Consider the following 91,635-nt stretch of genomic DNA (forward strand, 5'->3'; position numbering starts at 1 on the left):
TGCTTAAGGTTATGTAATGAATGTAATTAATTACGGAAATAATAACGCTGTAGCTAAAAAGTATTACAATTGTTTTAAACGGAATAATTTCAAAAACTGAAGATACTAACAGAAAAACTATATTTATAATAGCTAAAATCCAGTAATACTTTAGCGGTTTAATGATAGAAAACCCAAAGAAAAAACAAACGATAAGAGCAATTATGGGGATTAAATCTGTTTGATGAAGTATTATGTTTTTGATTATCAAAAGATAATAAATAAAATAAATACTGATAAAAATGATTCGAATATTTTTAAATAAAAAACTGTTGTTTTTACTTAAAATATAAAGCAACAGAAGTGATGCTCCAATTGTAATATTTGTTGAAAGCAGACTTTGCGGACGAATTTTAAAAAGCTCTAATACAATTTCAATAAGTATTATGAGTGAACCCAAAAAAAACAAATACAACTGATATTCATTATTATTGGTATTTATTTCTGAATATTTTTCGTAAAGCTTGAGTTTAAGTTTCGACTTAATTTTAACCGATTTGTAAAATAGCAGTCCTAGGATTAAAAATAAAACTATTTTTAAAAAAATTAAAAAATTAGTTTCATTAAAAATTCCTACACTAGTATGTTGAAGTTGAAACATATACAATTGGTTTACAAAACAGCTTTGTCTACTTCTTAGAATTACTACTGAAATATGAATGTAAAAGCTTTTAAAGTGTGAATTTAACTTTTTTAAGTTAATCCGTTACGAAATAGTAACTATAATTGAATAATTAATTTAATATTAAGTTAAATTCAGATTTTTTATAAAAATCCCCATCTAAAACCTGTGTAAATATCACCTTGCTTGCTATCGCTTGCCAAAGCAGTTATTATTGAACTTGATCCAAGAAAGAATCCTCCAATTCTAAATCCTATTCCGCTACTAAAACCAGAAATTTCGGTATTAGAAATTGGTGCAAACACTTCAAAAAAACCAGTTGTAAATCTTGGCGTAATTGTAAATAAATTCTGAGCAGTTATTTGATCATTAGCACTGTTGTCATTAACTCTTCTTTGTAAATAACCGGTAATAAATAGTTTAGAAATCAATTTTACATCAGCATAAGCAGAAAATGTAGTTGGAAGTTTTACAGTGAAATCTTTTTTATTTCTAGAAGCATCAGTACCTAAATAGCCTTCGTTAATTAAAATTGTTTCAACTTCTTGTAAGCTTTCAATATTTTCAAATTGATTTAAATTCAAACCTTGTGGATTATCAAGCGTTGATTGAATATTTAAAACATAATTTGTTGAAAAATTATTATCATCTTTAAATGTCATCGAACCAATATTTCTAATGCTCATTCCAGCATTGATTTTATATTTATTCTGATTTTTTTTCGGATTATTTTCAGGTTGGTCTTTCCATTGATAGTTAATTCCAATATCGCCAGAAAATCCATTTAATCCGCCTGCAATTGATTTGGTATAGTCGTTAAAATTTGAAAAACTTTCAGCTAAACCACCCGAGTAAGCTACGTTTAGGTTTACATCAGAAACGTTATTTAAAAAAACTTGTCCTCCTGTATTTGTAATTGTTCCATTAAACTTATCTAAACCTAAATTTGAATACGAACCTGGAAATAAAAGTTTAAAAGTTGCTCCTACATTAAATTTATGAGTTGCAGTATTGAAAACATTTAATGCGCCAGATAATCCAATTTCACCCCAGGTTGTTCCGCTTAAACGTTGGTTGTAATCGTTGCTGATTGTGTTTGAACCAAATAAACTATTTAAACCTGAGTTTACTAAACCGTCGGCTAAATTGGGATCGACATCAATAACATCCAATTTTCCAGTAATTTTAGAAGTGATTGCAACAGCAAGTTTTTTAAATTTCATACCAAAACTCGGTCCGTAAATCTCAGAATCAATTTTTAAATTTACTGGAGTATTTCCTGTAAAAAGTATCGATTCCAAATCAGTATCAGAAAAAAGGTCGCTAAAACCAATTTTGTTATTTGCTACATTGGCACTAATCGAATACAATCCAACTTCAAAAGTATTGGACATGTTAACCAACTCGGCAGGATTATTGGATACAGATATCACACCAACGCGATTAGAGGTATTTAAACCTGCAAAATGTTCTTGTGCGTAGTTGATGTAACTGGTTAGTATAACAATTGGGATAAGTATTTTTTTCATAATAGTTTTTTTATAGGTTATAGTTTAGGTAACGTAAATATATAAATTTTAGTTTAAACTGCATTCCAAATTGCATCTATTGGAGTAGGTGCTATAATTTCGATATTTTCTTTAGAAACCGGATGAATAAAAACCAATTTTCTTGCATGAAGATGAATACCACCGTCAGGATTACTTCGGTCAAAACCGTATTTTAAATCGCCTTTAATTGGGCATCCAATGGCTTGTAATTGCGCTCGAATTTGATGATGGCGACCTGTATGAAGATTGATTTCTAGAGCAAAATAATTATTCAATTCCTTGATGATTTTATAATCCAAAGAAGCCAATTTACTATCTGGAACTTCGTTCAAATGTGCTTTAGAAGTATTATTTTTTTCGTTTCTTTTTAGATAATGAACCAATTTATCTTCGGTTTTTGGTGGTTTGTTTTTAACAACTGCCCAATAGGTTTTTTGAGTTTCTCTTTTACTAAAAAGTTCATTTAAACGAGTTAAAGCCTTACTAGTTTTAGCAAAAACTACAATTCCAGTTGTTGGTCTGTCGAGTCTGTGAACCGTTCCTAGAAATACTTCTCCAGGTTTATTGTATTTATCTTTTAAAAACTCTTTTACAACATCAGATAATGGTTTATCGCCAGTTTTATCACCTTGAACTATATCTCCAACGCGTTTGTTTACCACAATAATATGATTGTCTTCGTGAAGAATTTGAAGGTTAGATTTGTCGGAAACAATTTTCAAAATAAATTAATTAGATTGTTGGATTTTTAGATTGTTGGATTTTTAATGTAGTACGGAATTTAGATGTCATTTTTATAATTATATCTAAATTATAAAGTAATTCGTCTAATTTTGACTGATTTATATATCCTAAATCAAAAGCTATTAACAATTGAGTTTCAATTTCATAAATTGAACCAATGGCTATTTCAAGAAATCTTGCAAAATCTTTATTACTGCTTCTAGAACAACCTTCTGCAATATTTGAAGGCAGTGAAACAGATGCTCTTCTAAGTTGATTAGTCAAGCCGAATTTTTCATTATCAGGAAAATTAGATGTCACTAAATATAATTGCGAACAAAAAGATCTACTTAATTTCCAAATCTCTAAATCTTTAAATCTATGCATAAATCAATTGTTCTACTAATCTAAAAATCCAATAATCTAAAAATCTGCTATCTAATATTGCTCACTAGCATTCGGAAAATCTTTGCTTTTCACATCGGTAACGTATTGGCTTATTGCGCCAGTCATTTGATCATACAAATCCAAATAGCGTCTTAAAAATCTTGGACTGAATTCGTTATTCATTCCAAGCATGTCGTGAATTACCAAAACTTGTCCATCAACACCGCCACCAGCACCAATTCCAATAACTGGAATAGAAATACTTTGTGCCACTTTTTCAGCTAAATGTGCCGGAATTTTTTCTAATACTAAAGCAAAACAACCTAATTTTTCAAGTAATTTGGCATCTTCCATTAACTTTTCGGCTTCAGCTTCCTCTTTAGCACGAACAGTATATGTTCCGAATTTATAAATAGATTGTGGTGTCAATCCCAAATGTCCCATAACTGGAATTCCAGCGTTTAAGATTTTCTTGATAGAATCTTTAATTTCGCTTCCACCTTCTAGCTTCACTGCATGTCCGCCACTTTCTTTCATGATTCTGATAGAAGATCGCAACGCTTCTTTAGAATCAGATTGGTAACTACCAAATGGTAAATCTACAACTACCAACGCGCGATCAATTGCTCGAACTACGCTTGAGGCATGGTAAATCATTTGATCTAAAGTAATTGGTAATGTAGTTTCGTGTCCGGCCATAACATTACTGGCAGAATCACCAACCAAAATAATATCGACGCCAGCAGTATCAACAATTTTTGCCATGGTATAATCGTAAGCTGTGAGCATCGAAATTTTCTCACCATTGGCTTTCATTTCAATTAATGACTTTACTGTAATTCTTTTGTAATCTTTTTTGGCTACTGACATTTGATTAGTTATTTAAGTTTGTAAAAGTAGTAAAACATATTCTTATGAAACAAAAAAAATGGGCTCGATATACATCAAACCCATTTTAAAATAAATATAATAAAGAATGTTATTTTTTTAAATCTGTAAATTTCTCATCTGCTGCAAAAGCTGGATTTGTTTTTTCAACAACCAATTCCTTAGCAACTTTAAATTCAGCAGTTTTTTTAGTATTTAAAGAAGATGTTCCAACCGCAACTTTATACGATCCTGCTTCGGCAATCCATGCATTTTTCGAAGCAACAAATGAAGCTAAATCTTTAGCATTTAATGCTAATGTTATGGTTTGACTTTCTCCAGGTTGTAATAAATTGGTTTTTGCAAACGCTTTCAATTCTGAACTAGGCTTGTCGGTATTTTTAGCTGGAGCTGAAAGATATAATTGAACTACTTCTTTACCAGCAACTTTGCCTGAATTCTTAACAGTTACAGTAACTGATATTTTATTAGAAAAAGAGGTAGAGCTTAATTTTAATTCAGAAAAATCAAAGTTAGTATACGATAATCCGTAACCAAATTCATAAGCTGGCTTTACTCCAAACGTGTTGAAATATCTGTAACCAACATACACTCCTTCTTCATAAGTTACGCTGGTTGGGTTTTCAGCAGGTGTTCCAATCCAGTTTTTAGCTGATGGTGTATCTTCATATTTTACAGGAAATGTCATGGTTAGTTTTCCCGAAGGATTTACTTTTCCTGAAAAAACATCGGCAACAGAGTTTCCTCCTTCTTGTCCAGGTTGCCATGGTAAAAGAATTGCATCTACTTTATCGCTCCATGAAGCCGTTTCAATAACGCCACCAATATTTAAAACAACAACAACTTTTTTACCTTTGGCATGAAAAGCTTCAGCTACTTTATTGATTAACGAAACTTCATCTGCAGCTAAATTAAAATCTTCATCGATAACTCTATCACCAGCTTCACCAGCATTTCTTCCGATAGTGATTAATGCAATTTCTGAAGTAGCAGCAGTTTTTTCGATAAACGTTTTGCTCAATTCTAATTCTGATAATCTTTTTGGAGTTGCCAACAAACCACCTTCTTTTTTACGACGTTCCATTTCTTTTTCTTTTTGGCCGTCGGTGTACGGTTTGTAAACATTTTCCAAATCTTTTTCGATAGAAAAACCGGCATTGGTCAATCCGTCAATTAACGAAATAGAGTAGGCTTCGTTAACATCGCCACTACCTGTTCCTCCAGAAAGAAAGTCATACGAAGTAACTCCAAAAACGGCTACTGGTGAAGACTTAGAGCTAAAAGGTAATGTGTTTTTATCATTTTTCAATAAAATTGTTCCTTCCGATGCTGCATCTCTTGTTACTTTTGCATGGGCTTTCAAATCAGGTTTGTTAGAATAAGAAAACTTACTCATTGATGGCGATTTTAATGCCAATTCTAATATTCTGCTCACGTCTCTATCTACAACTTCTTTTGATAATTTTCCACTTTTTATATGGTCTAAAATGGCTTGTTTTTGAGAAGGTAAACCAGGCATTAATAAGTCATTTCCTGCATCCAATTGCGCTTTTACATTGCTAACCGACTTTGGAGAAAATGGTTCCATAAAGCTTTTGTAACCACCAAACCAATCGGTCATAACCAAACCTTTAAAACCCCATTCGTTTCTTAAAACTTTGGTTAATAAATCGTTATTTTCCGATGCAAAAATTCCATTAATCGAATTGTAAGACGACATTACCGTCCAAGGTTGCGCTTCTTTTACAGCTATTTCAAAACCTCTTAAGTAAATTTCTCGCAACGCTCTTTCGCTTACATGAGCATTAACACCCATTCTGTTGCGCTCCTGATTGTTCACAGCAAAATGTTTTATTGATGTTCCAACGCCATTCGATTGAATTCCATTTACCATAGATGCCGCAATTTTTCCTGTTAATAGTGGATCTTCTGAATAGTATTCGAAGTTTCTACCGCATAACGGATTTCTATGAATATTCATTCCTGGTCCAAGAATGACATCAACGCCATACTCTCTTACTTCATTGCCCATCGATTTTCCAACTGAATTTATCAATTCTGTATTCCAAGTTGATGCTAACGATGTTCCTACTGGAAATGCTGTGGCATAATAAGTGGATTTATCTTTTTCACGAGTTGGATTTATACGTAAACCTGCTGGTCCATCAGCTACAACTACCGACGGAATTCCCAATCTTTTTATTTCCAATGTTCCTCCTGCAGCGCCAGGAACTTTTCCTAAATCAGCTTCTGGATTAAATGTAAACTTAATTGGATCAAAACCCGGCATTCCAATGCCTGAAAGCATGTTGGCTTTTTCTTCAAGGGTCATTTTACTTAGTAAATCTTGTACTCTTTCTGTTATTGAAAGTCGGTAATCTTCGTATTTATCAAGTTTTCCGTTGCTATTTAAATCTTCAAATGTAAATCCGTTTAGGGTTACAATTGGGTAAATAGGATCATTTTTTAAATCGTTATTTTTCCATGCTATACTTGAAAGAACAAGCGCTGTTAAAAGCGAAGTCTTTGCAAATTTGTTAAGAATTGGTTTTTTCATTTGGTTAATTTTAAATGTTAAATAATTTTATTGCTTCATTATGAAGCAATATTAATTATATTTTTTCGATATTTGTAAAAAAAGTGTACTTATTTTTAGATTATACTGTTTTTAACTGTTAAAATAGTAATCAATTTTGTATTTTTGTAACCAATTTAAGACAATGGAGTTTAAAAAAATATTAGAAGAAAGATCTGACAAAGCTTGGGAAATTTACATTCCCAATTTATCAATTGACTGCGTTGTATTTGGTTTTCATAATGCTACTTTAAAAGTTTTAGTAACCAAAATCAAAGATCAAGATTTGTGGGCGCTTCCTGGAGGTTACGTTCTAAAAACTGAAAATCTAAGAGATGCTGCCTCGCGAATTTTATATAGTAGAACTGGCGCAGATAATATTTATTTACAGCAGTTCCGAGTTTTTGGAGATTTAAACCGCTCGGAAGGTTTTTTTGAAGATTATGATGATACATTATGGAATAAACAGCGATTTTTATCAATCGGATTTTATGCTTTAGTAGATTATTCGAAAGTAAATTTGGTTGTAGACGATATTTCTGATGCTTGTGAATGGCGAAATATTGATGAATTACCAGAATTCATGATGGATCACCGACAAATTTTTGATAAAGCGTTGATCACGTTACGCAAACAATTATTTCACAAACCTATTGGATACAGCTTGTTGCCAGAAAAATTTACAATGCCTGAACTTCAAAAATTGTATGAAATAATTCTGAATAAAAAATTAAATAGAGGCAATTTCTATCGAAAAATGCTTCGTTATGATATTCTTGAAAAATTGGATGAAAGCCGCAAAGGTGGTGCACACAAAGCTCCAGATTTGTATAGATTTGATGTTCAAAAATATGAATTGGCGCTTAAAAATGGCTTTAATGAAGGATGGTAATTCTTTTTTTAACTGTAACATTTTTATCTTCCGTAGTACTAATTTATTAGATGTAAATTTTAAAATAGTACTAGCATGGAAAATTCTAAAAAATGGATTAAAACCAACGAATTAAGTTATGCTTTTGAAGTTGATGGAAAACCAATTGGGACATTAGAAATTAGTTATACTAATTTTGATAGAAAAGCACTATTCCTTATCCATAACCAAAAATTTACTTTAAAGTACAATGGTTTTTGGAAAAGCAATTTTGAAATTAAAGATGAAAATGATACTGTAATTCTTAAATCATTTACCGAAAAATGGTACGCCAATTCTACTATTTTAGAGTATAAAGGAATAAAGTTCAAATTAAAAATTAGAAATAATCCACTAGCTGAATATGTAATTTTTGAAGATGACAAAGAAATCCTAGCCTATGGATTAACTACAAATTCAGGGAAAGCAATTGTTAGAATTAATTCCGATACTTCTGATTTTCTTTTCGATTACCTGTTATGGTCTGTTTTTGTACCAATAGCTCAAGAAAATATGGGCGATAATTTTGTATTTCAAAGTTTATTAATGAATCAATAATCGGTACTTATGAAACGTATTTTACTCTTATTTGTTATTCTTTTTGGAATTTCGGGTAACGCTCAAAATCAAGACGTACAAAAAACGATTGAAGATTTCTTTGTGGCTTTTCATGCAAAAGATACGTTGAAATTAAAAACCATTTGTTCTGATAAAATCATTTTGCAATCCATTCAAGAGAATGCAAAAGGAGGAAAATTATCAGATGAATTAGCTTCTGAATTTTACAAATCCATAGCTTCAATTCCAGCAAATTTTAATTTTAAAGAGAAGATTTTGAGTTGTTCTATTCAAGTCGATGGCACAATGGCGCACGCTTGGACGCCTTATGAATTCTACATAAATGATAAATTCAGTCATAAAGGCGTGAATGCTTTTACACTTTTTAAAGAAAATGGTATTTGGAAGATTATTTATGTTATTGATACTAGAAGAAAGTAATTCTGTAATTTTGCATTCTAATTTAATTGCAAATTGAAAAACATTCTTATAATTGACGACGAAGAAAAACTTCGCGGACTTCTGGCTCGAATAGTAAAATCGGAAGGTTTTGATGTAATTGAAGCAGGCGATTTAAAGTCGGGTTTTAAGAAATTAGAACAAAACGAAATCGACGTAATCTTATGTGATGTAAAACTTCCAGACGGAAACGGCGTGGACTTTCTTGAAAAAATTAAAGCTAATTTTCCTTTAGTTGAAGTAATTTTGTTAACTGCTTTCGGCAAGATATCCGATGGAGTTCAAGCCATGAAAAACGGCGCATTCGACTATATTGTAAAAGGCGATGATAACGATAAAATCATTCCACTTTTATACAAAGCCATCGAAAAATCGCAATTGCAAAAGAAAGTAAAACAGCTTGAAAAACGAATCTCCGATAAATATTCCTTTGATACCATAATCGGAAAATCTAAAGCGTTAGAACAAATCATTGATTTAGCTAAAAAAGTCGCCAAAACCGATTCGACCGTTTTATTAACAGGTGAAACCGGAACTGGAAAAGAAGTTTTTGCACAAGCGATTCACGAAAATAGTACTCGTGTTGGAAAATCATTTGTAGCCTTAAATTGCAGTACTTTTAGCAAGGAAATTTTAGAAAGTGAATTATTCGGACATAAACAAGGCGCTTTTACAGGAGCTTTGAAAGATAAAAAAGGTTTTATAGAAGAAGCAAACGGTGGCACTTTATTTTTAGACGAAATTGGAGAGATGCCCATCGATTTGCAAGCTAAATTACTCCGTGTTTTAGAAACTAATGAGTACATTCCTGTTGGAGAAACGACTTCCAAAAAATCTAATTTCCGTTTAATAGCAGCAACAAATCGCGATCTAAAAACCGAAAGTGAAAACCATACATTTCGTTCTGATTTGTATTTCCGATTGAATATTTTCGAAATTGTAATTCCGCCATTGCGTGAACGTGTAAAAGATATTTCACCGTTAACCAATTATTTTGTCAAGCAATTTTCTGAAAAAACCAATAAGAAAGAACTTCAAATTGCACCAGATTTTCTTCAAAAATTAGAAATTTATCATTGGCCAGGAAATGTTCGGGAACTAAAAAACATAATTGAACGCTCGGTTATTTTAGCGGATGATGTCTTAACTCAAGATGTTTTGCCCTACGAAATTCAGCACCAGCAAGGGAATTCAAATAAAACAATGTCGGCTTTTTCAATGCAAAGTATTGAGAAACTGCACATTCAAAAAGTGTTGAATTACACCAAAGGAAACAAGGCAGAAACCGCAAGATTGCTAGAAATCGGAATTGCAACTTTATACCGAAAAATTGATGAATTCGGATTATAACTTTTAAGAAAATTCAACTATGACAAGCAATTTAGCGGTAATTAAAAGATATCTCAAAACAGTTTTAAACCTAAAAACCGATCAAGAAGCGGAGCAAATTACTTACGACGAAATAAAATCGGGCGTCATTTTTAAAGGCACCAACTTTTGGATTATGGCATTTGCGATTTTCATCGCTTGCATTGGATTGAATATCAATTCTAAAGCAGCCGTAATTGGTGCCATGATTATTTCGCCTTTAATGGGACCAATTTTTGGTATCGGATTTTCACTCGGAACTTCCAATACTACTTTGTTGAAATTGAGTTTGAGAAATGTTTTCAGAATTGTAACAATTTCAATCTTGTGTTCCACATTATATTATCTACTTTCTCCCTATCACATTGCTACAGACGAATTATTGTCGTTTTCAAAACCTACAATTTTTGATATTTTCTTAGCGTTTATTGGTGGAATGGCCGGAATGATTGCCATATCACGCCATGATGGAAATCGTGTATTAGTTGGAATCGCTGTTGCAACGGCATGTATTCCACCACTTTGCACTGCTGGTTTCGGAATCGCAACATTGCAATGGGAATATATTTTAGGCGGATTGTATACCTATTTTATCAATGCGCTTTTCATTTGTTTGGGTTGTTATATCATTACTCGATATTTAAAATTTGCTAGATTTTCCGAAAGTAATATCAAACATATCAACAGCTATTTTGGTATTTTGGCTTTTATTGCAATTATTCCTGCACTTTATTTAGCTTATAATCTTTGGATGGTAAATGTATACAATGACAAAATCAAATATTTTGTTACTAACGAAATTGAAAAAACGCATCATGTAATTCACACTGCTATTGATGTTGAAACTAAAACGCTTACAATAGATGTTGTAGTGGACGAATACGAAGAAAATCTAGCTAAATCAGTCGAAAACAAACTCTTAAAATATGATTTAAAAGATACAAAAGTTAAAGTATTTCAAACCATAAAAGCAATAAATAACCGATCAGAAATTCAAGTCTTACAAAAACAACTTGATGAGTTAAAATCCAAACTCGAAAAAATACAATAACATCTTCTTATATTGATAAAAGCCTATCATTTTGATAGGTTTTTTTATGCCTAATTTTTGGCACACTAATCACAAAGCCAACAATCACAACACCTTACAAAATTTTTATTTTATTGGAATAACTTTTGGAATTAGGCGAATGAACATAAAAATTCATTCACAATGAAATCGCCATTTCTCAACTTGATATTTGATTTGGTTAATGGCGATTCCATGTTCCATTAAAAAACAAATAATAAATACACATGAAAAATCAGGTTACTACCATTTACAAACAAGCCGAACGCTTTGCTGAAATTACCAAGTCAGCTATCGTTTCCGGAAACATTGTAAGAGCAAAAAACTGCTTGGCACTTGCCGAACGATTATTTGCAACTGGAAGTTACGAAACCAAAAACGCCATTGCTAACGTTTACGTTTTCTCGGTTTCTACTTTTATGGAATTGCGCCATTGCAACATTTCCAATCTTTTTCCTCAATCGCTTAAAGCGGAATATTTTAAACAAATAAATACTTCTGGAGTATGATGGCACTTATCCTTTCTGTAAGCGGATTGATTTTATTCGCTTTATTTTTTAAAATGATCGAAATTTTTGAAAAAATCTAAATTATGACAGCACTTTTTAGCATCGCAATAGCAGTATTTCTTTATATCTGTTATGTATTATTTAAACCCGAAAAATTCTAAAAATGAACTCAGAGATATTAGGAATTATCGTTATGTACGGACTGGTTATGCTTTTAGCCATTCCGCTTGGTCGTTACATCGGCAAAATATTCAATTATGAAAGTACTTGGTTGGACAAAATTTTCAATCCAATTGACAAATTATTTTTCAAAATCGGAGGAATCAATCCAACGAAAGAAATGAACTGGAAACAACATTTGGTAGCACTTTTAACCATCAATGTAGTTTGGTTCGTTATTTCGATGTTGGTGCTTACAAATATGGTTTGGTTGCCTTTAAATCCAGACGGAAATCCATCCATGAGTGGCGATTTGGCATTCAATACCACAGTTAGTTTTATAACCAATACCAATTTACAGCATTATTCAGGCGAAAGCGGATTGTCTTATTTGGGACAATTAACATTAATGCTTTGGCAATTCATCAGTGCTGGTTGTGGAATGGCAATTTGTGCCGCTGTTTTTATGGCAATGAAAGAAAAAACATCAGAAACTTTAGGCAATTTCTATAGTTTTTTTGTTAGATCATGTACAAGAGTTTTATTGCCTTTATCATTTGTAGTAGCCATAATTTTAGTGATGAATGGAACGCCAATGACTTTTGAAGGGAAAGATACCATCACAACTTTAGAGGGAAATGAACAAAATGTAAGTCGTGGTCCAGTTGCCGCTTTTGTAGCAATCAAACAATTAGGAACCAATGGTGGTGGATTTTACGGTCCGAATTCGGCCAATCCTATGGAAAACCCGAATTACTTAACTAATATAGTTGAGAATGTTTCGATTGTTTTAATTCCGATTGCGATGATTTTTGCTTTAGGATTTATTCTGAAACGCAAAAAATTATCTTGGACAATTTATAGCGTGATGACCTTGGGTTTTCTCATTTTATTGATTCCGGCCGTAATTAGCGAAATGAATGGAAATCCTGCGATTTCTCACATGGGAATATCCCAAAATATGGGAAGCATGGAAGGAAAAGAAGTTCGTTTTGGTGCTGCTGCTTCTGCAAATTGGGCAACGTACACAACAGTTACAAGTAATGGTTCTGTAAATGCAATGCACGACAGTATGACGCCAATTGCAGGAATGACAACACTTCTTGGAATGATGATCAACTGTTTTTATGGTGGAGTTGGAGTAGGATTTTTGAACTTTTACATCTTTATAATTCTTGGTGTTTTCATCAGTGGATTGATGGTGGGGCGCACACCGGAATTCTTAGGTAAGAAAATTGAAGCCAAAGAAATGAAAATCGCCATGATTATCGCCTTGCTTCACCCATTTTTAATATTGGTCGGAACCGCTTTGGCAAGTCATTTATATGCATCAAATCCAGAAGCATTAGCTGGTTGGTTGGCTAATCCTGGTTATCATGGATTTAGTGAAATGTTATACGAATTCACATCATCATCTGCCAATAACGGAAGCGGATTTGAAGGTTTAGGCGATAATACTCCGTTTTGGAATATTGCTACAGGAATTGTGATGCTTTTGGCTAGATATTTACCAATCATCGGACCAGTTGCTATTGCAGGAATGTTAGCCCAAAAACAATGCATTCCAGAAAGTAACGGAACCTTAAAGACGGATACATCTACATTCGGATTGATGGTTTTTGCAGTGATATTTATCGTAGCAGCTTTATCGTTCTTTCCAGCTTTAACTTTAGGTCCAATCGCTGAATATTTTTCAGCTAAATAAGTAGTAAAAATTTTAACCCCATAGAAACATAGAAAAGCGAAAATACAGAGTTTTACAAAAATGTCATTTTTTACATAGCTATGTTACTTATAAAAAAGCAAAGCTTTCTTATTCATAAAATAATAAATCTATGTTTCTATGTGGTTCAAAAATAATTTGATTTTCAAAATATAAATTTAAATATCATGAGTAAATCTCAAAATAATTTATTTCAAAAAGAGTTGGTTAACGAAGCCTTAAAACAGTCTTTCGTGAAACTCAACCCCAAAATAATGTTCAAAAATCCAGTAATGTTTACTGTCGAAATTGGAACAGCTGTAATGCTTTTTGTATGTCTTTGGATTTTAACCGGAGAAGGTTCACAAGGAAGTTTTGCTTATAATTTTACTGTTTTTCTTGTCTTATTTCTAACGTTGCTTTTCGCAAATTTTGCTGAAGCGATTGCAGAAGCAAGAGGAAAAGCACAAGCCGACAGTTTAAGAAAAACGCGTGAAGAAACGCCTGCCAAATTAGAAAACGGACAGACAATTTCGTCTGCACAATTGAAAAAAGGAGACATATTTGTTTGCGAAGCTGGAGATATTATTGCAACCGACGGAGAAATCATAGAAGGTTTGGCAACAATTGACGAAAGTGCCATAACTGGAGAAAGTGCTCCTGTAATTCGTGAAGCTGGTGGCGATAAATCATCGGTAACTGGTGGAACAAAAGTACTTTCGGATAAAATAAAAGTAATTGTAACTTCTGAACCAGGCGAAAGTTTTCTTGATAAAATGATTGCTTTGGTAGAAGGTGCAAGCCGTCAAAAAACACCAAACGAAATTGCATTGACCATTTTATTAGCAGGATTCACTTTAGTGTTCATTATTGTAACCGTAACCTTAGCGCCATTTGCAAAATATGCGAATGCACCAATCACAATTGCATCATTTATCGCGCTTTTCGTATGCTTGATTCCAACAACTATTGGTGGATTATTATCAGCTATCGGAATTGCTGGAATGGACAGAGCTTTGCGTGCTAACGTGATTACAAAATCTGGAAAAGCGGTGGAAACTGCCGGAGATATTGATGTTTTGCTTTTAGACAAAACTGGAACAATCACTATCGGAAACAGAAAAGCAACGTCTTTTTATCCAACCAAAGGAATTTCTCAGGAAGATTTTATCAAATCGGCTGTATTGAGTTCGCTTGCAGATGATACGCCAGAAGGAAAAAGTATTGTGGAATTGGCTGGTCAGGATGTTGCCAATAAATTATCAATCGAAGGTGCCACTTTAATCAAATTTACAGCCGAAACCAGAACTTCTGGTGTGGTTTTAAAGGATGGAACTAACATTAGAAAAGGTGCTCAAGATGCAGCGAAAAACATTTCTGAAACTGCAGGAAATCCATTTCCACAAGATACAGCGCAAAAAGTAATTGATATTTCGTCTAACGGAGGAACTCCTTTAGTAGTTATCAAAAACAATCAAGTGCAAGGTGTGATTGAGTTGCAGGATATTATCAAAACCGGAATGAAAGAACGTTTTGAGCGCTTGCGCAAAATGGGAATTAAAACCGTAATGGTAACAGGAGATAATCCTTTAACTGCCAAATTTATAGCAGAAAAAGCTGGTGTTGATGATTTCATCGCGGAAGCCAAACCAGAAGATAAAATGAATTACATCAAAAAAGAGCAAGCCGAAGGACGATTGGTTGCTATGATGGGTGATGGAACAAATGATGCTCCAGCTTTGGCTCAAGCGAATGTTGGTGTGGCAATGAACAGCGGAACGCAAGCAGCAAAAGAAGCTGGAAACATGGTCGATTTAGACAATGATCCAACGAAATTAATTGAAATTGTAGAGATCGGAAAACAACTTTTAATGACTAGAGGAACGCTTACAACATTCTCGATTGCAAATGACGTTGCGAAGTATTTTGCTATTATTCCGGCACTTTTTATTACTGCGATTCCAGCGTTACAAGGTTTGAATATTATGGGATTACACAGTCCGGAAAGCGCGATTTTATCGGCAGTAATTTTTAATGCGATTATCATTCCGTTCTTGATTCCATTGGCATTGCGTGGTGTTGCTTATAAACCAATTGGTGCTTCAGCCTTGTTGCGTAGAAATTTATTTATCTACGGAATTGGTGGTGTAATCATTCCGTTTATTGGAATAAAATTGATTGATTTAGTGGTGTCGTTATTTGTTTAAGAAGATAATAGACGGATAGATAATAGACGGATAGATAATAGACAGATAGATAAAAGATAAAATAAAATAATACTTCATTATGAAAGAAAATATAATACCAGCAATTAGATTAACATTGTTTTGTGCGGTGTTTTTCTCCGGAATTTACACATTAAGTATTCTTGGAATTGCGCAATTGGCTCCTAATCAAGGAAAAGGTGAAATTGTAACCGTGAACGAAAAAAATCATCACATTAATGTTGCTCAGAAATTTGTAGAAAATAAGTACTTTTGGTCACGTCCATCGGCAGTAGATTATAACGCTGCTGGCTCTGGAGGAAGTAATAAAGGAACAAATAATCCTGATTATTTAGCAGAAGTAAAAACTAGAATTGATACTTTTTTAATTAAAAATCCTTCAATTACAAGAAGCGAAGTTCCATCGGAATTAGTAACTGCTTCTGGAAGTGGATTGGATCCAAATATTTCAGTTCAAGGTGCGAAAGTTCAGGCGAAACGTATTGCTGAAAGTAGAAAAATTTCGGAAGAAAAAGTGTTAGAAGTGATTCAGAAAAACACCGAAAAACCACTTTTAGGAATGTTGGGTACTGAAAAAATAAATGTGTTGCAATTGAATATTGAATTGGATAAATTAAAATAGTTTTGCAGAACTCCGTCAGAGTTTTAAATTCTGACGGAGTTGAAATAATAATAATAATAAAATAACAGAAATTAGCATCGAAAGATGCTGAACTAAATTCAGCATGAAAATGAAAAAAATAGTATTTACTGCTCTTGTAGCATTGGGAATTACAAATGTTAACGCTCAAGAAGTAGCAAAAGAGAAAAGTCCGTTGACGTTTTCAGGATATATTGAAACGTATTACAGTTATGATTTTGGAAATCCGGACAATCATTTGCGACCAGGATTTGTATACAGTCACAACAAACACAACGAGTTGAACCTGAATTTAGGTTTGGCAAAAGTGAATTATGCAAAAGATAACGTGCGCGGAAATTTGGCAATTATGGCCGGAACCTATGCCGAATATAACTTGGCAGCAGAGCAAGATTTGTTGCAGAATGTTTATGAAGCCAATATTGGTGTGAAAATTTCTTCCAAACATAATTTATGGGTTGATGCTGGAATCATGCCTTCTCATATTGGTTTTGAAAGTGCGATTGGAAAAGATTGTCAAACATTAACTAGAAGTATTTTGGCTGATAATTCGCCTTATTATGAAGCTGGAGCCAAGATTGGATATACTTCTAAATCGGAAAAATGGTATTTGGCTGCGATGTATTTGAACGGCTGGCAGCGTATTCAGAAGATTGATGGTAATCAAACGCCAGCTTTTGGAACTCAAATTACGTATAAACCTAGTGGTAAAACGACTTTGAATTGGAGTACTTATGCAGGAAATGAGCAACCAGATTTTGATAGAAAATGGAGGTATTTCAATAATTTTTATGGACAATTTAAATTATCTGATAAGACAAATTTGACCGCTGGCTTTGATATTGGTTCGCAACAAAGTGCCAATAAAAGTGATAAATACGACACCTGGTTTTCGCCAGTTTTGATTTTGCAATACAAACCAACAGCTAAAATTCAGTTGGCAGCAAGAGGTGAATATTATGATGATGAGAAAGGTGTAATCATTGCAACTGGAACTGAAAATGGATTTAAAACCTACGGATTTTCTGCAAACTTTGATTATTTAGTTTCTGATAATGTGCTATTCAGAATTGAAGCTAGAAACTTGGCAAGTAAAGATGAAGTGTTTTTGAAAAATGGGAATCCGACGGATAATAATACTTTTTTGGCTACTTCATTGGCGATTTCGTTTTAATTTTTTAAACCATTAAGATATTAAGTCAATTAAGTACTTTCTTAATGAAACTTAATATCTTAATGGTTCATTTTTTTAAGATATAATGGTTTTGAGAATAAAATACTGAAACGAGTTCAGCATAAATGGAACAAGAAAAACAAAATAACGCCCAGCATTTCCTTGATTTAATTCAGAAATCACGAAAAGGAAAATTCAAAATTTACATTGGCATGAGTGCTGGTGTGGGCAAAACCTTTCGTATGTTGCAGGAAGCTCACACACTTTTAAAAAACGGAATTGACGTTAAGATTGGTTATATCGAAACTCATTTTCGTAAAGAAACTCATGAATTGCTGGATGGATTACCAATAATTCCTCGAAGAAGTATTTTCTATAAAGGAAAAAATCTGGAAGAAATGGATGTGCAAGCGATTATCAATTTGCGTCCAGAAGTTGTAATTGTGGATGAATTGGCGCACACCAACATTGAAGGAAGCAAAAATGAAAAGCGTTGGCAAGATGTTCTGGAAATTCTTGAAGCTGGAATTAACGTAATTTCTGCGATAAATATTCAGCATATTGAGAGTTTGAACGAAGATGTAAAACGCATTACAGGCGTTGATGTGCAAGAACGAGTTCCAGATAATGTGCTGCGTTTGGCGGATGAAGTTGTGAATATCGATTTGACTTCAGAGGATTTAATTTCACGTTTGAAAGAAGGAAAAATTTATACACAAGATAAAATCCAAACGGCACTAACCAACTTTTTTAAGTCGGATCAAATTTTGCAATTGCGGGAATTGGCATTGAAGGAAGTTGCAAGTCAAGTGGTTCGAAAAGTAGAAAATGAAGTTCCGAAAAACCTTGCTTTAAAGCACGAAAAACTTTTGGCGTGTATTAGCAGTAATGATAAAACTGCCAAAATTGTTATCAGAAAAGCAGCACGACTAGCCAGTTATTATAACGGAAGTTGGTACGTTTTATATGTGGAAACGCCAAAGGAAAGTCCGAATAAAATTGCGTTAGACAAACAGCGTCATTTAATAAATAATTTCAAGTTGGCGACACAACTAGGAGCTGAAGTAATTAAGATTGAAAGCTCCAATATTACAGATGCGATGTTGAAAATTGTAGATCAAAAAAGCATTACAACTGTTTGTATTGGCAAACCGCATTTTAATTTATTTAAAGTAATTTTGTCTACCACTATTTTTAGAAGATTGCTCAATAGTTTGTCGCAATCGAATGTTGATTTAGTGATTTTATCTTAAAAAAGTAAACCATATAAGACATTTAAGGTCATTGAAGCAATTATTTAAAAACAACCTTTTACTTATATGTTCTTACATGCCTTAAATGGTTAATTAAACAGTTTAAATCTGTAAAAAAAATGAAAATTAAAACCAAATTAAATCTCGGAGTCGGATTATTATTTATCTTAATAATTATCCTTTCATTGGTGAGTGCTTTTTATATTTTTTCGATTAAAAAAGACACTCAAAATATTCTTAAAGCCAATTATATAACATTGGAATATTCTAGAAACATGCTTTTATCATTGGATGAAATGACTAAAGATGAACCAAAAGCGATTGTTCTTTTTGAAACCAATTTGAAGAAACAATTGGCGAATATTACTGAGACGGGCGAAGATAAAGTGACGTACAATCTTCAGAAAAACTTTCAATTATTGGAAAAAAATACTTCAGATGAAACTTTAAAAGCTTCAATTAGGCAAGACATTTTTGAAATAATGAAACTCAATATGAATGCCATAAAAGTGAAAAGCGATATTGCTAAGGAAACTGCGGAAACCGCCAATTTATGGATTGCAGTTGTGGGAACTTTATGCTTTTTGATTGCTTTTAATCTAATGGTAAATCTTCCAAATAATATTGCCAATCCGATAAAAGAATTGACAGAAAGCATCAAGCAAATTGCAAATCGAAACTACTCGGAACGCGTTCATTTTCAAAATCATAATGAGTACGGAGATTTAGCTCGATCGTTCAACACAATGGCTGAAAAACTGGAAGAATATTCTAATAGTAGTTTGCACAAATTGACTTTTGAAAAAAAGCGATTGGAAACTTTGATTAACAATATGCACGATCCAATTATCGGATTGGACAACCAAGGGATAATTCTATTTGTAAATGATGAAGCGCTGAAAATTATTGGTCTAAAGCAGGAAGAAGTTATTGGTCAATTGGCTACAACTTTGGCTTTAAAAAACGATTTAATGAAGTCGTTAATCATCAATGAATTGGAAAGTCCGAAAGCGCATCCAATGAAAATTTACGCCGATGGAAAAGAAAGTTATTTCGAAAAGGAAAATGTAAATATCACCATAAAACCTACTGGTGAAGACCAATTAATTGATATTGGAAATGTAATTATTTTGAGAAACATCACCATTTTTAAGGAATTGGATTTTGCTAAAACGAATTTCATAGCTACCGTTTCACACGAATTGAAAACACCAATTTCTTCTATCAAAATGAGTTTGCAATTGCTTGAAAATACTTCTACTGGACCTATAAATGAGGATCAAAAACAACTGATAGATAGCATTAAAGAAGACAGTCAGCGTTTGTTGAAAATCACTGGAGAATTGTTAGAATTATCGCAGGTTGAAACTGGTAACATTCAATTGAATATTGAGAAAAGCAATCCAAATGCTATTGCAAAATATGCTATTGAAGCGGTTAAAGTTCAGGCAGAACAAAAACAGATTGAAATTATATTAGAAGCTGATACTAATCTATCGGAAGTTAAAGCTGATAGCGAAAAATCATCATGGGTTTTAATTAATTTTCTCACAAATGCCATTCGGTATTCCTCAGAAAATAGTGTTGTAACTGTAAAATTGAAACAAGAGAAGAATCAAATTGTTTTTCAAGTTACCGATAAAGGAAAAGGAATTGACAAGCGGTATCAGTCGAAAGTTTTTGACAAATATTTCCAAATTCCAGGCAGCCATAAATCGGGAACTGGATTGGGTTTAGCTATTTCTAAGGAATTTATTGAAGCCCAAAATGGAACGATAGGTGTAGAGAGCGAATTGGGTTTAGGAAGTACTTTTTATTTTAAATTGGGAATGGTTTAAAGTTGGATTTTTGATACATTATTAAATAATTATGTAACTATAAAACAATGATTTAGAATAACTTTATCTTATCAATAATTTAAAAAATTAGGTCATGGAAGAGAAAGATTTAGGTTCTAAAAAAATGAACAACAAGCAAAGTAATAGCAATATTATATCGGAATTGAACCAGGAAAATCGGTCAGATTCTTTAATGAAATCTGAAATGGTAACCGATAAAAATGGTGTAACAAAAATTGTCGAAAGAGCTAGAAATACAGATCATGATGAACAAAATCATGAACCTGAAACCAATAAAGTTTTAAGCACAAAACCAAGTACTGCAAAAGAAGAAGTTGGAAAAGTAATGCTTGAAAACAGAGATAAAAATTTTGATATTACCAAAAAAAGATATTCAAATTCAAGTCCAGAAAATCAAAAAAGTCCTAAAGAAGAGAATTAGCAATCGGCCATATTCACGGCAATTGCAAGTCCGCCTTCCGAAGTTTCTTTGTATTTAGAATTCATATCCTGTGCCGTTTTCCACATGGTATTGACTACTTTATCCAAAGGAACTTTTGCATTTTTAGCATCGGTTTCCATGGCTAATTCGGCCGCGTTTATTGCTTTAATTGCGCCCATTGTATTTCTTTCGATACACGGAATTTGAACCAAACCACCAATAGGATCACAGGTTAAACCAAGATGATGTTCCATTGCAATTTCGGCTGCCATTTGCACTTGGTCAGGCGTTCCACCCATAACTTCGCATAATGCTGCTGCCGCCATTGCGCTAGAAACACCAATTTCTGCTTGACATCCACCCATTGCTGCAGAAATTGTCGAACCTTTTTTGAAAATACTTCCAATTTCGCCAGCAACCATCAAAAATTGTTTGATTTCTTTTTCGCCAGCATCATGGTTTTCAATTACCAAATAATACATTAAAACGGCTGGAATTACGCCAGCACTTCCATTAGTTGGAGCCGTTACCACTCTTCCTAACGCTGCGTTTACTTCGTTTACTGCCAATGCAAAACACGAAACCCATTTTAAGATTTGACGGAATTTTACTTCAGTTTGTCGAATGCATTCCAACCATTCTTGCGGATTGTTATAATTTGATAAACCAATCAAACCTTGATGCATGTCGAAAGCTCTTCTTCTTACATTTAATCCGCCTGGAAGAATGCCTTCTGAATGACAACCAATGTACATGCATTCTAACATGGTGTTCCAAATTCGAATTAATTCATGATCAATTTCAGCTTCCGTTCGCATTGATTTTTCATTTTCATATACGATTTCTGAAATGGATTTATTTTCGGAATTACAATAATTTAAAAGTTCTTCGGCGTTTTGAATTGGAAATGGAAAGGCACACTTTATTTCTAATTTTTTCTTAGCATTGACACGCTCTTCTTTCACCACAAATCCGCCACCGATAGAGTAGAAGGTAGTTTGGTATTCTTTATCATTTGATAAAAAAGCGGTAAAAGTCAGTCCGTTGGCATGAAATGGAAGGAAATTCTTGTTGAAAACAATGTCTTGTAAAAAGTAAAACGGGACGATAATTTCGTTACCCAAATTGATTTCGTTTTTATTTTCGATATTTTTGATAATTCCATCGATATCTTGCACCGGAATGTATTCAGGATCTTGACCAGACAAACCTAGCATTACAGCCAAATCGGTTGCGTGACCTTTTCCAGTTAACGAAAGCGAGCCATACAAATCGACTTTGATTCGGGTTACATCTTGAAGAATGTTTTCTGTTCTTAATTCCGATAAAAATCGTTCGGCAGCACGCCAAGGTCCAAGTGTGTGTGAACTTGATGGTCCGACACCAATTTTTAACATATCAAAAACCGAGATGCATTCTTCCATAAAATGAAAAGTTTAGTTTGTATGGCAAATATAATTTTAATACCATAATATCACATTGATTTTATGATTAAAAATTGTTAAATTCTCAATATCAGTTGTAAATTTTATTAATTCATTAAAATCTTAGATCTTATTAGTATTTTACTAGCAATCCCAAAAAGATATAATTCAAGAAATTGTATAAATGTTTTTCGGAATTAAGTAAAGCGTTATGAAGTAAAGATGTTTATTTTTGAAAACAAAAATTTACCATACAATGAAAAGGTTTTTCATACTACAAAATTATAAAGATTTTTTTACGGTTTTAAAAAATACATTTCTCAGTTTCTTAAATGACCGCGGATTAAAATTGAGTGCGTCTTTATCCTATTATACTATTTTTTCACTGGCGCCATTGTTGTTATTGATGATTTCATTAGCAGGATTCTTTTTTGGACGAGAGGCAATTCAAGGTCAAGTTTTTAACGAAATTAATGGTTTGATTGGAAATTCTGCTGCGGCACAAATTCAGGATATCATTAAAAATATGGAACTTTCTGGAAAAACTAATACTGCGTTGGCGATTGGAATCGTAACATTATTTATTGGCGCAACTAGTGTTTTTGCAGAGATTCAAGATTCGATAAACATTATTTGGAAGGTAAAAGCCAAACCTAAACGAGGTTGGTTAAAAATTATTCAAGATCGTTTGTTATCTTCTTCATTGATTATTGGTTTGGGTTTTTTACTTATTATAACTTTTGTGATTAATGGTGTTTTACTTTCATTAAATCAATGGATGCAAAGTTACTTTCCTGATATTACAATTGTATTATTTCAAATTATAAATATCGTAATAAGTTTTGCAGTAATTACGACTTTGTTTGGTGTAATTTTTAAAGTTCTTCCTGATGCAAAAATTGCTTGGAAAGATGTTACTTACGGAGCATTTTTTACCTCATGTTTGTTTATGATAGGTCGTTATTTTATTGGCTTATATATCGAAACTACGAATACTGGTATAGCCTATGGCGCAGCAGGTTCATTGATTGTAATTTTAGTTTGGGTGTATTACACAGCTGCAATATTATTTTTGGGTGCCGAATTTACAAGAGTTTATGCCGATTTTAAAGGAAATATAATTCAACCAGCTTCTTATGCTGTTGTAATTGAAGAGCGTGAAAAAGAGCGCGAAATTGAATTTATTCCACCTAGAGAAATTAAATAATTTTCTTAAAATGGATATCCAATGGCTAAGTTGAATACCATATTATCGCTACGCCAAGAACCACTTCCTAGATTGATTTGATCTAAAACCCATCGTTGTCCGTCGGGTAAATAGGGTTTTCTAATAGGAAAGGCTAAATCGGTTCTTAACACTAAAAAGTCAAAATCAAATCGTAAGCCAGCTCCAACTCCAACCGCTAGTTCATTTAAAAAATCGCTAGAAAATTTAGAGCCAGATTTATCTGTATTGTTGTTCAGCAACCAAATATTGCCGGCATCAACAAATAGTGCGCCATCTATAAAACCGTAAATTTTACCTCTGTACTCGGTATTAAATTCTAGTTTAACATCTCCCGATTGGTCTGCTAGAAAAGAGTTTGTTTCTTCCTGTCTAAAAGTTCCTGGTCCAAGCGAACGTGCTTGAAAGGCGCGAATACTGTTGGTTCCACCAATAAAAAACTGTTTGATAAACGGCATTTCTTCTGAATTTCCGTAGGCAAAACCTGCGCCTGCGATAAATCGGCTTGCCAATTGCGAGTTTTTACCCAATTTAAAATAATGTCTAAAATCGCTTTCTAGCTTTACAAATTGGCTAAATGGAACTCCAAAAACTTTGGTTGTATCGCCGTTTTTTATATTTGAACCTGATAATAATCCGGTAACATTACCTGCCAAGTCGATTGAAGCTCTGTAATAAAACGTATTTTTCTTTCTTTTTTGAGCTGTATTAGTGTAAGTATAACTGTATGTTGGCCCGAAAATTAATTGTTTTTCGATTACTTTTTCTAATGATGGATTGTCAGCAATTTGAGATTGGTATAATGCAGTTACGTTTTGCGGACTTGCATACGTGATTTCTGTAATATTCAATTGATGTTCTTTTCTTGCATTTTCTTTCCACAGATATCCAAACGAACCTTTCAAAGTTTGAAGTGAATACAATTGCGTTCTGTTTTGGAATTCATATCCTAAAGTTGCTTTGGTCTTTGGAACAAATCCGCTGGATGATTTTAGTTTGAATGGTGAAATTAGCCTCGGCCAAATTAGATTGGCTTCGGTACCAAATCGATACACGTTAAATCCATTATTTTGCCCAGAAACCTGCACTTCAATTCCTCCAAATGCTGAAATTGTAAGCAATTCTGCACCACGAAACGTATTTCTATTACTCCAATTGATGTTTAATTCAGTTCCAGTATAATTCGCAGAATTAGTTTTGGCTAACACTTCTACTCGAAAGGACTTTCTTGGTAATGGTGTCAAATAATAATATGTGTCAAGATAATTTCCAGTGGTATCAGCTACTTTGAATTGATTTTTTACAAATTTAAAAGTTCCTAAATTCACCAATCGATTCAAAGATAAATTATGATTGGTTCGGTTGTACAAATCACCTTTTTTAAAATATAAAGAGCGATCAAAAATTCGCGGTTTGAATAAATTTTCTTTATCAATAATTGTAAAATCTTTGTATTTTACTACCGAAGAGTCGGTTGCTATGCTCAAACTATCGGCATTTACAGAATAATTTGGATATACAATTATGTTGTTAATTCGGTATTGTTTTGTTGCAATTTGAGGTGTTTCGTCTTTAATTTTTAAAATCAAATCTACCTGATAATCGGCAACGGTACTATCAACTTGAACCTTTAAATAATCGGAATTGAAGTAAAAAAAACCTTTTTCTTTTAATCGATTATCAATTCGTTCACGTTCGGCTTTAATAATGTCTAAACTGTACGGCTGTCCTACTTTTAATAAACTTCTACGTTGTGTTAAGCTGACTGCTTTAGCCAATTCAGTTGAATCTGAAGGAAATAAAACGGACTTAATTTTGTATTGATTTCCTGGTTTAACTACATATTTTACTCTAGCTTTTTTTCCTGATTTAGTAGAATCAGCCTCGGTTTTGGTTGTAAAGTAACCGTTGTTTTCAGAAAAATTTTGTAATACACTTTTATTGTATTCCATATCTACTTGACTGAAGAAGACTGGTGGTTCGCCCACTTTGAACTTTAGCCAATACCAAAATCCTTTTTCTTTAGTAACTTTTCCAGCCAGATTATGAAAGAATAATTTAGGACGCATTCCTAAAAACTTTTTATTTGGTTTTGGTCGAACTAATTCAGACAACTGTGATTGTAGTTCGTTGCGTTCCTTTTTAGAAATAGCAGTATCTTCAACTTTAACTTGTGCACCAACATAAAGCAATTCACCTTCTGGTAAACTTTTAGTTCCGCTGCATGAAACTATAAAAACTACTATAAAAAATAGCGCAATTAGTCTTGAATTAGTCATTCGATTTCTTTTTATTTTCTTTCTTCTTTTTTGCCTTAGCTTTTTGATCTTTATTTTTACTAAACAATTCTCGAAATTTGTTATAATCTATGGTCAAGATAAAGGCAACTCCAGTTTCGACAACTTGTCCTTGCAAGGCAACTTGGTATTTATTTACACGATAAGCACGAACTTTATAACGACCATCTTTGGTAATTTGATAATCCAACGATACATCTCCAGCAATAGTATTGGATTCTTGATTGGCTTGTTGTGTGCCTTCCAATCCAAAATTACTTCCCACAGTAACTTTCAATTTATCGTTGAGTAGTTTTTTGGATATCCCAACGTTCAAATCTGTTTTGTTTTCTTTTTGGCCAGTTGTATAATCTTCTGTCGATTCGATATCAAAGTTTATTTCAACTCCTGATATTAGATCGCCAGCAAAGTTGTTAAGCTGTTGCGATAAAATTTTACTTGCACTATCTCTTGCCAATCCGGTAGCTGTTGTACCGCCACTTTCACTAGAAAACGGATTTTCTCCGATGAAACGATTTAATAATAACAACGCAAAAACTTGCTTGTTTAATTCATCGGGTTGTTGTCGCAGTTGAGTAAGTTTGGCCTGAGTGGTATTGATAACTTCTGTCGAAACATTGTTGTTCCCATCGGGTAACACAATGTCAAAGCTGATGACTGGTTTCAGCAATTCGCCATTTAATTTTAGTTCGGTTTCAAACGGAATTCGTTCTTTATAAGTATTTCGTTCTTCTGGAGTCATTTCGCCCAATTGATCGTTTACCAAGTCAATTGGAGCGGTTTCCGATTTGTAAATGGCGGTAATATTCATGTCGGCCATTGTTGGTTCGCCAGTCCAAAGAATGTAGCTTCCTTTTTTGATGTCGAATTTTCGTTTGATTAAATTAAAATTCATTTCATACGAACCTTCAGTAAATTCATATCGACCAGTTAAAGTAGTTTTTCCAGAAGGATCAATGCCACCATTCAGTTCAGCTTCACCTTTTAATTTCAAGAAATCTCCGTTCGATTTATCAATAATAATTGATATTTCTGCATCTTTATCAACTTCGATATATACTGATGCCAAAATGCCTTTAATTTCGGTCTGACTTAATTCTTTGTCAAATGCTACTTTGCTAATTAATTGCGGCTGATCTTGGTCAATAAACTCAACAATTCCTTCTCTATCTGCAATTGAAGGATCGGATTGTGGCAAAACGACTGTGAATTTGGTGTCTTTATTAATTTTAATATCGCCTTCAACAACCGGACTTTCCATAGTTCCTTTAATTGTTAAGCGGTTGTCTAAATACAACTCACCATAAAATAAATCGTTGTCTTTTGCTTTAGAATTTAAGGCTTTAAAATTTTCCGCATTTACTTTTAAATTGAATCCGACGTTAGTTAAATCTTTACTATCTATAGTACCATTGATGGTTAAATCGTTATTTTTTTCATCTTTAATTATGAAATTATCTAATGAAATTAGGTTCTCAGTAAATGTAATATTGTCGTTCATCGACTTGAACTTGGCATTCAATTGTTTTACTTTAAATCCAACTTCATTAAATTTCAAATCACCAATAATTTTTGGACTTTCGGTTGTTCCAGTAATTTTTAAGTCGCCATTTAAAAAACCTGTACTTTCAGTAATGTTACCAAAACTAAAACCTTGAATACTTTTTACATTTAGTTTTTGAATGTCTAAATTCAAGTCGAAACTACTTGTTGAAGTCTTATAATTTCCGTCCAAGTTTACTTGATTGTCAAAACCCGTAATTTCAACATTGGCGTTGTAGGTGTTCGCAATTTGATTGTCAACTTTTACTTTTAAGTTTCCAACCGTATCTTTTTGAAAGGTGAAATTATCAATTGTTATATCGGATGTGAATTTTACCGTTTGCATTAAATCTTTCAACTGTGCATTTCCATTAATTTTCCCACCAATTTGTAAATCACTTTTTTGTGCAATATTGGTGATGGTTTCTATTTCAAAATCTTTAAAATCAACTGATAATGGTGCGTTTGGTTGCGTAGATTCGGATTGTATTTTAATTGAATTTCCGTCTTTGTTCAACTCAAAATTGTTGGCGTAAATTCCGTTTTTACCTAATCGAATTAAGTTTTCTTCGGATAAATTCCATTTTTCGTAATTCAGAATTAGATTCGCAGGATTCAAATTGATATCTGAATTTCCATTTTTTGCTTTTAGAGTTCCAACAATTAAGTAGCGCTCTTTGTCTTTTATATCTTTTAATTGTACGGAATAATCAACAACATTATTTGAAACTTTTCCAGAAATATTGGTAAATGGCAATTGAAAACTTGGATTCTGAATGTCATCTACCACTAAGCTGTAAACTAGCGCATTATCTTTTGTGTCCACTTTTAATAGTGCTCCAGAAATGGTATTAGCTCCATAAACTAGTTTCGGAATCGAACCACTTAAAACTATCGAATCGTTAACCGAATTGTATCTTCCAGAAAGTGCAATTGGTGACAAACTTTTTAATTCGGGAATGAATTTCAGCAGAATTGGATTGTCTTTTACATCAATTTTAAAAGCAAACTGTTGGTTTTTAACTTGAGTTTTTCTAGAATTTGAGTTCGTATTATAATATTTTGAAATCGAATTTTGTAACGCCGTTGCAATTTTAGAAAGTTGGTATTTTCCATTGATATCGGCATTCATGAACTGCGATTTTAGCAGCAGTGTATTCTTTTCTGCAGTTGATGTTGCACTAAGATTTATGGAATCTAAAACAAATTGTTCTTTTTCGTTGGCAATTATAAAGTTATTGGCACTTACTTTTCCGTTTAAGTAATCTAAATCTGCCGATTGAATATCTGCATCAACAACGCCGCGTAGTTTTAACGCACCAGCATGAAGATTCAATTTGTTTAAATCGGCAATATCTACATTCAGTTTTAATTTTCCTGATGGATATTTATCTCTAAAACTTCCACTAGAAACCAAATCGAATGTTAAGTTAGAATCATTGGCTTTGGCGTTAACATTGAATAATCCGTTGTTTATTTTTCCTTTTAATTTCAAATTGGTATACACATAATCATTGAAATCAGCTTTTAAAATCGTTCCGTCAACAGTTGTATTTGCAGTTTTTGGATTCAATCCCGAACCTTTTACATTGACTTTCAAAGATATTTTTCCGATGGAATCGTTTTTGATTAATTTGCCTAAATCAAAATTGTCCAGCTCGGTTTGCGCATTATATTTTTCGTAATCTTTTTTTCTTTGGTCGAATGTAGCTTTGATTTTGGCATTTCCAAAACTGCTGACCAATTTTAAATCGGTTGCAAAATTGTTGATTGTTCCTTTAAAAGTTCCTTTGGTGTTGAATTTTGATGGCAATTGAATGTTGCTTGGAAGTGTTCCTTTTGGTATAAATTGCGCTACATCATTGGAACTTGATTCTAAATTTTTGATGTTCAAATCGAAATAGGCTTTGTTCATATCAGGAAAACCTACAATTTTTCCGCTCGCCTTTATTTTGGTGCTACCAATTCCAGAAACTTCTAAATTGGGGATAGAAATGTTATTCAGTTTACCTGAAACAATTGTATTTACATATAAAATTGCATTCGGATTACTATTAAACGGAGTTGTATTTTCTAAGGTTGACGCGAATAATAAAATATCTTTAAAACCAATTTTACTATTTTTTAAGTTGGCTTTTACACTCATTTCACCCAAATTTTCTTGTATACTTGAAACAGATGGATAACCAACAATTACTTCATCTTTTAGCGATGTTTGTGGAGTTTTTAAATCTAAGTTTTTTAGCGAAACGCCATTATTATTGTAATTGAAATCGGTTTTTAAAGCTTGAATGTTTAATCCGCTTTTGTCTTTTACGCTTAGCGAATTTATTTTTCCAGAAGTATTTTGCTCACTATAATCAATGTTTTCGGCATTAAGATTTAAATTTTGAATGTCTAAATGTTTGTAATCAATACCTTTATTTGTTGCAACTGAACTAGCGTCATCAAATTTAAAATCGACTTTTTTCAAATCGACTTTTTTTACTTTTATTTTCCAATTATTCGACGATGCAGAAGAAGTAACTTGGTTTTGAGTTATAATTCTCTCCAGTTTTCCGAGATCTAAAGTTCCTTTAGTATTTTCTAACGCTAACGATTCAATGTCAATTAATTCCTTGTCTAAATCCAATGAATTGAAAGTCACATTTAGTTGATCAAAATTTACTTTAGTTGCTAATTTTGAGGTTTCATTTTCATAGTCAATATTAATTTTAGACAAATCGATTTTGCCTAATTTTATATTCAAATTGGTATTAGATGATTTGCTTGGAGTTTTTGCAGCAGGTTTCATTGTTGCAATTCCTTGTTTTAATTTCAATTTCAATCCGTCGATTTTTGCATTTGGAACATCAAATTCCGTTTTGTTTAAATCGAATGTTTTTATGTTTGTGTCAAAGTGATTTAAGCTAACCGAAATATCATTTTTGGAAGTCGCATCGGAGTACTTGAATTGTACTTTGTCTATGTTTATTTTATCGATTGAAAATTCCATAGGTTTGGAATTGTCTTCTGGTTTTGGAGGCGATGCGAATGCTGCAATGATGTAATCAAAATTGAATTTTTCGTTTTCATCACGGGAAATGGTTGCAGTAATATCTTGTAAATCGACCGAATTAATTTCGATTTTATTATTCAATAATTGAAACAAACTAATATCTACAGCCAATTTTTTTCCAGCAAGCAGTGTGTCTTTTTGTTGGTCTTCAAAATAAAAACCTTCTAGAATTACTTTTTTTGGAAGTCCTATTTCTATTCTTTCAATGGCAACTTTAGTATTTATTTTTCCTTCTAAGTAACTAATGGCTTGATCTTTGGCAAAATTTTGAACAACAGGAATTTGTAGTGCAAGTACTAATAACAAGAAAATTGATACAATGGAAACAATAATCCAAGCAAAAACTTTAAGCGTTTTTCTTATATAATTTTTAACTGAAGCTTTGGTACTGAGTTTCAAATTGATCAAAATTGGTTTGCACAAAGTTCTGTTTTAGCTGGCAAATAAAGTTACATAATTACTAATGAATGTTGTAAAATTTAGTTTATACAACGTTCTTAATAATGTTTTCTGCTACTATTCTTCCAGATTTCATAGCTGCATTTATAGAACCATTTAGTAAATGATCGCCACAAATAAATAAATTTTCATCGATTTTAAAATCGTTTTCAGCCATGTTATCTTTTAAAGATTTTATATTAGGCAAAGCATAATTAATTTTATAAATCGTAAGCAATTCCCACTTTTCAACTTGATTTCCAAACCACTGTTTTAGCTCATTTTTGATATTGGAAGCCAAAGTTGCATCTTCAATGTCTATAAGTCCGTTTACAGAAACAGATAGTAAAACCTTGCCTTTTGGTGCGTAACTACTAGATAAATTGGTCATAACCGACAAATTATTCACCCATTTTTTATTTTCAGAAGCGTTTAAAATCACAACTGCTTTATTTGTTGGAGCTTCATTTGCTTTAAAATATACATTGGTTACCTGATGTGATTGGGTTTGTGTTTCTGGTAAATATTTTTTGGCAAATCCTGTCGCTTCAGTTGCAATGATTATTTTATCAGATGTAAAAGTTAATCCACTCTCAGTTTCAATACTATTATTATCAATGTTAGTGACTCTTACATTATACTTTATCGTATCTTTTGGTAAAAGTGCAACCAATTGTTTCGGAATTTCTTCCATTCCCAATTCTGGAATTGCTGCATCGCCTTGCGAAAACATTTTCATTACAAAATCGAACATTCGGTTGGAAGTCGATAATTCATTTTCTAGAAAAATTCCTGAGAAAAACGGTTTGTAGAATCGGTTAATCATTTTGTCACTAAAACCATACTTTGATAATTGCGACAGTGTTGTTTCTTCTTTTTGATTAAAGATTTCGGGAATTGTAATTTGTACTAATTTGTTTTTTAAAAACAAGGTGTTTATTTTGTCTTTAATAGAACCAACAGGAGCGAAGAGTGTTGAAAAAGTTGCCGATGGACGACGAAAAGGATCGGCAATTTCAAATTGACCACCGTCATAAAGTACTGTTGCGCCTGGTAAAAAGCGTTTTAAATTTAGTTTTTCGTAATTCAATAACGCTTTGCATTCTGGATATTCTGTTAGTAACACTTGAAAACCTTTATCCAATCGAAATCCGTCAATAAGATCTGTTTTTATTCTTCCGCCTGCTCGGTCTGAAGCTTCTACTATTTGTACATTAAATCCGTTTTGGTGCAAATAAACTGCAGCAGTCAATCCAGAAATTCCAGCACCTATAATTGTAATCGTTGGTTTCATTTTTAAGCAATTGAATATTGTTCAAAAATAAATAATCTTTGTAACTTAAACTATGTAAACCGTGTTTTTAATTTTTTCTTGATTGGATATTCAGTACTAATTTTGTTGAATTTTAATTTAGATAGAATTAGTTATGTACTTATTTATAACTTGAATCGGACTTTTTGTAAATGAGAATTTATCACTTCGTGTCAGTTTGTCATATGAATTTGTGTCAGTTAGCTATATTTATGACAATTTATTGCGTTTTTTGTTGTGGCACAATCATTGCTTTTTGACAGACAAGTTTAAAAATTGAATTTTCTAAAATTAATTAAATATAAAAATGGGAAAAATTATTGGAATTGATTTAGGTACAACGAACTCTTGCGTTTCTGTAATGGAAGGACAAGAAGCAGTAGTAATTCCTAACTCAGAAGGAAAAAGAACGACACCATCTATCATTGCATTTGTTGAAGGTGGCGAAATTAAAGTGGGTGATCCAGCTAAAAGACAAGCTGTGACTAACCCAACTAAAACGGTTGCATCTATCAAACGTTTTATGGGACATACTTTTTCTGAAACTACAGAAGAAGCGAAAAGAGTACCTTATTCAGTAGTGAAAGGTGACAACAATACGCCACGAGTTGATATCGATGGTCGTTTATATACAGCACAAGAATTGTCAGCAATGACTCTTCAAAAAATGAAAAAAACTGCTGAAGACTATTTAGGTCAAACAGTTACAGAAGCAGTTATTACTGTTCCTGCTTACTTTAATGATGCGCAACGTCAAGCTACGAAAGAAGCTGGAGAAATTGCTGGTCTTAAAGTAATGAGAATTATCAATGAGCCAACTGCTGCGGCGTTAGCTTACGGATTAGACAAAAAAGGAACTGATCAAAAGATTGCTGTTTACGATTTAGGTGGTGGTACTTTTGATATTTCTATCCTTGAATTAGGAGATGGAGTTTTCGAAGTATTGTCTACAAATGGTGATACACACTTAGGTGGAGACGATTTTGACCAAACCATCATTGACTGGTTGGCAGATGAATTCAAATCTGAAGAAGGAATTGACTTGAGATTAGATCCAATGTCATTACAAAGAATTAAAGAAGCTGCTGAAAAAGCTAAAATTGAATTATCATCTTCTGCGGAAACTGAAATCAATTTACCTTACGTAACAGCTACTGCTTCTGGACCAAAACACTTAGTTAAAAAATTATCTAGAGCTAAATTTGAGCAATTGTCAGATTCTTTAGTAAAACGTTCTATGGAACCAGTTGCTAAAGCGTTGAAAGATGCAGGTTTATCTACATCTGATATTGACGAAGTTATCCTTGTTGGAGGTTCTACAAGAATGCCAAGAATTGCTGACGAAGTTGAAAAATTCTTTGGTAAAAAAGCATCTAAAGGAGTTAATCCTGATGAAGTTGTTGCAATTGGAGCAGCTATTCAAGGTGGAGTTTTATCTGGAGATGTAAAAGATGTATTGTTACTTGACGTTACACCTTTATCTTTAGGAATTGAAACTATGGGTGGCGTTATGACTACATTAATTGAGTCAAACACAACTATTCCTACTAAAAAATCTCAAATTTTCTCTACAGCTGCAGATTCTCAACCAACTGTTGAACTACACGTTCTTCAAGGTGCAAGAGCAATGGCTGTTGATAACAAAACTATCGGTCGTTTCAACTTGGATGGTATTCCACCAGCACCAAGAGGAGTTCCACAAATTGAAGTAACTTTTGATATTGATGCTAATGGTATCATCAAAGTTTCTGCAACTGATAAAGGAACTGGAAAATCTCACGACATCCGTATCGAAGCTTCTTCTGGTTTAACAGCTGAAGAAATCGAGAAAATGAAAAAAGATGCTGAAGCAAATGCTGGAGCGGATAAAATTGCAAGAGAAAGAGCTGAAAAAATTAACGAAGCGGATAGTTTGATTTTCCAAACTGAATCTCAGTTAAAAGAATTGGCAGACAAAATTTCTGACGAGCACAAAACAGGCATTGAATATGCATTAACTGAATTAAGAATGGCACACCAATCGCAAGATGTTGAAGCTATCCAAAAAGGTTTAGACAATGTTAACGCTGCTTGGAAAACTGCTACAGAAGCTATGTATGCTCAAGGTGAAGCTGGACAAGCGCAACCACAAGCTGATGCTCAAGGCGATACTACACAAGACGTAGAATTTGAAGAAGTGAAATAATCTTTTCAAATAAATTATACTAAGAAGAAACCGAGTAAGCAATTACTCGGTTTTTTTATTTTGCATTTTGATGATTATAAAAGTATGCGGAAAGGTAATGGCTGCAAGAAAAGAAAAAAACAAGGCGTTAAATAATTCCTCATCTTTAAAAAGTAAATATAAACCAGCAATACCTATAAGTGAAAGTATCCAATAAGGAAACGCAGACTTAAAATAAGCTGCAAAATTTTTGAATGAGAAATCACCATACAAATAATTGATTTGCTCTTTAATTGAGGGTATACTGTGCCATATTACAAAGTAAATTGCGAAAGCCCAAATTAAATCGGCTGTCCTAAAAACTATTGCAAATACAAGAAGATAAAAAAGATTAATTACAATATGATTTTTGAAGTCAAGTAGTATTCGGTTAATGTACAATGAGATTAAAAGTAATGTTACACCTATTATAACAGTAATCAATTCTAAATTTATATAATCTATATTTTTATGGATAATTGCTTTTACTATTGTTTTAACTTCAATTTCATGAAAGTAAAACAACATCGAAAATAAAAATAATCCATAAATGGTTTGAAAAAGAATCAACATTTTTTCTTTGCCATTTTTTTCTAAAAATCCCCAATGTTGCTCTCCAAAATGGTATCCGCTAAAAAGTATAAATAGCAATAATGCTATTGTAGGAATGCTGTAAAATAAGAATGCTCCAAAAATCACCACCAAAATATAATAAATTAGTATTTTTTGGAAAGATTGCCGCGATTTAGGGTTATCAATTTTATTAAAAATAGCTATATCGTTTGAGCCGTGAAGAATTCCGAATAAGAAAATTATTACAAATCCGATAATTTGTTGATTCTCAGAAGAAAAATGCGAGTTTATCCATAAGCCTAAAGAGCTTAGTACAATCCCGAATCTATTAGTATTTGTCATTTAAATTTGTTTTTATTTTGTTTAAAGATAAATAAAAAATGTTAAACAGAATTATTTTTTTTGTTTAATACTTTTTAAATTTGTTTAAACATTATTAATCAAATCTTTATATTATGTCAAATTTTATGTTCATTTCTGCAACAGTATCTAAGTTGCTTCCTACTGATTATGTAGGTTTTACATTTTTTGTTGGATGTATGGCAATGATGGCCGCATCTGCTTTTTTCTTTTTATCATTAAATCAATTTGATAAAAAGTGGCGTACATCAGTTTTAGTTTCGGGTTTAATTACGTTCATTGCTGCAGTTCACTATTATTACATGAGAGATTATTGGGCTGCATTCCAAGAATCACCTACATTTTTTAGATATGTAGATTGGATTTTAACAGTTCCATTAATGTGTTTAGAGTTTTATTTAATTTTAAAAGTTGCTGGAGCAAAGACTAATTTATTATGGAGAATGATTTTCTTATCTGTAGTAATGTTGGTTACAGGTTATTTAGGTGAAGCTGTATTCCCAGATAGCGCGGCATTATGGGGATTCATCTCAGGATTAGCTTACTTTGTAATTGTGTACGACATTTGGTTAGGTAGCGCTGCAAAATTAGCAGCAGCAGCTGGCGGAAATGTTTTAGCGGCACACAAAATTTTATGTTGGTTTGTATTAGTTGGATGGGCAATTTATCCTTTAGGATATATGTTGGGAACTAACGGTTGGTATACCGACTTGATAGGAAGCGGTAGCGTAGACGTTGCTTACAACATTGCTGACGCCATTAACAAAATTGGTTTTGGATTAGTTATTTACAATTTAGCTGTAAAATCTACTTCAAATTAATAATTGTTTTATTTGAAATATTTCTGAACCGTTTGTGTAAGCGAACGGTTTTTTTTATTTAACATTTTTGAATTTATAAAAATTGTATATTGGAACCTTATTAATAAATTCAAAAAAGCAATGAAAAAACGATTGATTTTAATGCTGGTACTTCTGTTGAGCATTTCCAATTACGGACAGAAAAAGAAAGCAGCTACAGCAACTAAAACTACGCCTGTCTTAGCCAAGGTTGATAATTTGGTTGCAGAAATTAAAGGTGGAAATTTTCAAGTAACAATTAACGAAAACAACAAACCAAAAGATGCGATAGTTGTGAAAACTGCTGATGCAAAATTTACGCCAACCGATTGCAAATTAACCGCTTTCAAAGCCAATGGTGTGACATTGTATTTGCTAAATTGGACTGAGAAAGCATTGAATAAAACTGATTTGAAAACCGAGAATATTACAACCATTTATTCAAGAGTTTATGAAGTTGCTACCAAAACCGAAGTTTTTTCTAACTATCAAACTACCAATAATATTGTCGAAAAAGTTTTTTTAGACAAACTAAAAAATGCTAGTGAAACACAAGAAAAAGTCAGAAGAGAAGGTTTCGAATTTATTCTAAATCCAGATGGATCAATTGTACAAAAGAATAAAACTCAAGAAAATAAATGGGTTTACGATGCCAAAGCTGTTAAATATATTGATGCTAAAAAGAAGAAATAAGATATAATTCATAAAAAAACCGATAAGTAATTATCGGTTTTTTTATGCTTATTTGTTAATTTTAATTTCGAACATCTTATCCCAGTTTTTACCGGTAACAAAAATAGTTTTGGTTTTAGGATTGTAAGCAATTCCATTTAAAACATCGGTATCAGGAAGTTTAGTGATTAGTTTTTCAAGTTTAGATAAATCGATAATGGCTTCAACACTTCCATTTTTAGGATTGATAACTGCAATGGCATCTTTTCCGTAAATGTTTCCATATATTTTGCCGTCAATCCATTCGAGTTCGTTAATTTCTTTAACTTTATCTTTCAACGAATAAACATTTATATAATCTACTTCGTTTAGTTCGCTTGGATTTAATTTATATATTTTTTCCGAACCATCAGATTGATACAAGTTTTGTCCGTCATTGGTTAAACCCCAACCTTCAATTTTTTTGAAATATTGAAACGTTTTTTCTTTTTTAAAGGTGTCGGCGTTGTAAACATAGCCTTCATTGTTGAGCCAAGTCAATTGATACACTTTATTGTTTAAAATGGTAATTCCTTCACCAAAATATTTTTCTTCCAATTCTACTTGTTTGAAAACCTTTCCAGTTTTATAATCTGTTTTCCTTAGACTAGAAATTCCTCTTAAACCAGTTCCATTTCCTGCGCCATTTCCAGTTCCTTCATAAAGTGTATCTCGGTAAAATTCTAATCCTTGTGTGTACGCTTTTATGTCGTGCGGATAGGTGTTTACAATGGTGTAAGTAAGAAGTTTTGGCTGCACGCTAGAAACAAGTTCAACTCTGCTAGAATCAACTTCGGTTTTACCTTCAAAAAAAATTGATGCTACAATATTTTGGTATCCTAATTTTTGATTTTTGAATTCAAATTTCAATTCGCTTGCGCCTTTTACCGATCCGATTTTGGTATTGTTTATTTGGTAAACAACGCTATCAATTGTTTTATTTTCTTTATTTATTATTGATAACGAAAGAGCATCTTCTGGTTTATATTGCGCTTCGAGTTTATTTTCGTTTAGGCTAAAATATTTTTTTGTTTCATTACAACTGCTTAGTAAAGTTGCTAATAAAATGAATGTTAATAGGTTATAATTTTTCATTATTTTAATGTTGATTTTATTACTACAAATGTATTTATTATGTTGCTAATTTCTTGCAAAAATATAAAAAGATTGTATCTTTGCATCGGCAAGTCCTACACGACCAGCTCCTGCAGAATCCTCCAGGATGGGAACATAGCAAAGGTATGTGGTTGAGCGGTGCGATGTAGGTCGCTTGCCATTTTTTATAAAATAGCATTAGTAGTCTTCCAATATTGGAAGATTTTTTTTGTTTATAAAGTTTTCATATAAATACTCTTCCTAATTTTTTACCATTTTCTTTTACACTATCTTTACTAACATCTTCTCAGGAAAATTGTTTATTTCCTAGTTTTTAATCTATTACAATTAGCTTAAATAATAACTGATTGTCACTTCTGTACAACCTTTTTCTAGTTGAAATAAATCATAAAAACAAGTGATTTATGTAACTAATTTAAAATGATGTGTAATTGATACCCTTAAAGTTGTTTCAAGTTTGTAGTATTGATTTTTAACATTCGTTTAAACATAATATTTAATCCATTCCTAACTTATTATTTAAAATAATGAAAAAAAACAATGACAATTCTGAATTAGAAAAAGCTAAAATTCACATAATTGTGCAAATAATCGAGTACATGCCCAATGCCGTAGTAAGTCGCACAATTATAAAAAAAACAACTGGAAATGTTACGGTAACTTCTTTTGATGCTGGTGAAGAATTGGATGAAAAATCATCTGCATTTGATACCTATATTCAAATTATAGATGGAGTTGCCGAAATAATAATAAATACAAAGGTTTATAAACTTAAACTTGGAGAAGGAATCATTATTCCTGCTCATTCCAAGCACCAATTTAATGCCAACGAGCAGTTTAAAATGATTGCTACAGTGATAAAAAATGGTTATGAAGAATAAAAACTTTACAAATTACGAAGTCAAAAGTACATTATATTTTACTCCATAAGTTATTTATGACAAAACAATAGCACTATGAAGCTCTACATAAAATATATGGTTAGCACACGTTGCAAAATGGTTGTGAAGGACGAACTTAAAAAAATGGGACTTCATTTTGTTATGGTTGATTTGGGCGAAATTGAAATTATGGAAACCCTATCCGATCAAAAACGACTCGAATTAAAAAAGGCGCTTTTGCAATCGGGTTTAGAGTTAATGGATGATAAACGTGCAGTTTTAATTGAAAAGATTAAAAATGTCATCATAGAAATGGTACATTATACCGACGAGTTGCCCAAAGTCAATTATTCCGATTATATAAGTGAGAAATTAAAGCACGATTATACGTATTTGTCTAACATTTTTTCTGAAGTAAAAGGCATAACCATTCAACAATTTATTATCATTCATAAAATTGAACGTGCTAAAGAATTGCTTTTGTATGACGAAATGAATTTAACCGAAATATCCTATTTATTAAACTACAGTAGTGTGGCACATTTATCTAATCAGTTTAAAAAAGTTACAGGACTTTCTCCTTCGCATTTTAAAAAATTGAAAGATAAACGACGACGTCCTATTGAAGAAATCGGAAATTGAATAGCTATGACAAAAAAAATCGAAAAACTGTACGAGAGAAGCTTAATTGAAGCAAGTTTGGATCCATTGTTTACCATAAGTAATGATGGAAAAATTACCGATATGAATAAAGCCGCTGTCGAAGTAACAGGAGTTTCTAGAGAGAAATTACTTGGAACCGATTTTTTTATTTATTTCACCGATCCTCAAAAAGCCAAAGCTGTTTATGAAGTAGTATTTGAAAAAGGTTTTGTAAAAGACTATCCTTTAACTATTAAAGATCATGTGTTTACAGAAGTCCTTTTTAATGGTTCTGTTTACAAAGATGCTCAAGAAAATGTTCTTGGCGCCGTAATTGTGGCACGAGATGTTAGCGATCAAAAAAAAATAGCTAAGGAACTTATTGAAGCGAAAAGAATTGCTGAAGAAGAGCAGGAGAAAGCCGAAAATGCTACAAGAATTGCAATAGATTCGATGAAATCTAAGCAACAATTTTTATCAAATATGAGTCATGAGATTCGTACACCCATGAACTCCATAATTGGTTTTACCAAGGTCATCTTAAAAACAAATATTACCAGTAAACAAAGAGAATATTTGCAAGCAATAAAAATTAGTGGTGATTCCCTAATTGTTCTTATAAATGATATTTTAGATTTGGCTAAGATCGATTCTGGGAAAATGATTTATGAAAATATAGCGTTTAAGATGTCGAAATCTATTGATGCGGTGATTCATTTATTTGAAATTAAAACTCAGGAAATGAATATCGAACTTGTCAAACAATATGATACTAAAATTCCGAGCGTTTTACTTGGTGATCCAGTTAGATTGCATCAAATATTATTAAATCTTATAAGTAATGCGGTAAAATTCACACCACAAGGAAAAATAACAATTAGTGTGAATTTAATAGATGAAAACGATGACGATGCCACTTTAGAATTTGCTGTAAGCGATACCGGAATAGGTATTGAAAAAGATAAAATCGAATTTATTTTCGAAAATTTTAATCAGGCAACTTCAGGTATATCAAGAATTTATGGAGGTACTGGTTTAGGTTTAGCAATTGCAAAACAACTTGTTGAAGGTCAAAACGGAACCATTAAAGCGGAAAGCGTTATTAATGAGGGTTCTACATTTAGTTTTAAAATATCATTTAAAAAAAACAATCAAGATGCCGAAATTTTTGAAGATGCAATAGCCTTGAATACCAATGTAAAAAACATTAAAGTTTTGGTTGTAGAAGATATTGCACTCAATCAATTATTGATTAAAACATTACTTGAAGATTTTGGATTTAGTATCGAGATTGCTTCAAATGGAAAAATAGCCATAGATAAAATGCAAAGTATCAGTTTCGATATTATCTTAATGGATTTGCACATGCCTGTTATGAACGGTTTTGAAGCTACTCAGTACATTCGTGAAGAAATGAGATCTACAATACCAATTATTGCTTTGACTGCCGATGTTACCTCAGTAGATTTAAAAAAATGTAAAGCAGCTGGAATGAATGATTATATTTCTAAACCCATCAATGAAAGTGTCTTGTATAGCAAAATTGTAAAAATTTTAGAAAAAATAAACAATGAAGCTATAGTTGAAATGAAAAAGGCGAGATGCATTGATTTGAATTATCTCATGCGATGCACGAAATCCAATCCAGTTTTGATATCCGAAATGATTTCGCTATACCTGCAGCAAACTCCCGTTTTAATTTCAGAAATGAAGAAAAGTTTTGAAGATAAAGATTGGCATACACTTCAAGAAACGGTGCATAAAATGATTCCTTCCTTTTCAATTGTTGGTATATCTAAAAACTTTGAGGAAATGGCAAAAAAAATTCAGGATTATGCTTCTAAACAATTTCAAGAAGATTCCATACTTGAAATGGTATTGCAATTAGAAAACATCTGTGTTCAAGCGTGCTTTGAACTTGAAGAAGAATTGGTAAATTTTAATAAAGTTTCGTGATGAAAAATGATGAAAGAATAAAACTATTTTTGGTAGATGATGATCCTATTTTTCTTATATTGCTAGAAATTGAGTTTCACGACAGTGCCGATTTTATAATAAAAACCTAGTTAACAGGAGAATTGTGTGTTCAAAATTTATTTCTTCACCCGCATTTGGTAATTTTAGATTATCAACTTGACGGAACTGATAAAACAGCCATGAACGGACTTCAAACCTTAGACGCAATTAAGAAATTCGACCAAGAAATTCCAGTAATCATGCTTTCAGGCCAAGACAAAATTGAGGTTGCAATAAAATGTATGCAGCATAAAGCAACCGATTATGTAGTAAAAAGTGAAACCGCCTTTTTTAGACTAAAGCAGATAATTTCAAAAATTTTGCATTCTAAAAAAATTGAAAACCAACTCAATTGGTATATGGATAGAATGTAGCAACATGCAATTGTTGTAACGATTTAATGTTTTGATGTAATACTTTGCACTTTAATTAGCAACACCTTTGTAAGCTATTAATGCTATTTTAAGATTATAAAAAAATGACAGTTACTGATGCTATATCGACTAATTTCGCTACTCAATATTCCATTGCTGAGGTTCAAAATGCATTAGATTTTCACAATCAAATTGCCGATTATCTTACTTCTGCATCCAATTTAAATAATTTAGCTACGGTATTGCATCAAAACGGTGATCACGAAAAAGCATCGCATTATCATCTTAAAGCCTTCGGTAAAATGATGATGGCCGTTAACTTACAAAAAGAAAATTTCTTAAATCAGGCTCTAATTTCAGTTTGTAAATAATTCAAAAGGTTTAAATTATTTGAACAATCTAAAAACCAACATAATTTAAAAGTGTACTTTTGAAAAAATGTTGAAAACAAGTTGCAAATGATTTTAGGCTGGAGCATTATCAAGTTTGATTTAAAGGAAACATTTTCCATTGCTTACGGAAATTATTCTCATCGTGATGCACTAATCGTTTCGCTTCAACACAATAATAAAACCGGTTACGGAGAATGTACAGCAATTGATTACTATGCAATTAATTTGGATGATTTTACAGTCAAATTGAAGCTTATAAAAAACGAAATTGAAAAGCATAAAATCACATCGCCTATAGAATTTTATGATTTTTTGATTGGAATAAATCTACATTCATTTCTTCGTTCCGCATTAGATTGTGCTTATTGGGATTTGTTTGGAAAGCTTGAAACTAAATCTTTTGTCGAACTGAATTCAATCAACACCAACTTTTTACCAGAATCATCAATTACTATAAGTGTTGATAAATTAGAAAATCAAATCGAGAAAATCAAAAAATCGAAATGGTCTAAATTTAAAGTCAAATGCAATCACTTTGATAAAGAAGCTATTTTAAAATTATCGGAATTGGATTATCAAATTGCTCTAGATTCCAACGGAAGTTTTAGCAAAGAAGATTGCTTGTGGTTGGAAAATGAAAACCAAATTTCTAAATTTTCTTATTTAGAACAACCCATGAAAATTGGTTATGAAAACTTTGCAGTTTTAAATACTACTAAATTTGCCAATTGGATGGCAGATGAAGATTGCCAAGACAAAACCTCATTAGAAAAGTTGCAACCACATTATAAAAGTATCAATATAAAATTGGTCAAATGCGGCGGATTAACTCCTGCTTTGCAACTAATTCAGGAAGCCAAGAAATTGAATTTTCAAATTATGATAGGTTGCATGACCGAATCTACAGTAGGAATTTCGGCTGCAGCTGTTTTGGCTCCTTTTTGTGATTATGCCGATTTGGATGGTGCCAATCTTATTGCAAATGATTTGGCTGTTGGTACCAAAATTCACAATGGAAAAATCCAACTTTCAGAAAATCCTGGATTGGGAATTGAAGTAATATAAATTGTATTTTCTATCTTTACAATCTCAAAATACAATTGATTTTTAAAATAGAGCAGTTGTAGAATTATTTATATCAATAAAATGCAAAAAGTTGTTTTGATAACTGGCGGTTCATCAGGAATAGGAAAGTCTGTTGGTGAATATTTACATCAAAAAGGATTTATAGTGTACGGAACTAGCCGAAATCCTGAAAGAATTACAACTTCTGTTTTCCCATTACTTGCATTAGACGTTAGAAATCCCGAGACCATAAAAAATGCCGTTGCACAAATTAGTGAAAAGTCGGGTAGGATAGATGTTGTCATCAATAACGCTGGAGTTGGAATTACTGGACCAATCGAAGAGATTCCTGCTGAAGAAATTAAAAGTCACTTTGATACCAATTTTTTTGGACCAATTGAAGTTATGAAAGCCGTTTTACCGCAAATGCGGTCGCAAAAATCGGGTTTGATTATCAATATTACTTCGATTGCTGGATACATGGGATTGCCTTATCGCGGTATTTACTCAGCTTCCAAAGGCGCATTAGAGTTGATTACCGAAGCCTTGCGTATGGAAGTTAAAGCGTTTGGAATTCATATAACAAATGTTGCTCCAGGTGATTTTGCTACCAATATTGCTTCAGGTCGTTTTCATGCACCACTCATCAAAGGTTCGGCATACGAAATTCCGTATGGAAATACCTTGAAAACAATTGATAACCATGTAGATTCTGGAAGTAATCCATTAGAAATGGCCAAAGCTATTTACAAAATCATCCAAACACCAAATCCCAAGATTCATTATAAAATCGGAGCGTTTTTACAAAAGTTTTCTATTGTTCTAAAAAGAATTCTTCCTGATAAAGTATACGAACGCATATTGATGAATCATTATAAGCTTTGACAAAATTCAACGTCAATGTTAACTTCAAAAATCAAGTAATACATAACTCAAAATTTGACTTTTTGAAGTTGAAATTTGCAATTGATTTTTGAAAAGGAATTTGTAGTTTTGCACATCAAATAATAAAACACAACTTTTAATTATATAGTATGAAATTTTTTATTGACACAGCCAACTTAAACGAAATCAAAGCAGCACAAGCACTTGGAGTTCTTGATGGCGTAACTACCAATCCGTCATTGATGGCGAAAGAAGGTATTACAGGAAAAGACAACATTTTGAAACATTATGTTGACATTTGTAACATTTCTGATGGTGAAGTAAGCGCTGAGGTAAATGCGGTTGACTACGACGGTATGATTCGTGAAGGTGAAGAACTAGCCGAATTGCACGAACAAATTGTGGTAAAACTACCTATGACTAAAGAAGGCGTAATGGCTTGTAAATATTTTTCTGATAAAGGAATAAAAACCAATGTTACTTTAGTATTTTCTGCTGGTCAAGCGTTATTAGCTGCTAAAGCTGGTGCGACTTTCGTATCACCTTTTATTGGACGACTAGACGATATCTCTACAGACGGATTGAACTTGATTCAGGAAATTAGAGAGATTTACGATAACTATGGTTATGAAACTCAAATTCTAGCAGCTTCTGTGCGTCATACCATGCATATTGTTAATTGCGCTAAAATTGGTGCCGATGTCATGACTGGACCACTTTCTGCAATTTTAGGATTGTTGAAACATCCTTTAACCGATATTGGATTGGCTCAGTTTATTGCCGATTTCGAGAAAGGAAATAAATAATAGTTTTCAGATTTCAGTATTCAGTGAGCAGATTTCAGTAATTAGTGATCAGTAATCAGTATTCAACGTATGTAGTATTCAGTGTGAATTTGAAAGAATGTTTATTGATTTATTTTACAATTATAAATACTTTGGATAATAAAAAAAAGCGATTTTCAATTTAGAAAATCGCTTTTTTTAGTATTAATTTTTTTAATCAGATCAAGCGTTTACTGAAAACTGAAAACTGCAATCTGTTCACTTAATATTGAAACCTAAAAACCTACTGTAGTTCTTTTTCAAAATTCACGTCAAACATATTAGTAAAACCATTTTTAATCGTTTTGTCGGAATTAACAACAATAGTTCGATGTACTTTGGTTATTGCCCATTTGGCTTTCAAATCTTCAAAATTGGTACAGTGCAATTCAATAATATTTTTAAAATTATAATTGGATAAAATTCGTTTAAATTGTTCAGCAGATTTATCTAGATTAATGGCTACAAAGTCATAATTAGGATATTTTTCATGCAATGCCAAAACTTTTTTATGTGAAAGCACAAAATGTGAATTGGATTTCTCCGACCAGAAAAAGAAAACAGTATTTTTTTTAATCACGTCGTTGGATGAAATTATTTTGCCATCGGTGTCTTGTAATTTTACTTCTGGCAATTCTTTGCCTTGCGTAAGCAACTGTATGGCATTTCCTATTTTTAGAATTTCATTTTTCTTGCTTTTATCCGTAGAGAATTTATGATATATTTCTAAAAACTCCTTGTTGTTCACCATGTTTTGATCTTCCAACAAGTATTGAAATGCAATGTTGTTGAGAACAATATTTTTTACTTTTTCGTTTTTGATTAAAGTATCGGCAATGTTTAGTTTGTTGATATTTGTTTTAAGTTCCAAATCAACTTGAGAAAAGTGATTGTGGTATTTAACTGCCGAAACATTATTCAACATGTGATTTAGATACATTACAAAAGGCGAAAAATCAGTCAATCCTTCGTTACTGTAATCTACTTTTTTTCTGAAATCATAATAATCTGCAGGCAATTGTTCAATTACATCTTTGCCGGTACGCATTTTATGAATTATAGGGTAAATTTCTTTTTTGGTATAATAAGGAAACTCATACAAGGCGTTGGCATAAACATCAAACTCATCGTTCCATTTTATTTCCTCTTTCTTTTTATTGTAAAATGCTTTGTTGGCTGCATTCGTTTTTTCAAGATGTGAATTGAATTTTTTGAAGTCGTAATCAAAAACTACAAACATGTTGTTTTTGTCCTTTTCGTTACGCAAGTACATTTCCATTAAATAGTTGTTTTTGCGATCGCCACGACCACAAAATACGATTGATTCGTCAAAATCTTTGGTGTCAATGCTAACTTTTAAACTATCGTTTTTGTCAAAATATACATATTGGTATTCTGGCTCGTGCTTGAAAGTGTATAATCCAGGAGCAAGGGAGTCAAATTTTTTGAAAAAAGTATTGTTTTTGTTTAACGGAATTGTATCAATAACAACGTTATCCTTACAAAAAAGCACATAAGGATTGGTAGGATTGGTAACCTCGCCTCCAAAATAAGCTACATAATTATCGCTAGCAAATTCTTTATTACAAGAACTTAAAAGGCTTAAAATAAAAACAGGAACTATGTAGGTTGTAAAAAAGTGTACGGTTTTCATTAATTATTCAATTACAAACAAATGTATTTATATGGAACTGAATATTTTGTTAAGTTCACGTTAAAGTATTGTTAGTGGTTTTTGGTACTTATAAAAAAGTTATTACAGTTAGTTTTATTTTATACGTTGCTAATCAAATCTTGAGAATCGATGCTGAAGTTTTATCTTAGGTTTAGATTTGTGGCGACTTTTTAAAAGAATTAATTTTATAAATAAAAAAAACGCAAAGTCAGGAGACATTTGCGGAGGTTTTTATGGGAAGATCTTGTGTAGTTTGGTTAATGTCTGTTGCGGATTAAGTAAACCAACAATAGTAGTTTTGCTCTGACTTCAAATATACAAAAACAAACTTTAATTAAGCCTTAAACCCGCATTAGCCTCAAACCTGTGATGTTTGAACTCTTATTTTTTTATTTATAATTTAATTTTATGTTTCTAACTTACACCTTCGCTATTTTTAGATGTATTATTGTTATTTATTGATGGGTATAAGTTATATATTGAATTTTAAAAGTTATTTGCGTATCAATAAAAGTTAAATGGATGTTGATAATTGTTGTTTTTAAATGACTAAAAGTTAATGTTACATAATTGAAAGTTAGTTGATGATTTATGAATGTTAACTATATAGCTTACATAGTTTTTTTGCGATTACTTAATGTGCAACTTAGTAATGCTATTGTTATGTAGTTATTTATTAATGTAATTAGTAATAGAAAATAAGCAAGATGCGACCGATTTTGCTTATTTTCTATTTTTCTATTTGATATCTTTAAATTTTAGTTTTACAAATGCTTTGTAGTAAGGTAGACCTTCATCACCTAAAGATTTAAGATATGATTTAACCTCTTGCATTAGTTTAATTACGTTGTCTTCATTATAATATAAAACATCATTTCTGCCTTTTCGAGCAGTTATTAGAGCATTACCAGCAGAGTTGACTAAGTTACTTGATGCAGTTAAATCTTGGTGATAGGATTGTAACGAAGGTATTTGTATATCAATTTCATTTGGTGCGTACTCTATATGTGATGAAATTTGATTGATAAAAGTATCAAGATTTGCGATCCTACTATCATAGCTCATTTGTGAGGTTGAAATGCTTTCACTTTCGCTAGTGTCTGGGTTTATCTTTTTAGATGCTTTGTCTCCTCTTATTTTTTTTACTTGACTTGCTACATTTTCTTTATCTGTTGTTGAGACGTTTAAAGATTTAAAAAAGTTAAGTGATTTGGTTATTCTTTTACTTAATTGTGAAATAAGGATTTCACGATTGGCTACTGCGTTTTTATAGATTGGTTTTTTCTCGTTTAATATTGTAATAGTGCCGTTAAGTGTTGTTTTTATAGGATTTAAATTTGACAGAAAGATATTAGAATTTGTGGGATTATATAATGCTCCCATTTCTTGTAAAATTTGAATGCCTGATGTTAAATTAGCAACGTTTTTGTTGTGACCAACTTCTGATGATGAAGCCATAAGATTAGTTTTTTAGTGGTTATAAATTAAATTTGAATACTTTTTAATATATAGTATTGACAATAAGAGTATGTAGAGAAAAAAGTTAATAAGTTTAAGATTGAACTCGTTCTTATTTATATATAAAATATTTGTATAAAAAAACAGAAATAGTTATTACTAAAAATAAAATAAAAACCTCTCCAATTATTTTTTTAAAATCATTCTTGTCTTTATGCTCTTTAATTGTATTATAGAGTGACTTTAATCTTTCATATACTGAAATAATTATTAATGAATGAAAAAAGATATCTGAAACAATTTCAACTATAGTCATTTGAAATAATAATTTATTGGTCTGTTACCGATTTATTGCATGTTTTGCCTGTTTGAGTACATGCGCTACAGCGCCAATTAAGATCACCTTCACTGTCCATCCAGTGTTTTGGGTCACAACCTTTCGTACAGCTTCCTGAACAAGTACATGTACCAGATGCTATCATAAATCTCGACGAAAATGTAGCCACAAATATATTATTTGAATTTAGTTCTAAATCAAAAGCTATTTTAGTATCTCCACTATCATTCTGAGCTACTAGTATATAATATTCTTTTGCAGTGTTTTCAATTACATCCTTTTTTATTTCAAATTTTGTTAATTGTGCTTCGTTTTTGTCTTTACGAAGTTGTATTTCTAAAACTTCTTTTAAATATTCTTTATCAATTGTAACTGAATAAACACCGTTCTTGTTACTGCCAATTTCTTTTTGAGTTACTTGCGAATGTCCTGTACAGCTAATTGTAATAATTGCAATTATGCCGAAGATTAATTTTCTCATACTGTTAAGGTTTATGTCTTTTTTTAATTTTTACCTGATAACTAATTCTGAAAACCTCAGGTAATTTTCAAAATTCTACAAAATAATCACAAAAAGTGTAGAAGCAGTTTTTGGCATATCCAAAAACTGCTTTAGTTTATTCTTGTTTAACCGTTATGGTTATTTCTTCATTGAATTTGTATTCGCCTCTTTTGAAAACGTCTTTGTTGGCTAATAGTATTTCATATGTATAAATGCCTTTTGGAATATCAAAAACACATTCTTTTCCGTCTTTTTGAATAACCATTTCCTTTTTAATAGTATTATCTTCTGCATCTTTACCAATAATACTAAAAGTAATTTTGTCAGTTAGTTTGTTTTTAATGCAAACACTTTCAATAATTTTAGAATTAGCTTCCTTAGCTTCGGATTTATCTTTTTTTAGAAATGATAATCCATTAACTATTATTTCTCCACCTTTGAGTACTTTGTCAATATCTGATTGTGAATATACACAAAATGGAAATAAAATTAATATTAAAAATCTCATTAATGATTGATAAGTATAGGTACATTAGCAGTAATAGTTTTTGTACATCCACTTCCTTCAACACACGCTGTACATTTCCAATTTCCATCGTCTTTTAATTTAAGATCGCAACCATCTGGACAACCTGAACAAGTTACTGTTTCACTTGAACCTGCTTTTTTGTTATTAAATGGAATGAAGCTAAATTCATTATTTATTAATTGAAGTTTTCTGCCAATTTTTATACTATTATCACTGTTTTTGGCTAATAGTAAATAATATGTTTCATTCGATGAATCGAGTTTATCGGCTATGATTTCAAAGCTCACTAATGTTGCAGGCGTTTTTTGATTATTCAGTACTAACTCCCATTCTTTTTTAATGGCGTCAGTATCACAAGTGATTTTGTAATTGTTCTTTTCTATTATGCCAATTGTTTGTGCACATGATGTAATTGATAATGTGAGTACTGAAATTAAGCTTAAAAATAAGTTTTTCATATTTTGAAAGTATTATGTCATTTTTTAATTGTTTTTAAAAATGACGAATTATTTAATTTTTTACCTGATAACTAATTCTGAAAACCTCAGGTAATTTTCAAAATTCTACAAAATAATCACAAAAAGTGTAGAAGCATTTTGTGTTTTTTGCAAACAATTTGACCTATTTAGATAGCTAACCGTTGCTTCAATTTCCTTGCTTAGATCTTTTTTTGTCTGCAAGCGATTTTCCGAAAACGCTGGTCTAAAATTGCAAAAAAATGTACTTTCAAAATTGTAAAGTATTTTTTTATGTTTATCAATGAAATTTTAATGACATAATTTTAGAACAATTACCAATGGTTACAAAAATTTTTACATTTTAAATTTGTTTTGTTGCTCTAGTATCATTACAAACATAGAATTAATTTTTTATCTACAAAGTGTTTTTTAGATTTTATTTTTAAATTTTTTGATTAAAAAAATAAAATCTATTAAATGTATAAAAAAATCGTTAAAATACACTGTTTATATGAATTGGACTACAAATAGTATTCTTAAAATGTTTTAAAAATATTCAAAGTACTATTTTTTTTGAAGTTGCTACCTAGAAAGTAGTGTTTTTATGTGCACTATTTTCAACCTTTTTCATACAATTATTGGATAGGCGCAACAACATTACCACATTCATCACAGTTTTGGTGGTTTCCTTTTTATTGGGTTTTGGTTTGGGTAGCTGTTGCTTGTGAGCACGGATTGCATCAGTACTATTGGGTAAGAGTAGTGGTGACTTTTTTAAGAATTAATTTTATGTATAAAAGAACCGCAAAGTCAGGAGACATTTGCGGAGGTTTTTATGGGAGGGCTTGTATAGCTTGAAAAATGTCGCACAACGTTCCCAGGCTTTATGTTTGTTGCTGATAGTGTCACTGACGAAATCAAATATACCGAAAACCTTAAAAGAAAAATCGTGATAAGAAAGATAATGGAACAAGCCGTTAAAAAAGCCAACGTGAGCAATAGCATAGAACTTGTATTGGCAGAAGACTTTATTTTACTCGATTCATTATAACAGGATTTTGTCTAGTATCAAAAACGTCAAAAATTTCAATAACATTTTTTTCAAGAATTACTAAGTAAATGATTTTGTAATTTTTGTAAACCAAATATCTAAATTCTCTTGGATCATTTTTTAATAAATCTTCTTCTTGACCAATTTCAGGATGTTTTTTTAGTTTTAGAGTTTCTTTAGCAATTCCAGAAACAAGTTTTTTGGCTACATTAACACTTGCTTTTTCTTTGTAATATTCGAATATGTTTTTAAGTTCTTTTTTAGAAAAGTCAGTCCACTTAATTCCTAACTCCATTTTTCAATTTCAGATATTAAGTCTTCAACATCAGTAACTTTTCCATTTTTAGAATCTTTTGTAGACTTTTCAATTCTACCATGGAATTCACTTATCGACATTGGATTAAACTCAGTATTATTAACAGTCTCTTTTCTAAGTAAATTTTCAAATTGAGCAATTGCCTTTTCACTCTCTAACTTTAGAAAGTCTTGAATAAAGTTTAATTTTCGAGTTTGTAAATCCATTTCAATATCTTTTTTTCAAAATTACAAATAAAAATAATAGTAACGATTTTTTTAGGCACAGTTTTTCAATCAGTTTACTGTCCAACTATCAAGCAGACACAATCAAACCAATCACCTCCATCACAAATATACCATTTCCCTACCAATCCCAACCGCGTACTTTTACCTGTTTTTCAACAAAAAAATGTGTGTAAGTTACTGAACACTAAAAACTGAACACTGATTACTAAAAACTGAACACTTTTCACTACTTTTGCACCCAATTTAATTATAATTATTTTATATGTTATCAGTTTCTAATTTATCGGTTCAATTTGGTAAAAGAGTATTATTTGACGATGTAAATACGACCTTCACACAAGGAAATTGCTACGGAATTATTGGTGCGAATGGAGCCGGAAAATCTACATTTTTAAAGATTTTAGCAGGAGAATTCGATCCAACGTCTGGTCATATTCATCTAGAACCAGGAAAACGTATGTCGGTTTTAAACCAAAACCACAACATGTTTGACGAACACACCGTTTTAGAAACCGTGATGATGGGAAACAAAGTGCTGTTTGCTATCAAGCAGGAAATGGACGCTTTGTACGCCGATTATTCTGATGATAAAGTAGATAGAATAGGCGAGTTGCAAGTAAAATTTGAAGAAATGAACGGTTGGAATGCTGATTCTGCTGCAGCGTCAATGCTTTCCAATTTAGGAATTGCTGCCGATATGCATTACACCATGATGAGCGAAGTAGAAGGGAAACTGAAAGTTCGTGTACTTTTGGCACAAGCCCTTTTTGGAAACCCCGACGTGCTTATTATGGATGAGCCAACCAACGACTTGGATTTTGAAACCATCACTTGGTTAGAAAATTTCTTGGCCAATTATGAAAATACAGTAATTGTAGTTTCGCACGATAGACACTTTTTGGACTCTGTTTGTACGCACATTTCGGATATCGATTTTGGTAAAATTAATCACTTTTCTGGAAACTATACCTTTTGGTACGAATCAAGTCAGTTAGCAGCAAAACAAAAAGCACAACAAAATAAGAAAGCTGAAGAGAAGAAAGCCGAATTGGAAGAATTTATTCGTCGTTTTAGTGCGAATGTGGCAAAATCGAAACAAGCAACTTCTCGTAAAAAGATGATTGACAAATTGAATTTAGATGAAATTCGTCCGTCAAGCAGAAGATATCCAGCCATTATTTTTGATGTTGAAAGGGAAGCAGGTGATCAAATTTTGCATGTTGAAGGATTAGCAGCATCTGTTGATGGTGAAGTATTGTTTAGAAATGTAGATTTGAATATGGCAAAAGGCGATAAAGTGGTAATCTTTTCTAAAGATTCTAGAGCTACAACCGCTTTTTATGAAATAATAAATGGAAATCAAGTTGCCGATGCTGGAACCTACGATTGGGGAATAACAACCAATCAATCTTATTTACCTAATGATAACAGTCAGTTTTTTACAGATGGAAGTTTGAATTTGGTAGATTGGTTACGTCAGTTTGTGAAAACCGAAGAAGAACGTGATGAGGTATATGTTCGTGGTTTTCTTGGAAAAATGATTTTCTCTGGAGAAGAAGCTTTGAAAAAATGTACGGTTCTTTCTGGAGGAGAAAAAGTACGTTGTATGTTGTCTCGAATGATGATGATTCGTGCTAACGTATTGATGCTTGATGAACCAACGAATCACTTAGATTTGGAATCGATTACCGCATTTAATAATTCATTGAAAAACTTTAAAGGTTCGGTATTGTTTACAACGCACGATCATGAATTTGCTCAAACTGTTGCCAATAGAGTTTTAGAAATTACACCAAACGGCGTAATCGACAGATACATGACATTTGATGAATATCTTGATAACGAAGGTGTTCAAGAATTAAGAAAGAAAATGTACAATTAAATTATAGCAACCGTTTCAGAAATGAAGCGGTTTTTTTTGGTATTTGTAGTAGTATTAAATTTTTAATTTTAAATTTGCCTAAACATCACATTCCATGAGTCAAAAAACGTTACTCACTTCCCAAGAAGTTACGATAATCTTACATCGACTGGCTTGTCAGTTGATCGAAAAACACCTTGATTTTTCTAATACGGTTTTGATAGGTTTACAACCACGCGGAAAATATTTGGCACAAAGAATCAAACAAATTTTAGAAACCGAATACCATTTGAATAATCTTCAACTTGGATTTTTAGATATCACCTTCTTTAGAGATGATTTTCGCCGAAGTGAAAAACCATTAGAAGCCAATAAAACCCAAATCGATTTTTTAGTAGAAAATAAAAAAGTAGTTTTTATTGACGACGTACTGTATACAGGAAGAAGTATTAATGCTGCATTAACAGCTATTCAATCGTTTGGAAGACCATCAGAAGTAGAACTTTTAGTACTTATAGATAGACGTTTTAGTCGTCATTTACCCATTCAACCCGATTATAGAGGCCGACAAGTAGACGCTATAAATGATGAGAAAGTAAAAGTAAATTGGAGCGAAAATGAAGGCGAAGATGTGGTTTATTTAATTACGAATTAAAAATTAATAATTACAAGACTATTTTCAACGGACTAACAACTAAGGACTAACAACTAAGGACTAACAACTAAGGACTAACAACTAAGGACTAACAACTAAGGACTAACAACTAAGGACTAACAACCAAGGACTAACAACTAAGGACTAACAACTAAATACACACATAACTACAAATAAATGAAAGAATTAAGTGTAAACCATTTATTAGGAATTAAATATCTTGTAAAAGAGGATATCGACTTAATATTTGAAACTGCCGATCAATTTAAAGAAGTTATCAATAGACCGATTAAAAAAGTACCTTCTTTACGTGACATTACTATAGCTAACATTTTTTTTGAAAACAGTACGCGAACTAAGTTATCATTCGAGTTGGCTCAAAAAAGGCTTTCAGCCGATGTTATTAGTTTTTCAGCGGCACAATCATCGGTTAAAAAAGGCGAAACCTTGATTGATACTGTTAATAACATTTTATCGATGAAAGTTGATATGGTAGTCATGAGACACGCCAATCCTGGTGCGGCTTATTTTTTATCACAAAATGTAAAAGCAAGCATTGTAAACGCTGGCGATGGTGCACACGAACATCCAACTCAAGCATTGTTAGACAGTTTTTCTATTAGAGAACGACTTGGTGAAGTTGCTGGAAAAAAAGTTGTAATTGTGGGCGATGTATTGCATTCAAGGGTAGCACTTTCTAACATTTATGCGTTGCAAATGCAAGGCGCAGAAGTAAAAGTATGCGGACCAAAAACATTAATCCCTAGATATATTGATAGTCTTGGTGTTTCAGTAGAACCCAATTTGCGAAAAGCATTAGAATGGTGCGATGTTGCCAATATGCTTCGTGTTCAGAACGAACGAATGGATGTAAATTATTTTCCATCAACTCGGGAATACGCCCAACAATATGGAGTAGATAAAGCGTTATTGGATTCTCTCAATAAAGAAATTATAATCATGCATCCTGGTCCAATTAATCGTGGCGTAGAAATTACTTCAGATGTTGCAGATTCGCAACAATCGGTAATTTTAGACCAAGTAGAAAACGGAGTTGCAATTAGAATGGCGGTAATTTATTTATTAGCAAGTAAAATAAAACAGTAATTTAAAAGGTTACTAGTCACTCATAAAATCAGCATCTCACAAAAGAATTCAAATGAAAGTAAATCAAAAAGGACATACTACTACAATTAAAGATACTCAAGGTAGCATCAATTTGTTTCTTGAAAAACTGACACTAGAGCATACTAGTTTTAAGTCTCAAAATTTAATTTTGGATGTTACACAAGACAAAAATGTAACGTTAAAGGATATTAAATTGTTTTCTGAATTATCAAAGATTCATAAAAAAGGCAAAAAATCATTTGTAATTGTTGCCGATGGAATTGATTTTAATGCAGTACCAGTTAAAATGGTGGTTGTGCCATCGTTATTAGAAGCCCATGACATTATCGAAATGGAAGAAATTGAACGCGATTTAGGATTTTAAACAACTCATTATGATGCTTTCCAACAAAGTCAAATTGTATATTTACGTTCTATTTTTATTTGTCTTCACTTATTTGTTCACAAGTCGTTTAATTAGTGGTTTTAAAACGAACAATTTTGACGTCTTGAAACTAATTATAAATGCATTAATAATTGTACTTTCTGTCGTTCAAATCGTGCGTTACAGCAAGAAAATCAATGAAGAAATTCCGAAATAAATGTAATATTGATAGTTAATGAAACTTAAAATTTTTCTTCTAATAGCCTTTTCTATTTTACTATTTGTAAATTTATATCTCTATTTTACCAATCTAACTCAAAATTATTTTGGAATTATTGCCAACCTACTTTTTGTAATTTTATATGCTGTACAAATTTATAAAGAAACTCAAAAAACTAAAAATTTGTAACCAGTAGCAAAATGAAAATCACAATACTAGGCTGTCATGCAGCAACACCACGCACAATATCCAATCCAACAGCGCAAGTTTTAGAAATAAAAAATAAAACATTCCTAATAGATTGTGCCGAAGGAACGCAAGTGCAACTTCGCAAAAGCAAAGTTAAATTTACCAAAATCAGTCACATTTTTATTTCGCACCTTCATGGCGACCATTTTTATGGCTTAGTTGGTTTAATATCAACTTTTATGTTGCTCAATCGTGAAAACGATTTGCATATTTTTGGACCTAAAGGCATCAAAGAAATCATCTTGTTGCAACTCAAATATTCAGGTTCGTACACTGGTTATAATCTCTATTTTCACGAATTAGAAGCTACAGATTCACAAACAATATTTGAAGACGATACAGTAGTGGTTAAAACCATTCCGTTGGAACATCGAATCTATACCAATGGTTATTTATTTCAAGAAAAAAACACACAACGCAAAGTAAATATTGATAAAGTAGAAGAGTATCAAATCGATAAGGTATATTATAACAAAATCAAAAATGGCGGTGATATAACGTTAGAAAACGGACAAATAATTCCCAATTCAGAATTGAGTTTTCCACCACAACCCAATAAGTCGTATGCATTTTGTAGCGATACCAAGTACAATGAAAGTATTATTCCAATAATTCAAAATGTAGATGCGCTCTACCACGAAAGTACCTTTTTAGAATCAGAACTACATCTTGCCGAAAAAACAATGCATTCCACTGCAATTCAAGCCGCAACTATAGCCGCAAAAGCTAATGTTAAAAACCTTATTTTGGGACACTTTTCAACACGTTATGGCAACACACAGTTGTTTCAAGACGAAGCACAAACCGTTTTTGAAAACGTAATTTTGGCTCAAGACGGAAAAGAAATAGAAATCAATTAGGAGCAAATGGCTTGGTCTTTATTTATTTAGGTAATTCCAGCTTTTCGATACAATAAAAAATGTTCCAAAACAATTGGAACATTTTTTATTTTCACTACAATCTGGGCTATTTTAAGTTATCATTTTATTATTTATTTCAGTTCCAAAAATAAAACTTAGTAACTTAGCAACTCAGTAACTCAGCAACTATAAAAACATGAAAGATTTAAGCAATTACAGAAAATCGTACGATAAAAGCGAACTTGTAGAAACCAACATACCCGAAGATCCAATCAATCTTTTCAACACATGGTTTCATGAAACCGAAGATTTTGGCGGCGTTGATGAGGTAAATGCCATGACAGTTGCAACAATTGGACTAGATGGTTTTCCAAAATCAAGAGTCGTACTATTAAAAAAATTCAACGAAGAAGGATTTATATTTTACACCAATTATGAATCTGAAAAAGGTCTTGCAATTGCGAATAACCCACATGTTTGTCTTTCTTTTTTCTGGCCAACAATAGAACGCCAAGTAATCATAAAAGGAATTGCAGAAAAAACTTCAGATACAATATCAGATAATTATTTCAATTCACGACCAGATGGAAGCAAGTTGGGCGCCATTGCATCCAATCAAAGTAGGGTAATTCCATCTAGAACTGTTTTAGAACAAAGGTTGCAACAATTAGAACAAGAATTTGAAGGAAAAGAGATATCTCGACCTAGCAATTGGGGTGGTTTTTTAGTAAAACCAGTTGAAGTAGAATTTTGGCAAGGACGTCCCAATCGATTGCACGATCGAATTCGATATCAACTCGAAGAAAATTACAATTGGAAAATAGAAAGACTTTCATCTTAATTGTAAGAAATATACAGAGATTTTTGTAAATTTTATGTATTTCATCGATTTTATTTGTCACTTAACCGATAATAGTAGTAATATTGTACAACGAAAACAGAAACACGTTCTTACAATAACATAAAGACATTTGCCCCACATCTATCTTTAAAAAACAAAAAATTAATTCTAAAGAAATTTGCCCCACATCTATCTTTAAACTTAACCCTACTACTATGAAAGCAAAATTACTAGTTTTGTTAATGTCGCTTACGTTGACATTTTCGATGACATCATGTTCAAGTACTGATTCTGAAGAAAATTCAGAGTCAACTGTAAAAGTTGTAAACAATTACACTTCTACACCAGATGAAATAGAATTAGCTCAAATCATAAATGATTACCGAGTAAGTATTGGATTGAATAGTTTACAAACTATCAACCACATCTCATTCAAGTCGCAAGAACATAATTTTTACATGATTGAAAAAAATGTAGTAAATCATGATTATTTTCAACAACGTTCTAACAACATTATTCAAGTTTTAGGTGCTGTGAAAGTTGGTGAAAATATAGCTTACAATTTTTCAACACCAAATTCAGCATTACATGCATGGTTAAATAGCCCAGGGCACAAAGCTAACATTGAAGGAGATTATACGCATTTTGGAATTTCTATTTCAATAAATCCTGAAACTGGGAAGAAATATTATACTAATATTTTTATGAAAAAATAATTTATATAGTTTGTTTGATTTTGAAATGAATCGCACCAAAAGGTGCGATTTTTTTGTTTAAAACCATTTGACCTAAATTATTTTATAAATAATTCAATATTTGGTCTATTTTTTTATAATTTATCAAACAGTTCTTATCTTTGCTAAGTAATTTTCAAAAATTAAAATGGAAAAGATTTTCAATAATACACAAGTTGCCTTCTCTTTAAAAAGTGATACTGAATTAGATAGAGCCTATTTTTTATTCAAAATGATTGCTAATGAGCCGTTAGTGCGCATAGGAACAGCGGTTACCAATTTTGCATTAAAAGCGCATTTACCTGTAGAAGGTCTAATTCGAGCAACTGTTTTTGATCATTTTTGTGGCGGAACCAATGAAGAAGATTGTCTTTCTGTTGTTGATAAAATGTACACTAAGGGCGTTTCGTCAGTTTTAGACTATTCAGTAGAAGGAAAGGAAGAAGAAGCACAATTTGACGCTGCTTTAGAAATGACTTTGAAAACTATTGAGTTTGCTAAAGAAAAAAAGGCAATTCCTTTTGCAGTTTTTAAACCTACAGGTTTAGGTCGATTTTACTTATATGAAAAGTTAGGAGAAAATAAAGCGTTAACACAAGACGAACAAGCAGAATGGGCTAGAGTAGTAGCACGTTTTGAAAAAGTGTGTCAAACAGCGCACGACAAAGATGTAGCCTTGTTAATTGATGGTGAGGAAAGCTGGATGCAAGACGCTGCCGATGATTTGGTAGCCAACATGATGAGAAAATACAATAAAGAAAAAGCAATCGTTTTTAACACGTTGCAAATGTACCGTTGGGATCGATTGGATTATCTTAAAAAACTGCACGAACAAGCTAAGAGTGAAAACTTTTACATTGGAATGAAATTAGTTCGCGGTGCCTACATGGAAAAAGAAAACAAGCGTGCCGAAGAAAAAGGATATCCAACACCTATTTGTGAAAGCAAAGAGGCAACCGATAAAAATTATGATGCAGCAGTAAATTACATGATGGATCATCTAGATTGTATGTCGATATTTGCAGGAACACACAACGAAGAAAGTTCGTATATGTTGATGAATTTAATGCAAAATAAAGGTATTGATAAAAGTGATCAGCGCATTTGGTTTGGTCAGTTGTATGGTATGAGTGATAACATTAGCTATAATTTGGCAGCAAATGGTTTTAATAATGCCAAATACTTACCATTTGGACCAGTCCGCGACGTAATGCCTTATTTAATTCGTCGTGCCGAAGAAAATACTTCGGTAGCAGGACAAACCAATAGAGAATTGGAATTGATTAAAGCAGAACGAAATAGGAGGAAAGGCAAGTAATTTTAAACCTAAAAAAAATCCAAACTTGTAACAGTTTGGATTTTTTTTATTTTTTGCGGATAATATCTTCTAAAACCGCTTTATTTTTATAGTTTATTACTCGTAATGTTATCGTGTCTTTTTTGGTAGTTTGCCCTTCTATAATATATATTTTCCCTTTTTCATAAGCAATATTGCTTTTGTCGAAATCTACATCACCGTAAGTAAGTGTATTTTTTATATCAACCGTATCAATCCAATCTTCCGATAGTTTTCTGGAGGCTTCAATACTGTACTGAAAAGGTTTGTTACGCAAATCGTTTAAAACTCTTGCATTAGGAAAATAATTGCATCGTGTGTCTTTTCCTGAAAGTACTAGCGCAACAAAGAAGCAACCGATAACTAATCCTACTAAATAATATGCGAAGCGTTGGTAAAATTTCATGAAAATTATAATTTTTTACAAAAGTAGTGGATATAATTTTTAATTAATAATTTCTATTAAATTTTATTTGTAAGTTTTTCAATAGTACTTCAAAAGTTCGATAAAACATGTATGGATTTAACTATTTTCTATCAAGTAAAAACATAATTAAGGGTAGAAACTAAAATACAATCAAATTGATATCGCTATCAGGTAAATCAAACCAATCGCCTATGGCTTTATTGGTTAAGATTCCGTGGTACAGATAAACACCATTTTTAAGTCCTTTATTACAACGTAAAGCGCTTTCTATGCCGCCATCTTCAGCAATTTGAATTAGGTAAGGCGTAATTATATTGCTTATAGAGAGTGATGCCGTTTTGGAATAACGAGAAGGAATGTTAGGAACGCAATAATGAATAACGTTGTTTTTAATAAAAGTTGGTTTTTCGTGAGTCGTAATTTCTGAAGTTTCAAAACAGCCACCAGTATCAATACTTACATCAACTATTACTGAACCTTTTTTCATGTGTTCAACCATGGTTTCAGAAACAATTACTGGACAACGTTCTTTGCCTCGCATGGCACCAATAGCTACATCACAGCGACGCAATGCTTTGAGTAATGATTTTGATTGAATCGTTGAAGTAAAAACGCGTTGGTTAAGATTATTTTGCAGTCGGCGCAGTTTGGTAATTGAATTATCAAAAACCTTAACATTGGCACCAAGTCCAATTGCAGTTCTCGCGGCAAATTCTCCGACAGTTCCAGCTCCAAGAATAACTACGTCAGTTGGTGGAACTCCTGTAATATTACCAAAAAGTAATCCTTTTCCAAATTGATTGTTAATCATCAATTCAGCAGCAACCAATATAGATGCTGTTCCGGCAATTTCACTTAAAGATTTGACTGCAGGATAAGATCCGTCTTCATCTTTTATGTATTCAAATGCTAGTGCAGTAATTTTTTTCTTGGTTAACGCTTCGAAGTATTCTTTTTTACGGGTTTTCAGTTGTATGGCAGAAATTATGATGGCATTGCTGTTTACCATTTCAATTTCTTTCATAGTAAGTGGTTCCACTTTTAATAGAATTGGACACGATAATACTTTTTGAGTATCGTTGGTAATTTCGGCACCAGCATCACTATATTCTTTATCGCTATAACTTGCACTTTCTCCAGCTCCAGCTTCTATCAGAACTCTATGTCCGTGAGATGTTAGCGAATTCACAGCATCGGGTGTTAAGCAAATGCGTCGTTCTTGATAGCTTGTCTCTTTAGGAATTCCTATAAACAATTCGCTTTTATGACGTGCAATTTCTAACTTTTCTTCTTGCGGAAGCAATTGTTGCTTTGTAAATGGTGATAGTGACATAGAATGCAATAATATTGGCACAAGTTACGAAAAATCAGTTGCAAAAAATCAATTTCAAATTCAAAAAAACTAAAGAGAATTTTAGTTTAATTTGAGATGGCGTTTTCCATCCGATACTACCTCGATTGAAATAACCGAATGTTCTTCGGGAATTAAATTTGGAATGTTTTCTGCCCATTCGATAAAACACCAATTACCAGAATACAAATAATCTTCAATTCCCATATCTAATGCTTCTGTTTCGTTTTTTAAACGATATACATCAAAATGATACAAGTAGTGATTTGGTGAAATTAAATATTCATTTACCAATGAAAATGTTGGGCTGCTTGTAGCATCGTTTATACCAAGATTTTTAGCTAATGATTTAATTAAAGTTGTTTTTCCTACACCCATTGATCCATTGAAAAGAATTACTTTTTTAGGATTTTGAGCTAAAATTTGCTGTGCAACTGCATTTATTTCATCAAGACCAAAAACTATTTCCATATATTTCTAACAATTATTTAAACAACCTAGTGTTTTACTTTTTTGAATAAAACACTAGGTTTTGATTGCAATTTATCGTGGGTTAAAAACTAAAAACGGCACAATTACTTCTTCTAAAGAAATACCGCCATGTTGGTACGTATTTCTGTAATAACTTACATAATGGTTGTAATTGTTTACATAAGCCAAAAATAAATCATTTTTTGCAAATATATAAGAACTACTCATATTGATGGCTGGAAGTCCAATTTTTTTCGGGTCTTTAATAGCATATACGTCTTTGTCTTCGTAGCTCAAACTTCTACCAGTTTTGTATCTTAAGTTTAGACTTGTATTCTTGTCACCAATAACTTTGGATGGATTTTTCACGTTTATAGTTCCATGATCGGTTGTAATGATTAACTTAAATCCAAGTTTTTGAGCTTGTTGAATTATTTCTAAAAGTGGCGAATTTTTAAACCAACTTAAGGTTAATGAACGATAGGCTTTGTCATCTGACGCAAGTTCTTTCACAACATCCATTTCGGTTTTAGCATGAGAAAGCATGTCAACAAAGTTGTATACAACAGTTACAAGATTGTTGTCTTTTAGCGATTTAAAATTTTCTGCCAATTTTTTACCCGATGCCAAGTTGGTGATTTTGAAATAATCTTCTTTTATATTTAAACCAAGTCTTTTTAAATGTGCAGTAAGAAATTCGGCTTCGTACAGATTTTTTCCTCCATCGTCAACATCATTCTTCCAATATTGTGGAAACTGCTTTTCCATCTCCAATGGAGTTAATCCAGAGAAAATTGCATTTCTAGCATATTGAGTTGCTGTTGGTAAAATCGCATAATAGGGAGTTTCTTTCTCGAGTTTGTAATGATTGTTAACTACATTTTCAAAAGATTTCCATTGGTCATAACGTAAATTATCAATTACAACAAACAATACTGGTTTTTCTTTTTTTACTAATTCAGGCACAACCAATTCACGAAATAATGTGTGCGATAAAATAGGTCTGTCCGCCTTTGGATCAAACCAATCTTCATAATTTCGCTCGATGAATTTTCCAAATTGCGAGTTGGCTTCTACTTTTTGTGATTCTAAAATAGCAATTAAGTTCGTGTCTTCAATACTTTCTAATTCTAATTCCCAAAAGATCAATTTTTTATACAACTCTGCCCAATCTTCAAAAGAATTTACCATCGATAATTCTAAAGCAATTTTTCTAAATTCTTTCTGATAGTCTAATGTTGTTTTTTCAGAAATCAATCTTGAATGGTCTAAATTCTTTTTTAAACTCAGTAATATTTGATTTGGGTTTACAGGTTTTATAAGATAATCGGCTATTTTTGAACCAATTGCTTCTTCCATTATGTATTCTTCTTCACTTTTAGTAATCATAATTACTGGTGTTGAAGATTTTTTTTCTTTAATTTCGGCAAGCGTTTCCAAGCCACTCATTCCGGGCATGTTTTCGTCCAAAAATACAATATCAAAATTGTTGTCTCCAAAAACATCAACAGCATCTCGACCATTATTACAAGTGGTTACCTCGTAGTTTTTTTTCTCTAAAAATAGTATGTGTGGTTTCAATAAATCTATCTCATCATCAACCCAAAGTATTTTGATTTTATCCATTTTAGCGTATTTTTTTGTGCAATTTAGTATTTATTGAACGATGCGATTCCTAAATTTATTGTAAATAAAATCTAATTTATGCCAAAAAATCTTAATAAGTGAATTATTACAAAAAAATCCGCTCAATGGCGGATTTAATATGCTGATTTATCGTTCTAGTTTTTGTAAACTTTTAATGCTTCTTTAAGTATTAAAACCGATTTAATTAAATCTTCTTTTTTCAATACATAGGCGATACGAACCTCATTCAAACCAACATTAGGAGTTGAATAAAATCCTGCAGCTGGAGCTACCATTACCGTTTCGCCATTGAAATCGTAAGTTTCTAGTAACCATTGTGCAAAATGGTCGGCACTTTGTACAGGAAGTTGCGCAATGCAATAAAAAGCACCTTTTGGGCTTGCAACTTTTACACCTTCAATTTTATTTAACTCTTCAATAAGTGTATCTCTACGTTCTTTATATTCTTCGATAACTTCGTCAAAATAACTTTGTGGCGTTTCCAAAGCTGCTTCACTAGCAATTTGTGCAAATGTTGGCGGACTCAATCTTGCTTGCGCAAATTTCATCGCTGCGCCCATTACTTCTTTATTTTTAGATACGATGCAACCAATTCTTGCACCACACATGCTGTATCTTTTAGAAACGGAATCAATCATGATAGCATGTTCCTCAATACCTGGCACATTCATTACTGAATAATGTTTTTCAGATTTATCATAAATGAATTCGCGGTACACTTCGTCTGCAATCAAGAATAAATCGTGTTTTTTAACTAATTCTGCCAGTTGTTGAATTTCTTCATTCGAATACAAATAACCTGTGGGATTTCCAGGATTACAAATTAATATAGCCTTAGTTTTTGGTGTAATTAATTTTTCAAAATCGGCAATTGGAGGTAAAGCAAATCCAGTTTCGATTGTTGAAATTACGGGAACCACTTTTACACCAGATGCTGTTGAAAAACCATTGTAATTCGCATAAAATGGTTCAGGAATTATAATTTCATCGTCAACATCCATAGTGCTTCCCATGGCAAAAAGTAGGGCTTCAGAGCCACCAGTTGTGATAATGATGTCTTGTAATTCTATCGGTAAACCATGGTTTTTATAATACTGCGAAAGTTTGGTTCTATAGCTTTCAAAACCTGCTGAATGAGAGTATTCTAAAACTTTAATATCTACATTTTTAACAGCGTTTAGTGCTACTTCAGGTGTTTTAATATCTGGTTGACCAATATTTAAATGGTATACTTTATGACCTTTTTTCTTAGCAATATCTGCATAAGGAACCAATTTTCTAATTGGCGATTCGGGCATTTGTTGTCCTTTGTTTGAAATTTTTGGCATGATTGAAAATTTAGATTTGCAAATTTGCAATTTTTTATTGTATTTATTAATAAAAAAACGATTTACAAATCATAAATTTTATTAAATTTATTAAAAATATAATTAATGAATTTTAAAGTTTTTTTTCTCTTATTTTTTTGTTGCATTTCAAAACTTTCATCCCAAGAAGGTTTTCAAATCTTAAATGATAAAAATAAGATAACAGTTCCATTTAAACTTTTAAATAATTTAATTATTCTACCAGTTGAAGTGAATGGTGTATCACTCAATTTTCTTATTGATACCGGAGTTGAGCAATCAATTCTGTTTAGTTTGGATGAAACTGATGAGGTGCAATTTGAGCAAATCGAGAAAATCAAAATCAAAGGATTTGGAATTAATGATGCATTCGATGGTTTCAAATCGGTGAAAAACACGTTAAAAATTAATGATTTTGTAGATTACAATCACACCTTGTTTTTAGTATTGGATCAAAATATCAATATTTCTTCACAAGTAGGATTTCCTGTAAACGGTATTTTGGGTTATCATTTTTTTAAAAACCACAAAATAAAGATTGATTATAACAACAACAAGATTACGTTTTATAGTTCTAAGAATAAAACTTTGGCTAAAAACTTAAAGTCCTTTTCTTCAATTCCAATAATTTTTCACGAATCCAAACCTTACTTGTATTCGCAATTATTAAATACCGATAAATCTACTTTACTTAAGGCTAAATTATTGATTGATACAGGCAATAGTGATGCAGTTTGGCTCTTTGAAAACCAAAATGATTCCATTCAAATTGCCGAAAAATACTTTGACGATTATCTAGGTAGAGGTTTTAGTGGCGATGTTTTTGGTAAAAGAGCTAGAATATTAAAATTTCAAATTACTGACTTTGAATTTTCCAATCCGCTTATATCGTATCCAGATGCTATTGCATCGAGTGCCATAAATCCTTTGATTGGTAGGGTTGGATCAGTCGGTTCCGAGTTGTTACGACGTTTTACCGTAATTTTTGACTATCCTGAGAACAAAATGTATCTTAAGAAAAATTCGAAATTCAAAGAGGCTTTCAATTTTAATATGTCGGGTATCGATATCCAACATCAAGGCTTGCAATGGGTAACGCAAACGTTTGAAGAGAAACCATTGTTAAATAACAATTTGTACGATTCCAACGGCACGGCTATAAAAAACAATCTTAAATATAAGTTTGAGTTAAAACCGATTTATATTATTACAAACATTAGAAAAAATTCTCCAGCTGAACTAGCCGGATTAAAAAAAGAGGACATTATTAAAAAGATAAACAAAAAAGAAGCCTACAATTTTTCATTGCAAGAAATTAATGATTTACTCAAGTCGGAAGAAGGAAAAATAATAGAATTTGAAGTAGAGCGAAATTATAAAGCAATTAAATTCAAATTTCAATTAAAAAGTATGCTATAAAAAAAGCCTCATGACAGAGGCTTTATTATTATTGCATTGGACTAGATTTCTTTTTTTCTAGTAAATTGATTTCTTGTTTAACAATTACTTCTCCTTTTATTTTCAAAGCTACACGACCGCCATCAACATTAGTTGCATTACTCTCAACTGTAATAGTTTTTCTAATCGGTCCCGGATTCATATTGTACTTTACGTCAATTTTACCAGTTTTACCAGGCATAATTGGTTCAGTAGGCTTAGTTGGTACCGTACAACCACAAGTAGATTGTACATTGGTAATAATCAATGGCGCATCACCTGTATTTGTAAACTCAAAAGTTCTAACACCACTATCACTATCTTTACTTACAGTACCATAATCAATGGTATTGTCTTTCGCTTTAAAATCAATTTTAGCTTGAGAAAAACCCAAACCAGTAATTAAAAAAGCTGTAAAAAGTATAATTTTTTTCATTTTATTCATAATTTGGTTACTGTAAAAATAGACACTTTAAATTAATACACAAAAATTTAAATCTTAATTTTTTATAAAAGTACAGATTAACTACTTTTGCATACATAATACAAATAGTGTACCAAGTTTTATTAGAAGCAAATGGCTCGGGATTTATCAACAGTCCTTATTCCTGCTTTTCACTTGTAGTCACGATAAAAATCGTGAGCTACCGTTTCAATCAGGGCTAGAGAACCAACTATTGGAACTTTTATAAATTTTAAAAACAATTCAACATAACTCTTAAATATAAATTCATTAGAATATAGATTCTTTAAATCCTAAAAACGACAACTTTTTAAAATCTAAGAATCCAACAATCTAAAAATCAAACAAGCTATAAATATGATTCCTGCACAATTCAACGCCAAAGAAATCGAAAACAAGTGGTACAGCTATTGGATGAAAAATGACTATTTCACCTCTAAACCCGACCACAGAACACCATATACAATTGTAATTCCACCACCAAACGTGACTGGAGTTTTGCACATGGGACATATGTTAAACAACACCATTCAGGATGTATTAATTCGTCGTGCACGATTAAAAGGATTCAATGCTTGTTGGGTTCCAGGAACCGATCACGCATCCATTGCAACCGAAGCTAAAGTTGTTGCCAAGCTAAAAAGCGAAGGAATCAACAAAAGCGATTTAACGCGTGAAGAATTTCTAAAACATGCCTACGATTGGACCGATAAATATGGAGGAACAATTCTTGAGCAATTAAAACAATTAGGTTGTTCTTGCGATTGGAGTCGCACCAAGTTTACTATGGACGAAGATATGTCGGCATCAGTAATTTATTCTTTTGTAGATTTATACAATAAAGGATTAATTTACCGTGGTTACCGAATGGTAAATTGGGATCCAGAAGCCAAAACGACCTTGTCAGATGAAGAAGTAATTTTCGAAGAACGCCAAGGAAAATTATATTTTTTGAAATATAAAATTGAAGGTTCAGAAGATTTTCTAACTGTTGCAACAACACGTCCTGAAACTATTTTTGGAGATACGGCAATTTGTATCAATCCTAACGACGAACGTTTTTCGCACTTAAAAGGGAAGAAAGCAATAGTTCCTATTTGCGGCCGCGTAATTCCGATCATCGAAGACGAATATGTTGATATTGAATTCGGAACTGGTTGTTTAAAAGTGACTCCAGCACACGATATGAACGATAAAACGCTAGGCGAGAAGCACAACCTTGAAATTATAGATATCTTTAATGATGATGCAACATTAAATTCTTTTGGATTACACTATCAAGGAAAAGACAGATTTGTAGTTCGTGATGAAATTTCAAAAGAACTTGAAATTTCTGGAGCTTTAGCAAAAACCGAAACGCATTTAAATAAAGTTGGAACGTCTGAAAGAACTAAAGCTGTGATCGAACCTAGATTGTCAGACCAATGGTTTTTAAGCATGGAAGAGTTAGTAAAACCTGCAATTAAAGCCGTTTTAGAATCAGATGAAATTAAGTTGTATCCATCACGTTTTAATAATACTTACAAACATTGGCTAGAAAATATCCGTGATTGGAATATTTCTCGTCAGCTTTGGTGGGGACAACAAATTCCGGCTTACTACTATGGAGATGGAAAAGAGGATTTTGTTGTTGCCGAAAACAAAGAAAAAGCTCTTGAATTAGCGAAGGAAAAAACACAAAATCCCGAACTAACAGCTGACAATTTAACGCAAGATGCCGATGCCTTGGATACTTGGTTTTCGTCATGGCTTTGGCCAATGGCTGTTTTTGGTGGTGTTGTGAATCCGGAAAACGAAGATTTTAAATACTATTATCCAACGAACGATTTAGTAACTGGTCCAGACATTCTATTTTTCTGGGTTGCTAGAATGATTATCGCAGGATATGAATATGCAGGAGAAAAACCATTTTCTAATGTATATCTAACTGGCTTGGTTCGTGATAAGCAAGGTCGTAAAATGTCCAAACAATTGGGTAATTCACCAGAACCACTTGGCTTAATTGAACAATTTGGTGCAGATGGAGTTCGTGTTGGATTATTGTTGAGTGCTTCTGCAGGAAATGATATTATGTTTGACGAAGAACTTTGCAATCAAGGGAAAGGATTTTCTAATAAAATTTGGAATGCTTTCAAGTTAATTAAAGGATGGGAAGTTTCTACTACAATTCCGCAACCAGAATCGTCTAAAATTGCGATCGAATGGTATGAAGCCAAATTACAGCAGACACTTCTGGAAATAGAAGATCATTTTGAAAAATACAGAATTTCAGATGCCCTGATGGGAATTTATAAATTGGTTTGGGACGATTTCTGTTCTTGGTTTTTGGAAATGATAAAACCAGCTTACCAACAACCAATAGACAGCACGACATTTGCAAAAGCAATAGAAATGATGGAAAACAACATGAAATTGTTGCATCCATTTATGCCTTTCTTGACTGAAGAAGTTTGGCATTTAATTGCTGATAGATCTCCAGAAGAAGCATTAATTGTTTCAACTTGGCCGGAGTCAAAAGCTTTTGATGAAAAATTGATAACCGATTTTAATCAAACTATTGAAGTAATTTCTGGTATAAGAACTATTAGAAAAAACAAAAATATTCCGTTTAAGGATGCAATAGAATTGAAGATTATCAATAATGATAACGCTTCTGCCTATTTTGATGCTGTTGTTTCTAAACTTGGAAACATTACTTCATTAGACTATGTTTCAGAAAAAGTTGATGGAGCATTGTCTTACAGAGTAAATTCTAACGAATATTTTATTCCGATTACAGGAAGTATTGATGTTGAAGCAGAAATTGCAAAACTGACAGAAGAGTTGAATTATAATAAAGGTTTCTTAAAGTCTGTTCAAGCTAAATTATCAAATGAGAAATTTGTAAATGGCGCACCAGAAAAAGTTTTGGAAATCGAACGTAAGAAAGAGGCAGATGCACTTGCTAAAATTTCTACATTAGAACAAAGTATTGCTGGTTTGAAATAACAATAATTATAAAATCCCAAGTTTCGGCTTGGGATTTTTATAACAATAAATTTTAAATTAGCATTTATAATTTTTCCAAACTGCAATGGTTTTTATTTTTTTCCAATTTCCATTAGACTTTCTATAAATTTCAGTTTGACCATTTCCACCATATGTTCCAAAAGAAATAATCGCAGTTTTGTAGTTTTTACTAAATATAGGTAAACTTATTTCATCAATTTTTTCATTAACGTATTCATCATTTAGAGTATTTTCCCAATAATTTTCAGATTTTTTGTTCTTGTCTTGTGGTTTAATAAGAGATTCAAATGGTACAGTAATTCTGTTTTTTATTAAATTATTTTTTAGTCGAAAATGATATCTTTTATCCAATTGACTTTTCATAAATGTAACATCATTTTTGTCAAAAAAATTATTCATAGTTTCGATTCCAAAATATTCGGCTGTTGGTATTGGTGTTGGAAAACATTCTGTCAAATATTTATTTTTATTTTCTTTTTGACTTAATTCAGTTTTGATAATATAATTTATAAAACTATATATTTCGTTTTCATGAACAATATTTTTCGAGTCTTTATTGCAGGAAATTAAAGATAAGAATATAGTTAAATAAAATATTTTTTTCATGTAAAATTATTTTGCTTTACACTTAATGATATGGACAATTTAATTTTTGCAATGTAAAAAATCCCAAGCTTAAACTCAGGATTTTTAAAAGTAATTATTTCTTTAAAGCGGCTTCATATTTTTCACCTACTTTTTTCCAATTAATGATATTGAAAAAATTGTCGATGTAGTTTTTTCGTTTGTATTGATATCCTAAGTAATAGGCATGTTCCCAAAGATCTAACGCTAAAATTGGAGTACCTGATAGTATCGCTTTTGGCATCATTGGATTGTCTTGGTTTGGAGTATTGGTTACTTGTAGTTTCCCAGTTTTGTCAACTACTAGCCAAGCCCAACCGGATCCAAATTGTTTTGTTGCAGCATCTTTAAAAAGCGTTTTGAAATTTTCAAACGAACCAAAATCTTTATCAATAGCACCAGCTAAAGTGTCTTGTGGATTGCCACCAGCTTTTGGACCCATTATTTCCCAAAACAAGCTGTGATTATAATATCCTCCAAGATTATTTCTTAAATCGGTATTGTTTAAATCTAATTTTTTAAAAAGCTCTTCGATAGTTAGATTTTCAATTTCGGTACCCGCTAATGCTTTATTTAAATTGTTAGTGTAGGTTAAATAATGTTTAGAATAATGCATTTCCATGGTTAATGCATCAATATTTGGTGCTAAAGCATCGTACTTGTATGGAAGTTTCACCATTTCGAATGCACCTTTGTCAGCTTTTACATCATCTGGTGAACCAATACTTATTTTTTGTTCGGTAGATGGTAAAGGCACTTCAACGACTTCAGTGTATTTTCTCTTTTTACAAGAGGTAAGGCTTGAAATAATTACAATAATTATGAATAATAAATTTACTTTTTTCATTTATTTTAAATTTACTTTTCGAGATTATCTTTTTTAGCTAGTTTTAATATCGATTCAATATACATTTCTTTAGCTTCATCTATGGTAAGATGTGATATTTGCATCCAAGCGTTCGTTTTAAATGCGTTTCTTAAATCATAAACTGGCGAGATTCTGGTATCAATAGTTCCATGAGTTGCTTGCTTATAATAAGCATACAAACGCAATTGCACATCTTGAGGCAAATCTGCTTGAGTCATTGTATTGGCAATAACTACAGCTTCTTCAAATCTTGTATCTAAATCTTTTTCTTGCATTTATATTATAGCGACTATTGTTTTTCCACCAACGGCAACTTCGTTTAATTTTACATTAACTTTAGTTCCAATTGGAAAGTATAAATCTACTCTTGAGCCAAATTTTATAAATCCGGCATCTTCTCCTTGCACAACTTGTGTACCTTCAACTGCGTAGTTTACAATTCGTTTAGCTAAAGCACCTGCAATTTGTCGGTAAAGTACTTCGCCAAATACCTTATTTTCGACTACAATTGTTGTTCTTTCATTTTCGGTACTTGCTTTAGGATGCCATGCTACAAGATATTTTCCTGGATGGTATTTACTGTATTTAACAACTCCATTAACAGGATAACGAGTGACATGTACATTTATTGGCGACATGAAAATAGAGACTTGAAGTCGTTGGTCTTTAAAATATTCTGGTTCGAATACTTCTTCAATAACTACAACTTTTCCATCTACCGGCGCTAATACGTAATCGTCACTAATCGTGATAATTCTTTTAGGGTTTCTGAAAAATTGCAAAACAATGATTAAAAAGACTAATGCAATTAATTGTACAGTAATTTCTAACCATTTTATTGGAATAAAAGCTCTGGACAATAATAAAATTGCAAGCATTGAAAGTATTGAATAAAAAATAATTCGGGATCCTTCTTTATGAAACATAATTTAAAATTTGGTAAAACAAAAATACAAAAGGTGCTACAAATATAACACTATCTAGTCGATCTAAAATGCCTCCATGACCGGGCATGATTTTTCCGCTGTCTTTTACGCCAGCAATTCGTTTAAATTTGGATTCGATCAAATCGCCAATAGTTCCTAAAATCCCTACTAATAAAGCAATTGTAACCCAAATTAAAATTGATCGATCGCTGAATTGTGGACTGGCTTTGATGTAAAATTTAGAGATTAAATATCCTGCAAGAGCTGCAAAGATGATCCCTCCAAGAAATCCTTCTATTGTTTTTTTAGGCGAAATTCGTTCAAATAGCTTATGTTTTCCAATTGATTTTCCTACTATATAGGCAAAGGTATCATTGGTCCAAACCAAAATAAAAAGTCCAATTATTATCTTAGGATTATAATCATTGATACCAAATGAAATTTTAGTAATGAATAAAAATGGTAAAATAATGTAGCCTATTAAATATAAGTACTTAGAGGAAGTGCTTATTTTTTGTACTTTATCGTAAAATAAGAACAAGATACTTTTAACCGATACGACGAGTGTAATTACTAATAAAATTATGTTGAGCTGATTGCTGTTTACAGTAATTGAAATTTTTTTGTCTATCAATTGTTCCAAAAAAGTTTCAGTTTCGGTTCTGTAAAAACTTATTAATGTAACAGTAGTGTAAAAGGTGAAAGCAAAAAGTAGCGGAAAAATTTTATTAATTTGAATTAAACTACAAAACTCATAAACTGCAATTAATAAAAATACACCAAATAATATAAAAAAACTTTCAGTAGAAAATAGGATGGAAGCTAGTAACAAAATAATGTAAATGGCTCCTGAAATTCCTCGTTTTAGAGTTTCATTCATTACTATAAATCTTCAAGTAGCAGTAAATACATGTTTTTGGCACAACTTCCATAAGTCAAGAAATCTTCTTCTTGAACTTTTTCAAAATATTTTATAGTAGTAATATTTGTTGGATAATCTTTGTCGTATTTTTTCTTAATGACACGTAAACCGTCACTTTTAGATTCAAGAATCTGGCTTGTTGTTGCTAAAATAACAATATTATCAGGAAGTTCGTTTGGTTTTAATTGCTTGATTTGATTGGATGAAAAAAGAACAGAACCTTCATCGGCAATAAGATTTTCACATCCTGCTAATAAAAATTTTGGTTGTTTTATATTTTGGTATATTATATTATTTTCAACTAATAGGTTAAACAATTTTGGTTCGTAACACAAGGCTTCGCTTTCAAACCAGTCGTTTTCTTCTAATATATTTTCGAATTGTTCTCTAACTTCTTCAAGGTTTTCACAATAGATAAATTTACCACCATTTTTCTTAAAATTAAAGGTAAATAGCTCATCTACTGGAAGTTCTGAATGTTTTGGTGTGTTATATTGACTTTGGCTTTCCTCGTCGGAAGCATCGCTGCTCGAACCAAATATTTTTTTAAAAAGACTCATAATTATTGTTCAAATTAGTAATTTCTCACTTGAAAACCTTCAAAGATAAAAAAATCTTAATTCAAAAAATGATTTTGAATTAAGATTTTAAGTTTTTGTACTAAATTTATTAATTACGCTATGATTTCAGCTAAATCTTCGTTGTCTTTTTGATACGGACGTCTTCCAAAAATAGTTTCTAAATCGTCTTTAAAGATTACCTCTTTTTCAATAAGAATATCGGCAAGAAGTAGTAATTTATCTTTGTTTTCAGTAAGTATTTGAATCGCTCTTTGATATTGTCCTTCTATTAAAAGTGAAATTTCTTTATCAATTGTGATTGCTGTATCTTCAGAATAAGGTTTGCTAAAATTATACTCACCTTGACCAGAAGAATCGTAATACGTAACATTACCTAACTTTTCGTTCAAACCATAAATCGTAACCATTGCACGAGCTTGTTTGGTAACTTTTTCCAAATCAGATAATGCACCAGTTGAAATTGTATCAAATACTACTTTTTCAGCGGCTCTTCCGCCCATGGTAGCACACATTTCATCCAGCATTTGATCAGGACGCACAATAAGCCTTTCCTCCGGAAGATACCAAGCTGCACCAAGACTTTGACCTCTTGGAACTATGGTTACTTTGATAAGCGGCGCTGCGTGTTCCAACATCCAGCTTACTGTAGCGTGTCCAGCTTCGTGAACTGCAATAGCTCTTTTTTCTGCCGGAGTTACAATTTTGTTTTTCTTTTCTAAACCTCCAACGATACGGTCTACAGCATCAAGGAAATCTTGTTTGTCTACTGCCGATTTGTTGTTTCTTGCTGCAATTAAGGCAGCTTCGTTACATACATTGGCAATATCTGCTCCAGAAAATCCTGGTGTTTGTTTCGCTAGAAAGTCTGTATCCAATCCTTCTACTTTTTTCAAAGGAGCTAAATGCACTTCAAAAATTTCTTTTCTCTCACGAATGTCTGGTAAATCAACATAAATTTGTCTGTCAAAACGTCCAGCACGCATCAAAGCTTTATCTAAAACATCAGCTCTATTGGTAGCAGCGATAACAATTACATGCGTATTTGTTCCAAAACCATCCATTTCTGTAAGTAATTGATTCAATGTGTTTTCACGTTCATCATTTCCGCCAGACATACTATTTTTTCCTCGTGCACGACCTACTGCATCAATTTCGTCAATGAAGATAATTGCTGGTGATTTTTCTTTTGCTTGTTTGAATAAATCTCGAACTCGTGAAGCACCAACACCTACAAACATTTCAACAAAATCAGAACCTGATAAAGAGAAAAAAGGCACTTTAGCTTCACCTGCAACAGCTTTCGCCAATAACGTTTTTCCTGTTCCTGGAGGTCCAACAAGTAATGCTCCTTTTGGTATCTTACCACCTAAAACAGTATATTTTTCTGGATTTTTAAGAAATTCTACAATTTCCTGTACTTCTTCCTTAGCGCCTTCTAATCCAGCAACATCTTTAAAAGTAACTTTTACATCAGCTTTTTCATCAAAAAGTTTAGCTCTAGATTTTCCGATGTTGAAGATTTGACCTCCGCCACCGCCAGCACCTCCGCCAGACATTCTGCGCATAATGTAAATCCAAACTCCAATGATTAAAATAAATGGAAGGAAACCAATTAGCATTTCTGTCCAATCACTTTTTTGCTTAAAGTCGTAAGATTTAAGTTTCTTATCTTGTGAAGCTTTTATTAATTTATTTTCAAAATTCTGAGCATCGGCAATTTCAGAAGTGTAATGCGGTCCTTTATTTGGATTTCCAAATACATCTTTAGCAACCTTGCTATTACCTTTTTCTTTTATTGCTGAAGCAGATAAAAATACTTCTGCTTGTGATTTATTGTAAACGACAATTTTATCAACTTTTCCTGAATTTAAAAGTTCATCCAACTTAGATGATGAAATTATAGATGGGTCTTGCATACTTGAACCACCAGCAATATTTAAAACTACAAACATTGCAATAATAATTCCTAAAATCCACCATGGGCTTATTTTCATGCCATTTGGTTTTTTATTCTCTGCCATTATCTAGTATATTTTTTTTTAGTATTTATTTGCAATTGTAGTAATTTTTGCATCACCCCAAAGTCCTTCAATGTTATAGTATTCACGAATTTCTTTTTGAAAAACGTGTACAACGATGCTTACATAGTCCATTAAAACCCATTCGGCATTGTCTGTACCTTCAACATGCCAAGGCTTGTCTTTAATTTCCTTAGAAACTAGTTTTTGAACCGAACCAACAATCGCGTTAACTTGTGTGTTTGAATTTCCGTTACAAATGACGAAGTAGTCACATACGGCTGAATCTATTGCTCTTAAATCAAGAATTTCTATATCGTTTCCTTTTACTTCTTCTATTCCTTTTATTATGTTTGCTAATAAAATATCGGTACTAACTGTATTTTTTGTCATTTAATTATTTTGTATATTACATGCAAAGGTATCAAATTTTGTCATTATTTTTGATGCTTAACATAAGTTTAAATTCTGTTTCACAAAATTTCTTACATGAATATTATCAAACTCGATGCCATAGATTCTACCAACGACTTTTTGAAAGAAATTTCAAAGAAACAGTTAGTAGAAAATTTCACAATTGTTACTGCAAGAAATCAGACAAAAGGACGAGGTCAAATGGGTGCTGTATGGCAATCTGAAAGTGGTAAAAACTTAACAATGAGTATTTTGATAAAGGATGTACTGTGTAATCCAAGTCAAATATTTGATTTAAACATCGCTGTTTCTCTAGCTATTATTGAAGTTCTTACAATTTTTAGCATTCCAAAATTAGCAGTAAAATGGCCAAACGACATAATGTCAGACACTAAAAAAATTGGTGGCATTTTGATTGAAAATAGCTTTAAAACTGACACAGCCATTGAGTCAATAGTTGGAATTGGATTGAATGTAAATCAAACCGATTTTGCCAATTTACCGAATGCTTCATCCTTAGCGGTTGTTTCAAAAACTGAATTTGATTTGGATGAAATTATAAACAAAATTCATTTTCAGATTAAAAAAAATTGCGAAATTATAATTTCAAATCAATCGGAGAACTTATGGGAAAAAATTCATCAGAATTTATTTAGAATTGGAGTTCCGATGCCCTTTGAAAATGTTGAAAAAAATAGATTTATGGGAATCATTCAGGGAATTTCATCTGATGGAAGACTTGAAATTCTTTTGGAAGACGACTCGATTGAAAGCTATGGAATTAAAGAGATTACGATGCTTTATTAATTATTTTTAGCAAAAAAGGTTAGTTTTCAAAATAGTTACAAGAAACAAATTTAAGAAAACTACCTAATCACTATTTTCCCATGTTAAAATAGCACTTAGATGATTAGGAAGATTTTCTAATAAATTTAAGTTTTTTATTTTTACAAATATCCAAGATTCGTGGGATTCACTTTTTTTATTTTCATCAATGATGATGATTTTATCAAGATTATATTTTTTTAATATTTCAGTAAGATTAAATATATCCTCATCATCAATTCCAGATATTGCGCCGGTTCCAGAATACTTTGGTCCAATAAAATAGTTATACAAATCAATTGAAGGACTTATTAATTGATTGTCGGGTATAGATAGATCATTACACAATGGAATATAAATTCCTTCAATTCGAGAGTGGCGACAAGAAGTTCCACCAGTTTGATTTGAAAATATAATTCCTGAAGGATAATTAATAATTATTCCTAGTCCAACAGTGTCAAATAGATTAATTATTGGCTTAACCATTAGACATTTATAAAGTTATTCGTAAGTATCTCCAGCATTACAATTTATGCATATTCTCAGCTAAAGTTTCAATAAACTTAGAAATTGGTCCTTTAATCATCATCGCCATCATGGCATTGAATTCGCCATTAAAATCTAGTTTTATTTCGCTTGAATTTTCTGAAACTGAATCAATACTTGCAACTAATGTAAATGGAAGTTTATCGCTTGCAGCAGCTAAATTCACTTTAGAATACGGAACGCCTTCTTTTAATCGTAACTTAATTTCTGGCATGCCTTTTAATCCGAAATTAAAAATGTCATCTCCAAGAACTTCAAATTTTGAAATAGTTTCGGGCATTAATTTCTCAAAATTTTTAACATCAGACAGCGCGTTGTAAATATATTCTGCCGATTTTTCTACGGTTACTTTTTGACTTTCTAAATTCATTATATTTTATATCTAAAATTTGTTATTTATACGTTCCAAGTTGATGGACTTTTTCTCCATTCTTGAAGTGTAACTTGTTCTTCTTCTGTAATGTATTGCTTTTCAACAGCTAAGTCTAAAAGATGTTCGTAATTGCTTAACGTGTGTAATTCAACATTTGCATTTTTAAAATTTTCTGCAGCTACATCAAATCCGTACGAGAAAATTGCTAGCATTCCTTTTACATTTGCGCCAGCTTCTTTCAAAGCGTCAACTGCGTGCAAACTACTATTTCCTGTCGAAATTAAATCTTCAACAACCACAACATTTTGTCCTTTTTGTAAAAAACCTTCCACTTGATTTTGTCTTCCGTGCTTTTTTGCCTCTGGTCGAACGTACACAAATGGTAGTCCAAGTTCTTCTGCCACGAGTATTCCAATGCCAATTGCACCAGTTGCAACGCCAGCAATTACGTCGGGCTTACCATAAATTTGTTCAATTTGTTTAGAAAATTCATCGCGTATGTAATTTCTAATCGCTGGAAATGAAAGCGTTAGTCGGTTATCGCAATAAATAGGAGAGTGCCAACCTGAAGCCCATAAAAAAGGATTTTTAGGATTCAATTTAATTGCATTTATTTGCAAAAGTAATTCGGCAGTTTTTTCGGCTGTATCTTTATTAAAAATCATAGTACAAATGTATAAAGTTTTTGTGAACGACAAACCACTTTTTTTGACAAATGAAATCGAGAAAGAAACCGATTTTCAGTTTTTCTTGCTTGAAAGTATTGATATTGAACAGCTTATTATAAAAATGTTCAATAATAAAATTTTAAAAGCTTACTTGTATTATCCAGATGAGAAGGAAATTCTTAAAAAGATGAAAGAACAAATTCCAGTTAGAAAAGCTGGAGGTGGTTTGGTGTACAATAAAAAAGGAGAAGTTTTATTTATTTTAAGAAACGGAAAGTGGGACTTGCCAAAAGGCGGAATCGAAAAAGAAGAAGATATTGAAGATACTGCAGTGCGTGAAGTTGAAGAAGAAACTGGTGTAGGAAAGTTGAAAATTACTAAAAAGCTTCAAAAAACGTATCATATTTTTAAACGCAACGGAAAATACCGATTGAAAATTACGCATTGGTTCGAAATGACTTCCGACTTTGATGGCATCTTATTACCGCAGGAAAATGAAGGAATCGAAAAAGCGGCATGGCTCAATCCAGAGCAAGTTAAAGAAGCTTTGAAAAATTCGTATGAGAATATTAAATTACTGTTTGAGCCCGAATATATCAAAAAGTAATTACTTTACAACTCGGTAAACAGGATATTGCAAATGCGCTTTTTCATAATAGGGCGATTTCTTGTAAATCCAGTCCAATTGTGAGGCTGCGTTTTCTGAAAAGGTTTTATCCGATTGTTTTTTAGCTTCAAATTCGGCTTTTATTGTGGGATTTTTATCTAAGAATTCTTTGGCTAAATCTTCAAAAACGTAAGCCGAAAAGTACTCTTTTTGTTGCAAAACAGTATCGAAGAAATTCCAATTGAAAAATGAATCAACGGCTTCTGGTTCAAGAGTTTCTAAAACATATTTTACATTAGGTTGCTTAGTATGAAACACATAATCACCGTAGTAAAATTTAATTTTCTCGATGCTTTTGGCAACTTTGGTTTCATAATGTCCGTAATGTCCTTCGTAAGGTGATTTAGAAGTTTGATAACTTGCAATTTTATACGATTCGACTTCAATGACGGTATCTTTTTGAATTTGAGTAAATTCGATGTTGTTAAGTTTCAATAAATCAATAACTTGCCATTGTGTTTGTGGAATGATGTAACTGTTTGGAATTGTTATGAATTTGGTTGCTTTATAATCGGCATAAAACGGTATTTTCTTGGTAAATGGTTTTTTTCTGTCGTAAAATAATCGGTCTTTTCCAGTGACTTCGCTTTTAATATAACTTCCGTCAAAGCCTTTAAAATCTATCGATGAAACTTTGGAAGAATCAATTTCCCATTGAATTGGATACTGATTTCCAGCTGCATTTTCTTTCCAACTTTCGTCCTTTATTTTTTTGATTTTCTGCCAATTGGCATCGGTGTAATTGATAACGCTCAACATAAATTCGTAAGTAACTTTTACTCGGTCTTTAAATGGTTTGAGCATGTGCGTTTCAGGTACAAATCCGAGTGTGTTGAACAAAGTGGTGTAACCAGTTGCGTATCTTGGTGTGTCAGAAAATTGTTCGAAACCCTTGTCTGGCGTAGTGCTGTGAACATTTACGTAAGGAACAACATCGATTTTTTTACGATTCATGTCTTTCACAATTTCTGGGTAAAATTCGTTTTTAAAATAATTCCCCATACTTGTTCCTAAACGTTCGTGTTGCGTTGCAATGCAGGTAAAAGTATATTGATAATCGGCGCCATTGGAAACGTGATTGTCAATGAAAACTTCGGGATTTATATTGACAAATAACTCTTGAAAACTTCTAGAATTTTTGGTATCCGATTTTATAAAATCTCTATTCAAGTCGTAATTTCTTCCGTTGCCGCGAAAACCATATTCTTCTGGTCCATTTTGATTGGCTCTAGAAGCGGTATTTCTATTAAGCATTCCATCGATATTGTACACCGGAATTACAATTACCATCGTGTTTTTTGGAACTTTAATCTTTCCTGACGCCAAATCTCGCATCAATAGCATTGATGCATCAATTCCGTCAGGTTCGCCTGGATGAATTCCGTTGTTGATTAAAATTTTAGCTTTATTTTGATATACATTAAAATTTTTATTTTCTGAAAAAATTACAATGTGCAACGGTTTTCCACTATCAGTTTTACCTTTTGCAATCATTTGAATATTGTCGAAGTTTTCATCTAAATTTTCATAATAACTAATGCATTCTTCATAGGTTGTAGATTGGTTTCCGTTTCCTTTTTCAAAAGGTGTTTGAAATTCATCTTTAACTTGTGAAAATAGAGAAGTAGAAATCATTAAAAGAAATAAAGGGAAAAATCGCATGGTGTTGTGTTTATGAAATTCAAATGTAAAGAATTTCAATGTCAATATCAATATCAATGTCAATGTCAATATCAATGTCAATATCAATATAAATATCAATGTCAATATCAATGTCAATTTCAATATCGAATACATATAGTTTAAGATTTTTGCTTCTTCAGAATGACAATTTTGTAATACTTGAAACTTAAAACTTGCAACTCACAATTTAAAAAAACTACCTTTGCAAAATGAATAAAAATCCACATTCCAATAATTTGCTTTTGAATCTTGGTATCGAAAGTTTGAACGAAATGCAAGAAATGGCGCAAGATGCTATTTTAAATGATGCTAATGTTTTATTATTATCGCCAACAGGTTCGGGAAAAACGCTTGCTTTTTTGCTACCACTTTTCGAAATGTTGCAGCCAGAAATCACTACTGTTCAGTGCTTAATTCTGGTTCCATCGCGTGAATTGGGTTTGCAAATTGAGCAAGTTTGGAAAAAAATGGGAACGGATTATAAGGTAAATGTTTGTTATGGCGGGCATTCTATTGATACTGAAATTAAAAATCTTTCGAATCCACCAGCGGTTTTAATTGGAACACCTGGACGAATTGCCGATCATATTGATAGAGGAACTTTTAAAACTGATGCTATTGTAACGTTGATTTTGGATGAATTTGACAAATCGTTACAACTTGGTTTTCATGAGCAAATGTCGTTCATAATTTCAAAATTAAATAAATTGAACAAGCGAGTTTTGGTTTCGGCAACGTCTGATATTGAAATTCCAAAATATACACGAGTTGTAAATCCGACCGTTTTAGATTTTATTCCAACCGAAGAGCAGAATTCTAATCTGACTTTGAAAATGGTGGTTTCGAAAGAAAAGGATAAAATCAATGCACTTTTTAATTTAATTTGTTCTTTAAAATCGCAATCGGCAATTATATTTTGTAATCATCGTGATGCTGCCGAGCGAATTAGTGATACGCTCAACGAGAAAGGAATTTATTGTACTTACTATCACGGCGGAATGGATCAGGACGAACGTGAACGTGCTTTGATTCAGTTTAGAAACGGCAGTGTGAGTTATTTAATTACAACCGATTTGGCTGCACGTGGTTTGGATATTCCCGAAATGAAGCACGTAATTCATTATCATTTGCCTTTAAAAGAAGACGAATTTACCCATAGAAACGGTCGAACTGCGAGAATGTTAGCGTCTGGAACTGCCTATATTATTGTTCATGAAAGTGAGAAAAAAATGGAGTATTTAGATTATGGAATGCCAGTTTTGAATGTTGATAATGCTACAACTTTACCAAAACCACCAGAATTTCAGACGATTTACATTAGTGGTGGAAAGAAAAACAAATTAAATAAAATTGATATAGTTGGTTTCTTTTCTCAAAAAGGAAAATTGGAGAAAGGTGATTTGGGATTGATTGAAGTAAAAGATTTCATATCATTTGCAGCGGTAAAATCTAAAAAAGTAAAAGCGTTTTTAGGCAATATTCGCGACGAAAAAATGAAAGGCAAGAAGTTTAAAATTGAAGTTGCCCGAAAAGTTATTAAGAAGGAAGAATAAGAAAGAATAAAAAAAGGAGAACTAAATTGTTCTCCTTTTTTATGATTAGATTTTTTTCGGTAACGGTTTTTCAGCCATAAAAAGGAAATAAAATCCGACAATTATGAACGGTATACTTAGCCATTGACCTGTAGAAAATATTCCTAACGACTTTTCAATTCCGCCTTGACTGCCTTTTACAAATTCAACTATGAAACGCACAGTCCAAAGTAGAATTAGGAATACTCCAAAAATAAGACCGTGTTTTTGTGCTGCATTTGTTTTCCAATACAAGTACATCAAAATTGCGAATACGAAAACATAGCAGAAAGCTTCGTACAATTGTGTTGGGTGTTTTAATGGAACTTCATTTAGTAAACTCAAAAATTTAGGATCATTTTCAACTGCTTTATAAGCTGCATCTACATTTGTGATGTTCGTTCTTGCTACAATATCTTGTGGGCTAAAATAATCTCGTATGAATTTGATTCCAAAAGTGGTGTTTGACGTTTCTTTACCAACAATTTCAGAATTAAAAAAGTTTCCTAATCGTACAAATATGGCACCGCTTGCGACAGGTATAACCACACGGTCTAAAACCCAAAGAATAGGTTTTTTGATGATATTTTTACTATAAAAATACATCACAATTATTATCGAAACCGCTGCACCATGACTTGCTAATCCAGCAAATCCTGTAAATTCAAATTCGGGTTCAAATCGAAATGGAAGTAAAATTTCTAATTTATGATTGCTGAAATACTCCCAGTCATAAAAAAACACATGTCCAAGCCTCGCACCTAATAAAGTAGCAAGAACGGTCCAAATGAATAGCGTGTCTAATTTATCAAGTGACTCATTTTCTCTTTCAAAAATGCGTTTCATGATGTACCAACCTAGTCCAAATGCTACTACAAACATCAAACTGTAAAACCTAATATTTATAGGACCTAAGTGTATTCCTTCAGATGGATTCCAAATCATATTTTGGGATAATTTAATTTAATATTCAAAAGTAAATATTAATTATTTCTTAATTGTGAATAATATGTTATTTGTGAGCACATTTTTTTTCGGGTACAGGATCATATCCTTTTTTACCCCACGGATTACAACTAATAATTCTTTTGATACCAAGATAACTTCCGTAGAACAATCCGTGAATCTTTAGCGCTTCAATAAAATAGCTGGAGCAAGTAGGTTCGTACCGACAAGAAGAAGGCAAAAATGGTGAAATCGCTACTTGATAAAAACGTATTAAAAGAAAAAGAGGATAAGTAATTATTTTAGAAAGCGATGCCATTGTTAATTTGAAATTGTAAACCCAGTACTTTCTTTACCGTCTTTTAATTGAATACCAAGAACCAATAACTTATCGCGAATTTCATCAGACAATGCCCAGTTTTTATTGGCTCTTGCTTCGTTTCGCATTGTAATCAACATTGCAACAACTCCTTCTAATTTATCTGAATTATTACCTGCCGTTTTTTCATTTTTAATCCCTAGAACATCAAATGTAAAATTCTCTAAAGTAGCTTTTAAAGTAGCTAAATCTTCAGCAGTAATGGTTTCTCTTTTATCATTTAAAATATTTACGAATCGTACTCCTTCAAACAATTGTGCTATTAAAATTGGTGAATTAAAATCGTCATTCATAGCGTCATAGCAACTATTTTTCCAAGATTCAACATCTAGAGTAGAGGTAGAACTAGTTTCAATTTCCTTTAACAATTCAATACCTTCCATCAATCTGTAAAACCCTTTTTCGGCGGCCAGTATAGCATCATTAGAAAAATCCAAAACACTTCTGTAATGCGCTTGAAGCATAAAAAATCGTGCAACATTTGGTTCAAATGCTTTGCTTAAAAACGGACTTTCTCCAGTAAAAATTTCACCTGGCAAAATATTATTTCCAGTAGATTTTGCCATTTTTTTTCCGTTCAACGTAAGCATGTTGGCATGCATCCAATAATTCACCGGTGAATGCCCAGTACAAGCCTCATTTTGAGCAATTTCACATTCGTGATGTGGGAATTTTAAATCCATTCCGCCACCATGAATATCGAATGTTTCGCCTAAATACTTAGTACTCATTGCTGTACATTCCAAATGCCAGCCTGGAAAACCAGTTCCCCAAGGTGATGGCCATCTCATAATGTGTTCCGGTTCTGCACGTTTCCATAGTGCAAAATCTTGCGAATTTCTTTTATCACTTTGTCCATCGGTATCACGAGTATTGGCAAGCATGTCTTCAATATTTCTGCCGCTCAATTTTCCGTAGTCGTGTGTTTCATTAAATTTCACTACATCAAAATATACACTACCATTGGATTCATAGGCAAATCCGTTATCGATAATTTGCTTAACAATTTCGATTTGCTCAATAATATGTCCGGTTGCAGTAGGCTCAATACTTGGAGGTAAAAAATTGAATTTATCCAAAATAGTATGAAAATCAACGGTATATTTTTGAACTATTTCCATTGGTTCCAATTGTTCTAATCTGGCTTTTTTAGCAATTTTATCTTCACCATCGTCTACATCATCAACAATATGGCCAACATCGGTAATATTTCTTACGTATCTTGTTTTATATCCTAAGTGCAACAAATACCTAAAAATTACGTCAAAACTCATAAAAGTTCGCACATTTCCCAAATGCACATTGCTGTAAACTGTTGGTCCGCATACATACATACCAACGTTTCCTTCATGAACAGATTTAAAAACTTCTTTTTCGCCGCTCAGCGAATTATAGATTTTAAGCGTTTGATTTTTGTATAATGACATAATTTTATAATATTTTTTTGAAGCAATTTCCAGCTTTTCATTTCAAGCTTGCTTGTAAAATTGGTTTTTTCTAAACGTTAAAAAAGCTTCCGCTGGTCGCTTCTTTACCGCAAGAAAAATCACAATTTTCCTTCACAAGGCTTTCCATTTCAATCTGGGCTAGTACTTATTGTTACCTAATTTCTAAAACAAAATTTAAAACGAAGTATCTAACTTTATATAATCTAGAAATTCTCTTCTTACATTTTCATTTTTAAATTTACCGCCAAATTCGGCAGTTACTGTACTACTTTCAATATCTCTAATTCCTCTAGAATTTACACATAAATGCTTTGCATCAACAACACAAGCAACATCTTGAGTATTTAAAACTTTTTGCAACTCTCTCACAATTTGAATTGTAAGTCGTTCTTGTACTTGAGGTCTTTTAGAAAAATAATCAACAATTCGGTTCATTTTAGACAATCCAACCACTTTACCATTTGATATATAAGCAACGTGCGCGCGACCTACAATCGGCAATAAATGATGTTCGCAAGTAGAATATACTACAATATTTTTCTCAACGAGCATTTCATTGTACTTGTATTTATTTTCAAATGTTGAAGAACTTGGTTTTTTATTAGGATTTAACCCACCAAAAATTTCTTTTACAAACATTTTAGCAACTCTATTAGGAGTTCCTTTTAAGCTATCGTCAGTTAAATCTATTCCTAGTGTTTGTAAAATATTTTCTACATCCTTTTTTATTAGCTCAATTTTTTCCTCATCAGACTTTTCAAATGCGTCAATTCTTAAAGGTGTTTCTTCGTTAGTTGCAATGTGATTGTTACCAATTTCATCACTTAAGTCTTCCTGATTTATCATTATATAATTAATAAGATTTTTTTTAACAAAATTTAATTGCAAAGATAAATATTATTGAAATATAAAAGGCTAAGAGATTATTATTTTTAAAAAAATCAAATTTTAAGATAATTATTAGTTAAATTTATGTAAATTTCGCACTTAAAAAATGTTAATAAAATGAAAAAAGGTTTACTATTATTATTACTAAGTTTTCTGTTTATCAATCATTTACATTCTCAAAATCTACTTGTAAATGGTGATTTTGAAAGTGGTGGAAACGGTGTTGGTTTTAACATAAACGGTGTTGGTTACAACTTAATAACTGCGCCATTTTCTGGAACTACCACTGCAGGAGATTATGCTTTTACTACAAATCCATTACCAATGAATCCTACCTTTTTTATAGCAGGTGGCGATCATACAACTGGTACTGGAAATATGATGGTAATTGATGGTAATAGTGACGCTACATCACCTCGTTTTTGGCGTGCTGGTAATACTGGTGGAGGAATTTGTGGTTTAACAATTGGAGCAACTTACAGGTTTTCATATTGGATAAAATCAGTTTCAACTTCGGTAACCAATGCTGCAACTCAAGCAAATATTGGTATTCAGTTTAATAATGTTTCTTCATCCTCTTTACTTTCGGGAAGTGCCGTTGCGCCATTACCGGCAAGCGGATGGCAAAAAGTAACGTATACATTTGTACCGAGTAACACCTGTGTTAATATTGAATTATGGAACATAAATACTAGTTTGACAGGAAATGATTTTGCTGTTGATGATTTTGTTGTTTCAAAACCTTTAGCGTTGACTTACTCAACGATTCAGCAGTCATGTCCAGGTTTGAATGACGGTGCAATTAATGTTTATGGAATTGGTGGTGTTACTCCGTATGTAACGTACACTATTTCAGGAACAGCTTCTCAAACTAATACTACAGGTGTTTTTACTGGTTTAGCAAATGGTGCTTATACTGTTTCAGTAACCGATACTAATGGAACAGTTGTCACACAAGCTGGCGTAGTAATAGGTGCTTTGGCAAATCCATTAGTTACATCTTTCAATAGTACAATATGTGTTGGCAGCCCAAGAACTTTATCAGTTACAGGTGGAACGACTTATTTGTGGACTTCATCACCGTTGGATCCAACTCTAACAGATCCAACTAGTGCTACTCCAACAGTTACTCCAACAGTTGCAACTACATATACTGTAACATCAACTGTTACTCGTCAAAGAAATTTAGTTTTCAATGGAAATTTTAGTTCAGGAAACATAGGTTTTACTTCCGATTACCAATTTTTAACAGCTTCAACACCTACAGGAGTTCAAGGTGCTTATGGAGTTGTGAATAATCCAAGTACATGGTTCGCTCCATTTTCTACGTGTGGTGATCATACCAACGGTACTGGAAATATGATGGTTGTAGATGGTTCTATAGCGAATGGCGGTAACGATAGACTATGGTGTCAAAACATTCCTGTCACTCCAGGTTTAACTTATACTTTTAGTTATTGGATTCAAACTGTTGCAACTCCAAATCCAGCATCAATAGAAGCAACTATTAATGGTTCTTCTCTTGGAATTGGAATTGCTCCGTCTGTAACTACTTGCGGAAATTGGACACAATATACTTACACTTGGAATTCTGGTGCAGCGACAACTGCATTGATATGTTTGTATGACAGAACGGTAACTTCTGCAGGAAATGATTTTGCAATTGATGATATTTCTTTTACAACTCCAACAACTTGCGTTTTTACAAGAAATGTTGTAATCACGCCAGTGACTCCACCTACAGTTACCATGTCAGGTAGTACTAATATTTGTCCAAATTCAACAGCAGTTTTGACTTTTACAGGTACACCAGGTGCATCAGTATTATTTACAGATAATATTACTGGTTCATTCTATACAGTATTTTTAAATGCTTCTGGAACAGCAAGTTTTACTACTCCTCCAATTCCTGTAACTACAACTTTTTCATTAGTTAGTGCAAATAGTAGTCCGCCAGGATGTGTAAATAATAATGTAACAGGTTCAGCAGTTATTACAATCAACTCTAATGGTTGTGCTACGGTATTGAGTGGTGGAGTAGCCATCGGAGCGGCAGTACCACCAATATGTAACGTTGGTGAATGTAGAACAATTACTTCTACATTTGTTGACTTAGGAACAACAACTAGCTATGCTGTAGAGTCAATTCCATATTGTCCTCAAGCTGCTTTTTCAGATCCAACATTTACAGGCTTAAATGTAACAACGGATGATGTTTGGTCAGGAGCAATACCGCTTCCATTTCAATTTTGCTTTTTCGGACAATCTTACAATTCAGCTAACATAGGTTCTAACGGAGTTGTAACTTTTGCTGCTGTGACTGGAGGATGTCCTTGGGCTTATAGTCAAACTATACCAAATGCAGGTTTTCCAATATTAAATGCAATTTATGGTGTTTATCAAGATATCAATCCAGCTGTAGCACCAACGCCACCAGCAGTAATTAGTTATAATTATAAATTGGAGGGAACTTATCCTTGTAGAAAACTTATTGTAAATTTTGCAAATGTTCCGCAGTTTTCGTGTGGAAACAGTGTAGGTTTACAAACTTCTCAGATTGTCCTTTATGAAATTTCAAATATTATAGAGGTTTATGTGCAAAGACGTGTGCCATGTACTTCATGGAACAGTGGTAATGGTTTAATTGGAATTCAAAATGGAGCAGGAAGTTTAGCTTATACTCCTCCGGGAAGAAATACAGGTGCTTGGACAGCAATGAATGAAGGATGGAGATTTAGACCAAACGGTCCTTCAGCTGTTACTTTTCAGTGGCTTCAAGGAACAACAGTTGTTGGAACAACGCCTACATTAAGTGTTTGTCCAACAACTACGACTACTTATACTGCTCAAGCTTCCTATAATGTGTGTGGAGTACCTACAGTAGTTTCTGATGATATTACAGTTACAGTTTACCCTGATTTGACTCAAGCACCTCAAGATATTACGCAGTGTACTAATATTTTTAATTTGAATTCAAATACGCCAATAATGTTGGGAACATTAAGTCCATTTGATTATTCAATTTCTTATCATACAACTTTAGCAGATGCTCAAAATACTGCAAATCCAATAACCAATACTGCTGCATTTCCAAGTTCAGGACAAACTATTTATGTTAGTATTTTAGGACCTGGTAGCTGTGTAATAGTTAAAGATTTTGATTTAATTGTTTCTAACTGTTTTGTTTGTGAAACAATAACAAATCCGTCTGTAGATCAAACTTTGTGTATAAATGATAATCCTACACCATTTTCGGTCAATACAGGTTATACCAATACGAATTCAATTTCTTTTGTATATTTTAATACTCTTCAAACTGGTACAAATATGTATTCAGGAGGAACACTTTTGGGTAATGTTACTCCAGTAGGTACAGTTGCAACTTATGATGCTGGAGTTCTTGGTACACCAGGATCACTCCCAAATGTTCCCGGAACATATTATGTTTATGCTATAGCAAATCCGCTACCTTCCGATCCAACTTGTAGACCATTTCAATTAATAACTGTGGTGGTTAATCAACAATTTACAGCTGGAACATCTGGAGGAGTAACAATTTGTGAAACCAATACTGCTACGATTGATTTGTTCAGTTTGATTACAGGAGAAGATTTAGGTGGAACTTGGACGCAGGTTACAGGTTCAGGAGGATTTTTTGATGCAGCAGCTGGAACATTTACTCCATCAATTGGATCAACTACAAGTACATTTAATTACACCGTTGCATCATTACTTCCTTGTGCAAATTCAACTAGTACTGCAACAGTAACTATTAATCCGCAGCCAGTTGCTGGCACTGATGGCTCAATAACTATATGTGATTCTAGTACTACAACAATAGATTTGTTTAGTTTAATTTCTGGAGAACAAAGTGGTGGAGTTTGGTCGCAGACTAGTGGATCTGGCGGTGTTTTTGATCCAATCGCAGGAACTTTTACACCTGCATTAGGTGCAACTAGTAGTACGTTTAATTATACTTTAACTGCTACTTCTCCTTGTATAGATGACTTTAGTGTTGCCACGATTACCATAAATGCACAACTTTCTGCAGGTACCGATGGAGCTATAACAATATGCGATTCAAGTACAACTATTGTTGATTTATTTAGTTTAATAACAGGAGAAAATACGGGTGGAGTTTGGACTCAAATTTCTGGAACTGGTGGAGTTTTTGATTCTGCAGCAGGAACATTTGCTCCAACTGTCGGTTCTACAACAAGTATATTTGAATATTCTGTTCCAGGAACTTTACCATGTGTCGGCGATACAAGTTCAGTTACAATTTCAATTAATTCGCAGCTTAACGCTGGTTTGGATGGATCAATTACAATTTGTGAAACAAACACTACTGTGATCGATTTATTTAGTTTAATTTCTGGAGAGCAAAGTGGCGGAGTTTGGTCACAAACTAGTGGATCAGGTGGTGTTTTTGATCCTACAGCAGGAACATTTACTCCAACTGTAGGTGCAACATCAAGTACATTTACGTATACATTGTCAGCAACTTCACCTTGTTTACCAGATAGTAGTGTTGCTTCTATAATTATAAATTCTCAACCTAATGCAGGAACAGATGGAAGTACAACGGTTTGTGATTCTAGTACTGCTACAATAGATTTGTTTAGTTTGATTACTGGTGAACAACCAGGTGGAATTTGGTCTCAGACTTCAGGTTCTGGAGGTGTGTTTAATGCAATTGCCGGAACGTATACTCCAGCGCCGGGAGCAACCAATAGTGTATTTACGTATGCTTTTGATGCAGTAACTCCTTGTTTAGACGACACCAGCACGGCAACAATCAACATCAATCCACAGCCTACAGCAGGATTGGATGGATCAACAGTTGTTTGTGAGACAAGTTCTGCAACAATCGATTTATTCAGTTTGATATCAGGAGAGCAAACAGGAGGTGTTTGGACGCAAACTTCAGGATCAGGCGGAACTTTTGATGCAATTGCAGGAACATTCACACCAGCAATAGGAGCAACAACAAGTGTATTTCAATACGAAGTAATTGGAACCGCACCATGTGTAAATGATACAAGTACCGCAACTATAACAATTAATGCG

Annotated in this window: 80 protein-coding genes, 1 other RNA gene and 1 pseudogene (1 of these 82 cut by a window edge); 41 read left to right on the forward strand and 41 right to left on the reverse strand. The window is 32.3% G+C overall.

What is annotated here, in order from left to right:
* The 6 genes from ACZ098_RS14735 to ACZ098_RS14760 all read right to left on the reverse strand — a co-directional run.
* Window positions 1-640, reverse strand: partial view of a PAS domain S-box protein gene (locus ACZ098_RS14735; RefSeq protein ID WP_487312530.1) — the 5' portion only. Its footprint begins 3,332 nt before the window's first position; only the first 640 of its 3,972 coding nucleotides appear in the window; the start codon lies at window positions 638-640; its stop codon lies beyond the left edge, outside the window.
* 164 nt (window positions 641-804) lie between these two features.
* Window positions 805-2,190 carry a hypothetical protein gene (locus ACZ098_RS14740; RefSeq protein WP_487312531.1) on the reverse strand — a complete coding sequence of 462 codons (1,386 nt, stop codon included), beginning with the start codon at window positions 2,188-2,190 and terminating at the stop codon, window positions 805-807.
* Between the two features lie 53 nt (window positions 2,191-2,243).
* Window positions 2,244-2,933, reverse strand: coding sequence for an RluA family pseudouridine synthase (locus tag ACZ098_RS14745; RefSeq protein WP_487312532.1), 690 nt, complete (start codon window positions 2,931-2,933; stop codon window positions 2,244-2,246).
* Between the two features lie 10 nt (window positions 2,934-2,943).
* Window positions 2,944-3,321 carry a four helix bundle protein gene (locus ACZ098_RS14750; protein WP_487312533.1) on the reverse strand — a complete coding sequence of 126 codons (378 nt, stop codon included), beginning with the start codon at window positions 3,319-3,321 and terminating at the stop codon, window positions 2,944-2,946.
* A gap of 51 nt (window positions 3,322-3,372) precedes the next feature.
* Window positions 3,373-4,191, reverse strand: a complete 819-nt coding sequence (gene panB, locus ACZ098_RS14755; protein ID WP_487312534.1) for a 3-methyl-2-oxobutanoate hydroxymethyltransferase — start codon at window positions 4,189-4,191, stop codon at window positions 3,373-3,375.
* Between the two features lie 109 nt (window positions 4,192-4,300).
* A complete protein-coding gene (locus ACZ098_RS14760) occupies window positions 4,301-6,766 on the reverse strand; it encodes a glycoside hydrolase family 3 N-terminal domain-containing protein (RefSeq protein ID WP_487312535.1) in 2,466 nt (821 codons plus the stop codon).
* 163 nt (window positions 6,767-6,929) lie between these two features.
* Between ACZ098_RS14760 and ACZ098_RS14765 the strand changes: the two genes are divergently transcribed.
* From ACZ098_RS14765 to ACZ098_RS14830, 14 genes are all read left to right on the forward strand, one after another.
* Window positions 6,930-7,676, forward strand: a complete 747-nt coding sequence (locus ACZ098_RS14765) for an NUDIX hydrolase (RefSeq protein WP_487312536.1) — start codon at window positions 6,930-6,932, stop codon at window positions 7,674-7,676.
* A 75-nt stretch (window positions 7,677-7,751) separates the two neighbouring features.
* On the forward strand, window positions 7,752-8,252 hold the full coding sequence (locus ACZ098_RS14770; RefSeq protein WP_487312537.1) for a hypothetical protein: 501 nt from the start codon (window positions 7,752-7,754) through the stop codon (window positions 8,250-8,252).
* Window positions 8,253-8,261: 9 nt separating this feature from the next.
* Window positions 8,262-8,693 carry a nuclear transport factor 2 family protein gene (locus ACZ098_RS14775; RefSeq protein ID WP_487312538.1) on the forward strand — a complete coding sequence of 144 codons (432 nt, stop codon included), beginning with the start codon at window positions 8,262-8,264 and terminating at the stop codon, window positions 8,691-8,693.
* Between the two features lie 33 nt (window positions 8,694-8,726).
* The gene (locus ACZ098_RS14780; protein ID WP_487312539.1) at window positions 8,727-10,061 is read left to right on the forward strand and encodes a sigma-54-dependent transcriptional regulator; all 1,335 of its coding nucleotides are present in this window, start codon (window positions 8,727-8,729) and stop codon (window positions 10,059-10,061) included.
* A 19-nt stretch (window positions 10,062-10,080) separates the two neighbouring features.
* A complete protein-coding gene (locus tag ACZ098_RS14785) occupies window positions 10,081-11,130 on the forward strand; it encodes a DUF389 domain-containing protein (protein WP_487312540.1) in 1,050 nt (349 codons plus the stop codon).
* A gap of 245 nt (window positions 11,131-11,375) precedes the next feature.
* Window positions 11,376-11,657 (forward strand): DUF7674 family protein, encoded by a 282-nt coding sequence (locus tag ACZ098_RS14790; RefSeq protein WP_487312541.1) that lies wholly within the window; start codon window positions 11,376-11,378, stop codon window positions 11,655-11,657.
* Window positions 11,658-11,740: 83 nt separating this feature from the next.
* A complete protein-coding gene (locus ACZ098_RS14795) occupies window positions 11,741-11,818 on the forward strand; it encodes a potassium-transporting ATPase subunit F (RefSeq protein WP_487312609.1) in 78 nt (25 codons plus the stop codon).
* Between the two features lie 2 nt (window positions 11,819-11,820).
* The gene (kdpA, locus tag ACZ098_RS14800; protein WP_487312542.1) at window positions 11,821-13,521 is read left to right on the forward strand and encodes a potassium-transporting ATPase subunit KdpA; all 1,701 of its coding nucleotides are present in this window, start codon (window positions 11,821-11,823) and stop codon (window positions 13,519-13,521) included.
* Window positions 13,522-13,706: 185 nt separating this feature from the next.
* On the forward strand, window positions 13,707-15,725 hold the full coding sequence (kdpB, locus tag ACZ098_RS14805) for a potassium-transporting ATPase subunit KdpB (RefSeq protein WP_487312543.1): 2,019 nt from the start codon (window positions 13,707-13,709) through the stop codon (window positions 15,723-15,725).
* Between the two features lie 79 nt (window positions 15,726-15,804).
* The gene (locus ACZ098_RS14810; protein ID WP_487312544.1) at window positions 15,805-16,365 is read left to right on the forward strand and encodes a K(+)-transporting ATPase subunit C; all 561 of its coding nucleotides are present in this window, start codon (window positions 15,805-15,807) and stop codon (window positions 16,363-16,365) included.
* A 109-nt stretch (window positions 16,366-16,474) separates the two neighbouring features.
* Window positions 16,475-17,557 carry a porin gene (locus tag ACZ098_RS14815; protein ID WP_487312545.1) on the forward strand — a complete coding sequence of 361 codons (1,083 nt, stop codon included), beginning with the start codon at window positions 16,475-16,477 and terminating at the stop codon, window positions 17,555-17,557.
* A gap of 125 nt (window positions 17,558-17,682) precedes the next feature.
* Complete coding sequence (locus ACZ098_RS14820; protein ID WP_487312546.1) at window positions 17,683-18,810, forward strand: sensor protein KdpD; 1,128 nt, start codon at window positions 17,683-17,685, stop codon at window positions 18,808-18,810.
* Window positions 18,811-18,929: 119 nt separating this feature from the next.
* On the forward strand, window positions 18,930-20,648 hold the full coding sequence (locus tag ACZ098_RS14825) for a HAMP domain-containing sensor histidine kinase (RefSeq protein ID WP_487312547.1): 1,719 nt from the start codon (window positions 18,930-18,932) through the stop codon (window positions 20,646-20,648).
* A gap of 94 nt (window positions 20,649-20,742) precedes the next feature.
* Complete coding sequence (locus ACZ098_RS14830) at window positions 20,743-21,090, forward strand: hypothetical protein (protein ID WP_487312548.1); 348 nt, start codon at window positions 20,743-20,745, stop codon at window positions 21,088-21,090.
* On the opposite strand, the gene ACZ098_RS14835 is transcribed toward ACZ098_RS14830, so the two are convergent.
* Window positions 21,087-22,514: an L-serine ammonia-lyase gene (locus ACZ098_RS14835; protein WP_487312549.1), complete on the reverse strand. Its 1,428-nt coding sequence runs from the start codon at window positions 22,512-22,514 to the stop codon at window positions 21,087-21,089. The two genes, ACZ098_RS14830 and ACZ098_RS14835, sit on opposite strands and share 4 nt — an antisense overlap.
* Window positions 22,515-22,770: 256 nt before the next feature.
* On the opposite strand from ACZ098_RS14835, the gene ACZ098_RS14840 reads away from it, so the two are divergent.
* Window positions 22,771-23,721, forward strand: coding sequence for a YihY/virulence factor BrkB family protein (locus ACZ098_RS14840; RefSeq protein ID WP_487312550.1), 951 nt, complete (start codon window positions 22,771-22,773; stop codon window positions 23,719-23,721).
* A gap of 5 nt (window positions 23,722-23,726) precedes the next feature.
* Here ACZ098_RS14840 and tamL read toward each other — a convergent pair whose 3' ends face one another.
* The 3 genes from tamL to ACZ098_RS14855 all read right to left on the reverse strand — a co-directional run bounded on the left by tamL (window position 23,727) and on the right by ACZ098_RS14855 (window position 32,368).
* Window positions 23,727-26,018: a translocation and assembly module lipoprotein TamL gene (gene tamL, locus ACZ098_RS14845; protein WP_487312551.1), complete on the reverse strand. Its 2,292-nt coding sequence runs from the start codon at window positions 26,016-26,018 to the stop codon at window positions 23,727-23,729.
* Window positions 26,011-31,035 carry a translocation/assembly module TamB domain-containing protein gene (locus tag ACZ098_RS14850; protein WP_487312552.1) on the reverse strand — a complete coding sequence of 1,675 codons (5,025 nt, stop codon included), beginning with the start codon at window positions 31,033-31,035 and terminating at the stop codon, window positions 26,011-26,013. Before ACZ098_RS14850 ends, tamL begins: the two co-directional genes overlap by 8 nt.
* Before the next feature lie 85 nt (window positions 31,036-31,120).
* Window positions 31,121-32,368 (reverse strand): NAD(P)/FAD-dependent oxidoreductase, encoded by a 1,248-nt coding sequence (locus ACZ098_RS14855; protein ID WP_487312553.1) that lies wholly within the window; start codon window positions 32,366-32,368, stop codon window positions 31,121-31,123.
* 325 nt (window positions 32,369-32,693) lie between these two features.
* Between ACZ098_RS14855 and dnaK the strand changes: the two genes are divergently transcribed.
* Window positions 32,694-34,571, forward strand: a complete 1,878-nt coding sequence (gene dnaK / locus ACZ098_RS14860; protein ID WP_487312554.1) for a molecular chaperone DnaK — start codon at window positions 32,694-32,696, stop codon at window positions 34,569-34,571.
* A 42-nt stretch (window positions 34,572-34,613) separates the two neighbouring features.
* Here dnaK and ACZ098_RS14865 read toward each other — a convergent pair whose 3' ends face one another.
* Window positions 34,614-35,504 (reverse strand): Brp/Blh family beta-carotene 15,15'-dioxygenase, encoded by an 891-nt coding sequence (locus ACZ098_RS14865; protein WP_487312555.1) that lies wholly within the window; start codon window positions 35,502-35,504, stop codon window positions 34,614-34,616.
* Window positions 35,505-35,617: 113 nt separating this feature from the next.
* On the opposite strand from ACZ098_RS14865, the gene ACZ098_RS14870 reads away from it, so the two are divergent.
* Both ACZ098_RS14870 and ACZ098_RS14875 read left to right on the forward strand, forming a co-directional pair.
* Complete coding sequence (locus ACZ098_RS14870; RefSeq protein ID WP_487312556.1) at window positions 35,618-36,343, forward strand: bacteriorhodopsin-like; 726 nt, start codon at window positions 35,618-35,620, stop codon at window positions 36,341-36,343.
* A gap of 120 nt (window positions 36,344-36,463) precedes the next feature.
* Window positions 36,464-37,054 carry a hypothetical protein gene (locus tag ACZ098_RS14875; protein ID WP_487312557.1) on the forward strand — a complete coding sequence of 197 codons (591 nt, stop codon included), beginning with the start codon at window positions 36,464-36,466 and terminating at the stop codon, window positions 37,052-37,054.
* A gap of 48 nt (window positions 37,055-37,102) precedes the next feature.
* On the opposite strand, the gene ACZ098_RS14880 is transcribed toward ACZ098_RS14875, so the two are convergent.
* On the reverse strand, window positions 37,103-38,167 hold the full coding sequence (locus ACZ098_RS14880; protein ID WP_487312558.1) for a glutaminyl-peptide cyclotransferase: 1,065 nt from the start codon (window positions 38,165-38,167) through the stop codon (window positions 37,103-37,105).
* An 86-nt stretch (window positions 38,168-38,253) separates the two neighbouring features.
* Here ACZ098_RS14880 and ffs point away from each other — a divergent pair.
* From ffs to fsa, 9 genes are all read left to right on the forward strand, one after another.
* An RNA gene (gene ffs, locus ACZ098_RS14885) (signal recognition particle sRNA small type) lies at window positions 38,254-38,351 on the forward strand.
* Window positions 38,352-38,715: 364 nt separating this feature from the next.
* Window positions 38,716-39,069, forward strand: a complete 354-nt coding sequence (locus ACZ098_RS14890; protein ID WP_487312559.1) for a cupin domain-containing protein — start codon at window positions 38,716-38,718, stop codon at window positions 39,067-39,069.
* Between the two features lie 75 nt (window positions 39,070-39,144).
* Entirely contained in the window at window positions 39,145-39,711 is a 567-nt protein-coding gene (locus tag ACZ098_RS14895) for a helix-turn-helix domain-containing protein (RefSeq protein ID WP_487312560.1), read from the forward strand.
* A 6-nt stretch (window positions 39,712-39,717) separates the two neighbouring features.
* On the forward strand, window positions 39,718-41,667 hold the full coding sequence (locus ACZ098_RS14900) for an ATP-binding protein (protein ID WP_487312561.1): 1,950 nt from the start codon (window positions 39,718-39,720) through the stop codon (window positions 41,665-41,667).
* Window positions 41,668-41,822: 155 nt separating this feature from the next.
* Window positions 41,823-42,101, forward strand: coding sequence for a response regulator (locus tag ACZ098_RS14905; protein ID WP_487312610.1), 279 nt, complete (start codon window positions 41,823-41,825; stop codon window positions 42,099-42,101).
* A gap of 104 nt (window positions 42,102-42,205) precedes the next feature.
* Window positions 42,206-42,472 carry a hypothetical protein gene (locus ACZ098_RS14910; protein ID WP_487312562.1) on the forward strand — a complete coding sequence of 89 codons (267 nt, stop codon included), beginning with the start codon at window positions 42,206-42,208 and terminating at the stop codon, window positions 42,470-42,472.
* Window positions 42,473-42,559: 87 nt separating this feature from the next.
* The gene (locus tag ACZ098_RS14915; protein ID WP_487312563.1) at window positions 42,560-43,558 is read left to right on the forward strand and encodes an enolase C-terminal domain-like protein; all 999 of its coding nucleotides are present in this window, start codon (window positions 42,560-42,562) and stop codon (window positions 43,556-43,558) included.
* An 81-nt stretch (window positions 43,559-43,639) separates the two neighbouring features.
* Window positions 43,640-44,443 carry an SDR family oxidoreductase gene (locus tag ACZ098_RS14920; RefSeq protein WP_487312564.1) on the forward strand — a complete coding sequence of 268 codons (804 nt, stop codon included), beginning with the start codon at window positions 43,640-43,642 and terminating at the stop codon, window positions 44,441-44,443.
* A gap of 149 nt (window positions 44,444-44,592) precedes the next feature.
* The gene (fsa, locus tag ACZ098_RS14925; protein WP_487312565.1) at window positions 44,593-45,249 is read left to right on the forward strand and encodes a fructose-6-phosphate aldolase; all 657 of its coding nucleotides are present in this window, start codon (window positions 44,593-44,595) and stop codon (window positions 45,247-45,249) included.
* A gap of 262 nt (window positions 45,250-45,511) precedes the next feature.
* Here the strand turns inward: fsa and ACZ098_RS14930 are convergent, their stop codons facing one another.
* The 7 genes from ACZ098_RS14930 to ACZ098_RS14960 all read right to left on the reverse strand — a co-directional run bounded on the left by ACZ098_RS14930 (window position 45,512) and on the right by ACZ098_RS14960 (window position 51,799).
* A complete protein-coding gene (locus tag ACZ098_RS14930; protein WP_487312566.1) occupies window positions 45,512-46,921 on the reverse strand; it encodes a TlpA family protein disulfide reductase in 1,410 nt (469 codons plus the stop codon).
* 759 nt (window positions 46,922-47,680) lie between these two features.
* Window positions 47,681-48,400 (reverse strand): hypothetical protein, encoded by a 720-nt coding sequence (locus ACZ098_RS14935; protein ID WP_487312567.1) that lies wholly within the window; start codon window positions 48,398-48,400, stop codon window positions 47,681-47,683.
* Between the two features lie 329 nt (window positions 48,401-48,729).
* Window positions 48,730-49,218: a hypothetical protein gene (locus ACZ098_RS14940; protein ID WP_487312568.1), complete on the reverse strand. Its 489-nt coding sequence runs from the start codon at window positions 49,216-49,218 to the stop codon at window positions 48,730-48,732.
* Window positions 49,219-49,354: 136 nt separating this feature from the next.
* Window positions 49,355-49,747, reverse strand: a complete 393-nt coding sequence (locus tag ACZ098_RS14945; RefSeq protein WP_487312569.1) for a hypothetical protein — start codon at window positions 49,745-49,747, stop codon at window positions 49,355-49,357.
* Complete coding sequence (locus tag ACZ098_RS14950; protein WP_487312570.1) at window positions 49,747-50,226, reverse strand: hypothetical protein; 480 nt, start codon at window positions 50,224-50,226, stop codon at window positions 49,747-49,749. Before ACZ098_RS14950 ends, ACZ098_RS14945 begins: the two co-directional genes overlap by 1 nt.
* 1,028 nt (window positions 50,227-51,254) lie before the next feature.
* Complete coding sequence (locus ACZ098_RS14955; RefSeq protein WP_487312571.1) at window positions 51,255-51,572, reverse strand: type II toxin-antitoxin system RelE/ParE family toxin; 318 nt, start codon at window positions 51,570-51,572, stop codon at window positions 51,255-51,257.
* On the reverse strand, window positions 51,563-51,799 hold the full coding sequence (locus ACZ098_RS14960; protein ID WP_487312572.1) for a hypothetical protein: 237 nt from the start codon (window positions 51,797-51,799) through the stop codon (window positions 51,563-51,565). Before ACZ098_RS14960 ends, ACZ098_RS14955 begins: the two co-directional genes overlap by 10 nt.
* Before the next feature lie 283 nt (window positions 51,800-52,082).
* On the opposite strand from ACZ098_RS14960, the gene ACZ098_RS14965 reads away from it, so the two are divergent.
* The 8 genes from ACZ098_RS14965 (at window position 52,083) to ACZ098_RS15000 (ending at window position 60,050) form a co-directional block, all read left to right on the forward strand.
* Window positions 52,083-53,702 carry an ABC-F family ATP-binding cassette domain-containing protein gene (locus tag ACZ098_RS14965; protein WP_487312573.1) on the forward strand — a complete coding sequence of 540 codons (1,620 nt, stop codon included), beginning with the start codon at window positions 52,083-52,085 and terminating at the stop codon, window positions 53,700-53,702.
* Between the two features lie 94 nt (window positions 53,703-53,796).
* A complete protein-coding gene (pyrR, locus tag ACZ098_RS14970) occupies window positions 53,797-54,336 on the forward strand; it encodes a bifunctional pyr operon transcriptional regulator/uracil phosphoribosyltransferase PyrR (RefSeq protein WP_487312574.1) in 540 nt (179 codons plus the stop codon).
* 177 nt (window positions 54,337-54,513) lie between these two features.
* The gene (locus ACZ098_RS14975; protein WP_487312575.1) at window positions 54,514-55,443 is read left to right on the forward strand and encodes an aspartate carbamoyltransferase catalytic subunit; all 930 of its coding nucleotides are present in this window, start codon (window positions 54,514-54,516) and stop codon (window positions 55,441-55,443) included.
* A gap of 52 nt (window positions 55,444-55,495) precedes the next feature.
* Window positions 55,496-55,828, forward strand: coding sequence for a ribonuclease Z (locus ACZ098_RS14980; RefSeq protein WP_487312576.1), 333 nt, complete (start codon window positions 55,496-55,498; stop codon window positions 55,826-55,828).
* A gap of 420 nt (window positions 55,829-56,248) precedes the next feature.
* Window positions 56,249-57,157, forward strand: a complete 909-nt coding sequence (locus ACZ098_RS14985) for a ribonuclease Z (RefSeq protein ID WP_487312577.1) — start codon at window positions 56,249-56,251, stop codon at window positions 57,155-57,157.
* A 196-nt stretch (window positions 57,158-57,353) separates the two neighbouring features.
* Window positions 57,354-57,998: a pyridoxamine 5'-phosphate oxidase gene (gene pdxH / locus ACZ098_RS14990; protein ID WP_487312578.1), complete on the forward strand. Its 645-nt coding sequence runs from the start codon at window positions 57,354-57,356 to the stop codon at window positions 57,996-57,998.
* A 215-nt stretch (window positions 57,999-58,213) separates the two neighbouring features.
* Window positions 58,214-58,714 carry a CAP domain-containing protein gene (locus ACZ098_RS14995; RefSeq protein ID WP_487312579.1) on the forward strand — a complete coding sequence of 167 codons (501 nt, stop codon included), beginning with the start codon at window positions 58,214-58,216 and terminating at the stop codon, window positions 58,712-58,714.
* Window positions 58,715-58,880: 166 nt separating this feature from the next.
* Window positions 58,881-60,050 (forward strand): proline dehydrogenase family protein, encoded by a 1,170-nt coding sequence (locus ACZ098_RS15000; protein ID WP_487312580.1) that lies wholly within the window; start codon window positions 58,881-58,883, stop codon window positions 60,048-60,050.
* A gap of 46 nt (window positions 60,051-60,096) precedes the next feature.
* Here ACZ098_RS15000 and ACZ098_RS15005 read toward each other — a convergent pair whose 3' ends face one another.
* From ACZ098_RS15005 to ACZ098_RS15025, 5 genes are all read right to left on the reverse strand, one after another.
* Window positions 60,097-60,474, reverse strand: a complete 378-nt coding sequence (locus ACZ098_RS15005; RefSeq protein WP_487312581.1) for a DUF4258 domain-containing protein — start codon at window positions 60,472-60,474, stop codon at window positions 60,097-60,099.
* 160 nt (window positions 60,475-60,634) lie between these two features.
* The gene (locus ACZ098_RS15010; RefSeq protein WP_487312582.1) at window positions 60,635-61,828 is read right to left on the reverse strand and encodes an alanine dehydrogenase; all 1,194 of its coding nucleotides are present in this window, start codon (window positions 61,826-61,828) and stop codon (window positions 60,635-60,637) included.
* 81 nt (window positions 61,829-61,909) lie between these two features.
* The gene (tsaE, locus tag ACZ098_RS15015; RefSeq protein ID WP_487312583.1) at window positions 61,910-62,317 is read right to left on the reverse strand and encodes a tRNA (adenosine(37)-N6)-threonylcarbamoyltransferase complex ATPase subunit type 1 TsaE; all 408 of its coding nucleotides are present in this window, start codon (window positions 62,315-62,317) and stop codon (window positions 61,910-61,912) included.
* A gap of 72 nt (window positions 62,318-62,389) precedes the next feature.
* The gene (porX, locus tag ACZ098_RS15020; protein ID WP_487312584.1) at window positions 62,390-63,943 is read right to left on the reverse strand and encodes a T9SS response regulator signal transducer PorX; all 1,554 of its coding nucleotides are present in this window, start codon (window positions 63,941-63,943) and stop codon (window positions 62,390-62,392) included.
* A 155-nt stretch (window positions 63,944-64,098) separates the two neighbouring features.
* Entirely contained in the window at window positions 64,099-65,292 is a 1,194-nt protein-coding gene (locus tag ACZ098_RS15025) for a pyridoxal phosphate-dependent aminotransferase (protein WP_487312585.1), read from the reverse strand.
* Between the two features lie 105 nt (window positions 65,293-65,397).
* Between ACZ098_RS15025 and ACZ098_RS15030 the strand changes: the two genes are divergently transcribed.
* Window positions 65,398-66,729 carry a PDZ domain-containing protein gene (locus tag ACZ098_RS15030; RefSeq protein ID WP_487312586.1) on the forward strand — a complete coding sequence of 444 codons (1,332 nt, stop codon included), beginning with the start codon at window positions 65,398-65,400 and terminating at the stop codon, window positions 66,727-66,729.
* A gap of 28 nt (window positions 66,730-66,757) precedes the next feature.
* Here ACZ098_RS15030 and ACZ098_RS15035 read toward each other — a convergent pair whose 3' ends face one another.
* The gene (locus ACZ098_RS15035; RefSeq protein WP_487312587.1) at window positions 66,758-67,183 is read right to left on the reverse strand and encodes a DUF1573 domain-containing protein; all 426 of its coding nucleotides are present in this window, start codon (window positions 67,181-67,183) and stop codon (window positions 66,758-66,760) included.
* 384 nt (window positions 67,184-67,567) lie between these two features.
* Between ACZ098_RS15035 and ACZ098_RS15040 the strand changes: the two genes are divergently transcribed.
* Complete coding sequence (locus ACZ098_RS15040; RefSeq protein WP_487312588.1) at window positions 67,568-70,198, forward strand: valine--tRNA ligase; 2,631 nt, start codon at window positions 67,568-67,570, stop codon at window positions 70,196-70,198.
* Between the two features lie 57 nt (window positions 70,199-70,255).
* Here the strand turns inward: ACZ098_RS15040 and ACZ098_RS15045 are convergent, their stop codons facing one another.
* From ACZ098_RS15045 to rsfS, 8 genes are all read right to left on the reverse strand, one after another.
* A complete protein-coding gene (locus tag ACZ098_RS15045) occupies window positions 70,256-70,825 on the reverse strand; it encodes a hypothetical protein (protein WP_487312589.1) in 570 nt (189 codons plus the stop codon).
* A gap of 94 nt (window positions 70,826-70,919) precedes the next feature.
* Entirely contained in the window at window positions 70,920-71,690 is a 771-nt protein-coding gene (locus tag ACZ098_RS15050; RefSeq protein WP_487312590.1) for a superoxide dismutase, read from the reverse strand.
* A gap of 11 nt (window positions 71,691-71,701) precedes the next feature.
* Window positions 71,702-71,986 carry an acyl-CoA-binding protein gene (locus tag ACZ098_RS15055; RefSeq protein WP_487312591.1) on the reverse strand — a complete coding sequence of 95 codons (285 nt, stop codon included), beginning with the start codon at window positions 71,984-71,986 and terminating at the stop codon, window positions 71,702-71,704.
* Window positions 71,987-72,637, reverse strand: coding sequence for a phosphatidylserine decarboxylase family protein (locus tag ACZ098_RS15060; protein ID WP_487312592.1), 651 nt, complete (start codon window positions 72,635-72,637; stop codon window positions 71,987-71,989).
* A complete protein-coding gene (locus ACZ098_RS15065; RefSeq protein ID WP_487312593.1) occupies window positions 72,627-73,517 on the reverse strand; it encodes a phosphatidate cytidylyltransferase in 891 nt (296 codons plus the stop codon). Before ACZ098_RS15065 ends, ACZ098_RS15060 begins: the two co-directional genes overlap by 11 nt.
* A gap of 2 nt (window positions 73,518-73,519) precedes the next feature.
* Complete coding sequence (locus ACZ098_RS15070; RefSeq protein ID WP_487312594.1) at window positions 73,520-74,119, reverse strand: LUD domain-containing protein; 600 nt, start codon at window positions 74,117-74,119, stop codon at window positions 73,520-73,522.
* 113 nt (window positions 74,120-74,232) lie between these two features.
* On the reverse strand, window positions 74,233-76,161 hold the full coding sequence (gene ftsH / locus ACZ098_RS15075) for an ATP-dependent zinc metalloprotease FtsH (protein ID WP_487312595.1): 1,929 nt from the start codon (window positions 76,159-76,161) through the stop codon (window positions 74,233-74,235).
* A gap of 18 nt (window positions 76,162-76,179) precedes the next feature.
* A complete protein-coding gene (rsfS, locus tag ACZ098_RS15080; RefSeq protein WP_487312596.1) occupies window positions 76,180-76,551 on the reverse strand; it encodes a ribosome silencing factor in 372 nt (123 codons plus the stop codon).
* A 96-nt stretch (window positions 76,552-76,647) separates the two neighbouring features.
* On the opposite strand from rsfS, the gene ACZ098_RS15085 reads away from it, so the two are divergent.
* Window positions 76,648-77,379 carry a biotin--[acetyl-CoA-carboxylase] ligase gene (locus tag ACZ098_RS15085; protein ID WP_487312597.1) on the forward strand — a complete coding sequence of 244 codons (732 nt, stop codon included), beginning with the start codon at window positions 76,648-76,650 and terminating at the stop codon, window positions 77,377-77,379.
* Window positions 77,380-77,442: 63 nt separating this feature from the next.
* On the opposite strand, the gene ACZ098_RS15090 is transcribed toward ACZ098_RS15085, so the two are convergent.
* The 3 genes from ACZ098_RS15090 to pyrE are packed head-to-tail and all read right to left on the reverse strand — an operon-like array spanning window position 77,443 to window position 78,981.
* On the reverse strand, window positions 77,443-77,883 hold the full coding sequence (locus ACZ098_RS15090) for a DUF6210 family protein (RefSeq protein ID WP_487312598.1): 441 nt from the start codon (window positions 77,881-77,883) through the stop codon (window positions 77,443-77,445).
* A 37-nt stretch (window positions 77,884-77,920) separates the two neighbouring features.
* Window positions 77,921-78,313 carry an SRPBCC family protein gene (locus ACZ098_RS15095; protein WP_487312599.1) on the reverse strand — a complete coding sequence of 131 codons (393 nt, stop codon included), beginning with the start codon at window positions 78,311-78,313 and terminating at the stop codon, window positions 77,921-77,923.
* A gap of 26 nt (window positions 78,314-78,339) precedes the next feature.
* Window positions 78,340-78,981 carry an orotate phosphoribosyltransferase gene (gene pyrE, locus ACZ098_RS15100; RefSeq protein WP_487312600.1) on the reverse strand — a complete coding sequence of 214 codons (642 nt, stop codon included), beginning with the start codon at window positions 78,979-78,981 and terminating at the stop codon, window positions 78,340-78,342.
* 7 nt (window positions 78,982-78,988) lie between these two features.
* Between pyrE and ACZ098_RS15105 the strand changes: the two genes are divergently transcribed.
* A complete protein-coding gene (locus ACZ098_RS15105; RefSeq protein ID WP_487312601.1) occupies window positions 78,989-79,591 on the forward strand; it encodes an NUDIX hydrolase in 603 nt (200 codons plus the stop codon).
* Here ACZ098_RS15105 and ACZ098_RS15110 read toward each other — a convergent pair whose 3' ends face one another.
* Window positions 79,592-81,313: a M14 family zinc carboxypeptidase gene (locus ACZ098_RS15110; protein ID WP_487312602.1), complete on the reverse strand. Its 1,722-nt coding sequence runs from the start codon at window positions 81,311-81,313 to the stop codon at window positions 79,592-79,594.
* Between the two features lie 230 nt (window positions 81,314-81,543).
* Between ACZ098_RS15110 and ACZ098_RS15115 the strand changes: the two genes are divergently transcribed.
* The gene (locus tag ACZ098_RS15115; protein ID WP_487312603.1) at window positions 81,544-82,887 is read left to right on the forward strand and encodes a DEAD/DEAH box helicase; all 1,344 of its coding nucleotides are present in this window, start codon (window positions 81,544-81,546) and stop codon (window positions 82,885-82,887) included.
* Window positions 82,888-82,932: 45 nt separating this feature from the next.
* Here the strand turns inward: ACZ098_RS15115 and lgt are convergent, their stop codons facing one another.
* The 4 genes from lgt to folE form a co-directional block, all read right to left on the reverse strand.
* A complete protein-coding gene (lgt, locus tag ACZ098_RS15120; protein ID WP_487312604.1) occupies window positions 82,933-83,850 on the reverse strand; it encodes a prolipoprotein diacylglyceryl transferase in 918 nt (305 codons plus the stop codon).
* 67 nt (window positions 83,851-83,917) lie between these two features.
* Window positions 83,918-84,169 (reverse strand): membrane protein insertion efficiency factor YidD, encoded by a 252-nt coding sequence (gene yidD, locus ACZ098_RS15125; RefSeq protein WP_487312605.1) that lies wholly within the window; start codon window positions 84,167-84,169, stop codon window positions 83,918-83,920.
* A gap of 2 nt (window positions 84,170-84,171) precedes the next feature.
* Window positions 84,172-85,656 (reverse strand): cysteine--tRNA ligase, encoded by a 1,485-nt coding sequence (gene cysS / locus ACZ098_RS15130; protein WP_487312606.1) that lies wholly within the window; start codon window positions 85,654-85,656, stop codon window positions 84,172-84,174.
* A 195-nt stretch (window positions 85,657-85,851) separates the two neighbouring features.
* Window positions 85,852-86,523 carry a GTP cyclohydrolase I FolE gene (gene folE, locus ACZ098_RS15135; protein ID WP_487312607.1) on the reverse strand — a complete coding sequence of 224 codons (672 nt, stop codon included), beginning with the start codon at window positions 86,521-86,523 and terminating at the stop codon, window positions 85,852-85,854.
* Window positions 86,524-86,682: 159 nt separating this feature from the next.
* Between folE and ACZ098_RS15140 the strand changes: the two are divergent.
* A pseudogene (locus ACZ098_RS15140) lies at window positions 86,683-91,635 on the forward strand (hypothetical protein); the annotation flags it as partial.

This window comes from Flavobacterium sp. SP2 (assembly GCF_057626655.1).

Bases quoted from the DNA above. Each gene is read 5' to 3' on its own strand.
- ACZ098_RS14895 (WP_487312560.1), top strand. From the start codon at position 39,145: ATGAAGCTCTACATAAAATATATGGTTAGCACACGTTGCAAAATGGTT.
- ACZ098_RS15005 (WP_487312581.1), bottom strand. From the start codon at position 60,474: ATGAAATTTTACCAACGCTTCGCATATTATTTAGTAGGATTAGTTATC.
- ACZ098_RS14790 (WP_487312541.1), top strand. From the start codon at position 11,376: ATGAAAAATCAGGTTACTACCATTTACAAACAAGCCGAACGCTTTGCT.
- ACZ098_RS14910 (WP_487312562.1), top strand. From the start codon at position 42,206: ATGACAGTTACTGATGCTATATCGACTAATTTCGCTACTCAATATTCC.
- ACZ098_RS14945 (WP_487312569.1), bottom strand. From the start codon at position 49,747: ATGAGATTTTTAATATTAATTTTATTTCCATTTTGTGTATATTCACAA.
- ACZ098_RS14770 (WP_487312537.1), top strand. From the start codon at position 7,752: ATGGAAAATTCTAAAAAATGGATTAAAACCAACGAATTAAGTTATGCT.
- ACZ098_RS15025 (WP_487312585.1), bottom strand. From the start codon at position 65,292: ATGCCAAAAATTTCAAACAAAGGACAACAAATGCCCGAATCGCCAATT.
- ACZ098_RS14995 (WP_487312579.1), top strand. From the start codon at position 58,214: ATGAAAGCAAAATTACTAGTTTTGTTAATGTCGCTTACGTTGACATTT.
- ACZ098_RS15065 (WP_487312593.1), bottom strand. From the start codon at position 73,517: ATGAATGAAACTCTAAAACGAGGAATTTCAGGAGCCATTTACATTATT.
- ACZ098_RS14825 (WP_487312547.1), top strand. From the start codon at position 18,930: ATGAAAATTAAAACCAAATTAAATCTCGGAGTCGGATTATTATTTATC.
- ACZ098_RS14855 (WP_487312553.1), bottom strand. From the start codon at position 32,368: ATGAAACCAACGATTACAATTATAGGTGCTGGAATTTCTGGATTGACT.
- ACZ098_RS14750 (WP_487312533.1), bottom strand. From the start codon at position 3,321: ATGCATAGATTTAAAGATTTAGAGATTTGGAAATTAAGTAGATCTTTT.
- ACZ098_RS15110 (WP_487312602.1), bottom strand. From the start codon at position 81,313: ATGCGATTTTTCCCTTTATTTCTTTTAATGATTTCTACTTCTCTATTT.
- ACZ098_RS14915 (WP_487312563.1), top strand. From the start codon at position 42,560: ATGATTTTAGGCTGGAGCATTATCAAGTTTGATTTAAAGGAAACATTT.
- ACZ098_RS14920 (WP_487312564.1), top strand. From the start codon at position 43,640: ATGCAAAAAGTTGTTTTGATAACTGGCGGTTCATCAGGAATAGGAAAG.
- ACZ098_RS15095 (WP_487312599.1), bottom strand. From the start codon at position 78,313: ATGAATTTAGAAAGTCAAAAAGTAACCGTAGAAAAATCGGCAGAATAT.
- ACZ098_RS15055 (WP_487312591.1), bottom strand. From the start codon at position 71,986: ATGCAAGAAAAAGATTTAGATACAAGATTTGAAGAAGCTGTAGTTATT.
- tsaE (WP_487312583.1), bottom strand. From the start codon at position 62,317: ATGGAAATAGTTTTTGGTCTTGATGAAATAAATGCAGTTGCACAGCAA.
- ACZ098_RS14810 (WP_487312544.1), top strand. From the start codon at position 15,805: ATGAAAGAAAATATAATACCAGCAATTAGATTAACATTGTTTTGTGCG.
- ACZ098_RS14740 (WP_487312531.1), bottom strand. From the start codon at position 2,190: ATGAAAAAAATACTTATCCCAATTGTTATACTAACCAGTTACATCAAC.
- pyrR (WP_487312574.1), top strand. From the start codon at position 53,797: ATGAGTCAAAAAACGTTACTCACTTCCCAAGAAGTTACGATAATCTTA.
- fsa (WP_487312565.1), top strand. From the start codon at position 44,593: ATGAAATTTTTTATTGACACAGCCAACTTAAACGAAATCAAAGCAGCA.
- ACZ098_RS14835 (WP_487312549.1), bottom strand. From the start codon at position 22,514: ATGGAAGAATGCATCTCGGTTTTTGATATGTTAAAAATTGGTGTCGGA.
- ACZ098_RS15070 (WP_487312594.1), bottom strand. From the start codon at position 74,119: ATGAGTCTTTTTAAAAAAATATTTGGTTCGAGCAGCGATGCTTCCGAC.
- ACZ098_RS14760 (WP_487312535.1), bottom strand. From the start codon at position 6,766: ATGAAAAAACCAATTCTTAACAAATTTGCAAAGACTTCGCTTTTAACA.
- kdpA (WP_487312542.1), top strand. From the start codon at position 11,821: ATGAACTCAGAGATATTAGGAATTATCGTTATGTACGGACTGGTTATG.
- ACZ098_RS15000 (WP_487312580.1), top strand. From the start codon at position 58,881: ATGGAAAAGATTTTCAATAATACACAAGTTGCCTTCTCTTTAAAAAGT.
- ACZ098_RS14840 (WP_487312550.1), top strand. From the start codon at position 22,771: ATGAAAAGGTTTTTCATACTACAAAATTATAAAGATTTTTTTACGGTT.
- ACZ098_RS14940 (WP_487312568.1), bottom strand. From the start codon at position 49,218: ATGAGAAAATTAATCTTCGGCATAATTGCAATTATTACAATTAGCTGT.
- ACZ098_RS14980 (WP_487312576.1), top strand. From the start codon at position 55,496: ATGAAAGTAAATCAAAAAGGACATACTACTACAATTAAAGATACTCAA.
- ACZ098_RS15040 (WP_487312588.1), top strand. From the start codon at position 67,568: ATGATTCCTGCACAATTCAACGCCAAAGAAATCGAAAACAAGTGGTAC.
- ACZ098_RS15060 (WP_487312592.1), bottom strand. From the start codon at position 72,637: ATGTTTCATAAAGAAGGATCCCGAATTATTTTTTATTCAATACTTTCA.
- dnaK (WP_487312554.1), top strand. From the start codon at position 32,694: ATGGGAAAAATTATTGGAATTGATTTAGGTACAACGAACTCTTGCGTT.
- ACZ098_RS14985 (WP_487312577.1), top strand. From the start codon at position 56,249: ATGAAAATCACAATACTAGGCTGTCATGCAGCAACACCACGCACAATA.
- ACZ098_RS15105 (WP_487312601.1), top strand. From the start codon at position 78,989: ATGTATAAAGTTTTTGTGAACGACAAACCACTTTTTTTGACAAATGAA.
- ACZ098_RS15045 (WP_487312589.1), bottom strand. From the start codon at position 70,825: ATGAAAAAAATATTTTATTTAACTATATTCTTATCTTTAATTTCCTGC.
- ACZ098_RS15035 (WP_487312587.1), bottom strand. From the start codon at position 67,183: ATGAAAAAAATTATACTTTTTACAGCTTTTTTAATTACTGGTTTGGGT.
- ACZ098_RS14795 (WP_487312609.1), top strand. From the start codon at position 11,741: ATGACAGCACTTTTTAGCATCGCAATAGCAGTATTTCTTTATATCTGT.
- ACZ098_RS14930 (WP_487312566.1), bottom strand. From the start codon at position 46,921: ATGAAAACCGTACACTTTTTTACAACCTACATAGTTCCTGTTTTTATT.
- ACZ098_RS14775 (WP_487312538.1), top strand. From the start codon at position 8,262: ATGAAACGTATTTTACTCTTATTTGTTATTCTTTTTGGAATTTCGGGT.
- kdpB (WP_487312543.1), top strand. From the start codon at position 13,707: ATGAGTAAATCTCAAAATAATTTATTTCAAAAAGAGTTGGTTAACGAA.
- ACZ098_RS14880 (WP_487312558.1), bottom strand. From the start codon at position 38,167: ATGAAAAATTATAACCTATTAACATTCATTTTATTAGCAACTTTACTA.
- ACZ098_RS14870 (WP_487312556.1), top strand. From the start codon at position 35,618: ATGTCAAATTTTATGTTCATTTCTGCAACAGTATCTAAGTTGCTTCCT.
- cysS (WP_487312606.1), bottom strand. From the start codon at position 85,656: ATGTCATTATACAAAAATCAAACGCTTAAAATCTATAATTCGCTGAGC.
- folE (WP_487312607.1), bottom strand. From the start codon at position 86,523: ATGATAAATCAGGAAGACTTAAGTGATGAAATTGGTAACAATCACATT.
- ACZ098_RS14875 (WP_487312557.1), top strand. From the start codon at position 36,464: ATGAAAAAACGATTGATTTTAATGCTGGTACTTCTGTTGAGCATTTCC.
- rsfS (WP_487312596.1), bottom strand. From the start codon at position 76,551: ATGACAAAAAATACAGTTAGTACCGATATTTTATTAGCAAACATAATA.
- ACZ098_RS15115 (WP_487312603.1), top strand. From the start codon at position 81,544: ATGAATAAAAATCCACATTCCAATAATTTGCTTTTGAATCTTGGTATC.
- ACZ098_RS15030 (WP_487312586.1), top strand. From the start codon at position 65,398: ATGAATTTTAAAGTTTTTTTTCTCTTATTTTTTTGTTGCATTTCAAAA.
- yidD (WP_487312605.1), bottom strand. From the start codon at position 84,169: ATGGCATCGCTTTCTAAAATAATTACTTATCCTCTTTTTCTTTTAATA.
- tamL (WP_487312551.1), bottom strand. From the start codon at position 26,018: ATGACTAATTCAAGACTAATTGCGCTATTTTTTATAGTAGTTTTTATA.
- ACZ098_RS15050 (WP_487312590.1), bottom strand. From the start codon at position 71,690: ATGAAAAAAGTAAATTTATTATTCATAATTATTGTAATTATTTCAAGC.
- panB (WP_487312534.1), bottom strand. From the start codon at position 4,191: ATGTCAGTAGCCAAAAAAGATTACAAAAGAATTACAGTAAAGTCATTA.
- ACZ098_RS14955 (WP_487312571.1), bottom strand. From the start codon at position 51,572: ATGGAGTTAGGAATTAAGTGGACTGACTTTTCTAAAAAAGAACTTAAA.
- ACZ098_RS14950 (WP_487312570.1), bottom strand. From the start codon at position 50,226: ATGAAAAACTTATTTTTAAGCTTAATTTCAGTACTCACATTATCAATT.
- ACZ098_RS14890 (WP_487312559.1), top strand. From the start codon at position 38,716: ATGAAAAAAAACAATGACAATTCTGAATTAGAAAAAGCTAAAATTCAC.
- pdxH (WP_487312578.1), top strand. From the start codon at position 57,354: ATGAAAGATTTAAGCAATTACAGAAAATCGTACGATAAAAGCGAACTT.
- pyrE (WP_487312600.1), bottom strand. From the start codon at position 78,981: ATGATTTTTAATAAAGATACAGCCGAAAAAACTGCCGAATTACTTTTG.
- ftsH (WP_487312595.1), bottom strand. From the start codon at position 76,161: ATGGCAGAGAATAAAAAACCAAATGGCATGAAAATAAGCCCATGGTGG.
- ACZ098_RS14815 (WP_487312545.1), top strand. From the start codon at position 16,475: ATGAAAAAAATAGTATTTACTGCTCTTGTAGCATTGGGAATTACAAAT.
- ACZ098_RS14960 (WP_487312572.1), bottom strand. From the start codon at position 51,799: ATGGATTTACAAACTCGAAAATTAAACTTTATTCAAGACTTTCTAAAG.
- porX (WP_487312584.1), bottom strand. From the start codon at position 63,943: ATGGATAAAATCAAAATACTTTGGGTTGATGATGAGATAGATTTATTG.
- ACZ098_RS14830 (WP_487312548.1), top strand. From the start codon at position 20,743: ATGGAAGAGAAAGATTTAGGTTCTAAAAAAATGAACAACAAGCAAAGT.
- ACZ098_RS15085 (WP_487312597.1), top strand. From the start codon at position 76,648: ATGAATATTATCAAACTCGATGCCATAGATTCTACCAACGACTTTTTG.
- ACZ098_RS14975 (WP_487312575.1), top strand. From the start codon at position 54,514: ATGAAAGAATTAAGTGTAAACCATTTATTAGGAATTAAATATCTTGTA.
- lgt (WP_487312604.1), bottom strand. From the start codon at position 83,850: ATGATTTGGAATCCATCTGAAGGAATACACTTAGGTCCTATAAATATT.
- ACZ098_RS14900 (WP_487312561.1), top strand. From the start codon at position 39,718: ATGACAAAAAAAATCGAAAAACTGTACGAGAGAAGCTTAATTGAAGCA.
- ACZ098_RS14965 (WP_487312573.1), top strand. From the start codon at position 52,083: ATGTTATCAGTTTCTAATTTATCGGTTCAATTTGGTAAAAGAGTATTA.
- ACZ098_RS15090 (WP_487312598.1), bottom strand. From the start codon at position 77,883: ATGGTTAAGCCAATAATTAATCTATTTGACACTGTTGGACTAGGAATA.
- ACZ098_RS14765 (WP_487312536.1), top strand. From the start codon at position 6,930: ATGGAGTTTAAAAAAATATTAGAAGAAAGATCTGACAAAGCTTGGGAA.
- ACZ098_RS14785 (WP_487312540.1), top strand. From the start codon at position 10,081: ATGACAAGCAATTTAGCGGTAATTAAAAGATATCTCAAAACAGTTTTA.
- ACZ098_RS15010 (WP_487312582.1), bottom strand. From the start codon at position 61,828: ATGTCACTATCACCATTTACAAAGCAACAATTGCTTCCGCAAGAAGAA.
- ACZ098_RS14820 (WP_487312546.1), top strand. From the start codon at position 17,683: ATGGAACAAGAAAAACAAAATAACGCCCAGCATTTCCTTGATTTAATT.
- ACZ098_RS14865 (WP_487312555.1), bottom strand. From the start codon at position 35,504: ATGACAAATACTAATAGATTCGGGATTGTACTAAGCTCTTTAGGCTTA.
- ACZ098_RS14935 (WP_487312567.1), bottom strand. From the start codon at position 48,400: ATGGCTTCATCATCAGAAGTTGGTCACAACAAAAACGTTGCTAATTTA.